Origin of the sequence: Calothrix sp. NIES-3974, assembly GCF_002368395.1 — a bacterium.
In the GTDB taxonomy this organism is placed as follows: domain Bacteria; phylum Cyanobacteriota; class Cyanobacteriia; order Cyanobacteriales; family Nostocaceae; genus NIES-3974.
Genome location: NZ_AP018254.1, coordinates 4,844,403 through 4,959,745, shown reverse-complemented (window position 1 = coordinate 4,959,745; position 115,343 = coordinate 4,844,403). Strand labels below are relative to the sequence as shown.

83 protein-coding genes (2 of these 83 cut by a window edge) are annotated in these 115,343 nt (G+C 41.0%); 41 read left to right on the top strand and 42 right to left on the bottom strand.

The annotated features are described in order from the left end of the window. A protein-coding gene (locus tag CDC37_RS19915; protein WP_096624438.1) for a hypothetical protein crosses the window boundary here: on the top strand, positions 1 to 63 show its final stretch. Its footprint begins 537 nt before the window's first position; only the last 63 of its 600 coding nucleotides appear in the window; its start codon lies off the left edge, out of view; it ends in the stop codon at positions 61 to 63. A gap of 152 nt (positions 64 to 215) precedes the next feature. Here the strand turns inward: CDC37_RS19915 and CDC37_RS24520 are convergent, their stop codons facing one another. Beyond that, complete coding sequence (locus CDC37_RS24520; protein WP_157780794.1) at positions 216 to 392, bottom strand: hypothetical protein; 177 nt, start codon at positions 390 to 392, stop codon at positions 216 to 218. Between the two features lie 42 nt (positions 393 to 434). On the opposite strand from CDC37_RS24520, the gene CDC37_RS19910 reads away from it, so the two are divergent. The 4 genes from CDC37_RS19910 to CDC37_RS19895 all read left to right on the top strand — a co-directional run bounded on the left by CDC37_RS19910 (position 435) and on the right by CDC37_RS19895 (position 9,021). Continuing rightward, on the top strand, positions 435 to 2,996 hold the full coding sequence (locus CDC37_RS19910) for a CHAT domain-containing protein (protein WP_442861049.1): 2,562 nt from the start codon (positions 435 to 437) through the stop codon (positions 2,994 to 2,996). Between the two features lie 331 nt (positions 2,997 to 3,327). Continuing rightward, complete coding sequence (locus tag CDC37_RS19905) at positions 3,328 to 4,230, top strand: DUF928 domain-containing protein (RefSeq protein ID WP_096624434.1); 903 nt, start codon at positions 3,328 to 3,330, stop codon at positions 4,228 to 4,230. Between the two features lie 709 nt (positions 4,231 to 4,939). Further along, positions 4,940 to 7,720 (top strand): CHASE2 domain-containing protein, encoded by a 2,781-nt coding sequence (locus CDC37_RS19900; protein ID WP_096624432.1) that lies wholly within the window; start codon positions 4,940 to 4,942, stop codon positions 7,718 to 7,720. Beyond that, positions 7,720 to 9,021: a hybrid sensor histidine kinase/response regulator gene (locus tag CDC37_RS19895; RefSeq protein ID WP_096624430.1), complete on the top strand. Its 1,302-nt coding sequence runs from the start codon at positions 7,720 to 7,722 to the stop codon at positions 9,019 to 9,021. Before CDC37_RS19900 ends, CDC37_RS19895 begins: the two co-directional genes overlap by 1 nt. A gap of 7 nt (positions 9,022 to 9,028) precedes the next feature. Here the strand turns inward: CDC37_RS19895 and CDC37_RS19890 are convergent, their stop codons facing one another. Beyond that, a complete protein-coding gene (locus tag CDC37_RS19890) occupies positions 9,029 to 10,660 on the bottom strand; it encodes a cyclic peptide export ABC transporter (protein WP_096624428.1) in 1,632 nt (543 codons plus the stop codon). A gap of 18 nt (positions 10,661 to 10,678) precedes the next feature. Next, on the bottom strand, positions 10,679 to 11,314 hold the full coding sequence (locus CDC37_RS19885; protein ID WP_096624426.1) for a class I SAM-dependent methyltransferase: 636 nt from the start codon (positions 11,312 to 11,314) through the stop codon (positions 10,679 to 10,681). 511 nt (positions 11,315 to 11,825) lie between these two features. Between CDC37_RS19885 and CDC37_RS19880 the strand changes: the two genes are divergently transcribed. Further along, positions 11,826 to 12,437, top strand: coding sequence for a methylmalonic aciduria and homocystinuria type D protein (locus tag CDC37_RS19880; RefSeq protein WP_096624424.1), 612 nt, complete (start codon positions 11,826 to 11,828; stop codon positions 12,435 to 12,437). A gap of 222 nt (positions 12,438 to 12,659) precedes the next feature. On the opposite strand, the gene CDC37_RS19875 is transcribed toward CDC37_RS19880, so the two are convergent. Next, positions 12,660 to 12,869: a hydrogenase maturation nickel metallochaperone HypA gene (locus CDC37_RS19875; protein ID WP_231943121.1), complete on the bottom strand. Its 210-nt coding sequence runs from the start codon at positions 12,867 to 12,869 to the stop codon at positions 12,660 to 12,662. A gap of 507 nt (positions 12,870 to 13,376) precedes the next feature. Between CDC37_RS19875 and CDC37_RS19870 the strand changes: the two genes are divergently transcribed. The 3 genes from CDC37_RS19870 (at position 13,377) to CDC37_RS19860 (ending at position 15,094) form a co-directional block, all read left to right on the top strand. Beyond that, a complete protein-coding gene (locus CDC37_RS19870; RefSeq protein ID WP_157780793.1) occupies positions 13,377 to 13,979 on the top strand; it encodes a slr1658 superfamily regulator in 603 nt (200 codons plus the stop codon). A gap of 82 nt (positions 13,980 to 14,061) precedes the next feature. Further along, positions 14,062 to 14,721 carry a slr1658 superfamily regulator gene (locus CDC37_RS19865; protein ID WP_197707023.1) on the top strand — a complete coding sequence of 220 codons (660 nt, stop codon included), beginning with the start codon at positions 14,062 to 14,064 and terminating at the stop codon, positions 14,719 to 14,721. Between the two features lie 28 nt (positions 14,722 to 14,749). Next, positions 14,750 to 15,094, top strand: coding sequence for a slr1659 superfamily regulator (locus CDC37_RS19860; protein WP_096624418.1), 345 nt, complete (start codon positions 14,750 to 14,752; stop codon positions 15,092 to 15,094). A gap of 167 nt (positions 15,095 to 15,261) precedes the next feature. On the opposite strand, the gene CDC37_RS19855 is transcribed toward CDC37_RS19860, so the two are convergent. Both CDC37_RS19855 and CDC37_RS19850 read right to left on the bottom strand, forming a co-directional pair. Further along, complete coding sequence (locus CDC37_RS19855) at positions 15,262 to 15,576, bottom strand: microviridin/marinostatin family tricyclic proteinase inhibitor (protein ID WP_096624416.1); 315 nt, start codon at positions 15,574 to 15,576, stop codon at positions 15,262 to 15,264. A 180-nt stretch (positions 15,577 to 15,756) separates the two neighbouring features. Then, entirely contained in the window at positions 15,757 to 16,386 is a 630-nt protein-coding gene (locus CDC37_RS19850; RefSeq protein WP_096626445.1) for a hypothetical protein, read from the bottom strand. Positions 16,387 to 16,919: 533 nt separating this feature from the next. Between CDC37_RS19850 and CDC37_RS19845 the strand changes: the two genes are divergently transcribed. Next, positions 16,920 to 17,609, top strand: a complete 690-nt coding sequence (locus CDC37_RS19845; RefSeq protein WP_096624414.1) for a Mo-dependent nitrogenase C-terminal domain-containing protein — start codon at positions 16,920 to 16,922, stop codon at positions 17,607 to 17,609. Positions 17,610 to 17,847: 238 nt separating this feature from the next. Here CDC37_RS19845 and CDC37_RS19840 read toward each other — a convergent pair whose 3' ends face one another. Continuing rightward, the gene (locus CDC37_RS19840) at positions 17,848 to 19,356 is read right to left on the bottom strand and encodes a hypothetical protein (RefSeq protein WP_096624412.1); all 1,509 of its coding nucleotides are present in this window, start codon (positions 19,354 to 19,356) and stop codon (positions 17,848 to 17,850) included. A 377-nt stretch (positions 19,357 to 19,733) separates the two neighbouring features. On the opposite strand from CDC37_RS19840, the gene CDC37_RS19835 reads away from it, so the two are divergent. The 4 genes from CDC37_RS19835 (at position 19,734) to infC (ending at position 23,079) form a co-directional block, all read left to right on the top strand. Continuing rightward, entirely contained in the window at positions 19,734 to 21,374 is a 1,641-nt protein-coding gene (locus tag CDC37_RS19835; RefSeq protein WP_096624410.1) for a DUF3352 domain-containing protein, read from the top strand. A 265-nt stretch (positions 21,375 to 21,639) separates the two neighbouring features. Further along, complete coding sequence (locus CDC37_RS19830; RefSeq protein WP_231943502.1) at positions 21,640 to 22,050, top strand: hypothetical protein; 411 nt, start codon at positions 21,640 to 21,642, stop codon at positions 22,048 to 22,050. Between the two features lie 177 nt (positions 22,051 to 22,227). Continuing rightward, entirely contained in the window at positions 22,228 to 22,374 is a 147-nt protein-coding gene (locus CDC37_RS24515; protein ID WP_157780792.1) for a hypothetical protein, read from the top strand. Positions 22,375 to 22,545: 171 nt separating this feature from the next. Further along, positions 22,546 to 23,079: a translation initiation factor IF-3 gene (gene infC, locus CDC37_RS19820; RefSeq protein WP_096624406.1), complete on the top strand. Its 534-nt coding sequence runs from the start codon at positions 22,546 to 22,548 to the stop codon at positions 23,077 to 23,079. A gap of 496 nt (positions 23,080 to 23,575) precedes the next feature. Here the strand turns inward: infC and CDC37_RS19815 are convergent, their stop codons facing one another. From CDC37_RS19815 to CDC37_RS19800, 4 genes are all read right to left on the bottom strand, one after another. Further along, positions 23,576 to 24,361, bottom strand: coding sequence for a TIGR01548 family HAD-type hydrolase (locus CDC37_RS19815; RefSeq protein WP_096624404.1), 786 nt, complete (start codon positions 24,359 to 24,361; stop codon positions 23,576 to 23,578). A gap of 376 nt (positions 24,362 to 24,737) precedes the next feature. Further along, complete coding sequence (locus tag CDC37_RS19810) at positions 24,738 to 25,688, bottom strand: branched-chain amino acid ABC transporter permease (protein ID WP_096624402.1); 951 nt, start codon at positions 25,686 to 25,688, stop codon at positions 24,738 to 24,740. A gap of 289 nt (positions 25,689 to 25,977) precedes the next feature. Then, a complete protein-coding gene (locus CDC37_RS19805; protein WP_096624400.1) occupies positions 25,978 to 27,582 on the bottom strand; it encodes a 2-isopropylmalate synthase in 1,605 nt (534 codons plus the stop codon). 146 nt (positions 27,583 to 27,728) lie between these two features. Next, the gene (locus CDC37_RS19800; protein ID WP_096624398.1) at positions 27,729 to 28,253 is read right to left on the bottom strand and encodes a LabA-like NYN domain-containing protein; all 525 of its coding nucleotides are present in this window, start codon (positions 28,251 to 28,253) and stop codon (positions 27,729 to 27,731) included. Positions 28,254 to 29,638: 1,385 nt separating this feature from the next. Between CDC37_RS19800 and CDC37_RS19795 the strand changes: the two genes are divergently transcribed. Continuing rightward, on the top strand, positions 29,639 to 31,975 hold the full coding sequence (locus CDC37_RS19795) for a serine/threonine-protein kinase (RefSeq protein WP_096624396.1): 2,337 nt from the start codon (positions 29,639 to 29,641) through the stop codon (positions 31,973 to 31,975). A gap of 34 nt (positions 31,976 to 32,009) precedes the next feature. On the opposite strand, the gene CDC37_RS19790 is transcribed toward CDC37_RS19795, so the two are convergent. Continuing rightward, positions 32,010 to 33,005: a DnaJ C-terminal domain-containing protein gene (locus tag CDC37_RS19790; RefSeq protein ID WP_096624394.1), complete on the bottom strand. Its 996-nt coding sequence runs from the start codon at positions 33,003 to 33,005 to the stop codon at positions 32,010 to 32,012. 421 nt (positions 33,006 to 33,426) lie between these two features. Here CDC37_RS19790 and CDC37_RS19785 point away from each other — a divergent pair, with 421 nt between their 5' ends. Both CDC37_RS19785 and CDC37_RS19780 read left to right on the top strand, forming a co-directional pair. Continuing rightward, positions 33,427 to 33,960, top strand: a complete 534-nt coding sequence (locus CDC37_RS19785; protein ID WP_096626441.1) for a universal stress protein — start codon at positions 33,427 to 33,429, stop codon at positions 33,958 to 33,960. 29 nt (positions 33,961 to 33,989) lie between these two features. Next, positions 33,990 to 34,934 (top strand): hypothetical protein, encoded by a 945-nt coding sequence (locus CDC37_RS19780; RefSeq protein ID WP_096624392.1) that lies wholly within the window; start codon positions 33,990 to 33,992, stop codon positions 34,932 to 34,934. Between the two features lie 115 nt (positions 34,935 to 35,049). Here CDC37_RS19780 and CDC37_RS19775 read toward each other — a convergent pair whose 3' ends face one another. The 5 genes from CDC37_RS19775 to CDC37_RS19755 form a co-directional block, all read right to left on the bottom strand. Further along, complete coding sequence (locus tag CDC37_RS19775; protein ID WP_096624390.1) at positions 35,050 to 36,159, bottom strand: ABC transporter ATP-binding protein; 1,110 nt, start codon at positions 36,157 to 36,159, stop codon at positions 35,050 to 35,052. 330 nt (positions 36,160 to 36,489) lie between these two features. After that, on the bottom strand, positions 36,490 to 37,299 hold the full coding sequence (locus CDC37_RS19770) for an alpha/beta fold hydrolase (protein WP_096624388.1): 810 nt from the start codon (positions 37,297 to 37,299) through the stop codon (positions 36,490 to 36,492). 46 nt (positions 37,300 to 37,345) lie between these two features. Beyond that, positions 37,346 to 37,840 carry an NUDIX domain-containing protein gene (locus tag CDC37_RS19765; protein ID WP_096624386.1) on the bottom strand — a complete coding sequence of 165 codons (495 nt, stop codon included), beginning with the start codon at positions 37,838 to 37,840 and terminating at the stop codon, positions 37,346 to 37,348. A gap of 467 nt (positions 37,841 to 38,307) precedes the next feature. Next, positions 38,308 to 39,411, bottom strand: coding sequence for a glycosyltransferase family 4 protein (locus CDC37_RS19760; RefSeq protein WP_096624384.1), 1,104 nt, complete (start codon positions 39,409 to 39,411; stop codon positions 38,308 to 38,310). Positions 39,412 to 39,698: 287 nt separating this feature from the next. Continuing rightward, positions 39,699 to 40,484, bottom strand: coding sequence for a PIG-L deacetylase family protein (locus CDC37_RS19755; RefSeq protein ID WP_096624382.1), 786 nt, complete (start codon positions 40,482 to 40,484; stop codon positions 39,699 to 39,701). A gap of 1,018 nt (positions 40,485 to 41,502) precedes the next feature. Here CDC37_RS19755 and CDC37_RS19750 point away from each other — a divergent pair. Next, positions 41,503 to 42,138, top strand: coding sequence for a pentapeptide repeat-containing protein (locus tag CDC37_RS19750; RefSeq protein WP_172892803.1), 636 nt, complete (start codon positions 41,503 to 41,505; stop codon positions 42,136 to 42,138). Between the two features lie 56 nt (positions 42,139 to 42,194). Then, on the top strand, positions 42,195 to 43,502 hold the full coding sequence (locus CDC37_RS19745) for an NYN domain-containing protein (protein WP_157780791.1): 1,308 nt from the start codon (positions 42,195 to 42,197) through the stop codon (positions 43,500 to 43,502). A gap of 227 nt (positions 43,503 to 43,729) precedes the next feature. Here CDC37_RS19745 and CDC37_RS19740 read toward each other — a convergent pair whose 3' ends face one another. The 3 genes from CDC37_RS19740 to CDC37_RS19730 form a co-directional block, all read right to left on the bottom strand. Next, positions 43,730 to 44,773 (bottom strand): aromatic ring-hydroxylating oxygenase subunit alpha, encoded by a 1,044-nt coding sequence (locus CDC37_RS19740; RefSeq protein ID WP_096624378.1) that lies wholly within the window; start codon positions 44,771 to 44,773, stop codon positions 43,730 to 43,732. Positions 44,774 to 45,033: 260 nt separating this feature from the next. Next, a complete protein-coding gene (locus CDC37_RS19735; protein ID WP_096624376.1) occupies positions 45,034 to 46,227 on the bottom strand; it encodes an ATP-grasp domain-containing protein in 1,194 nt (397 codons plus the stop codon). After that, entirely contained in the window at positions 46,217 to 47,170 is a 954-nt protein-coding gene (locus CDC37_RS19730; RefSeq protein ID WP_231943120.1) for a beta-ketoacyl-ACP synthase III, read from the bottom strand. Before CDC37_RS19730 ends, CDC37_RS19735 begins: the two co-directional genes overlap by 11 nt. 518 nt (positions 47,171 to 47,688) lie before the next feature. Here CDC37_RS19730 and bchB point away from each other — a divergent pair. Continuing rightward, positions 47,689 to 49,215, top strand: coding sequence for a ferredoxin:protochlorophyllide reductase (ATP-dependent) subunit B (gene bchB / locus CDC37_RS19725; RefSeq protein ID WP_096624372.1), 1,527 nt, complete (start codon positions 47,689 to 47,691; stop codon positions 49,213 to 49,215). 216 nt (positions 49,216 to 49,431) lie between these two features. On the opposite strand, the gene CDC37_RS19720 is transcribed toward bchB, so the two are convergent. After that, the gene (locus CDC37_RS19720) at positions 49,432 to 50,163 is read right to left on the bottom strand and encodes a response regulator (protein ID WP_096624370.1); all 732 of its coding nucleotides are present in this window, start codon (positions 50,161 to 50,163) and stop codon (positions 49,432 to 49,434) included. Positions 50,164 to 50,478: 315 nt separating this feature from the next. Between CDC37_RS19720 and CDC37_RS19715 the strand changes: the two genes are divergently transcribed. The 7 genes from CDC37_RS19715 to CDC37_RS19690 all read left to right on the top strand — a co-directional run bounded on the left by CDC37_RS19715 (position 50,479) and on the right by CDC37_RS19690 (position 58,844). Beyond that, on the top strand, positions 50,479 to 51,402 hold the full coding sequence (locus tag CDC37_RS19715) for a sensor histidine kinase (RefSeq protein WP_096624368.1): 924 nt from the start codon (positions 50,479 to 50,481) through the stop codon (positions 51,400 to 51,402). Positions 51,403 to 51,950: 548 nt separating this feature from the next. Continuing rightward, positions 51,951 to 53,756 carry a sensor histidine kinase gene (locus tag CDC37_RS19710; protein WP_096624366.1) on the top strand — a complete coding sequence of 602 codons (1,806 nt, stop codon included), beginning with the start codon at positions 51,951 to 51,953 and terminating at the stop codon, positions 53,754 to 53,756. A 212-nt stretch (positions 53,757 to 53,968) separates the two neighbouring features. Next, entirely contained in the window at positions 53,969 to 54,388 is a 420-nt protein-coding gene (locus CDC37_RS19705) for a response regulator (protein ID WP_442861048.1), read from the top strand. 175 nt (positions 54,389 to 54,563) lie between these two features. Continuing rightward, complete coding sequence (locus tag CDC37_RS25015) at positions 54,564 to 55,163, top strand: response regulator (RefSeq protein ID WP_197707022.1); 600 nt, start codon at positions 54,564 to 54,566, stop codon at positions 55,161 to 55,163. A 39-nt stretch (positions 55,164 to 55,202) separates the two neighbouring features. Then, positions 55,203 to 55,769, top strand: a complete 567-nt coding sequence (locus tag CDC37_RS25010) for a sensor histidine kinase (protein WP_197707021.1) — start codon at positions 55,203 to 55,205, stop codon at positions 55,767 to 55,769. Next, on the top strand, positions 55,766 to 56,872 hold the full coding sequence (locus CDC37_RS19695; protein WP_096624364.1) for a hybrid sensor histidine kinase/response regulator: 1,107 nt from the start codon (positions 55,766 to 55,768) through the stop codon (positions 56,870 to 56,872). The genes CDC37_RS25010 and CDC37_RS19695 overlap by 4 nt, the downstream gene beginning before the upstream one ends. Positions 56,873 to 57,494: 622 nt before the next feature. Further along, positions 57,495 to 58,844, top strand: coding sequence for a hypothetical protein (locus CDC37_RS19690; RefSeq protein WP_231943118.1), 1,350 nt, complete (start codon positions 57,495 to 57,497; stop codon positions 58,842 to 58,844). A 6-nt stretch (positions 58,845 to 58,850) separates the two neighbouring features. Here the strand turns inward: CDC37_RS19690 and CDC37_RS19685 are convergent, their stop codons facing one another. The 3 genes from CDC37_RS19685 to CDC37_RS19675 form a co-directional block, all read right to left on the bottom strand. Further along, on the bottom strand, positions 58,851 to 59,438 hold the full coding sequence (locus tag CDC37_RS19685; RefSeq protein ID WP_096624362.1) for an L-threonylcarbamoyladenylate synthase: 588 nt from the start codon (positions 59,436 to 59,438) through the stop codon (positions 58,851 to 58,853). Between the two features lie 68 nt (positions 59,439 to 59,506). Continuing rightward, positions 59,507 to 61,852 carry a tetratricopeptide repeat protein gene (locus CDC37_RS19680; protein ID WP_096624360.1) on the bottom strand — a complete coding sequence of 782 codons (2,346 nt, stop codon included), beginning with the start codon at positions 61,850 to 61,852 and terminating at the stop codon, positions 59,507 to 59,509. A gap of 270 nt (positions 61,853 to 62,122) precedes the next feature. Continuing rightward, positions 62,123 to 64,516 carry a tetratricopeptide repeat protein gene (locus CDC37_RS19675; RefSeq protein ID WP_096624358.1) on the bottom strand — a complete coding sequence of 798 codons (2,394 nt, stop codon included), beginning with the start codon at positions 64,514 to 64,516 and terminating at the stop codon, positions 62,123 to 62,125. A gap of 318 nt (positions 64,517 to 64,834) precedes the next feature. Between CDC37_RS19675 and CDC37_RS19670 the strand changes: the two genes are divergently transcribed. Both CDC37_RS19670 and CDC37_RS19665 read left to right on the top strand, forming a co-directional pair. Next, positions 64,835 to 65,062: a hypothetical protein gene (locus CDC37_RS19670; protein WP_096624356.1), complete on the top strand. Its 228-nt coding sequence runs from the start codon at positions 64,835 to 64,837 to the stop codon at positions 65,060 to 65,062. A 522-nt stretch (positions 65,063 to 65,584) separates the two neighbouring features. Next, a complete protein-coding gene (locus tag CDC37_RS19665; RefSeq protein ID WP_096626432.1) occupies positions 65,585 to 66,256 on the top strand; it encodes an S-layer homology domain-containing protein in 672 nt (223 codons plus the stop codon). 145 nt (positions 66,257 to 66,401) lie between these two features. Here CDC37_RS19665 and CDC37_RS19660 read toward each other — a convergent pair whose 3' ends face one another. Continuing rightward, positions 66,402 to 67,238, bottom strand: coding sequence for a type 1 glutamine amidotransferase (locus CDC37_RS19660; protein WP_096624354.1), 837 nt, complete (start codon positions 67,236 to 67,238; stop codon positions 66,402 to 66,404). Between the two features lie 760 nt (positions 67,239 to 67,998). On the opposite strand from CDC37_RS19660, the gene CDC37_RS19655 reads away from it, so the two are divergent. Further along, on the top strand, positions 67,999 to 68,409 hold the full coding sequence (locus CDC37_RS19655; protein WP_096624352.1) for a hypothetical protein: 411 nt from the start codon (positions 67,999 to 68,001) through the stop codon (positions 68,407 to 68,409). 423 nt (positions 68,410 to 68,832) lie between these two features. Here the strand turns inward: CDC37_RS19655 and CDC37_RS19650 are convergent, their stop codons facing one another. Further along, positions 68,833 to 71,556 (bottom strand): CHAT domain-containing protein, encoded by a 2,724-nt coding sequence (locus CDC37_RS19650; RefSeq protein WP_096624350.1) that lies wholly within the window; start codon positions 71,554 to 71,556, stop codon positions 68,833 to 68,835. Between the two features lie 174 nt (positions 71,557 to 71,730). On the opposite strand from CDC37_RS19650, the gene CDC37_RS19645 reads away from it, so the two are divergent. Then, positions 71,731 to 73,131 carry an aromatic ring-hydroxylating dioxygenase subunit alpha gene (locus CDC37_RS19645; RefSeq protein WP_096624348.1) on the top strand — a complete coding sequence of 467 codons (1,401 nt, stop codon included), beginning with the start codon at positions 71,731 to 71,733 and terminating at the stop codon, positions 73,129 to 73,131. A gap of 147 nt (positions 73,132 to 73,278) precedes the next feature. Here the strand turns inward: CDC37_RS19645 and CDC37_RS19640 are convergent, their stop codons facing one another. The 6 genes from CDC37_RS19640 to CDC37_RS19615 form a co-directional block, all read right to left on the bottom strand. Further along, positions 73,279 to 76,989, bottom strand: coding sequence for a hybrid sensor histidine kinase/response regulator (locus tag CDC37_RS19640; RefSeq protein WP_096624346.1), 3,711 nt, complete (start codon positions 76,987 to 76,989; stop codon positions 73,279 to 73,281). 639 nt (positions 76,990 to 77,628) lie between these two features. After that, the gene (locus CDC37_RS25325; protein WP_231943117.1) at positions 77,629 to 77,859 is read right to left on the bottom strand and encodes a four helix bundle protein; all 231 of its coding nucleotides are present in this window, start codon (positions 77,857 to 77,859) and stop codon (positions 77,629 to 77,631) included. Between the two features lie 111 nt (positions 77,860 to 77,970). Then, a complete protein-coding gene (locus tag CDC37_RS19630) occupies positions 77,971 to 82,614 on the bottom strand; it encodes a GAF domain-containing protein (RefSeq protein WP_096624344.1) in 4,644 nt (1,547 codons plus the stop codon). Between the two features lie 486 nt (positions 82,615 to 83,100). Further along, positions 83,101 to 83,577 (bottom strand): chemotaxis protein CheW, encoded by a 477-nt coding sequence (locus CDC37_RS19625; RefSeq protein WP_330220819.1) that lies wholly within the window; start codon positions 83,575 to 83,577, stop codon positions 83,101 to 83,103. Positions 83,578 to 83,852: 275 nt separating this feature from the next. Further along, positions 83,853 to 84,215, bottom strand: a complete 363-nt coding sequence (locus CDC37_RS19620; RefSeq protein WP_096624342.1) for a response regulator transcription factor — start codon at positions 84,213 to 84,215, stop codon at positions 83,853 to 83,855. A gap of 173 nt (positions 84,216 to 84,388) precedes the next feature. Beyond that, complete coding sequence (locus CDC37_RS19615) at positions 84,389 to 85,591, bottom strand: response regulator (RefSeq protein ID WP_096624340.1); 1,203 nt, start codon at positions 85,589 to 85,591, stop codon at positions 84,389 to 84,391. A gap of 703 nt (positions 85,592 to 86,294) precedes the next feature. Here CDC37_RS19615 and CDC37_RS19610 point away from each other — a divergent pair. Continuing rightward, positions 86,295 to 88,040 carry a polysaccharide deacetylase family protein gene (locus tag CDC37_RS19610; RefSeq protein WP_096624338.1) on the top strand — a complete coding sequence of 582 codons (1,746 nt, stop codon included), beginning with the start codon at positions 86,295 to 86,297 and terminating at the stop codon, positions 88,038 to 88,040. Between the two features lie 76 nt (positions 88,041 to 88,116). Here the strand turns inward: CDC37_RS19610 and CDC37_RS19605 are convergent, their stop codons facing one another. Continuing rightward, entirely contained in the window at positions 88,117 to 89,394 is a 1,278-nt protein-coding gene (locus tag CDC37_RS19605; protein WP_442861047.1) for an aspartate aminotransferase family protein, read from the bottom strand. A gap of 260 nt (positions 89,395 to 89,654) precedes the next feature. Here CDC37_RS19605 and CDC37_RS19600 point away from each other — a divergent pair, with 260 nt between their 5' ends. Continuing rightward, positions 89,655 to 90,668 (top strand): potassium channel family protein, encoded by a 1,014-nt coding sequence (locus CDC37_RS19600; protein ID WP_096624336.1) that lies wholly within the window; start codon positions 89,655 to 89,657, stop codon positions 90,666 to 90,668. Between the two features lie 86 nt (positions 90,669 to 90,754). Next, entirely contained in the window at positions 90,755 to 91,321 is a 567-nt protein-coding gene (locus CDC37_RS19595; RefSeq protein WP_096624334.1) for a GNAT family N-acetyltransferase, read from the top strand. A 116-nt stretch (positions 91,322 to 91,437) separates the two neighbouring features. Here the strand turns inward: CDC37_RS19595 and CDC37_RS19590 are convergent, their stop codons facing one another. The 3 genes from CDC37_RS19590 to CDC37_RS19580 all read right to left on the bottom strand — a co-directional run bounded on the left by CDC37_RS19590 (position 91,438) and on the right by CDC37_RS19580 (position 93,287). After that, positions 91,438 to 92,637: an AGE family epimerase/isomerase gene (locus tag CDC37_RS19590; protein ID WP_096626426.1), complete on the bottom strand. Its 1,200-nt coding sequence runs from the start codon at positions 92,635 to 92,637 to the stop codon at positions 91,438 to 91,440. 66 nt (positions 92,638 to 92,703) lie between these two features. After that, entirely contained in the window at positions 92,704 to 92,913 is a 210-nt protein-coding gene (locus CDC37_RS19585) for a TOBE domain-containing protein (RefSeq protein WP_096626424.1), read from the bottom strand. A gap of 143 nt (positions 92,914 to 93,056) precedes the next feature. After that, positions 93,057 to 93,287, bottom strand: coding sequence for a hypothetical protein (locus tag CDC37_RS19580; RefSeq protein WP_096624332.1), 231 nt, complete (start codon positions 93,285 to 93,287; stop codon positions 93,057 to 93,059). Positions 93,288 to 93,715: 428 nt separating this feature from the next. Here CDC37_RS19580 and CDC37_RS19575 point away from each other — a divergent pair, with 428 nt between their 5' ends. The 4 genes from CDC37_RS19575 to CDC37_RS19560 all read left to right on the top strand — a co-directional run bounded on the left by CDC37_RS19575 (position 93,716) and on the right by CDC37_RS19560 (position 97,916). Continuing rightward, the gene (locus tag CDC37_RS19575) at positions 93,716 to 94,549 is read left to right on the top strand and encodes an EndoU domain-containing protein (protein WP_096624330.1); all 834 of its coding nucleotides are present in this window, start codon (positions 93,716 to 93,718) and stop codon (positions 94,547 to 94,549) included. 220 nt (positions 94,550 to 94,769) lie between these two features. Continuing rightward, positions 94,770 to 95,264: a hypothetical protein gene (locus CDC37_RS19570; RefSeq protein WP_096624328.1), complete on the top strand. Its 495-nt coding sequence runs from the start codon at positions 94,770 to 94,772 to the stop codon at positions 95,262 to 95,264. Positions 95,265 to 95,646: 382 nt separating this feature from the next. Continuing rightward, entirely contained in the window at positions 95,647 to 96,450 is an 804-nt protein-coding gene (locus tag CDC37_RS19565; RefSeq protein WP_231943116.1) for an MlaE family lipid ABC transporter permease subunit, read from the top strand. A gap of 680 nt (positions 96,451 to 97,130) precedes the next feature. Further along, positions 97,131 to 97,916, top strand: coding sequence for a tRNA(His) guanylyltransferase Thg1 family protein (locus CDC37_RS19560; protein ID WP_096624326.1), 786 nt, complete (start codon positions 97,131 to 97,133; stop codon positions 97,914 to 97,916). Between the two features lie 116 nt (positions 97,917 to 98,032). On the opposite strand, the gene CDC37_RS19555 is transcribed toward CDC37_RS19560, so the two are convergent. Together CDC37_RS19555 and CDC37_RS19550 are read right to left on the bottom strand one after the other, a co-directional pair. Continuing rightward, positions 98,033 to 98,677 (bottom strand): bifunctional 4-hydroxy-2-oxoglutarate aldolase/2-dehydro-3-deoxy-phosphogluconate aldolase, encoded by a 645-nt coding sequence (locus CDC37_RS19555; protein ID WP_096624324.1) that lies wholly within the window; start codon positions 98,675 to 98,677, stop codon positions 98,033 to 98,035. A 40-nt stretch (positions 98,678 to 98,717) separates the two neighbouring features. After that, positions 98,718 to 100,361, bottom strand: coding sequence for an ArnT family glycosyltransferase (locus tag CDC37_RS19550; RefSeq protein WP_096624322.1), 1,644 nt, complete (start codon positions 100,359 to 100,361; stop codon positions 98,718 to 98,720). A 441-nt stretch (positions 100,362 to 100,802) separates the two neighbouring features. Here CDC37_RS19550 and CDC37_RS19545 point away from each other — a divergent pair, with 441 nt between their 5' ends. Continuing rightward, a complete protein-coding gene (locus tag CDC37_RS19545) occupies positions 100,803 to 101,447 on the top strand; it encodes a class I SAM-dependent methyltransferase (protein ID WP_096624320.1) in 645 nt (214 codons plus the stop codon). A 582-nt stretch (positions 101,448 to 102,029) separates the two neighbouring features. Next, the gene (gene hmpF / locus CDC37_RS19540) at positions 102,030 to 103,766 is read left to right on the top strand and encodes a pilus motility taxis protein HmpF (RefSeq protein WP_096626420.1); all 1,737 of its coding nucleotides are present in this window, start codon (positions 102,030 to 102,032) and stop codon (positions 103,764 to 103,766) included. A gap of 539 nt (positions 103,767 to 104,305) precedes the next feature. Here hmpF and CDC37_RS19535 read toward each other — a convergent pair. The 4 genes from CDC37_RS19535 to CDC37_RS19520 form a co-directional block, all read right to left on the bottom strand. After that, a complete protein-coding gene (locus tag CDC37_RS19535) occupies positions 104,306 to 108,256 on the bottom strand; it encodes a two-partner secretion domain-containing protein (RefSeq protein ID WP_096624318.1) in 3,951 nt (1,316 codons plus the stop codon). A 415-nt stretch (positions 108,257 to 108,671) separates the two neighbouring features. Then, on the bottom strand, positions 108,672 to 109,961 hold the full coding sequence (locus tag CDC37_RS19530; protein ID WP_096624316.1) for a Glu/Leu/Phe/Val family dehydrogenase: 1,290 nt from the start codon (positions 109,959 to 109,961) through the stop codon (positions 108,672 to 108,674). 224 nt (positions 109,962 to 110,185) lie between these two features. After that, positions 110,186 to 110,998, bottom strand: a complete 813-nt coding sequence (locus CDC37_RS19525; protein WP_096624314.1) for a segregation/condensation protein A — start codon at positions 110,996 to 110,998, stop codon at positions 110,186 to 110,188. A 333-nt stretch (positions 110,999 to 111,331) separates the two neighbouring features. Then, a complete protein-coding gene (locus tag CDC37_RS19520) occupies positions 111,332 to 113,863 on the bottom strand; it encodes a mannose-1-phosphate guanyltransferase (RefSeq protein ID WP_096624312.1) in 2,532 nt (843 codons plus the stop codon). A gap of 1,095 nt (positions 113,864 to 114,958) precedes the next feature. Here CDC37_RS19520 and CDC37_RS19515 point away from each other — a divergent pair. After that, positions 114,959 to 115,343: the start of a DUF1565 domain-containing protein gene (locus tag CDC37_RS19515; protein ID WP_096624310.1), read on the top strand. 1,343 nt of this gene lie beyond the right edge of the window; only the first 385 of its 1,728 coding nucleotides appear in the window; its start codon is at positions 114,959 to 114,961; the stop codon falls past the right edge of the window.

The following is a 115,343-nucleotide window of genomic DNA, read 5'->3' as shown; positions in this document are numbered from 1 at the left end:
GAATATTATTTGAAAGATGTGAATCAGATTCTCGGTATTTTGGCTAGCGCTCTACAAACCTAAGTGTTAAATTAACTGTCTAATTTTCCAACGCGATCGCGGTATTTTTGTAGTCAGGTTTGTATCTCGACTACTTAGCCCGGATTTGGAGCAAACTCCTAAAACTTTCAGTTAGTAGGGAGCGGGGAGTAGGGAGTAGTAGGAAAATTAACCCATTACTCAAGGCTTATCACTCCCTTGTGAGAAATGTAGGTTAGGGTCTGCATCCGGGTGATATGCGATCGCAGTTGGGGTAAATAGCCAAAGGTAGTGTTGTCACCGAAAACCAGGGAAGTGATTTTTCTCCATTCCTCTATTGATATCTTGCTTGATTTATTGGGCAATATAAGCATGTAGCGGATAATTTTTCTCTCATGGCTTTCCGAACTAAACCCATGCGAATCAAGCAACATTACTGGCTGTATCTAGGTCTATGTCTGGTTAGTCTCTGTTTTGTGTTGACTGTTATTCCCGCAGTCGCTGTTATTTCAATTCCGTCTGTTGCTATTTCCCAGGAAAATAATGCTCAGGTTGCGAGCAAATCAACTAATTTTCTAGATGAAGGACGTAATTTTTACACTTTGGGCAGATATCAGGAAGCCTTGAAAGCTTGGGAAAATGCTGCAAAACACTATCAATTCCAAGGCGATCGCGTGCATCAGGCTTTGAGTTTAAGTTATCTTTCCCTGGTACAGCAAGAACTTAATCAATGGGAAGCAGCGAAGGTTTCGATTGAACAAAGTGTCAAGATTCTGCAAACTATGAAACCCTCTGCTGATGGGATTATTTGGGCACAAATACTGAATACCCACGCAAATTTACAACTGCGTATGGGGCAAGGGGAAAGGGCGATCGCGACTTGGCAGCAAGCTCAAAAATACTACGAACAAGCGGGGGATACAACGGGAAGTCTGGGAAGTCAAATTAATCAGGCTCAAGCCTTACAAAGTCTGGGATATTACCGTCGTTCCCGTCAACAACTGGAAGAATTAACCAAAAAAATGGCGACAATGCCAGATTCAGAAGTGAAGGTGAGTGGATTGCGATCGCTGGGTTTGGCTTTACATGCAATTGGTGATAGTCAAAGTCGGCAGGTTTTGGAACAAAGTTTGGCAACAGCAAATAAAATTGCCGCCAAAACCCAGTTAAGTTCGATTTTAACTAGCTTAGGAAAAATTGCTGCTGATTGGCAAGACCCGGAAGCCGCATTCAATTATTTTGAGGATGCAGAAGCTGCTGCGAATAATCCCCAGGAAGCTTTACAAGCTCGTTTGGAGCGGTTTAAGTTATTGGTGGATTATGGCAAACTGGAATATGCTATCCCCCTTGCACCCCAGTTAAAACAACAGCTTTCCCAAATAGCTCCTAGTCGTAGTTCCCTGTTTGCGGCAATTAATTTTGCTGCCACCTTGAATAAATTAGCACAACCCGATCAGGTTTTACCTAGTCGGGATTTGGCGGAACTAATGGCTGTCACCGTTAAATCTGCTCAACAACTTCAGGATACGGTAGCCGAAGCTCACGCCCTGTATCAATGGGGACAAGTTTACAGTCGGACTTCCCAATGGTCAGAAGCCAAAAAATTAGTCGAACAATCTTTGAATCTTGCCCGGAAGTTGCAAGCCGATGATATTATTGCCCAATCTGCATCGGGACTCGGTAGGATATATCAACAACAAAATTCTCAACAGGAAGCTGTTGCGGCTTATACGGAAGCAGTAAAGTCATTAAAAGCACTACATTCTGATTTAGCTGCGATTAACCCTGATGTCCAATTTTCCTTCCGTGAAAGTGTCGAACCTGTTTATCGCCAATTGGTAGCTTTACTCTTGGATGAACAACCCACCCAAAGTGAAATAGTCCAAGCTCGTGAATTAATTGAATCTCTGCAAGTAGCTGAACTTGATAACTTTTTCCGGGAAGCTTGTATTGATAAAGTCCAGCAAATCGATCAAGTTGACCCCAGCGCCACGGTAATTTACCCAATTATTTTACGCGATCGCTTGGCAACGATTATCTCCCAACCGGGAAAACCTCTGCGTTATTACCAAATTAGTAAATCACAATCAGAAATCGAACAAACCCTTGATAATTTACTCGCTTCTCTGAATCCTGTTTCCAATTCTCAAACCCGACAAAATTTAACTCAACAAGTTTACGATTGGTTGATTCGTCCCCCAGAAGCGGATGGAGTCTTCCAAGATGCCAAAACCCTGGTATTTGTGTTAGATGGCAAATTGCGGAATATACCGATAGCAGCACTATGGGATGGTCAACAATACTTAATTGAAAAATATGCCGTGGCATTGTCTCCTGGCTTACAATTAATGTCAGCGAACCCACTGCAACAAAGTAAAATTCAAGCAATTGTTGGCGGTATTAGTGAATCTCGGTCTGGGTTTGCAGCCTTACCTGCGGTCAAATCGGAAGTGAAGCAAATTTCCCAAACCATCCCAGCAACACTACTCCTGAATCAACAATTTACCAGTCAAGCACTAGGCGATCGCATTCAGTCTAGTAATGCAGATGTGGTTCACCTCGCAACCCACGGACAATTTAGTTCCCGTCTGGAAGATACGTTTTTATTGACCTGGGATGGACGAGTGAGTGTGAAGGAATTGTCAGAACTCCTCCAGAATCGCGGTGGTAATAGATCAAAGGCAATTGAATTATTGGTACTGAGTGCCTGTAATACAGCAACCGAAGATGACCGAGCTGTATTGGGATTAGCTGGTTTAGCAGTTAAATCCGGTGCGCGTTCCACCGTTGCGACTTTGTGGCCGGTTAAAGATAGAGCCGCAGAAATACTGATGAATCGTTTTTATCAGCAACTCAGACAACCAAATACAACAAAAGCGGAAGCACTGCGACAAGCACAAATTCGGCTAATTCGACAAACCGATTTCCGCGACCCTTTCTTTTGGTCTGCTTTTGTTTTGGTTGGTAATTGGATTTAAAAGTGTCAATAAATACTTTATCAATCACTTCTTGAAGACAGGGAATAGACGCAAACGGTATATTTATCTTGAGAGACAGACGCGACATGTTGTGTCTCTCCCTACTCCCACGAGCTTGTTAAGCATTTAAAGTCTACTTTTAAAATATTTAAAATATCACCTAAGTTATTTTACTGCTTGAGATGTTTTTAAAGATGCATTTAAAATGTAGACTTTATTTGTTTCATCCCTTATAAAGGGTAAATATAAGACTTTATTTGCATGGGATTCCAAGTCATTAAATAGACTTTTTTGACTTCATGACCATGACAGTTAATCAGGTGCGCAATTTATGAAACGCCCATATTTAATGAGTTTTTTGAGTGCGATCGCTCTGATCATCGGTTCTGTAGCTAGCAGCGCCCATGCTATCACATTTAAACCACCTGCGAGAAACAGCGCCCCAACTACAGCTACTGGAGGAGCTTCTAGAAGCAGTCTATTCGTTCCCAGACAAGGTAAGGGCGCTCCCACTACAGCCACCGGAGGAGCTTCCAGAGGTAATTTATTCACCCCGCAGGGAGCGCCAAGACAAGCCAGTGGAGGAGCTTCCAGAGGTAATTTATTCACCCCCCAGGGAGCGCCGAGACAAGCCACAGGAGGAGCTTCTCGCGTTGGAACTTACTATTTAAATCCCTCCACGGTTGCAGCAACTGGACCTGCGGCCTTAATTGGACTAATGCCTGCAAGTTACTATGGAACAACTTTGTCGGAACGTCCCACGGTGATGGTATATTTGCCCGCATCGAATGCGAAGGAGGCTGTGTTCAGCATCAAGGATGAAGTTGGCCATACCCACTATCAGATGACCATTCCCGTCGCAAATAAATCGGGTATTGTCAAGATTACCTTACCAGAACAAGCTCCCCCTTTGGTAGTCGGTAAAAATTACCAATGGTTTTTCGCTCTGAAAATCAATGGTCAACTTAGTCCCAGTACTCCCTATGTAGATGGTTGGATTGAGCGGATTCAACCCAGTGCAGAATTAGTCGCAGCAATGCAACAACGGGATTTACTTGCACAAGCTAAAGCTTTAGGTGAAAACGGTGTGTGGTATGACTGTTTAGCCACATTAGCTCAAATGCAAGCGAGTCAAGTAAATAATCCCACTATTCTTAAGCAATGGGAAGAGTTACTGACTTCCGTCGGGTTACAGGAAATTGCTCAAGCTCCCCTATTAGGGTCTGTAAATTAGTTAAAACCAAATAATTTTGGATTATTCATGTTTGAAAATAGGGAGTAGGGAGTAGTGAGTTGGGAATAGGGAATATCAACTGTACTGAGTTTTGTGCAAAAATCGAATAGTATTCCTATTATTTAAAAGCTTTGTACTAATATCAATTTTGTTGAGTTCCACTAAGTTCCCACGCCACCTACTTCAACGCGCTTAACCCACGCAATGTAGTGGCCTCCTTACCTAAAATTATCTATCTTTAACTAGGTGTATATAAATGTGGTCAAGCAATTAATAAATATTGAGTAAAATTTAATTAAAATTTATTTATCTTTATTTTTAATAATAATTGAAAAAAAAGAACGCGACAAACGGTAAAGATAAGAGTAATCCAATTCAATAATTATCCAATTTCCTATTATTGTGGAACAGGTATCCCTACCTTTATTTTCCGGCAAGAAGCCCTTTCGCCAAAGGATATTTTATTTTCTGGCAGTCCTTAAAACCCTGACATAACAAGAGGTCTTCCACCCATAGATACTTAGCAGCTAGTCTACAACAACGCTACGCGATCGCCTACCGAGAGTAATCCAAAGCCCAAAATCCGTCTTGACAAGTTTGGCAGAAGAATAAATCTCCCCGGTAACTTCTCTTCCCTAACGTTCCGCAAAATCCAATTTAGGGTCTAACATCTTCCTGCTCCCGATAATTAATAAAGTAACTGTATGGCATGTGGAAACAAATCCAGACCTTGATCAAAAATACTCGCAGTGTTTTAATTATTACTCCTAGTGTGGCGTTGACGGTAATTGCTGGACAATACTTGGGTTTATTTAATTTACCTGAGTGGAAAGTTCGTGATGAATGGGTGCGACGGAGATCATCAGGGAAAATAGCCGATGAAATTGTGATTGTCACTATTGATGAACGGGATATTCAATCTGTAGGAAAATGGCCCGTTCCCGATTGGTCGTTGGCCAAATTATTAGCAAAAATTAACCAACAACAACCGCGAGCGATTGGTTTGGATTTGTATCGGGATTTACCTGAAGGGAAGGGTCATGAGCAGTTAGTAGAAATTTTTCGGAGTACACCGAATTTATTTGGTGTGGAAAAAATTACCGGAGAGCGGGTAAATCCACCACCGGAGTTAAAAAAACATGAGCGGGTGGGGTTGGCTGATTTAGTTTTAGATGGCGATCGCCATGTGCGTCGAGCTTTGTTGACCGCAGAAGATAGTCAAGAGGATGGCAAAATTAAGGCTGGGTTGGCGACTTTAGTGGCTTTGAAGTATTTAGAAGCTGAAAGTATTAGTTTAGAAAGTGTTGACGAACAACAACTGAAATTTCGACTGGGTAAAGCCATTTATCAACCCTTAAAAAATCAAGAAGCGGGTTATGGTGAAACTGACTTAGGTGGCTATCAAATACTGTTAAATTGGCATGGTGGGGAAACTGCATTTAAAACCGTGACCATGCGAGATGTGCTAGCGGGGAAAATTCCTCCAGATTTAATGCGCGATCGCATGGTGTTTATTGGTTCGACTGCTACCAGTACCAATGATTTTTTCAGTACTCCTTTTAGTTCGTCGTTGATTTCTGCTCAGAAACCAACCCCTGGTGTGGTTATCCATGCCAATATTGCTCTGCAATTGGTGCGAGGTGCAAAAACGGGGAAAACTAGTTTACGTGGTCTACCTGGCTCTTTTCTGCTAGGTTGGGTGTGGCTATGGTCAGCAATTGGTTCGGTTGGTAGTTGGTATTTAGCTAGTATACCCAACAAATACCGAATTCCAGGGGGGAAGATTCTCTGGTCAACCCTGGGAATGGGTGGGATTTTGCTGGTTGGTTGTTACGGGATGTTTACCATTGGTTGGCTAATTCCCCTCACACCTGCTTTATTATCTTTGATTGCTAGTGCGATCGCGACTACAAATGCGTACAAACAGCAAAAATTAGAAGCTGCAAATCAACAATTGGCAATTAATAATGAACTATTGCGGGATTATTCTAAAAACTTAGAAATCAAAGTGGAGGAGCGCACCCGCGAGTTATTGTTGGCAAAACAAGCTGCTGATGCTGCAAATCAAGCGAAAAGCGAGTTTATCGCCAATATGAGCCATGAATTACGTACACCCTTGAATGGAATTTTGGGTTTTGCTCAAGTCCTAGGTAATTCAGAAAACTTGAGCAAAAAGGATCAAGAAGGGGTAAGGGTGATTCATCAATGTGGTTCCCATCTGTTGATGCTGATTAACGATATTCTGGATTTATCCAAGATTGAAGCTCGTAAACTGGAATTGGTGAATAGTAGTATTGATTTGCCAGACTTTTTGCGTGGTGTCACGGAAATTTGTGGGATTCGAGCCAAACAAAAAGGAATTGACTTTGAAATTAAAATTAGCGATCGCTTACCTATGAGTATTAATGGTGATGAAAAGCGATTGCGACAAATATTAATTAATTTGCTGGGAAATGCCATTAAGTTTACTGATAGTGGTTGCGTGACATTTAGGGTCGATATCTTGGCGATAGCTGGGGAAAATACGGAATCTCCCCAAGCAACCATTCGCTTTCAAGTTGAAGATACGGGTGTGGGAATGAAACCCGAACAATTGGAAAGTATATTTTTACCCTTTGAGCAGGTTGGTTCTACGGGACACAAAGCAGAAGGTACTGGTTTAGGATTAACCATCAGCCAAAGGATTGCCAAGTTAATGGGAAGCGAAATCAAAGTCCAAAGTAATTTGGGGGAAGGAAGTGTATTTTGGTTCGAGATTACTTTCCCAGCTTTATTTTCCCGTGACAGGAATTGTGCTGATAATTTTAGCCCCCACACTAACCAGGACAAGATTATCGGTATTAAAGGTGGTAATATACCCCGCATTTTAGTTGTTGATGATGATATCAACCAATGTCTGATGTTAACCAACCTATTAACGGATATCGGTTGTCAGGTGGAATCTGCTCACGATGGTAAACAAGGATTAGAATTAGCCAGTCAAACCCAACCACATATGATTTTGCTGGATATAGCAATGCCAAATATGGATGGGTTTGAGTTTATGGTGCATTTGCAAGCCAATCCCCAAACTAGCAACATTCCGATTATTGTTTCCAGTGCCAATGTATTTGCCGAAAACCGTCAACAAAGTTTAGAAGCAGGTGCTGCTGCATTCATTCCTAAACCCCTGCAAAAAGATGAACTGCTGACCGCTTTAGCATCCCTATTAAACATCGATTGGGATGTCCAATCAAACCCGGTATCTCCACCCCCAGCTACTACCAATCAAGTGGAGCTGGTCTTACCATCCCCAGATATTTTGCAAGAAATTTATCACCTGGCCATGATGGGAGATACTACGGGTATTGAAGACATCCTGGAAAAACAAATAGAAATAAATCAACAGTTAATTCCCTTTGTCACCAAGTTAACCCAAATGACCAGCAACTTTCAAACCGCAAAAATCCGCAAGTACATCAAGTCCCTATTAACTTCAGAGGTAGTCTAATGAACAGCGATTCCCCACATCAACCGATTCATATTCTTTTAGTCGATGATAATCCCAATAATTTGAAAGTGCTATCGGAAGCAATTCAAGGATATGGCTGGAAAGCACTCATGGCTTGCGATGGGGAATCAGCCATCGAACAGGCAGAATATGCCCATCCCGATTTAATTATTTTAGATGTAATGATGCCTGGTATTGACGGGTTTGAAACTTGTCGCCGATTAAAAGTAAGTAAAATTACTCAGGATATCCCAGTAATTTTTATGACTGCTCTTTCGGATACCATAGATAAGGTAAAGGGATTGGAAATTGGTGCGGTTGATTACATTACCAAGCCATTTCAACAAGAAGAGGTAATTGCCCGCTTGAAATTACATCTAAAATTATCCCACCTGACCCGTACTTTAGAACAGCAAGTGCAAAAACGCACCGCAGAACTCACCGAATCATTACAGCAATTGCAGCAAGCTCAGTTACGAATGATTCAGAACGAAAAAATGTCTGCATTAGGAAACTTGGTTGCTGGGATTGCTCACGAAATGAATAACCCTCTGGGGTTCATTTCTGCCACTCTTAAACAAGCAAAACCAAATATTCACGATATTCTGGAGCATTTGCAGTTATATCAAGAAACTGTACCAAATCCCAGCCCCAAAATTATCAAACATGCTGAAGCAATCGAGCTAGATTTTTGTGTGGAAGACTTAATGAAGATGATTGATTCCATGACAATGGCTTGCGATCGCATTAAAAATATTAGCAATAGTTTAAGAACTTTTTCCAGAGCCGATCGAGACTACAAACAACCTTTTAATCTACATGAAGGTATCGACAGTACCATTTTAATTCTCAAACACCGCCTCAAGGCTAACGACAAGCGTCCCGCTATTGAAGTTTTTACCGAATACGGCGATATCCCAGAATTAGAATGCTTCCCAGGACAGTTAAATCAGGTATTTATGAATATTTTAGCTAATGCCATTGATGCCTTAGAGGAAGCCAACCTAAATCGCAGTTACGAGGATATTGTTACCAATCCCAACCACATCAAAATCACCACTTTCACAGCCGAAAAACAGGTAAAAATTATCATTGCTGACAATGGCATTGGGATGGAAGAATCCGTGAAAGCACGGGTATTTGACCATTTATTTACGACCAAGGCTGTGAATAAAGGTACGGGGATTGGACTTGCGATCGCCAAACAAATTATTGTCGATACCCATCATGGCCAAATTGATTGTGATTCCACCCCTGGTCAGGGAACTAAATTCACCATCACCCTACCATTCTCAGTTTAAAGGTTTCTTATATTCCATTATTCCGTTTATCATACTCAACTATCCCATAATCTAGCTTGATAATCCGGTCGGCAACGGGGAAGTAATGGTCATCATGACTAATCACTAATACGGTTTTACCGCGCTGTTTTAAATTGAATATTATTTGTTTGTAGAAAATTTCGCGAAAAATCGGGTCTTGGTCAGAAGCCCATTCATCAAATAAATAAATCGGACGGTTTTCCAGATAGGCTGTTAATAGGGCTAATCGTTTTCTTTGTCCCTGGGAAAGGTCTGTTGTTGATAAACGTGAGTTTTCGATTTGTACCTTTTTTTCTAATTGTAATTGACGTAAATATTCACGGGCTTGAATATTCGCAAACGGATTCTCAATTCCATATAATTTATCAAATAAATAAAAATCGGAAAATACCACTGCAAAATGCTGTCGATACCACTCCCGATTATCGTCATTAATGACTTTTTTATTAAGTTTGATTCTCCCGGTTTCAGGGATATAAAGTCCGGTAATTAATTTGGCTAAAGTTGATTTACCACTGCCATTACCACCCACAATAAATACAATTTCCCCTGGTACAAAAGTCAAGCTCACAGGACCAAGGGTGAACATATTATCCTTATCCTTCCCTTGTCCGTTATATTTATGGGTTACTTGCTCTAATTCCAGCCGATTCCAATTTTGAATCATCGGTTGGGATATGAAGCTAGAAACTTCTTTTTGGTCGGCTAATTTTAAACCAATGGTTTCAATTTTCTGGAGAGCGACGCTAGCTTTTCCCAATGCTTGTAATTTATCCAGAATACTCTGCATTGGTAGCATAATATAGGTCAAAGTTAAAATAAAAGCAGATAAAATGGAAATGGGAATATCTACCAACTGAGGTAAAACAAATAGCAATACCCCCACTAACACAAAAAATAATAAATTCCCCCAACCCGTAGATATGGCGAATGTCAATAATGCTGATTTATTATTATCCCGTGATTTTGCTGCTGTGTGGGTTAACTCATCACGAAAAAATTCTTGCCGACGTAAACTATTCAATTTTAACTCTTTAATGCCATCGGTTATTGCTCGAAAATGTGTAAATAAATTATCCTGTTCATCACGAGCGCGGGCTAAAAATAATTGAGCATGATTAATTAAAAATTGGATACTACCCACTCCAATTAAAATTACCCCAATTGTAAAGGCAAATACCACCCCCGACAACCACAACATATAAAACAAACAACCACTAATCACCGCAATATCCACACAAATAAACGGAATTGCGTAAACCGTATTTGATAAAGTGGCCACATCATCTGTTAAAGTTGCTAATAACCTACTCGGTCCTAAATTTTCCAGATGACGCAAAGGTGCATTTAAGATTCCCCGACTCAGTTGTAAACGCAACTCAAATACGGCATTTTGGGATAAATTAATCAATAAAACCTGAGAACACAGACTACTCACCAAGATAATCACCGTCAACAACGGAAAAAGCCAACCCAAATCGGAGTTATCGTTACCTGCGATCGCACTATTAATGAAGGCAATCAAGCGTGCAGTTGTCCCCCCGCTAATCAACCCCATCAGGATTGCTACTACCACCTGCAACCAGGAAGCACGTAATAATAACCAAATTAAATTCATTGGCAATCCTGTAATCGTTTAGTTTGGTTTACGTCCCACTAACAAGGCAAATTCCAACCACTTCCAATAACAATCCACATCCCCAAAGCCAATTTCCCTCAACCAGTCTAACTGAGTTTGCACATCCAACAATTGATTCGACGGATCATCCGGTTCCTCCTCCAGTCCCACACAGCGTCGGAAGTACTCATGGAGTGCAGGTGTCGGAGAGGATACATGTTCCAAGTTGCAAAAAATTCCACCCGCTTCTAAAATCTCAAACACCTCCCCATACAACTCCCGTTTACGTCGATCACTGAGGTGATGTATCGCAAAACTGGAAACAACCGCAGCAAACTTTCCTAACTCCGGTAGGGGTTCATCTAAATTATGGGCAATTATCTCCACATTTCCATACTCGGCAAAACGTTGAGTTGCAGTCTCTAACATGGTCGGCGAAAAATCTACCCCTATAAACTCTGTCTGCGGACGGTCAACCCTTAACAAAGACACCAATCTACCGTTTCCTGTTCCCAAATCTAAAATGCGTTTTCCATCCTTGGGGATTAAATCCAGTATTACACCCTCTCCTTCCTGACGATGGGGTAAAGTATCTGCCCGTGTCAAGTAATTTAACGCATGTTCTGGCGATCGCCACAAATTGACACGTTCCATTTTTCCCTTGACTCTTAACCTGCATCTACAGGACAACTCTCACCCTAACAAGTATTTTTGCCAAAGGAATACTGAGGATATATTTCTTAATAAAAACATAATTTTAGTAATTTCATATACATTTACTGCCGTTGTTCGCGACCTACTTCCCGGACTTCTCACAAACTCTTAATACTTGCTTCTTAGTTGAGAGTAAGTAAGTGGTGGTAAAAATTGTCGTTTAGGTTTTTTGTATGCGATAAATCCAGGACACCTTTGCAATTATGACCATGATTGTTTGTCCTGGAGACACATAAATATAACCTGTTTTTCCCCTTTTCACCCCTAACAAAACCCTGAATACGCCAAAATCTTAAGATTTCATAAAGAAACTATTAAAAAGTATATAAGACTAGATAAAAGAATAAATAAGCATGAAGAAAAAAGGAGATTTAATGATTTTTAGTAACCAATAACCATTATTATCGATAACAGAATCACAAATTTTCGTATTTCAAAAAAAATAAAATCAGTGAACTATTTTCGGGTTTCAACATTTGAAAGAGATTATTATCTCAATTTGGTTGGTGACTACGGACAAGCGGTTCAAATCTCTATCCACTATCCTACGGCTTATATCGCAGCCAACCGTGAACGAATATTTCCGGATTGGAAAAACCAATCTACTTTGTGGATGATTGTGGTTTTGCAACAATCATTATATCCATTGAACAAATCAACTCCAGCGATTGAATTAGAAAAACAACGATTACGCAAATCGTTTATGAAATTTGGTTTAGAATTAGCATTTACCTTGGAGGATGTAACACCACCGACCTTAAAACCGCAAAAATACCGTACAGATATTATCGATCCGCGCACCGGATATCCACTCCTTTCCCGTCCAGGGGAAACACCCCATGATGATACAGCAACGGTCAAAGCATTACTCAACTATCCGATTATTTATAATCGCTGTCGTCTTTTAGTCCATCCCCATTGGGGAACAGCAGTTTATCCGGGAATTATGATTTCTACTGCACCTCCCCAGGAAATTATGGCAGTAATTCCAGATGTAGCACGGGTATGTGGGTGGTATGAGATGGTAGATTTCCAAACGTTAATTTCTCAGAGGATGTTTTAAAAGTCGATTTTAATACTTAAAAAGCTCGTTTTTTGGGAGTAGGGAATTGGGAGTAGTTTATAACGACAAACATACTGTTTGAGCCTATTTACTGTCTTCAATAATTGGCTTGTAAAGTACTTATTGACATTTGAGCAACATCCTCTCAGGTTTAAATTTTGTGTATTTTGTCAATGCCTTCAATTTTAGTCTGAATTGTACCCTAAAAACGAACATTCCAACTTAATCATCTGGAAACTGCCAAGACGAAATACTTTCTACATCTTTGCTAATGCACTGAGGACAAGGAACATCAAACTTTGAATCCATCCACTCATAACCGCAGGTACGACAGTGACAGAAAATATTATTACGATTAGCATTTTCTATACCCTGATGCCATTGTTTTAGTTGGTCGGGGTTTTGAAAAGGAAAATTATCAGACATGCTCATGGGATTTTGCGATCGCCACAAATCGTGATCAACAAATACTATCTCACTGAAGCAAGTTATTGCCTAGAAGAGTGTTGAGGTTGTTCTTGCGTAATTCCTATCTAGCAAGGGTTTCACCAATCCCATCCCCAAGCTTGCTCCAAATGCAGGTTCCAAATGCAGGTATATACCAAATATACTGCTACTTTAGATATAACATAAATTACTCCATAACCAATCAGTATTTATTTGTAGTATGCTGTATATTTTGCCTGACTAGGAAGCATGTTTTGTTCGACATATTTTTTTATTTCTTAAGTAAGAATACAGATGCTTAAATATTTTGAGCAATGCCATATTTAAATTGTCCGCATTATAGCTGATTTTGCGGCTTTATTTGCGGAATTCCCAGAAAATCACCATCAAAATCATTTTTAGTTATTAATTGCTAGCCAATCACAATCTTCACGATGTGACAGATAGAAAGGAAAATCCTACAAATTGTCAAATCCCTCAATCTTAATGAACATGATTACTGTTGATGAATCTGATATTAAATTATTTGGGAAGTTTGTGGAAACGTCACCACTACATGAACAATTAGCAATTGTCATCTGTCCCTATGCAATTCCCTTTTCTCAAAGATGGGGAAACAATGGTCTATCAGCAGATTTTATCGGTGAATATGCAAGCAGAATATTTAACGATAGTCCTCTGACTATTGGCAATAATATGTTGATTAAAGATGTACAAAACTCCGTTGCTTTTATTGCCAATGAATTACTGGAGAATGCGATGAAGTATTCTCACTATAGTTATAAATATCCCATTAAATTACGTTTAAATATTGATGGTAGTACGATTCGCTTACTTATCACTAATACCGTAACTCAGATTGCCGCTCAAAAACTTCAAGACTATATTCATCAACTAGAATCAATGGATACAATGGAAATGTATATCCATCAACTGGAATATGGAGAAATAGAAGAAAAAAACTCTTCTAAATTAGGAATACTGACAATTATCAACGATTATAGTGGTCAATTAGGTTGGAAATTTTGCAAACTGTTCTCAGAGGTTTCTCCTATTGTGGAGATTACCACGATGGTAGAGTTAAAATTTTTATGATTTGATAATAATTGTCATATTTATTCTTCAATAATATGTATAAAGGATAATCATTAGCTAAACTAGAGGGATAAAACTCAAAATGATACAGGTATTTGGTTCCTTTCTGGATAGATTTTTAGTTAAAGAAAGTCATGAAAATGAGTTAGCAGACGTTAATAGTAATGTGGAAATATTCGGTCATTACGTCGATCAACCCTTAAGGGATGAACATTTAACTTTAGGTTTTTCCCCTTCGCGAATCCCGATGAAGCGTCGTTGGCGAAATAATGGTTTATCGGCTGATTTTATTGCCGATTACTTAACAACCTTTTTTCCACTTATGGAGGATGATCCGATGGGGAAAAAGCGTCATGCAGAAATAAAAAATGTTGTGAGTTACGTGGCAAATGAATTACTAGAAAATGCCATGAAATATTGCAACTTACACGCACAGTATCCAATCACATTGCATTTACAATTAGAGAACGATTTAGTCCGGATTTTTGTGGATAATAGTATTACACCAACTAATGCAGAGATATTTAAAGCCTATGTGAAAAACTTTATTGCTTCTGACCCAATGGAATTATACATTCAGCAATTAGAACGAAATGCGGAGGATGATAGTTGTAATGCATCCGGATTAGGATTCTTGACGATGGTTAATGATTATAATGCTAAAATTGGTTGGAAATTTAGAAATGTTCAGGGAAATTCTCAAATTGTTGCTGTAACAACGATGGTAGAAGTCGTCATTTAAGGTTACATAACTGAGGAGATTGATAACAATGGAAATTAAAGGTGATAACTACACAGTCTGGATTGATAATCATAACAATACAATTAATTTTACTGGTTCACTACGTTTAGGTGGTATGGAAGAATATGCACCTATATTGAATTTACTAAATTCTGCTGCTAATAATAATCCTGAAAGTGTAATTCTGGATTTACAAAATTTGAATTTTCTCAACAGTTCAGGAATTAGTATGCTATCTAAATTTGTGATTGAAATGCGTAAACGCAAAGCAGAAAATCTGAAGATTATTGGCTCTAATTTGATTCCTTGGCAAGGGAAATCTCTCAAAAATCTACAAAGATTGATGCCGAGTTTAGTATTAGAATTACAGTGAGAAAATTGAGTGTATTTCTCCATTAATAATGAATATTTACAGCACTCAGAGCAGGATTTGTGAAATCTTAATTGCTGTATGTGGAGACGTAATATATTACGTCTCTACCGACACATTTTATCTGTCGCATTCCCTTTTCAAATTGGTATTGCTTTTTCTTTCACACACTAGCTACCTGAAAACAGGTTGAAACCGGGAAAATTGGGAAAAGGAATGTTGAAACCGCTATCTTCCTGGTCAGAAGGATATTTTTTCGTAGTGATAGTTCCATCACTGACATCTTCGTGGTCAGAAGGGTATTTCTGGGTGACGACTCCACCTTCTACACCCTCTTGGTCAGATGGATAGGCTAATGTAACGGCCATTCCCCCACCGGAAATCGCTTCTATTTCCGCTTCCGATAAATCTTGCAACTGTGCTTCTAAATAGCGTGCAAAAAATGGGGTGGGAGGTTGGGGATGTTGATGATTTTGTTCAGACATAAAACGACTCCTGAGTTTAAAGGTGATATTTCTACTTTCTCTACTTAGACCAGAGAACCTCTAACTCATGCGTTTTTTTGATATAAGTATAAAATCCTTAACATGACGCGCAGTGTCTAAATAAATAACTCTTCCTTCCTCCCCACTCCCCATTTACGAGCTAAAAGGAAGAAGGTTCAATTAATTGAAAAATACCTGACCATTAGCATTAATGCGGATTGCACCTTGATTATCTCCAAACTCAGCACTTTCATCTAAAGTAAGTGTGAGGGTTCCTGGGGATGATTCTTTGGGGATGACTTTTAAAAAACCGCTATCTTGTCTGACTAAAGTGATAGTAATTGGTGTGGGGAGATTGCGAAGTGCAAACTCTTCCTTGGGGTTGAGGGTACGAACTTCTGTTTGTCCGATTGCTTGATAGGAAATTCCCACACCTGTGCTGTTAATTAACTGGACATTCACCTGACCATCTTTGACTGTAACTGTAGCGATCGCGGTTTGGGTTTTCTCTGGTAGGGGAGGTTGGGTAACGGGTGAAGTGGGAGGTTGAATAGGTCGGGTTTCTGGGGTCGGTGGAGTGGTAGTTGCTTGTTGTTTTGCAGTAAACGCATTCGGAGGACAACCCTGGGGAACTAATACCCGGTTATTGTGGGGTTCTTCGTAGAAAATTCTTGGACAGGGATTTATTTGTGCAAACGTAGCAGAACCAGTAAGTAGGGAGAAAAAGGGTAGGGAGAACAATAATCCTCCCCGGATTAAGCTGGATTTAATGTGGTGATTGGGGGTTTGAGTTTTTAATTTTTGTTTCATTGTTGATTTCACCAACTCTATTTGTTTATTGTTTATTTTCTTTGCAGATTTTTTGGGATTATTCAATTCAGGACTCTTATCCTCTTTTGCTGATCCTGGATTTCTCACACCATCCTAAAGCTTTCAGGGATTAGGGTGTGGGGAGAGACGCGATATATCGCGTCTGTAGGGGAGTAGTAGGAAGAATAATCCATTACTCACCCCTGATCATTCACTAGTGAGAAATGCAGGTTATGTAGTCAGCAGAGGGTAGAAGAGTATAGGTACTTGATAAATTGGTATTGTTTTGCGCATCCCGTTATTTATTTTCAACAGAAACTGAAGGGCGACACATCTACCCTTAGTAATTCTTTCTATTTATCTTTCGGTTGAAAGTATATTTACTTTTGATGATTGGGAGGACTCTGATCACGGACTACCCACTTTCCCTTAAGTTGGGGAAAACAAGTCAAAACCATCACCAAAAATCTTGGTCATCCCAGGCTACTATGGACTAGAAATGGCAAAAAGGCAGAGATTGACGAGATTATATTATGACAGGCGTTATCAAACCTACTTATACAAACGAACAGATCACAGCATGGATACGTGGTTTACTATCTATAGCATGGGCTGATGGTGATTTTGATGCTCAAGAACAGGAAATGATTGCTAGTATTACCCAAACGGAACTAGCACCGGGGACGAATATTGAAACATCTGAAGATATTTCCCCGGAAGAACTAGCTAGGGTTTTAGGTAAAGGTACACCTTTGGCTGAAAATTTTTTACGTACAGCAGTAATGGTGGCGATCGCTGATGGTATGTATACCAAAAGTGAAGATTATATCCTCCACGAATTGTGTAAAGCTTTAGGGGAACCGGAGGATATTCTCGATGCTCTACGTCATACCCTGGAAAACTCTGACCTGACTGCAACCACCCCCACCACACATGGATCCGAGACTAGTAATAATAATCATGGAATTGATGCGATCGCTCCTTTACGGGAATGGTTGGATGGTCTGGAAATTCATGACCCCAGTTTAGCTCGGTTTTTGTGTAAAATGATTCCTTCCCAATGTCCGTTTGAACGAGATGTGAAACTATTCGGACGCAAAATCGTTCATATTCCCCCTTTGTGCAAACTAAATCCTCTCTACGAACAGTTGGTGAGTTTGCGTTTTCGCGCTCTATCCTATCTTGCTGATGAATGTCAGGAGGATGTTACTCCCTATCTTTAAAATAAGAAGGATACAGGAGACAGAATCATTAAGGAGTACCCCTATTTTGCCAATATCAAGTAGTGGGAGCATTTCTGCTCCCTAAGCGCTATATTCGAGAGTATACACATTAGGGATGCTCCCGAGTCATTAAATTAAGCAATAAGCCTTGAGTAACGGGTTAATTTTCCTACTACTCCCAACCCCCTATTCCCCAGTCAGAAGCTAGTTTTAGAAAGTTATGAGATATCCGAGTATACTACTTCACTTTTTGCTTTGCATAGGTAATTAATTGTTGAGCTTCCCCATAGGCTGTTGTTCCAGATTTGATCGTTTGTAGTAAGGCAATCAGGCTATTTAATTCATTTTTGAATTGTTGATGGCTATCAGGTGGATTGGCAAGTAAATGTTGAATTTTTGTATTAGCATCATCGAGAATACGTTTGGCTTCAATTTCCATTTTGATCCGGGTTTGAATCACACCTAAATTGGTTTGGTAATCTGCCAAATATTTCTGTGCTTCCACATATCCGGCTTCTTCAACACCTATTTTTTCTAATATATTAATTGACCGTTCCCAAAGGCTGGCAATTTGTGACCATTTTTCAGCTGAATGGGGTGGATTTTGGGAATGAGTTGCAGCTTGAAAGGCGATTTTTTTTGCCGCTTCTATATAAGTACTACTACTTTTTTGCGTCGCCGACTTTTCTAATTTGACTTGATAGTTAGCAATTAGCCTTTGTGCTTCCAAATAGCGGGGATTTTCCTGGGGAATTTGGTTTAAACGACTTATTGCTTGCTCCCACAATGATGTTGCTGTTTGTGCTTGGGTAGATTTGATTTTTTCCGCTTGGAAATCAAATTCTTGGGCTGCAGCTATATATGTACCAATTTGAGTATTGACAAATTCATGCTTATAGCCTTTAACTTTAATTTGAGCATTGTTTCCTGCTAAAGTTTCCAGGGGTATTTCATCAAACAAGTATATTGCAGCTTGCCAAGCAGCGATCGCTTCTTCCTTTTCCGCGATGGTTTTGGCTTGTCGGTATTTCTGTTTAGCTGCAATGAGGTTTTTTTCGGCTTCTGCAAGGGGTTCGAGGGCATTTTTCCCTTGAAAGGCGATCGCTTCTAATTTTGCCACTCTTCGGCGGGCATTTTCAAATTCGTCAAAGGTAAACTGCCAAGTGCAGCTAAAAAAACGACAATACATCTGGGGATAATAGCCTAGAAACCAAACCGGTAAGTTATCTAGATGGCGTTGGGCTGATTTCACTTTTTCTGTTCCCAGTTCAATATCCTTGGTGCTAGTCGTATTCCCAAGTAACTGTTCTGCTTGTTCTAAATCGCGAATTGCCCCTCGATAACTATTATCCATTGAAATGTAACTGGGTAGTAGCAATAATGGAGCTTTTTCAGCCACGGGTTTGCGTATCATTGGATAGGGTAAATTCGCCAGCCAAATTAACCCAGCTAAACCAGCAAAAGTGAGTAAACCAAACTGTAATACCCCGAAGATAGTCCACAAGGGACTCGGTGGTTGATTGACCTTTGCTGCTTTCTTCAACACCTTGGGGTCAAATTGGGGATAAATATCAATAACTACATCCCTCAATTCATCGTAGTTTGCAGGTGTACCCCGCTCCTTTTGCATCCGTTCCAGACGCTTGTAGACGATTTTGCGTTCTGTTTCTCCAATCGCATCGTTGGTTGCACAGCGTTGGATTTCCTCGAACAAAATTTTGTATGCTTGCTGATTTAAACGAGTCATATTTTAAATTTTCTATATATATACTTTAGGATTCCCCTTGAGGCACTTCCAAACATCCCTAAGTAATCGAAAATATACATGGTTAAATATGACACTTGTCATCCGTGATTTCTCACGAGTAGGTAGGTGCAATTAAACCAATTAATTTAATTGCACCTACCTACTTATTCATCAATGTTGGTTTTGTGGTCAGACAATAAAACTCTCTCTTCGCCAATAATCTGATTTTACTAACAATTTAATAATTTTCTGTGCATAGCAAGGTAGGGTCGTCCCTCCCTACTCCCTACTCCCTACTCCCTACTCCCTCTAGTCCCCAATCTGCTGTTTAATAGTGTTGGTGTTTGTGCTGCTGGTGCAGCGAAGTAGGAGTCTAAATGAATCGCAAAGGTGGTTTATTCCGATTTGTAGCTTTGGGGATGGCGATAGTGCTGCATTTCGGTGTTTGCTTGAGTTTCCCAAATTATGCCTATGCTGTCAAACCCTTAAAGTCCCCTGGTGGAGCGGTTTTTGTTGCCAAACAAGCACCGGTGATGGTATCGATTTTTGCTAATCCGGAACGGATTGAGGAGTTGGTCAAACATGTAGATTTTTCCCCCTGGAAAACAAAGCTGCTGAAAAATACTGGTATTGATTACCGTCAAGATATTCAACCTTGGCTAGGGGAAGAAATGACTTTTGCTGTCACCACTTTGGATATTGATCGGGATGCCAGTAATGGACAAACACCAGGGTATTTAATGGCACTAGCTACCCAGGATGGGGAGAAAAGCCGTGAGTTCTTGCAGTTACTATTTTCGCAGCGAGTTTTGGCGGGTGCGGATTTAACTACGGAGGAGTATGCTGGTGTGAAAATTATTGCTGATAGCGCCAGTAAAACTGGTGAGAAATTAGCGGGTGCGGTGGTTGCCAATCAATTTGTTCTCTTTGCTAATGATAGCAAGGTTTTGCGGGAAGCGATTAATAATGTTCAAGCTCCTGATTTAAATTTACCTAGTAATCGTGAATATCAAACAGCTGTGGAGCAGATGGGTGGTGATGCCGTCGCCGTGGCATACTTAAATCTGGAAGCGATCGCAACTTGGCAAGGTCTGAAGTTACCTGTAGAAAATTTCCACAGTCAACTGGTGAGTTTGAATCTTGATCCCCAGGGAATCATTCTGGAAACCGCAGCTATTCCCAACCACGAACTTCCTACTCCTTCCCCATCCCTAAATAAACCAGTTGCTGCTGTTGCCTATCTTCCTGATACTACTAGTATGGCGGTTGCAGGTCAGGATTTAAGTTCCTTACCCAATAGTAATTTAGCTTTATACTGGCAACAATTGGCAGGAGCTTTAGCTGGGAAGGAGGATGTGGGAATTGGGCAAATTGTTCAACCCCTAGCAGAATTACAAACCCAAGCCGGGATCAATTTAGCAACAGACCTGTTTAGCTGGGTTAATGGTGAATATGCCATCGGCTTATTACCCAACCCGGACTCCCCCAATCCCGATTGGATATTTGTCACCGAAAAATCTCCACAAACAAACACGGGTATTGCCAAATTTGACGAAATTGCCCAACAACACAATTTAGCGATTAGCTCCTTTCCCCTGGAATCCCAACCCGTTACCGCTTGGACTCAATTAACCACCCAACGCACCCCAACCAGTAATAAATCCAAATTGACCATCAACACCATACCCCTAGCTCTCCACACCAGCATTGACAAATATGAAATTTTTGCCTCATCCCTAGAAGCAATGCAAGCAGCCTTAACCAGTCCCCAAAACTCCTTATTGGAAAATCGCACCTTCAAAACCAGTATTGCCAATATCCCCAAACCTAACCAAGGTTATGTGTATATCGATTGGAATAGTAGCCAATCCATCCTTTCCCGACAAATACCCATCCTTCAATTTATCAAAATTCTTGCCCAACCCCTATTTCAACAACTGCGATCGCTCACCATCAGTAGCTATGGTAGCAGCAATCAAGTCCTTAAAGGCCGTATTTATCTATATCGCAAACAATAAATATGCTAAAAATATGCCAGATGCCATACTGACATAACCCCTAACTTCTTCAGTGTTTATCATCGGTATTATGAGTATACAAAAGCACTAAATATCAATCAAGATGAGGAAGGGTGGGGTGAGAAACATTTATCTCCGATGGCGAAGAAAAATTTATGATAGTGAAAATAGGAGTAAAAACCCAAAAATAACCGTATTCGGGACAAAAGAGGGATTAAAAGCCAGTATTCTTGGCATATTCACGATAATTGCCGCCACACCAGTCATGGGGACTAAGGCTAACTTTGGGACTCTACGTTTGACACCAGGATTTGACCCCAGCAAGACTATCGTATCTGGTTATACTGGTGGTAGTTATTCCCTATCGACAATTAGTAACCGTGATCGCGATCGCAATATATGTGTTGGTTATGCCGACCCGAAACCAGACCATATCGTGATTTTAGAAAAAGACTTTGGAAAATTACGCTTTTTGGTCAATAGTGAAGGTGCAGACACAACCATTCTCATTCAAGGACCCGACGACAAAACCATCCGTTGTGGGGATGACACAGGGCGAAAGAAAGATGCAAGCTATGAAGGAAACTACTTTAAAGCTGGAACCTATCGGGTGTGGGTGGGAATTTTTAATCCAGGTACCAGGGTCAACTACACTCTTTCTGCTCAACAACCATAATCCCTGATGGACTTTGAGGAGAAGGTCTGAATAGTAAATCCGATGTAGGGCTTGCGGAAAAATAGTAAAACTCTGATACTGTAAGCTTTGGTGAGTATTTTGGTCGCAGAACGTGCAAAAAATGGGTGTATAGAAGCTGAAAAACCTTGCATCTGCCATTTTATGAAGCCAGGGAAAATGAAAATTTTTGGGTTAAAACCATTCCCTGTAGAGACGAACCGACGGGTTGTTTCTACTCCCCGTTCCCTAACCCCCCTAAAAGACCCTTTCCCCAGACCCTATGTAATGTTGTTTTACAATTCGACAGATATTGGTGAGGAGTGAGTAAAATAACAAATATAACTACCTGTAGTTTTTCGCCCATGCATTAGCTAAACTAGGATTATACTATTTTTGCAAGTCACCGTAGCTAAACCTAAATAGTTGCGAGGCTGGCTATGACTACCAATCATCAACATTCAAACCCATAATTAAGGAAGTTTCAACGACTACTACATGCCAGTAACTGAGAAAAAACGTAATCGAGATCTGCCACAAATTAACGAGCGAATTCGTTTCCCCAAAATTCGGTTAATAGACACGGATGGCTCCCAGTTGGGGATAGTAACACCCCAAGAAGCGTTACGAATGGCCGAAGAGAAAGAATTGGATCTGGTGCTGCTCAGTGATAAAGCCGACCCTCCAGTCTGTCGGATTATGGATTATGGTAAATTCAAGTTTGAACAAGAAAAGAAAGCACGAGAAGCCCGGAAAAAGCAGCATACAGCAGATGTCAAGGAAGTAAAAATGCGCTACAAAATCGAAGCGCATGATTACAATGTCCGTGTAAAGCAAGCAGAAAAGTTCCTGCGCGACGGTGATAAAGTAAAAGCAACAGTCATGTTTCGAGGGCGAGAAATTCAACACAGCGACATGGCAGAGGAATTGTTGCGACGGATGGCTACCGATTTAGATGCAGTGGGTGAAGTCCAGCAATATCCCAAGCGTGAAGGTCGAAATATGATGATGTTGATATCACCGAAGAAGTAGATATCAAGCTTGGTTAATGGTGATTACTGAATAATTCAATGTGAATATTAGATATCCTCTCTTCGGTGGGTCGAGGAGGGGATATTTTTGTTAATTTGACTGATTAGTCATTTTAACGTGAGTTCAATGAGTTATAAAGCCTGAAACTCTTGTCCAGGATTATTCGTGGTCAATAAAAGTTTTTAAAAACCTCCAAGTACAGGTTGGCGGAAATAAACCGAGTATTAATTTAGTCACAACTTGATATATATCTAGTGACTATGCTCTGGGTGGTCACTCAGTCAGCGAAGGCTACTCTACTCTACTGCCTTCATTCACGAGGTTCCGCACCCACGGGGAGCATGGGTGCGAGGGAAAAGACTTTTTCCGCAGACCCAAAGTAAGGGACTTTGAACGGTAGAGTGGTTAATCCTGGAGTGCGATCGCTGAATCATCGATATAGTTTGATATATGATTAACGGGACTTTAGCATTTTTGGCGTAAGGGAGTAATTAGGTTATATTAGAGTTTGAATTTTGGCAGGAGTTAAATCCTGGACATTACAGAAAACAATATCCGCACCAGCATCAATCAAACTAGTAGCGTAGCGTTCTCGACGGGTAGGGGTTGTTTGGACATGGGGGGGGAGGACACCTACACCAATCCACTGACGTTGGGGATAGAGAGTTTTCGCTTTGACAATAGTGTACATATCTGCCACTGTATCGCCAACGTAAAAAACGGGTGATGATTTTTGGGGTGTTGATTCTTCAAGGATGTTGACGGTTGAGCATAAACCTGTTGGATCTGGTTTTCCGGGTGCATCTTCCATTGCAATTAAAGTCGGAGATTCCAAACCGAGACGACCTTCAAGAACAAATAATGCGGAAGCACGGGTTGCACCGCTAAAGAAACCCCAGGAGATATCAGCTGCTGTTAAGGATTGGAGATATTCGGGTTTTACCAGTAAAGGTTCATGACAGATGTAACCATTCCAGTTGTTTGGGTTGTCTCCTCGATAACGTTGCTGAAAAAAGTGAACGATTTTGTCGTAATCAAGGTTGATTGTTGTACGGGTGATTCCTTGGGACTCAAAGAAGCGGTAAATTAACTCTTGGGATGCTTCCCAGTCATTGTTCCAAATACCTTCAGATTTAAGATTATCAATGTCTGTGGGAGTGGGACGGTATGCTTGATGGGTGAAATGTTCAACGGTATCAGCTATAGCACGTCGGTAGGAACCGGAAACATCGCGTATTACACCGTCGATGTCAAAGATAACGATGGGAGGGGGGTTGGTCATTGGATTTGGAATTTGGGATTTTGGATTACCGCAGAGACGACCCGACGGTTCGTCTCTACTATTGATTTGGGATTAATTTTGCTAGGTAGGGTAGGGGGAATTTGGTTTGGTTGTGACGATTATTTGATTCAACTCAATACCAAGGAAAGACAGAAAGAAAATATCTACGGGAATTGTGTAATATCGTTTACGCTAATGCTTACTACATATCAGGGGCTGTAACCGTTGATTATTTTAGTTTTATTTATTGCAAAGTACAAGGGAATCGATATAACTGGCATATTATACCGTTTACACTAATGGTCGCTACATATCAGGGGCTTATAACCGTTGATTATCCGAGTTTCGTTGATTTCAAAGTAAAAGAGAATCGATATTAGACTTTCTGAATAAATTTACGCCCTAGTAAACCTTGGGGACGTATTAGCAACATGATAAACAAAATTCCAAACGCGATCGCATCCTTATAGCCAGAATATTCTCCGGGGACAAATGCTTCGACTATACCGATGACAAATCCACCGATGACTGCACCGGGAATGCTTCCTAATCCACCTAAAACAATTACTGCTAATCCTCGTAAACCAAAGGCAATACCAAAATAGGGACCGGGGATACTGACGCTAGAAGCGAGTAAAGCTCCTGCCATTCCGGCTAAAAAACTGCTGATAAAAAAGGTGTAAATGATAAACCTTTCGCTGTCGATACCTAGTAAACTCGCTGTCACTGCATCTTCGGCAATCGCTTGCATGGCTTTACCGTATTTCGTATTGGTAATAAAGTAAGTTAAAATGGCAACAGCACTTACGGATACGGCAAAAATAATGATTTGTACGGTACGGATGGGGATGGGATTGGCTACTGTACCAAAGTTAATGGCTGGGGGTAGATTACCGTAGGTATCAGCAGGGAAAGTGTAGTTTTCCGCACCGACTAGGTACTGAATTAGGTTGACAATGACAACGGCTACCCCCAAACTGGAAACTACCGTTAATAGGGGATCAGAACCTCGACGGCGCAGGGGTAAAAAGGCGATGCGTTCAATGACCACACCGATGATACCAGCACCGATACTAGCCAAAATTAGGGCGATCGCAAAGGGTAATTGGATGGGTAGAGCAGCATTGGCCAGTACTCCACTAAATCCAAATCGACCTCCCATCAAAGTATAGGTAAGATAGGCTCCAAGGGTGAAAACTGCGCCGTGTGCGAGGTTGATTATTCCCAGAATGGAATAGACCAAGGTATAACCTAATGCAAATATTGCGTAAGTACTACCAATGGAGAGACCGTTGAGGAATTGTTGCAGGAATAGGGTGATGTCCATTGAATGGGGAGTAGTGAATTGGGAGTAGGGAATAGTTTAACCCAACCCCTACATCCTGATACCGTTTGAATGGGAAGTTGCATACCACAAGTTGTCTGAAGCGAGGAGGAACGATGAAGCAATCCCATAGTCTTCGATGTTAACGAGTTACTGAGATTGCCGCGCTCTACTTCGTTCTGCACTGCACCGCAACCAGCAAGCGACAGAATGACACACCCAAAAATTACACGCAGTTTCATGTAAAATCTTACAAGTGGCGTGGTAGGCGAGAGGCTTCTTTTTGATTCAGCTAAAAATTCGGAGATGTTAATTGGGGATGCTCGCGCTTCAACTGTGTTGCTGCATACAATCTATTCAGGGCATTTACATAGGCTTGGGCAGAGGCCACAATAATGTCTGTGTTCGCAGCTCTACCTGAAAATACTCCCTCTTCGTTACGCAGACGAATTGTCACCTCACCAATAGCATCAATACCAGCCGTTACCGATTGTACCGAAAATTCAATCAGTTGGTTGGGAATATTAGTAACACGGTTAATGGCTTTGTAAACAGCATCAACTGGTCCTGTACCGATGGCAGCATCCGTTAATTCTTCCCCTGTCGGACTACGTAAAGTTACGGTGGCGGTGGGACGGGAGCGATCGCCGCAGGAAACTTGCACCAGTTCCAGTTTAAATAAATCGGGTGCCTGTTGGATTTCGTCGTTGACGATGGCTTCGATGTCCCAGTCGCTGATTTCTTTCTTTTTGTCAGCGATTTCTTTAAAGCGGAGGAAGGCTTTATTTAAATCGGTTTCGCTTAATTCGTAACCCAATTCTTTTAACCGGGTGCGGAAGGCGTTGCGTCCGGAATGCTTACCCAGAACAATTTGATTATCGGTTAACCCAATTAACTGGGCATCCATAATCTCGTAGGTAAGTTTGTTTTTTAACACACCATCCTGGTGAATTCCCGATTCATGGGCGAAAGCATTGGCTCCGACAATGGCTTTATTGGGTTGTACTAACATTCCTGTCAGGTTGGAGACGAGACGGGAAGTTTTGTAGATTTGTTTGGTGTCAATATTGGTTAAGGGCAATTCCGAGTCGCGATCGCGGCCTAAAAAGGGGTTATAGTATTGACGGCGGACGTGTAAAGCCATGACTAATTCTTCCAGGGCTGCATTTCCGGCTCGTTCACCAATACCATTGATGGTACACTCCAGTTGACGCGCTCCGTTTTTCACAGCTTCCAGGAAATTAGCCACCGCTAACCCTAAATCGTTGTGACCATGTACGGAAATAATTGCCTGGTCAATATTGGGGACATTTTCTTTGATACCCTTAATTAAGGCTCCAAATTCCTGGGGAGTCGTATAACCAACGGTGTCGGGAATATTAACGGTGGTTGCTCCAGCATTGATTACCCGCTCTAAAACCTCGTACAAAAATTCCGGATCGGAACGACCTGCATCTTCCGGGGAAAACTCCACATCATCGGTGAAGGTCTTGGCATAGGCTACCATTTCCTCCGCGATCGCTGCTACTTCGCTACGGGTTTTCTTGAGTTTGTACTTCAGGTGAATATCGGAGGTTGCTAAAAAAGTGTGAATCCGTCCCCGATAAGCAGGTTTAATAGCCTCTGCTGCGGCTTTTATATCCTCCTGACGAGCTCGGGCTAAACTGCAAATAACAGGTCCATCCTCTGTCCCCACCTGTTGAGCAATTTTACCTACCGCTTCAAAATCTCCGGGACTAGCAAAGGCAAACCCCGCTTCGATGATATCCACACCTAAACGAGCTAACTGCTTGGCGATCGCTAACTTCTCATCTATATTCAAAGTCGCACCCGGACACTGTTCGCCATCCCGTAATGTCGTATCAAAAATAATAATTCTGTCAGAATTTGTAGCCATTTTGCAGATGAACCTTATCGTTTTCTTGTTTTGCCCGTTTTGACAATTTTATATACTTGCTTTATATATATCCGAAATTCGACTGATATTTCTATAAATCTGATTTATATAATGAGAACTTGGCAATCTGGATAGGAATGAATTATTTACGACCCTTCCACCTTTTCGATATCTTCTCTAATATCATTTAAATCAATATATCTATCCGTGGCGTTACGTAGCTCCCTGGCAATCATTCCTTCCGTTGATACAACTGTAATATGAGTATTTTTGGATCTGAGTAATTCAATTGCCCGTTCAAAATCTCCATCTCCACTAAATAAAACCACTCGGTCATACTGATCAACGGTATTAAACATGTCCACAACAATTTCTATATCCAGATTAGCCTTTTGTGAATATTTTCCCGAAGAGTCATCATAATATTCCTTGAGGATTTTTGTTCGTACTGTATAACCTAAACTGATTAATGCATCCCGAAAACCTCTTTGGTCTTGGGGGTCTTTAAGTCCAGTGTACCAAAATGCATTGATTAATGTCGTGTTTTGCTGTTCATGCTGAAAATATTCGAGGACACGTCTGGGGTCAAAAAACCATCCGTTCTTTTGCTGTGCATAGAACATATTATTGCCGTCTACAAATATAGACAGACGATTCATAGTAGTACCCATAAGAATTTAACACCTAATCCAGATAATAGATAATATTTAGATTGAACAATAGATTATAACAATAATAAAATCAAGAAATTAAAGGATATTTGGCAAATAGTTTTTCCGTATCTCCGGAAGCCAAGCTGGCAGAAATTATGATTTGGTTTTCAACATATAGGTTTTTGTTTAATTTGTTGAATTGATTTTTCGAGGTTATGTTTACGAATCAGTTACAAACCATCCTTGATCTAAGTGGGTCATTCTATCAATCCAGTGTACTCTGAAAGGGACATTATATATCCATGCAGCCAATATCAATTGCCTATTTACGACTATTAATATTGGGGTGACGGGATTAATTAGGACCTCACCAGCTTGATTGAGGATGTTGATAAAAATAACAAACTCTCTCTCCAACACTGGTTGAAGTAGTCTGTCCTCAAGTTTTCCCAGCTACTAGTACAACTAGATAGGTATACATTACTGGAGAACTAAAAAAGGTGAAAAAGCTTTTATTGAATAGCCTTTTGCTTTGCTTACTTGTATCAGTATTATTCCTTCCCAGTCGCCATGAAAGTGTTTAATAAGTATACACAAAACCTCGGATACCTAGTAATAGTGCTGATTCTTTTTCCCCAGAAATTTTGCTCAAGTTTCCTGATTGCTCATTACCCATGACCCTTTCTGCACAAGATATGCAAAAATTGTGGGTGTGACCTTGGTCAGAAGTCACCATCAACACCAGGGGTGTTTGATTGAGAGGATTTTGACGATTCTAACCATGATGATCACCAGCACATGTCTAATCACTCAAGTTATGCAACCCGCAGTTACAACTGTATGCAAGCGACCCATGTCCAAAGGACATAGTTGGAAAGGAAAATTACTTTTTCTCCTTTCGAGTCACAACCTAGAGTCCGAAAAAATATCACAATCTGGGATTAAATCAATTACATTACCAATGCTTCGCTGACCCATCCTGTGTGTCCAAGTTGCTGTCAATAAATAGATTGGCTAATCAATAGATACGGATCTAATTCAGACAACAGGTGCAAGTCCTATCGAAAAGGAGGGAACAACCGGAATACCTAATATTTCTCGAAAGAGAATGGAGAATCCTACTGATATTCCTTTTGATACTCTTGCTGTCAATCAAGGAGCAGCAGGTTAGGTCGCTGAATTTTTGCTTCCCGTGAATTCAGAACAATTGCTCCTGTACTGGGAAATTTGTAAGTGTCTATCGATACGTGTATCATTGGCAATGATGACAGGTTCGATAGCCGAGAAGTGATAGAATTTTGGTATATGAGGTCAGAGTATAAATTTTTCATTGAAGTTGATTTTTTAGCAATATTGATTCAAGTTGTCTGAATAATATATATCTTTATAGATAAACTAATTGTATGGCAAAACCACCTAAATCCACCTTAACGAAAAAATCCCGATCCGCAACCGAGCAATCATCAAGACAGCCATTGCAAACTGGTACAACCCGTTGGCGACAACACGTACATAAAGTCATGGGTTGGAGTCATGTCTTGATCGGGTTGTGGATTGGAGGGGTGGGATTAGTATCCTTTGCCAATCTGCGTCTGGTGAGTTTTTTGGAAAAGCAGTCCCAATCGATGTTTTATGAATTTCGGGGTGAGATACCTGCTGCTTCCGATATCCTCATCTTGAGTATCGATGATGATTCCATTTCCATCCCTGAAAATTCATTTCGTCACCAACCCCAGGAACACCCCTATTTTCAACCGATCCATCGTTACCCCTATCAACGAGCAGCCTATGCGCAGGTAATCGATCAACTCATGGATGCAGGTGCGAAAGTTGTGGCATTAGATGTACTTTTTGATACCAAAAGCAGCTATGGCGATCGCGATGATCAGGTGTTCGCAGCAGCCTTAAAACGTCATGCAGATCGGGTTGTCCTCGCTGCTGTTTACGAAGAATACGAACAGCGATCGCAGCTACAATTTACCCAACTAACCAAACCCCATCCCCGCTTTTTGGAGACGAAGGTCGCGGTTGGTTCGGTCAATTTTCCTCGCGAAATCGACGGGAAAGTCCATCGACTAGCCAGTGAGTATCAAAAGGAACTAGCACGAGTGGGTGATTTACCAGTCGGTGCTATCCCCGACTTCGATGTGGCTACTTTACGAGCAGCCAATATTACATACCCCCAACCCCAGGGAGAACGGATTTACTTTCGTGGTGGAGCTGGAACATTTACCAAAATACCCTTTTGGTATGTTTTTGACCCCAATGCTTGGAGCCAAAATCTGCAAAATGGGAAAGTATTCCGTGACAAAATCGTCATCATTGGTGCAACCAATAAGCTGAATAACGACTATCATCAAGTAGCTGCCAATTGGTTATTCCCCCAACTCATGTCCGGAGTGGAAATTCATGCCAATGCGATCGCAACTTTATTGGAGGGGAATGCACTCCGGACGGTCATCGATCAACCTTGGCAACGAGGATTATTTGTCGTAATTTTTAGCACTGGATGTGCATTGGTCGCAGCCAAATTTAAGCAGATGCGGATGCGGATTATTATTAGTTGGGGGATTGCCATTATTTGGATGGGAATTAGTTTTATCTTATTTGTTTCCCAGCAAATAATTATTCCTACAACCATACCCGCGATCGCGTTGTTGGGGATTGGAACTTCTTATATTATTATTGGCATTGGTTTAGAGCGGAAACGGAAGCTACAACTGGCCAAAATACTCCAAAAAAATCCTTCTTCTCGAGTGGTGCAAGAAATTCTCAGTCAACAGGAAGATTTACGGGAACTACTCAGACAAAGGGAAATAGAAGTCTCCGGAAAAATCATTGATAACCGTTATAAAATTGTCCGGGTTTTAGGTTCGGGTGGATTTAGTGAAACCTATATAGCAGAAGACTCACGCCGACCCGGAAATCCCCATTGTGTAGTCAAGTTATTACGTCCAGCTAGTAATAAACCCGAACAATTGGAAGTCGCTCGACGCTTATTTGCTAGTGAAGGGGAGACACTGCAAAAATTAGGTAATCATCCCCAAATTCCCCAACTCCTGGCATTTTTTGAAGAGGACGAAGACTTTTATTTAGTCCAAGAGTATATTGAGGGAAAAACCCTGAATCAGGAATTAATACCCAACAAACGCTTTCCTGAACGTACAGTTATTGAAATTGTCACCGAATTATTAGAAATACTCACATTCGTCCACCAAAATGGGGTAATTCACCGCGACATTAAACCCAGCAATATTATTCGTCGTCAACAGGACAAAAGACTGGTTTTAATTGATTTTGGTGCTGTGAAGCAAATCTCCAGCGAACAACCAGAAAACCCCGAACAAACCGCTTTCACCATCGGTATTGGTACAAAAGGATACGCACCACCAGAGCAATGTTTCGGTAGACCCAGCTTTAGCAGTGATATTTACGCAATCGGGATGATTGGAATTAAAGCCCTCACCAGCATGTCTCCCCAGGACTTGAAGCGAGATCAAAATGGCCAATTGCAATGGCAAGAATACGCACCCAACACCAGTCCAGAATTCACCGCCATTTTGAACAAGATGGTACATGAGAACTATAAAGCTCGCTATAAATCAGCCGCAGAAAACCTCACCGCACTCCAACAGCTAATTAACTCCGAAACCTTTCAATTATTACCCAAAGAACAGCAACCTCGATACATCCCTGAATTTGATAACGCGGATTTACCAACCCAACCTTGGGAACCGTAACCAGGGGTAGAGACGACCCGACGGGTCGTCTCTACTAAATGCGTACATTGTGTAAATGGGCACGGGGATTATAGGAACGAATGGCGCTAATTTTTTCATAGTACTCCCGTTCTTGAGGAGAGAGGTCTTTGGGAGTAGCGATCGCAATTTTGGCCAACAAATCACCCCTTCCACCTCGGCCCAATACCCATCCCTTACCACGTAAGCGTAATGATTGTCCGGAGCGAATCCCTGCGGGTACGTTGACCTTCGCAGTCGTACCATCGGGAGTGGGAACTTCCACTGTTGTACCTAATACCGCCTCATCGGGAGTAATTGGTATCTCACAAACTAAATTATCCCCTTCCAGATGGAAAAAGGAATGGGGTTGGAGTTCCACTCGTAGGTATAAATCCCCTCGTTGTTTAGTAATCGGGTTTACCATTCCCTTACCGCGTACCCTTAAGCGACTACCAGTTTTAGCACCAGCAGGAATGCGCACATTAATAATTTCTCCTCCCACATTCAGTTTTTTCTCCACACCCCTAAAAGCTTCGCCAAAACTCAAACTAATGGTAGCTTCACTGTCTTGGGTTCCTGCTCCCATATCTTGGAAACCAAAGTCACTAAACCCACCATAGGGATTAGCCCCTGTAGAAGTATGATAGGAGTAGGACTGACGACTAGTAGTACCCCTTGTACCACTAGCAAATCTTCCTAGCAACTCGTTAATAAAGTCGTCAAAGTTGGCATACTGACTAAAATCAAAGCCACCCATATCGACCCCAACCCCTCCACCGGGGAAACCCTGTCCAGCTTGTTTCCAGTATTGGCCAAACTGGTCATATTTTTTGCGTTTGTCAGGGTCAGATAACACTTCGTAGGCTTCGTTAACTTCCTTAAACTTTGCTTCAGCCTGTTGATTACCTTGGTTGACATCTGGGTGATATTTACGTGCTAGTTTACGGAATGCTTTTTTAATCTCATCTTGGCTAGCTGTCTTGCTGACACCCAGAACTGCATAATAGTCTTTAAAATCTGCCGCAGCCATTGCCCAATCTCCACACTTGAAATTTTCGTTATATTTTTAAATAAGCGTCAGATAACTTGCTAACATTAAAAAATAAACGCAGCAAGCCTACATGCTCAGGTATAAATCACTCTGATTTTAAATTAACAAAGATTAAGCAAAATCAAGTGGGGTTGACGCACGCAATCACAGGGCAATTTCCGAACATGAAGATTGAAGACTTCCTTGATGGGGAGGGAGTGGGGAGTTGGGATAGTCCGTACAGATGACCCGTCGAGTCGTCTGTACATTGAGTAGGAATGAGTTATGTATCTGGTAGTGCAAAAGCATCCGATAGCTCCCCCCAAATTTTCCGGGTTTGTGATAAATGCAGGTTTACCCATCCTCACAAGTTCCTCAAATTGTCTTGATATAACCAAAATCAGTAGAGGGAGTTATGGGTATGTTTAAGAAAATACTGGTTGCAGTCGAAGATAACGACATCGGAATGCAAGTTTTTCAAGAAGGTTTAGCGATCGCATCCCAGGCAAATGCAAGTTTAATGTTATTAAGTGTCATCTCTCCCTATGACGAACGCTATATTAACCCGATTGCGATGGATCCCTATAGTTTCTATCCGACTCTGCATTCGGAAGCGGTACGGGTTAATTTGCAGCAGTGGGATGCTTTGCAAGACCAGATGATGGAGTTTCTCAATTCTTTGGGTCAAACAGCTGCGAAGGAGGGTGTGGAAGCGGAATACACCCTGAATGTGGGTGATCCGGGTCGAGTTATCTGTCATGTTGCAGCAAATTGGAATGCGGATTTGATTTTAGTTGGTCGTCGCGGACGTAAGGGTTTAAGTGAGTTTTTCCTGGGTAGTGTGAGTAATTATGTCTTACATCATGCTCCCTGTTCAGTTTTAGTTGTTCAAGGTTTACACCCATCTCCAGAGAAGAAGTCTGTTGCATCTAATCAGGAATTACAGGTGGGTTAGGTCAGGTTGAGGTGATTAGGAATGGGACGATGAAATGGTCAAAACTGCGTCAATGGCTGTTACCGATTTTGTTGGCTGTATTGATTTTACTATTTTGGACTACAGCCGCAGCTACCGGAACCCAGGTTTCCCGTCATACCGATGTCATCCGCTTTGGTGGTGATGTGACAATCACCAAGGAGATGTTAGTGGATGATGCGATCGCGGTTGCTGGTTCGGTAAAGATTGATGATGGTGCAACACTACAGGGTAATGCGGTTGCGGTTGCGGGGGATGTTATTCTCAATCCCCAAGCTCAGATTCGGGGAGATGCAACAGCGATCGCAGGGGAGGTAAAAAAAGCGAGTGATGCTGTGATTCATGGTACATCTACCTCCCTCATTGATGGTAAATTCGGCATCATGCAGTCGATCCATGCGTGGGGTACGTGGGGATTATTGCTCCATCTTTACCTAGTTAGCGCCATTTTCCATGGGTTGGTGATTTGTGCGATCGCAATTATCGGTATATTATTATTAATTCTGATTCCCCATTATTTACAATCTGTAGCTGTCACCATTGAACAACACCCGTTAATTGCCGCAGCTTGGGGTTTAGGGGGAACGGTGGGACTAATGTTACTATCAACCCTGATTGCTGGTAGTTTGCTGGGTGCTTTAGTTTTACCCGTTGCTAATCTTGCGGCTTTATTAGCCATACTAGTCGGTAGTGTCAGCATGGGTTTAGTCATTGGTCAAACCAGCTTTAAACATCGTCAATTTGGATTTCAATTGGTTGCAGGTATTTTCATGTTGGGATTAATCGGTTTAATCCCCGTTGTCGGTGGTATGGTTTATCTAATTGTCCATGTATTCGGCTTCGGTGGTATCCTTGCGACCCAATTTGAACACAAACGTTTAATTTGGTTTGGACAACGACGCATTCACCCGGAACTTTTACCCCAAAGTCCCACTAATCACCAGCAACCCCATTAATTTATTGCTTGATCACCCCGCAGTTGCATTTGCAATCACGACTTTTGAAGATTGGTAACAAAGGCAAAATCAAACAAAATAGATAAAATGTTCGCATTAACATAGTACCTTAGTATTAAACTAGTGGAAATAAACGTTTACCCGTTTCTCCATCAAACACAAATAAATGCTGTAAATCCAATAACAAATGTAATCTATCTCCCGGTTGGGGACGAATATTGGCGCTTGTTTGAATGTTCAAAATCGTCATGGAACCTGGTATCCCAGCACGAATTAAAGTTTCCCTTCCTAACGGTTCCACTACCTTGACCTCCACTAGCAACAATGGTTTATCCCCTTCTTCATCGCCATTTTCCGCTAGGGTCATATATTCAGGACGAATTCCTAGTTCCACTACTTGACCGACGGGAATATTTAAATCTGCCATTTTTCCCATATTGTCTCCCACCGGAATCATTTGCCCCCAAATGTCAAATTGTTTACCTAAAAATTTTGCTGGTAAAATATTCATGGGAGGGTTGCCAATGAAAGTGGCCACCATGCGGTTTGCTGGCTGACTGTAAATGGTTTGGGGGTCGCCAATTTGCTGAATTCTACCTTTCTCAAGCACAACTATTTTATCTGCCAGGGTCATGGCTTCCACCTGGTCATGGGTGACGTAAACAGTGGTATTACGCAGATTATGATGTAACTGCTTTAACTCAGCCCTAGTATCATCCCGTAATTGGGCATCCAAATTCGACAAAGGTTCGTCTAGGAGAAAAACTTCTGCTTGGCGAGCGATCGCGCGTCCCAGGGCTACCCGTTGTTGTTGTCCTCCTGATAGTTGTTTGGGAGTACGTTCCAGTAAATGTTCCAGGGACAAGGAGCGAGCAACTTCAAGAACCCGTTGTTTAATGATATTACTATCAACTTGGCGCATTTTCAAACCGAAGCCAATATTTTGGGCAACCGTCATGTGGGGATAGAGGGCATAATTTTGGAATACCATTGCCACATCCCGTTGCCGAGCAGGAACATTATTCACCAAGCGATCGCCAATGTAAATATTACCCGAAGTTGCCGATTCCAAACCAGCAATAGTCCGTAGAATCGTGGATTTACCACATCCCGATGGTCCAACCAACACCCAAAATTCACCATCGGGTATTTCAAAACTAATATCCGCGATCGCGACTGCTTGATTATAAACGCGATTAATATTCTCTAGTCGAACTTTTGCCATTAGTTAAAAATTGAGATTTTGAGGGCGATTCATCCTACCCAATTCTGGTAAAAATTGGTTTTGCGATCGCCAGTACAATTTTTTGATCTCACTCTAGAACAGCAAGGTATATGATCCCCTACCATCTTAACAAAAGATGGTTACACCAAGTTGCCTGTTGTCGTGGTAGTTTGCGGATAATGAGATTGCTTCCCTGGGGTCGCAATGACGGATAGTACTATCTCAAGCTTTATTTGAGAGGGCTATACCCGCAGGGTTGTCGCAGACTAGCGCAACTACGTACTTTTTTTTACCCATCAAACGTTGACTTGACAAACCACTAGTATGAGCTTACTCACGCAAAAAATTGCGAATTTCCCCAGCTACATCCAAAACAGATGTTTCCGGTAAGTCATGTCCAGCGTGTGCGATGAATTTTAATTTAGCTCCGTGAATACTTTGGGTATAAATTTTACTTTTAGTGACTGCTTCCTGACTATCTTCCCCACCCTGTAAAATCAAAGTTGGTGGCATCATCCCATACAAACGGTTATCCAATAATTCAGCTTTAATTTCGGCATTTTGGCGGTTAAAAATTAACTCACAAGCGGTAGGACTCCCTTCCATGATTTGCCGCAACTTTAAATCAGCTTCCAGATCAATTTTCCAGCCGAACAACTTGGCAAGGGGACGAATAAAACGCAATAACCCAAAGGTAAAATCTGAACGCATCAGAATATTCCGCATTCGTTGCCAATGGGATTCTATCCCCTCAATCCCGACTCCCTCCGGAGAAATTAATATTAATTTACTCACCCTCTCCGGATATTTTAAAGCGTGGGTAGCAGCAATCCAACCACCCAGGGAATGACCAACCAGATATACCCTTTCTAACTTGAGTGCATCCAAAAATTCATTAATTAATTCAACTTGCAGATTTACTGAGTAATGTATGTTCGGAAACTCAGATTCTCCAAATCCAAGCAGGTCAGGAGCAAAGCAATGGAACTCCCGTGACAGAACCTCCATCACCTTGACCCATTGACTACTATCAGTCCAAGTTCCATGTAAAAAAACGATTGGCGCACCAGAACCAACTTCGCGCCAAAATAATAACCCCTGGGAGAGTTTAATCCGGGAATTGCGGAATAGAGTTTCCATTTTTACCAAACGATTCGCGCTACTTGTATGTGAGGATGTAACAATATTATGCCAATGTCGTCAAGCCATTTAAGTAATCTTGCAGTTGACGGTTGTGGTCGTGGGACATCGGGTCTAATGGCAATTCATCCCGCGTAAAAGCACGAATTTCCATGATTTCTAACTCATCCTGGACTTGCATCTGTCCCGATACGTCAGCTTCCACAACTACGCAAATTGAATGAATCCTGGGGTCACGCTCCGGTGCGGAATATACCCCCACCAAACGCTTGATTTGCACTAACTCTAAACCCGTCTCTTCCTTTAATTCACGCTCCACGGTACTAGGGATATCATCTCCCCAATCAACCATTCCTCCGGATAATCCCCATAAACCATTGTCACGACGGCGGATTAGGACAATTCGGCCATCTGGTAAGATTGGTATAATGCTTGTCCCTGGCACAGGGTGACGAAATATAACCCCAAGGACGGTTCGTCCAAAGCGCCACAAACTACGGGTGGACTGAATTGTCACTGCAAAAAACGCCAATTTATTCAATCTGAAACTGCACTTGGTATTTTAACTATTTATTACCCATACATCTAGGGTGATTCAGCACAAAAATTAAAGTTACTCTTTATACTTATATACGTATCAGCCTGGGCTTCATTTTAAACGATTCATAGTCAATATATCAATTCCAAACCAAAAAAACAGTAATCAGAGGTTATCAGTGCAAAATAATGCAATAGATGGTGGGACTACTTCTGCTTGACGTACTCCCCGACAACTAGCACAAGTTGGCGGAAATATCCAGGTCATTTACTTGGTGACTATGCTCTGCGTAGTCATCCAGTGCGTGAGGACTAGAGTCTCGTAGATTCTGCACCTACGCGGAGGATGGGTGGGAGGGAATGGCGCTTTAGCGCTACTACACTACGTGCTTTTTTTTTACCCATCATTAATGCACAGTTAATGGGGTGGAGTATTGGGGTGGAGTATTATAGTTTAGCCTTGTGAGGCGATTACAACTGGTTGAAGGAAGCGGAAACTTTAGCTTTATCAGTTTCTCGACTCATCAAGTCCTGATAAATAGCCAAGGTTTCCTGGTGAACACGATGAACTTGAAAGCGTTCAAGGTTTTGTTTGGCTTTATTTTTCCATTGGGCTAATTTCTCTGGTTTACTGACCAATTCCTTGAGAGCGTTTGCTAATGCATCGCTGTCTTGAGAGGGAACCAAAATACCAGCTTGACCATTGTCAAGAGCTTCAGGAATACCATCTACATTGGAAGCGACAATCGCACAACCAGCTTCCCTAGCTTCCGTCAAAACCAAACCAAATGATTCACGATGGGACGCTAACACAAATATGTCTGTTGCGAGCATGTAACGCTGAGGTTCGGTCTGAAAACCTTCAAAGTGGATGCGATCGCGAAATTGATTTTCCCTGACTTCTGCGACAAATTCATCACGGTCTGGTCCATCACCAACCAGATATAAATGCAAGCTGGGGAATTGATCGGCAATTTTCGTAAATGCTTCTATCAGTTCACCGATTCCCTTACGTCGATACATCCCGGAAACCGTCGTAATTGCTGGACGCTGCAAATCCATCGGAGTGTAGCTGCGAATATTCGGATGACGTGGACTGTTCAATGTACCGTTGAGAACAACTCGAATTTTTCGTTCTGGGATTCCCCGACGAATCATGGATTTTGCCACAGCTTGACTGACGGTAATCACGTTATCAGCTAGTCCCATGAGCAGGGAACTGTATTGGAACTCGTTGTGTACCGTTGAAACTAGATGGTAGTCGTAGTTCAGTCGTAACAACGACGATAGTACTATTCCCGTCATCATGTGTGCATGGACGAGATTGGGTTGAAATCCTTTTAATATCTGTCGATAACACCAAATTGCCTTGAGAATATTCAGGGGAGTCCGCTTTTGATCTAATTTAAAGTGCTGAACACCATATCGAGATAGCAAACTTTCATATTCTCCACCCTTGGAGACGACAGCAACCTTATAACCCTCCCTTGCTTGTAGACAAGCTAAATCTACAGCAACATTTACTATCCCATTACCGATTTTTTCGACATGATTAACAATGTGTAAAATTCGCATAATTTATCTCTTTATCTCTCTATATACATGAATTAATTTCAATCTATATTTGTTCTTGCAAAGCTTTGATTAAACTGCATCAGCAAAAGTGTTAACCACACCCAAAACACACCATCAATATCCGGCTAAATATTACCCCATGAATCAATATGTATTGGGATTATAATTCATTTTTGATATTCATCAATTAAGTAGAAAAATCACTTCCAGGCAGTTGCTACAATCAGCATATTCAAGTTTATGTTTTTGGAACAATTGAATTTCTGATTATTACCATCGATATTCCCTTATGATTGAGTTTTAAAGAAGATTTCGTGGCAGCCTTGAAAGCGATTTACAAAACTAGGCGGTAAGCTTTCTAGTTGGGAAGAATAGGATGCGATCGCCTGTTGTTTATGTGTTAGCACTTGACTAATGTTTAATCGATAGGCAGGTAGAATATCTCGTAATTTCAACATTATAAATAATGGCGCTCGCCACAACATCCAAATTGTGTACTGTAGTACATCCACATCCAGATTTAATTGGGCGATCGCATCACAAACCAATGTATAGGTAGCTTCGTGATCACGATGGCAATCTTTATAATGGGGAACGTAAATTTCCTGCGGCTGGTATAATCGCAACAAATTCACGATTTCTTGAATAGTAGCTTGCTTCACATCAGCTGCTAAATCCGGTAATGTCCCATCTGGTTTATCCAAAAAATAAATATCTTTAGATGCAACACCCAAAATATTTAGCGCTGTGGTTGCTTCTTGTTTACGAGTCTGAATTATCTCTTCTTTGGTTGTTGCTTTTGACCCTCCAGAACCCTGTCCATCGGTTAAAAACACAACTACCACCGATACACCCTGTTCTCGCTTCAACCGAATCATTCCCCCACAACCAAAGGTTTCATCGTCTTGATGGGGAGAAAAAACCATCATCGATTTCGATGTCACCTTTAATGGCTGACTTTGAATTTTCAAAATCCAATTAAATACTACAAACGCATGAATACTTTGAACAAAATACAACCAACTTTCTGGGAATATTTTTTGTAACTTTTGTAGTACCTGTTTAGTCTTCATCACAATTTATTTTGGGATTTAGCACAAATAAATTTATCGGGAAAAAGTCAAGATGAGGAATATACAAAATTCCTTACTCATCTTCATCCATATCAGGAAATAGAATCACAATCAGACTTTGAACAAAATTTACATTTAGTCATCTCTAGAATAGAGAAAAACCTATCCATCTTATAGATTCATCTCTATATAAAAGATGAAATGTAGTTTCAAGATAAGTCTAAGTAGTTTTCGCAATACTTTAAGTTAATGCACATCTGCCAATTTTGAGCTAGATTGGACATTTATATTTTTAGTAGGCGAATTAAATACTTGAATTTAATATAAATACAATATCAAATTTGTCGTTTTGAGAGATTATGTTCAGGATAAATTCATCAAAACCATACTCTTTCATGAAAGAATTAAATAAGTCGGCGAGAAAAAGCCCTGCTATGTAAAGACAAAGTAAAGCCTCTGTATTTGGCTCGTAGTTGTGCTTATAGTGTGAAGGTGCAACTAAATATTTTCTTTTTCCAAAAAAAATCTAACACCCCAACCAAAGTATATTTGCAGTTAATTTTGGAATCTGGGATTCCCATGACAAATTTTCGCTGAACAGATGAAAATTTGATAAATCATCTTCCTACCCCTGCTTGTCTGTGGAGCTAGTACTTGACAAAGATTGCATTATCCGCATTTAGAGCAAGAGAGTGATCAGCCTTCAGGACTGACGCAAGGACAACGTAAACACCGTTATTGCACTTCTTCGCGTAGCGGATCGACCATAGGGTCGTAAGGTAGACGCGCAGCGACTTCTTGCTTGCGTAGCAGTAGTAATTCCAAAATCTGACTCTCATAAAGAGTGCGTAAGTCCTAGCCTTAAGTAATTGGTTGATCGTCTCACTACTCCCTATTCACTGGAAGTTTTAGGAATTTGCTCCAAATCCGGGATTAGCACCCTTAGATGGATTCGCCAAATCATCAAAACTCGGTCAAAATAGAAGCAATCATCAATTTCTCCAATCAGAAATTTTATATGCAAAAGCGTCAAGGTCTAATTCTCACCCTCACCGCTTTGCTCACAGGTTTGACCCTGATGGGGGGGGTAGTCGTATATTTTGTATTACGTATTACGGAAGTACCTCAAATAACCTCGGTAGAAACTCAACCACGGAGGGACTCTCAGGATACTTCCTTGGCAAATTCAGATATTGCCGAACCACCAGTGGACACATCTGTACCAGTTGAGACTGTATCCTCACCATTACAACCCCTAGAAGAGAATCTCGATTCTCCGCAAAACTCAGATGAGAAGAGTCAGAATATCAATCAAAGTACTAACAGAAATAAGATTAGTAATACCAGTAATATCAGTAATATAAATAACAAGAACTTTGGCGGTGTCAACTGGCAAAAACGGGATTTACGGGGTAAAAATCTGCGTGAAGCCCAACTTGGAGGAGCTAATTTGGCTAATGCAAACCTGAAGGGAGTAGACTTAAGTCGAGCTAATTTAGGTGGTGCAAATTTACGAGGTGCAAACTTACGAGGTGCAAACTTGGAGGGAACGGATTTACGGGGTGCGAATTTAGATGGTGCAGATTTGCGAGGTACAAATTTGGATGCAGCTTTTGTGGATGGGGCGAATTTACAAAATGCCAAGTTACCGTAATTTTGAGGAAATATTAGGTAATTGCTGATTAAATTAGTAATAGAAAAGAGATTGTAGTGCTGAAATTCAACACAGTAATTTTTTATGATATTGAGAATCTATTAAAAGGGTATAGTTTCTCACAACAAATGATTGCAAATTTATCTTTAGAGGATATTTTGGCATCAATTCGTAAAACAGAAAAGCTTGGACAAATTGCGGTGCAGCGAGCATATGCAAATTGGAGTGATTCTCGCCTTTCAATTATGCGTGGAGAAATCAATGAACTGGGTATAGATCCAATTCAAGTTTTTGGGTTTTCTCGCGAACAAAAGAAAAATGCGGCGGATATTCAGTTGGCGATTGATGCTATTGACTTAGCTCATGTTCGTCCATCCTTAGAAGTATTTGTTATTGTCTCAGGAGATGGTGGTTTTGCTGCCCTTGCAAAGAAATTGCATGAGTATGGAAAAACTGTAATTGGTTGTGCGTATAGAAATGCCACCAATAAAACTTTTCAAGCTGTCTGCGATGATTTTGTTTGGATAACAGACCCAGATGAAGAAGAACACCAATATAAAGCAAGTTTACAGACTTTAACAAATAAGCATTCGGATGGGTTTGATCCGCGAAACTCTCGCCTTATTAACAAAGTTCAACAGACAACATCTGCTGCACCGGAAGATGTTATAGCTAAAACGAAAGAAATATTAAATTGGTATACTAGCGATCGCATCTGCCAATTAGACTTGACTCGTTCTGGGATTCATTTGTCAGTTATACAACAAGCAATCAGTTACATAATTCCTGGACTGAGACCTATTCAATTAGGTTTTGCAAAATTTATTGAATATATGCAATATATATGTCAAGATTCGCAATTATGTATAGCACGTATTCCCCCCTCACAAGTTATTTTGGTTCTTCGCAGTTCAGTTCCGAAAGGATGCGAAATTTTACCTGATCTGAGTGCTAGAGAAATTCACTCAGTTGAAACATATAGATCAATCTTGGGAGCAGGTTCACCTATTTATCGCCTTCCATCACCAGAGGCTTTATATCTAATATCAAATTGGATTGTGAGAAATCCAGTTCGACAAGTTGATCTTGGAACTGCTATCGAAGAAATAGTTACTGCATTAAATGAAGAAGTTTCATCAGAAATAGTAAAGTTTACATTATTTAGTTTTATTTCCGCAGAAATGTTTCATCGAGAACCTGAAGGTGTTCAAGTGTCTGAACAAAAGCTATCATTTCGAGATGACATTAAATCAGTAGAAACTGTTATACACATTTTGAGAACTGGAGTTATGCAGAAAATAAAAACAGTTCTCCCTGATGTCAATTATGAGGTGTTGCGACAAATTCTACCAGATCCCAGCTAATACCGTTTTACTTTGGAGTTGATACCTGACGGGAAGTTTTTGGAGCTTTTGGGAGTAGGGGAAGAAAATGTATCAAATGGAACAAATTTAAACAGTATAGTCCTGTATTTCTCACAAGGGATTAATAAGCCTTGAGTAATGGGTTAATCTTCCTACTACTCCCTACTCCCGTTACTCTCTACTCACTAAAAGTTTTAGGAGCTTACTACAAATCCGGAATAGTGAATTTATAGCATAATTTTGATTGTTTTTTCCCAATTAATATCCAGGTGATGATTGGGAGTTGGAGAAGGGTTTAAGCTAGATTTAAGTAAATAATCAATATGGGGTTTAATTATATCTATTTCCGTAATGACAAAGTTTTGTGGGGGAAATTGCTGCATATTACTCGCTTGCAAATTGAGGATTTTTTGGTCTTGTTGAGCTGCAAGGATAAATAGGGGTCGAGCAATTAATTTACCTAGCCAATTTGGTAAACCCCAGCGAAAGGTAACGAAAATATATCCCTGGGTCAGGTTGTCTTTAATTGGTGTTAAAATCAAGGAAATAAATAGACGATAATCGGGTCGATTGGTTTGATATTCTAATTGGGCAATACTTGGCAAAATAAATCGACCGATGGAGGTGACTTGATGACATCCGGGTGCGAGAATTTGATAAATTAATCCTGAAATTTGTTGTTCTCCGAGATAAATTGCTTCGACAAATTGCTGAGAACGAGTAATTTTGACGGTAACTTCTTGGCGTTTTTGAGGTTTTCTGATTAATCCCCGATGAACGAAGTGGGTATGGGTTGCATCGAGGAAATTTTCGGCGATATTTTCTAAGGTTGCTTGACTGGTCATTTTCCAGTAAAAGGTGCTAAAACCAGGTTGATTGATGTGGGGAAGTTGATAGGGTGCGGTTGGGGGTGTTATTTCAGGGGTGAGATATATCCAAATATGATGGTATAGTTCGATGGCTGGATATTTTGTTAAATTGTGTTTGGGTTGATTTTGATAGCAAATATTCCCTGGTTGTTGTTGACAAATTCCATGATTGTCAAATTCCCAACCGTGGTAGGGACAAACTAAATGCTGGTTATGGATATATCCCGATGAAAGGGGAATGTGACGATGGGGACATTTATCTAAGAAGGCAATAATTTGATGATTTTGGCTGCGGAAAATGACTAGGGGAATATGATTAATTGTGCGTTGAATCGGGGTATTTTGTTTCAATTCCTGGGATGTGCAGGCGATATACCAAGCTTGATGAGGATAATTATTCATCGTGGGAAGGGGGTTAATACAGGAATCTGATTTAAATATTTAAATGGCTTGTATAGGTGGGGAATAGGAACCGGCTTTTGTCAAAAATCAAATATAACTCCCAATACGATTTTAATGATTTTTCATGGTGATTTTGGAAGAAGACGTGATGTAGCCTCTTTCAGAGGAGCTGAACGCTAACGCATCTCTACAATTATTTTGGGTTAATGATTTTTCTGAGCCGAACCATATTGATATGACTTCTATAAAAATATTGTTTGTCAAAAATCTGATTTATCACTCCCTATTTCTTCACCATCCCATTCAATATCTTGGGTGGAAACTTGTTGCAGGGTTTGTTTTGTTTTGAAACTGGTAATGAGGGCTTGAATTAAAATTATCCAAATCGATAAAAATGGTAAGGGGTCATGGAAACGGAAAATTACATCTGGGGTTTTTAAAAATATTTTGAGCCATGTTTTGACGCGGTTAGTCACAATAGCACTTGGTAATCCGTAGATTAACATTGCCATTAATATCATTGCTTTTCGTTGAGGTTGGGGTTTAATTATTTGCTGGGGCAGGGAGATAAATGCTTGGGGTAAATTATCAGCGGGGGTGAATAAATGAATGGCGCTGATGGTTCGAGGATTACATTCTAATGGGTACAATTCTCCATTTTGATTTTCAATCCAATCAAAGGCTATTTGACCCGTAAAATTGATTGCGGTAATAAATTTATTGACCCATGTGAAAATACTAGGGTGGTCAATTGATTCAAAGTAAATACAGGCTCCTTTCCCGGCTGTAAAAATACTTGGATAAACGGCATGGGCGGTAATTTGACCACGATGAGCGATACTATAACTGGAATAGTGTTGACCGATGATATATTCCTGAGCTACCCAAGGTTGGGTGGGAGTAATTGTAATATCTGGTCGGTTTTGAATATCTGGGTTAAAAGTATGTATATGGCTTGCAAAACGAGAATAAACTGGTTTAAAAATCAGTTTAATTGAGCTTGTTTGGATTAAATTATCTAAATCCTCAGAGGTTTTTAAAAACCAAGTCTGGGGAACTTGTAAATTTTGATTTTGAGCCAGTTGGATAAATTCCCATTTATTATGTAATCGATCTAACCGATCTAAAGACTCTGCACATACCTGACATAATTGGGACAATCTAGGAAGTGCATGGGAAATATAAAAAATCTCCTCACAGGTGGGAATTAATAAATCAATTTTTTGCTCTTGAATAATTTTCTCCAAAGCTTGAATATACCCTGGATAATCATGACGGGGTGATGGAACAAAAAAATTCTCACTAACATATCGCGACAGACTGCATAACTGATGCTGCATACTATCCGCAACAAATACCCGATAACCAGCACTGGCAAATAATCTTGCTAAATCCAAGGTTACAGGAGCGCGTCCACCCGTAAACAGGATATTAGTACAAACCTCAAAATTCAAGTACTATCCCTCCCACCGAAAACCCCGCAGATGTTCCTAGTAACATAATTTTGTCACCCCGTTTGATTTTTCCCTGGACAATTGCCTCATGTAGCGCCATTGGTATTGAAGCCGCGATCGCATTACCATGATTATGGGCAATCACCATCACCTTTGCTGCTGGTACGCCTAATTGACTGCGCAATAATCGAATTGCCATTAAGCTTGCTTGGTGGGGAATTATCATCTGCATTTCGGTGATTTTTAACCCGGTTGGTGCTAATAAACGTTCAATAAATCCTGGTAAAATCTGCGAAGTTAGTCGAAATATCCCCCTCCCATCCATCCGAAATAAAAAATAATCTGGATTGCTTCCATACTCGGTCGGGTGATGTTTATTTCCTCCCCCTCGACACTCTGTCATCTGCGCTCCTTTACTATAGGTCTCCATCCTGGATGTGATAATTTCTGCTGTTTCATGGGTCTGTGTTGAACTAATTATCACCGCCGCAGCACCATCACCAAATAGGGTCGAACTCTCTTTCTCTTGCCAATTAATTCCCTGACTTGCCACCTCCGTTGCTACTAATAATACTTGTTTGTATCTACCTGCGGCAATTAAATAGGAAATCGTATCCAAACCAGTAATAAAACTTAAACAGGTGGAGTTAATATCAAAGGCTGGTATCCCTGAATCTTCTGCACCTAAATGTTGTTGAATTAAGGCTGCATTGCAGGGTAAAGCTTGCTCTGGAACTCCACTGGTACTAATAATACAGTCAATATCCTTAATAGATAAATTCGCTGCTTCTAGGGCATTTTTCGCTGCAAATGCACCCATTTGGGAAGCAGTTTCTCCTTGAGCAAAATAACGAACCTCCACACCGGATTTTTTCAAAATCCAATCTTCCGTTGTCCCAATTGATGCAGCTAATTGTTTCGCTGTCACTTCGGTTTTTGGCAAATACTTTCCTGTGGAGACTATTTTAATTTTTCTTTTCTGCAAATTTAGTCACCCTCTTTATACTTTAATTTAAGTGATTTCGTCTATCTAATATCACAATTGGGTTGAATAAATCAAATACTTGATACTTCTTAAATAAATATTTGTAAATTAATTTAGCTAAAGGTAAATAAAGTATTCATTAAATAAATAGTCACAAAAAACAAATTATTGACAGTAAGCGAAGACAAGCTATACAGGGATTTGAGGGATGATAGCTGTTTTAATTCTTTGCGATCGCACCCTTTATCAGCAGGAATTTATTTGCGACAATGAAAAGCGTCAAAACAGGAGACAGGAGATAGGATATGTAGAGACGCGATATATCGTGTCTCGGATTCTAAAATTTAAAGATACGTAGTTAGGCTGATTTGTGATATTTGGTAAATGCAAAATATGAATACCAAAATAATTCCCTAATTTCTTCTATCTCCTGTTTCCTATCTCCTGTATTCTATTTTCTTCCAAGGAGAAGATTCATGAAATTAGCCTATTGGATGTACGCAGGTCCTGCTCATATTGGCACATTACGAATAGCTAGTTCCTTTAAAAATGTCCATGCAATTATGCACGCACCTTTGGGGGATGATTATTTTAATGTGATGCGGTCAATGCTAGAACGGGAACGTAATTTTACACCGGTGACAGCTAGTGTTGTTGACCGCAATGTATTAGCACGAGGTTCCCAAGAAAAAGTCATTGATAATATTACCCGAAAAGACCAAGAAGAAAGCCCCGATTTAATCGTTTTAACCCCCACTTGTACATCGAGTATTTTACAGGAAGATTTACATAATTTTGTTGAAAGGGCACGAATTGAAGCGAAATGCGATGTCTTGCTTGCGGATGTTAATCATTATCGTTACAACGAATTACAAGCAGCAGATCGAACCCTCTATCAAATAGTTAAATATTATCTTGATAAAGCAGGTAAAAAAAACGAACTTACCTTAGAAAAAACCGCCAAACCCTCAGTAAATATTATTGGCATTTCTACCCTTGGTTTTCATAATCAACATGATTGTCGGGAATTAAAACACCTGATGGCAGAATTAGGGATTGAGGTGAATTTGATTATTCCTGATGGTGCATCCGTTCAAGATTTAAAAAAATTACCCCGTGCATGGTTTAACCTGTGTCCATATCGGGAATTAGGGTTAATGACCGCTCGTTATTTAGAGGAAAACTTTCATATACCTTACGTTGATATTACCCCAATGGGGGTGGTAGAAACAGCACGTTGCATTCGCCAAATTCAAACAATAATTAATCAACAAGGTACAGTAGTTAACTACGAAGAATTCATCCATCAACAAACCTTATATGTATCCCAAGCAGCTTGGTTCTCTCGCTCCATTGATTGTCAAAATTTAACCGATAAAAAAGCTGTTGTCTTTGGAGATAATACCCATGCAGCGGCAATGACAAAAATTTTAGCTAGAGAAATGGGAATTCATGTAGTTTGGGCTGGAACATACTGTCAATATGATAGTGATTGGTTCCGGGAACAAGTTAGGGAATACTGTGATGAAGTGCTAATTAGTGAAGACAATGCCGAGATAGGTAATTGGATTGCCAAAGCTGAACCAGCAGCAATTTTTGGGACCCAAATGGAACGTCATATTGGTAAACGTCTAAAGATTCCCTGTGGTGTGATTGCTGCACCAATTCATATTCAAAATTTTCCAATAGGTTATAAACCATTTATGGGTTATGAAGGTACAAATCAAATCGCTGATTTAGTTTATAACTCCTTCACCTTGGGAATGGAAGACCATTTATTAGAAATATTTGGTGGTCATGACACGAAAGAAGTAATTACCAAAGAAATGTCCGTCACTGCTGATTTAAATTGGACAAAAGATGGATTAGCAGAATTAAATAAAATCCCTGGATTTGTCCAAGGAAAAGTCAAGCGCAATACGGAAAAATTTGCCAGAGAAAGGGGAATTAATAATATTGATGTGGAAGTTTTATACGCAGCGAAAGAAGCGGTCGGTGCATAATTTATTTTCTGGGGTGAAAGTTAAGTTTAATCTATCCCATTCCCACAGTTGATTGACCTAGATTTATTACTAGTAAATTATACAGGACTTACGTAACTAGCATACTATTTTCAGCTCGTGGTGAGGGCTTTAGTCCTCAAAGTCAGCGCTATCGGCGCTGACTAGAAACAACAAATCAGGTGAGTAGTTAACTTCCGTCCTCGTATTACACGTCATCTAGGACACAATTCCTGCACGTAAAGCTCTGACTGCTGCTTGGGTGCGATCATCAACACACAACTTACTCAAAATACCGCGTACATGGGTTTTCACCGTTCCCACCGTCAAAAATAGTCGTTTGGCGATTTCCGCATTATCACAGCCAGCCACAATTAATTCTAATACTTCCAATTCTCTGGGTGTGAGGGGATAGGTTTCAATTACCTGTTCAATTTCCGGTTCAACAGCACGAATGGTGATTTTCTTTTCCGCTTCCTTACCATTGGCGATCGCATTTTCCAGGCGAATTTTGCGCAATACGACATCGGCAATGGTAGGATCGATCCAGGAGTTGCCTTCGTAGGTCTGGGAAACAGCATCCAGTAATTTTTCGCTATCGATGTCCTTCATGCAGTAGGAATCAGCACCAGCACCCAAGGCAGCTAATACAGCCTCTTCACTGTTTTGCATGGTTAATACCAGCAATTTTGTTTGATAGTCGGGGTTTTCGGTTTGCAATTGTCGGTATCTACGGGTTAGTTCAATCCCATCAAAGTCAGGTAAACCAATATCCACTGTTGCGACATCGGGACGCAGAATTTGTAATAGTTTTAACCCTTCGGATGCATTAGCAGCTTCACCAACTATGTTGATGCGGGGATTTGCTTGTAACGCTGCTTTTAAACCGATCCGCGTTAGGTTATGATCTTCAATTAAAACAACTTTTATTTCTTGATTTTGTTCTACCATCAGTCTAATATCCACCTACTTTTCCACTTACCCTGGGGTGAGTGGTTTTATATATATTGATTTCCATCCTAATCTAAACTAATACGAGATTGAAGCGGTTGTTAACATCCCTCATCAGCTATAAGGGTGAGGAAGTGCAAATTATCCTAGGGAAGTAATTGGTCGATTTAAAAATCATCCGGGAGATAGATTTTTTAGTTCCTCCTATCGTTCCTAAGAGGATTGGAAAATTGCACAGAACTTGATTATGATTAGAACACTTGTAAAATGGATGCAAATCTAATTGGGTAGTTGACCGTATCCTATAGCAGTTAACTGTCCAATTGTGTCCAGAAGTTATTGACAGGGGAAATTCAATCCTATTCATTGGAAAAACGTTACATCCGTAAAGACGGATCAATTGTCTGGGTGGAAATAACCCCTTCCTTGATGCGTGACCAAAATCACAATCAACCCCAATATTTTATCGTGGTGATTGAGGAAATTGAAGAACGCAAACAAGCAGAATTGAAGTTGCAACAAAAGATTGAGGAGTTAGCCAAAACTACGCAGCAACTGACAAAACGCAATCAAGAATTGGATCAATTCACCTACGTCGCGTCCCATGACCTGAAAGCACCTTTGCGAGCGATCGCCCACATTTCCCAGTGGTTAGAGGAGGATTTAGCAGGTTATCTGACCCCAGAAAACCAACGTCAATTGAAAATACTGCGGGGAAGGGTAGAACGGATGGAGTCATTAATTAACGGGTTGTTGGAATATTCCCGAATTGGACGGGTACAGTATCCCGTGGAGGAGGTGGAGATTGAATTGTTGATTAAGCAGGTGATTCATTCATTGGCAATTCCTGCAAGTTTCCACATCGAAATTCAATCCCAAATACCAATTTTTCAAACCAAAAAAGTTCCCCTATTCCAAGTTTTGCGGAAAATTATTGATAATGCCATCAAACACCATGACCGGGAAGATGGAAAAATTAATGTGTGTGTCCGTGATACGGGAGATTTTTGGGAATTTTCCATCCGTGACGATGGGATTGGTATTGCTCCTGAATACCATCAAAAAATATTTACGATTTTTCAAACTTTGGAACCCCGTGATAAAAAAGAAAATACTGGGGTCGGATTATCAATCGTGAAAAAAATTGTCGATTTAGAGGGAGGAGAGATTCAAATCAAATCACAATTAGGATTAGGTACGGAGGTAATTTTTACCTGGCCAAAATTTTGTGAGTTATAGAAGGAGGAGATAGGGTAAAGGATATACCGTATTTCGAGCGGGATTTGTGAAATCTGACATGTAGGGTTGTTAACGCTTGACGGTTAACAGTCACCAGTCATCAGTCAACGGCACGCTATTTTTCACTACTTAAATATGATTACTATAGTAAGTAGGAGAATCATATTTCTTACATCTTTACAGGAAATACGTAAATCTTCATATTTTATAGTCATCAATTACTCTCGTAATTTATGTTTGGAGTGAAAACTTGAGATGAATATTTCCAATCCGCTAGGGAACGGGAACTTAGTTGATCAATGGAAGGATACACCAGTTAAATTGATTTTGAACTTATCCCAGGAGCAAAATATCAGTTTCATCTCACGGAAATTTTCATGATTTGATGATACCAATTTATGTGAAATAAAAAATATGATTATCTACCTAGTAACACAGGGAACTGTAGAGCTAACAACACAATCAATATACCTGCTGTTCACACTAAATCCTATCTTCCCCAACTCTCAATTCCCTATTTTCCATTCCCCATATACAATAACAACTCAATGGTAGAAAAAACAGGCACAAACCTAATTAATCGTTGCTTCAACCATCTTCCAGTACGTTATCGAGGAGCAGCAATTATTGCCATTCCTGCCATTTGTTTATTTGCTTCCCTTGCAGCTTGGGTGATATCCCGTGATGGAGCTTTACAAGTTTATAGACAAATAGATAAAAGTAAAACTATTATTATTCATACAAACGGGTATTTAAAAACCCTACTCGATGCCGAAACTAATAGTCGCGGTTATGCTCTTTCTCGCAATCCAATTTTTTTAGATTCCTACAACCAAGCTATTAATAGATTACCGTCAATTAGAAATCATTTGGAACGAAGCTTATATAATCAAAATCAAAAAAAACGATATCAAAAACTTGAAGGAATCTCTCAAAGACTAATCGCCTCCCTGAATCGAAGGAATCAGCTAGTTCAAAATAATTTAAATGATATCCTCAACCAAGAGCAGGAAAAAATCGTTCTTACCAATAAAGCCAACATGGATAAGGCAAGGGAACTAATTAATCAATTTCAGGAAGCCGAATGGAGAAGATTAACAGAGAATCAAAATCGATTTGATGATTTATACAGAACAACTAATTTGATAATTTGGGGTTCTGTAATTATGAGTATTTTTAGCTATCTGGCTGCAATTTATCTCTATAGTAACTTAGATTGGCGTTTACAAGGACAACAATTAGCCTTGAACCAAAACAGTGTTTTATTACAGGGAATATTTGAAAATGTTGTGGATGGAATTATTGTTGTGGATGCAGAAAACTGTATCGAAAATCTCAATTCCGCCGCAGAAAAAATATTTGGCTATACAGCGAATCAAGTCATCGGTCGTGACTTAGGAGTAATGATACGGGAACGAACCGAAGCTGACCACCCTATTACTTGGAATCATGAACAAATTAACAAGATGAAGGTTTTTTCGGCTTTAGCCTATATCAAAGAACAAACCTACCTCCCCGTAGAAATTTCTATTAGCACTCTTCCTACAGACAACCGCAAAATCGTAATTATTCGGGATATATCCGAACGAGAAGAAGCACAAGCCAAACTAGAAGCTAATATTAAAGAACTATCCCAACTCAGGTTAATGTTAGCAAATGCCAATCAAAATTTAAGCGATCGCAATCAAGAATTAGACCAATTTGCCTATGTTGCTTCCCACGATTTAAAAGCACCTCTACGAGCAATTGCAAATCTTTCTACCTGGATTGAGGAGGATTTAGGTGATAATATTCCTCTGGAAAATAAAAAACAACTGCAATTATTACGTCAACGGGTCAATCGGATGGAATCCCTATTAAATGCACTACTTGATTACTCTCGCGTGGGGAGAATGCAAACCGAACCGGAAAACGTTGATGTACATCAGCTATTAGCAGAAATTATTGATTCCCTTGACCCCCCTAGGGGATTTACCATTGAAATCCGGACAGAAATGCCAACTTTGATGACCAAACGTTTACTATTGCGTCAAGTTTTTGCCAACCTCATTAGTAACGCGATCAAACATCATCCCCGTGATGATGGCAATGTATATATATCCGCAATTCCCACAGATAAATATTACGAATTTCAAGTCAGCGATGATGGTTTAGGGATTGCACCCGAATATCATCACCAGATTTTTACTATTTTTCAAACCCTGCAACCACGGGATAGCAAAGAAAGTACAGGAGTTGGTTTGGCTATTGTCAAAAAAATTATCGAATCGGAAGGAGGTTCTATCCATGTGATTTCTCAAGTCGGAGAAGGAGCTACTTTTAGTTTTACCTGGCCAGTTTTGGAGAATCAATGATATGATTATTTACCACCAACCCCAGGAATATATTTGGAGCAATTCAATTTACGACTAATGATAAATCCCTTATCGTGTTGGAGTTGATATAATCAGTCATGAAGAAAATATTAATAATTTTTTGGCAGATGGGGATTGGGAAATTAGTGACAAGCAAAATCGGAAGAAAAATATAGTTTTTAAAAACCATCATGGAGATACCGAATCGAATTATGAGTATCCTACTAGTGGAGGATGATGAAGTTGATATAATGAATGTCCAACGGGCTTTTAAAAAAGGTAATATACTCAATCCTTTGTATATTGCTGCGAATGGTTTAGAAGCGTTGGCAATGTTAAGGGGAACAGCAGACCAACCTCCAGAAGTCCCCAATGAAAGACGGCTAATTTTACTGGATTTAAATATGCCAAAAATGGGGGGAATCGAATTTTTACAAAAGTTACGTAGTGATGAGAAATTGCGACATATTCCAGTTGTCATCTTGACCACATCGAATCAAGACCGTGATTTGGTGGAAGCTTATAATTTGAACGTTGCTGGTTATCTACTCAAACCAGTTGATTTTGTCCGTTTTGTTGAGTTAATGGCCACCTTAAATAAATATTGGTCTTTATCAGAAATGCCTCGTTAAAAGACAAAAATATATCAAAACCTGGATAATAAAATCAATTAAAAGTTTTATCTGCATAAAATAAATAGTAGGGAAAAAGCATTGATGGGTTTATGGGAATTCATCAATGTTGCTCGGTAATACCGAATGATTTAATTAAAAATTGCAATTTCAAAAATAAATGAGATAGGAAGCAATGACGGAAATTATACACGCTTTAGTCATTGATGACGATGAAGTCGATCGGATGGCCATATCTCGGTCATTGAAAAAAACAGATATTCCCATCGAATTATCCGCAGCTAGCAACTATGAAGAAGCGATCGCCTTATTAAGTAATCAGGAATTTGACTGTGTTTTTATTGACTATCTGCTACCGGGAAAAGACGGATTAGAATTGGTGCGCGAATTGCGTAGTTCTGGTAGTCTGATTCCTTTAGTAGTTCTCACGGGTCAAGGGGACGAACAAATAGCCGTTGAGATAATGAAGGCAGGTGCGTCTGATTATATTAATAAATCTCGTTTAAGTCCAGAATTACTGGGGAAAACAATCAAAAATGCTCTGCGCATCTATCAAGCAGAACGACAAGTTCAATTATACCACCAACAGGTATTAGCAAGTAATGAGGAATTGAAGCGAAAAAATTTGGAATTGGAAATCAAACAGCAGCAAATCCATCAACAGAACTTAAAACTACTAGAAGCATCGGAACTCAAATCACGATTTTTAGCAACCATGTCCCACGAATTGCGAACACCCTTGAACGCGATGATGGTGTTTTCGCAGATGATTTGACGCAAAGCGAAAAGCAAACTATCTGATGCAGAAGTGGACATGGTGGAGCGGATTTTAAATAACGGTAAAAATTTATTAGATTTAATTAACGACATTTTAGATTTATCAAAAATCGAATCAGGACGATTACAACTACATCCAGAAGCATTTGATATTGACAAACTAGTGAAAACCTCCGTGGATGAATTAAGGGTATTAGGGGAGCGCAAAAATTTAACTTTGTATACGCACATTCAACTGGACAATCCCACTGTATATCACGACCGCATTCGAGTCCGACAGGTGTTAGTCAATTTATTATCGAATGCAATTAAATTCACTGATACTGGTAGAATAGATGTGAGCTTAGAGGAAGTGAGCGGCGAAAAATTGGCGATTGCCGTCCGTGACACAGGAATTGGCATAGAAGCAGATAAATTGCAGCATATTTTTGAACCATTTCGACAAGCTAACCAAACTAATTCCCGTCGTCATCAAGGAACTGGATTAGGACTAGCAATTACAGATTCATTAGTGAAAATGATGCAAGGTTCCATTGATGTGGAAAGTGAAGTCGGCAAAGGTTCAGAATTTCGGATTGAATTACCACGTACCCTAGTAACATGATGGCACTAAAAACTACTCAAAAAGATACCATTTTAATCGTTGATGATATTTTTGATAATCTGATTGCTGCTCAAGCTATCTTAGAAGAAGAAGGATACGAAATCCGCTTAGAAGAAGATAGTATCACTGCTTTCGAGCAAGTGAAAAATTCTCCCCCGGATTTATTATTATTAGATGTGATGATGCCAGAATTGGATGGGTATGAATTCACCCGTCGCATTCGACAGGACACCACTTTACCATTTATTCCCATTTTATTAGTAACAGCCCACGATGAATCTAACGTAGTTGAGGGTTTAAATGCAGGTGCAGATGACTTTATTCGCAAACCCGTCAACCCTGATGAACTCCAAGCGCGGGTACGTTGCTTGTTACGTTTAAAACATAGCATTGATGAGCGCGATCGCATGACGAAGTTACGGGAGGATTTCGTATCGCGATTTGCCCATGATTTAAAAATACCCTTAGCAGCTTCAAATCGCATTCTCCAATTGATGGTCAAGGGACAATTTTTTGAGGTGACACCGGAATTACGGGAAATTCTCCAGAATATGATCACAAGCAACGGGGATTTGCTGACAATGGTGCAAAATATGTTAGAGGTGTACAAGTTTGAGGCTGGTTGTAAAAGCTTTAATTTTGTCAAGTGTAATCTAACGGATTTAGTGCAATCAGTAGGGTTAGAATTAGCACCCCTAGCAGTCGAAAAAAATTTGCAATTAACAATAGACTTGCCAACATCAGAAAAAATAGAAGTATCAGGCGATCGCATCGAGTTACGTCGGGTGTTAACTAATATTATTGGCAATGGGATTAAGTTTACCCCAAAAGGGGGGGTCACAGTTCGTTTACAGGTGATTGACGGGAAAGCAGTAGTGGAAATAGAGGATACGGGAGTGGGGATTAGTCCAGAGGAAAAAACCCGCTTATTTGAAAGATTTCGACAAGGGAAAAAACAGGGTACAGGAAGCGGTTTAGGTTTGTATTTATCCCGTTGTATTATTGAATCCCATCAAGGGGAAATTCATCTCAGTTCCGAATTAGGTCAAGGGAGTAAATTTACGATTCTACTACCAATAATCCCTCCGGAAGTCAACACCTGAAGGTCATAACATTAAGCTAAATAAATCAGGATTAAATCTATCTTTAGTTAACACTTATTTCATACTCAATAGAGAAAAATTTTTTTCATTTGATTATTAATATTTGTATATAAAATCAATAAACTGCATTTGGAGTGCATCCCCAAAATATGCTTACCTGTAGGGAGTTATATCGTTTACGCTAATGGTTGCTACATATCAGGAGCTATGACCGTTGATTATTCTAGTTTCATTTATTTCAAAGTAAAAGATAATCGATATTACTCGCTATAAATGCAGGATGAATATACAGCAGTCCGAGCGGGATTTGTGAAATCTTAAATGTAGGGTTGTTAACGGTTGACAGTTGACGGTTAACAGTCACCAGTCATTAGTCAACAGCACACTATTTTTCACGACTTAAATCGGATTGCTGTTGATAACTAGGGTTTGTTGAATTAAATAAAATTAAAGCCTTTATCTATGAATATTTCCCTAAGTATTTTCGGAATTTAAGGTTTCTGGTATAAAAAATACCAATAGAAATCTGACACTGAACATCGCGATGAGGTTAAAAAACTCAAAGACATGGGGATAAAACCTTGAGCTATTTCCTCTTCACTACCCTAACCAAAACATTACTATGCCAGATAATATCATAGAGAAATTACAAAGAGCCAATCACTTATATCAATCCCTGAATGATTTTATTTTAGAAGCAGAAGGAGAATTAGCTGTATGCTTAGAAAAATTTAGCGCTGAGAAGCTCACAAAATTATCCCCATCCCAGGGAAGTCATAATCATCAAATGGTATTAGATTTATTTACGACAGAAGGGAATATAAATTATCAAACACCCATAGATATATATATTCAACAACAAACTGATTTAAACGATGTTGATAGACAAATTCTCCAAAAGTGGTATCGCAGCTTTGTTGGCTTATTTACTGTAGAAAAAATTTCTGAGAATGGATTGGTATTAAAAAACTGGCTTACAGCCAAAATATACCATCTTCAAATCAAAAATAAACAGGAAGAACAACAACTTACACGCATCAAACCAGGAGAGATATTACTAACCCGAATTTCTCCCCTAGATGCAGAGAATTGGATATTTTCTGGACCCTTTACCTTAATGGGTAAACTCGGAAAACCGAAACTCGCGATCGCCATTGGTAATTTTAAGCAGAACTTCCCCAATTATCTCTACGCAGACGCACCAGAATTACTCCAAGAAGCTTGGTTATCTGTAGAATGGTATCATCAACAATTCCTCAATTACTTTGGTAGTACGGAAATTACCATGAGTGGAAAGGAACTAGCTGTAAAACTCAAACAATTTCAGCAACAATTAGCCGAAAACCGCTTAGAAAAAGTTGGTATAGATACCAGCAAATCCCTCCAACAATTAGCCACAGAATCGGGAATTTCCGACAGTGAAATGCAAACCAATCTAGAAACAATGGGAATTGATTCCCAAACCAGTCAGGAAATTTTCCAACATCCCCTAACCTCCAAAATGGTGACACCCAAAGTTGAGCTACCTCCACACATTTTACACGCTCAAACCGTCACCACCCTTTCCCATCCCCAGTGGGGACAGGTATTTTTAACAGACTACCTAGAATTCACCCAATTATTAGCATCAACACCTTGGCAAAAAACTCCAGAAGCGGAGAAATTAGTCCGTGAATACCTGAGCAAACCAGAGGTTCATCCTGGAATTTGGCAAAATTTGGCAGCAAAATATCCCCGTCAACTAGAAATAATTTTACAGGATATTGTAAACCGTCCCGATTGGAAATTGGAATCAGATTTACACCAACTCTTACAACAATACAATAAACCACCACGACCCCAACTACCAGAAATAGCTAGCGTCCCCATCCATTTACATAACCTATTTGAAGAAGCTCTGATTGAAGTTAATCGTAAAAATAAGAGCAAAAATAAATCTAAAACTAAATCTAAAACAGGATTTCAATTATAGTAAAGTTTACAATTCCCAATTAAATTCAATACTACCTTGTCGTAATATTTGCCATTGACCATTATCCCACTTAATCACCGTCGATGGTTTACCAATACTTACGGTATCAAAATCGGGAGTTAAAGTTAACACCTGCGGAAATTGAGCATTAATCTCAGGGATGGTCATTAGGGGTGGTTGTCCAGAAAGGTTAGCACTAGTGGTTGCAAGGGGACCTGTTTGCTGTAATATAGTTTGTGCTAGTTCCAAGTTGGGTACGCGTACACCAATGGTTGTCGGTTCCTGGGGATTCATGGTTGCAGGGACACGGGGTGATGATGGTAAAACTAACGTCAGCGCTCCTGGTAAATATTTGGCTGCTACTTGTTGCCAAATTTCTAACTCTGTTGGACTACCGACAACGTAATCCCAAATTTCCGCAATGGTAGCTGTCATCAAAATTAACGGTTTATCTTGACGACGCTGTTTCGCTTGAAAAATCAATTCTGCTAATTCAGGTTTGACTGCGAGTGCTGGAACTGTGTCCGTGGGAAAACTGATGATTTTACCTGCTAATGCACCTTGAATTAGGGTTTCAAGTGTTACTTGTGTCATTGATTTGTAATTCGTAATTCGTGATTCGTAATTCGTAATTTTTAAAAACGCTTGGGAAAGGCTATAGCTTATTTCATAAGTTTGTTAAAATCAGGATGTTGATGTAGATTGATCAGGTCTTGATCTTGTTGAGCTAAGTATCTGTATTGTTCTGGTTCAATTTTAATCGCTTGGGTAAGTGCTATAATTGCTGAATAATGATTATTTTGTAATGCCAAAATACATGCTTGATTATACCAGGCATCGCCATAATTAGGATTAATTTTGATGGCTTTTTCGAGGGCAATCATGGCATCATTTAATAGCTTGGTGTTATCGAAGACTGGGGATACGGGTAAATCTGTGGCACTCTGAGCTAATTTTATTAATGCCAAAGCTTTATAATTCCAGGCTTTTGCTGATTCAGGTTGGGTTTGGGTGGCGGTGTCGTAGGCTGCGTGTGCGTCGGTATACTGATGTAGATAATACAAAGCAGTACCACGGGAAAGCCAAAAACCGTAGAATTCCGGAAAGAGTTTAATTGCGCGATCGCAAGCTGCTATTGCTTGTTCATATTTTTCGAGTTTGATGAGGATATCACCCCGTAACCACCACATACTACTATCTGTGGGACGATTTTCCAGCACTTGATCGCAACTTGTGAGGGCTTGGTGGTATGCTTGGTTATGGATGTGGATGAGGGTAATTTGGTAAGCTGCTTGCTCCAACTTGGGGTCAAGGGCGATCGCTTGGGTGTATGCTGTGATCGCTGGGGTGGGTTGTTGAATTTTCTCCAGAATTAATCCGTATTCATACCAGTCTTCGGCTGTGGATTGTTGCTGTTGACGTTGCAGTTTCCTTTCTAGGAGGGTTGCAGCTTGTTGATAGGCTGTTTCTGCTTCCGGGTGACGGTGGATTTTTTCCAGGTATTTGGCTTGTTCTAACCAAGCTTGGGGATTGCGGGGATGACGTTTGGTTTGATGGGTTAAATACGCTAATCCCTGTTGGTAGGATGTTGCTGCTTCCTGGGGACGTTGAAGTTTGTTGTAGCTAATTCCCTGTCGGTACCAAATTTCGGGGTTGTGGGGTTGTAAACGCAGTTTGCGGGTGTAAATTGCCAATAGATTTTCGGTTTGGTCTTGTGCTGGAGTGTGGATTTGCTCGTATAATTTAACTAGCTTGATCCAGGCGGTGGAATTCGGGTTGAGATTAAAGGCTTGGTGATAGGCCGCGATCGCTTCTGTAGTTTGATGTAAATTTTTGAGTATATCTGCTTTGAGTTCCCATGCTGCGGCTTGATTTGGTTCTAGTTCTAAGGCTTGATTTATAGCTGTTAAGGCTTCGGTGTTTGCTTGTTGCGCAAATTGTAATTCAGCAATTTTTTGCCAGCTTTTTGTGTCCTCTGGATTTTCCTGGATTGCTCGTGTAAATGATGCGATGGCTGCGGCGGCATCGGCGACTTCTTGGTATAATATACCTTGATAGTAGTAAATTTGGGCAGAGTTCGGTTGAAATTCTAAAGCCCTTGCATAGGCTGTCAGTGCGTCATCGTAGCGACCAAGACAATAGAGGGTATATCCCTGCATAAATAAAGCGTCAGGGTTGTCTGGTTGACGTTGTACTAGCGCGTCAAATTTAATTAAGGCTTGGTCATACTTTCCTTGGGAAACTAATTGACTACCACGACGGTATTGGTCTTTATTTTTATCCCGAAATATCCATAGAAAACCAATTAAACCCAAGACAAGGAACACCGAATATTGGCGAAATCCCTCACTACCCACAAAAATTAATTCACGGGGAACCTGAAGTACATTTCCCAACATAAAAGTTATTTCCCACAACCCTCGACTCAAGGGTGGTACAAACCATAATAACCCCATCAAAATCCAAATACCATAGCGATATAACCAGTTAATTCGCGGTTTAATTTGACGAGGTAGCCAAGGTGCAATTATCCCAAATCCATCTAAACCCGGTATGGGTAATAAATTAATCAAAACGACAAAAATATTCAAGTTAATTACATAGGCGATCGCGGGATAAATATACATCCACCAGCTATCACCACCGGAACCGTCCAGGATTGCATTGTGCCAACCAAAAATGAAGGGAATCGATAACACAACAGCAATCACCATATCTGCAAACGGACCAGCAACAGAAACCGCACTTTCCCATTTGCGATCGCGTAAACTTTGATGGTCAATGTACACCGCACCCCCCGGTAAAGCAATACCACCAATCATGAGAATTAATAATGGCATCAGTAAACTGACTCCGGGGTCGGTATATTTGAGGGGATTGAGGGTTAAATAACCTTTCTCCTTGACAGATTTATCACCACCCCAATATGCGGTAATTGCGTGTCCAAATTCGTGTAAACACAGAGATACTATCCACCCTAGACATATCAATACGGCAATTATCCACATAGTCGCACTGTAAATAACGGATTTGGTGATGATTATTCAACTATAGCAATTAGATTTTGGTTTGGCAGATATTGTCCAATAGGGTTGAATTAGAACCGCAAACCGAAGGCATGTAAATCAATATGCAGCGACATGATTTATCTTTTGTTCCTTCACCTAATAAAAAATTTTTTGTGGAATGAGTAATTAGGTGATTTTAATTAACTTTCAGATTTGTAATTGTTGAGGATTTACTTGGTAGGTTTGGGGAATTTGTGAGAAATACAGGTATTAATCAAGATTCATCCTTGATTTTACCTTTTCAAACTGCTTCGGTGCATCAATCTCTGTAAAAATATTCATCGCCTGAACAAAATTATCATTACTCAGATTCCATTGACCACATTTTCGTTGAGTAATAGCACATTGATAGTATGCTTCAGCTAAATCACATTTAGCTCCCATTTTCTTTAAAATTTCAATTGCTTTTTGATGCTCGATACAGGCTTCTGTTAATAGATTTTGCTCCCGCTTAATTTCTGCAAGACAACTAATTGCCTTGCCTTGAACTTGGGTAAAATTATTTTCTTCTGAATAGCTAATTACTTGCTGACACAATTGCAAAGACCTATCTAAATCACCTAAATTTTTATAGGTAAAAGCAAGAAATAATAAACAATAGGCATAACCCCAGGTGGTTAGACGGGTATTATAAACACTCTCTTCGGCATTTTTCACTAATGTGTGAATTTCGTCATTATCACCGAGCAAGGAATCAATACAAGCCAGATTAACTTGACAAAAAGCCATGTATTCAAAACGAGTATTAGCCTCCATCACTAACTGAATCACAGTTTCAAAAAAATACCTGGCATCTTCTAATTCCCCTAATTCCATGCGACATAAACCGAGGTTGAGCAAAGTAGACATGCGATGACGAGATAAATAGCTGGTATCAACTATCCGTTGAGCAGCTTGATGACATTTGAGTGCCTCTTTTAAATTGCCAATAATGCGGTAACTATAACCCAGAATATTATACAGTTGCACTCGCGATTCATTATTTTTGATATTATGAATAATTGGCGCGATCGCAGAAATAATTTTTTGCAGTAATCCCAAATGATACAGGGAGCAACCCAGAGGTAAGGGAATTTTTTCTAAACTACCTCGTCGCAATAAAATAACATTACCCGCTTCCGCATAATCACCAATTTCTAAATAATGATAATAGGCTTCTAAAGCCATTAAAGCATCATCAATCTCGGTGATAATCTGAACATAATCAGTCCAAAACTGAGCCGCAATGCGGTTAACCTGCTCCCATTCCGATGTAAACTTCAGCCGAGCGATCGCCTCATCACGAATCACTGGATGTAACCAATACTGTCCCTTTTTCACCTCTAAAAGAGAAAAATCCTGTAAAATCTTCACCGCACGCCGACGTTGCAATTCTGGCACATCCCATAATAAACATAATACCCCCGCAAGGGGGACAGAAGTAATATCTTGATAACGATAACACCCCAAACGTAACAATAAATTATAGGCTTCCTGGTTAGTTTGTTCCAGTCGATTAAATTGACTGGTCACCAAATCATTTAATTGACGTTCGCTTAACAAATTATTGCGATTTTCCTGCCAATAGGGGTCAATTTCCCGATTATAATCCGTAATAATGGCACTACAAATAATCTGCATCGCCTTGGGATTCCCACCATAGGCGTGACACATTTCGGTGATAATATCGGATTGGGAATCTAATTCACGACTGCGGAAGAAATGTCGCCATGCATCTGCATTTAATCCCTTCAAAGGATAGGAATAGACCTCAATCGCAGCTTCACACAACCTTTCTCGACTGGTAATTATGGTTGTTGAATTCACTCCAGGGTCAGCCAAAACTCGCAACAATTCCACATAGGGACGACGGGTATCAATCAACTTACCATCCCGGTCAAGAGCAGTATCCAAATTATCAATTAAAACACCGATTTTGTACCCAGAATCCCGTAATTTTCGTCGTAATCGTTCTAAATTAATTCCAAAATCCCGTCCCGGTTCCTCATTAAAATCCCGTCGTAACCACTCCTCAATCACCGTTTCCGCAGGAGTTAAATTTTGTCGTTCCGTAGCCATCCACAATTCCAGGATGACATCAAAATAACGAGTTTTAAAGAATTTCCGCGCAAGGGTGGTTTTGCCAACACCACCCCGTCCTTGAATCAGAATGATTTTTGCGCCATTGCCAACCGCAGCATCTAAATCCTGTAATTCGCGATCGCGCCCTAAAAAATTTGTGTTAATATTGGTTTGGTGATTAATATTGGGATTACTGTCATTATTTTTATTTATCCCAGAATTAATCACAGGGTTAACCAATTGGGTAGAAATCATGCTATGCTCAGATGGATGCTGTTGATGCCATAATCGTTTGACAGCACCAGAAAAAGAAGTCTTACTGACCTTTTCCTGCAACACATCGGAAAGCACTCGCCATAGTTCTGCACCCACTTCCCGCAGGTAAATACTAGAGTATCCTGATTGTTGAGCAATGTCTTCGTACCTGCGCTTACAATCTTGCCACAACTCACGCAATAACAGGCGTTGCGGAATGTCTAGGTGTCTTCCTCGGCTGTTGAAAACTAATTGGTCGATAAAATTTAAGGCTTCTTCTGCACCCATTCGCAACCAGATATGTCTTTTATAATACTAGTCTAGCGATAATTGAACACTTTGATAAAGTAAGTTTTTTACACCCATCCTACAATATCCTACAAATTAGATTAGTCAAATCCCTACATTACAGTATTTACAAGCACTGAGGTTTTAATTACAGTTGTAGTATCACAGGAAAGCAAATCAACTTGGTGCTACTGGTTAATTAGATTTCGCGTTCAAAGAAAAGGTTCTGTGGTCGTTCCTGCGGAGTGAGGAGTCAAAACATACTAGCAACGAAAATCTCAGCACATAAATTATTTGCAAATCTCAGGATGGGGAACCATGACTACCAATCGCTACAACCCAATGTTCCGCTTAGTCGTTCGTCTAATTAAATACTTTTTACTGATGATTGCTGGGTTTGCGATCGCCTATTTATTATCTCATTTATTTGGTCTATCGGCTTTAGCCGTCAGCGCTTTTCCCAGCGTCACCCAGTTGATTATCACCACCGGACTTATCCTCATGTCGGTTCTTGGTTTATTGATTGTAGTTGAATCTGCAAAATAAGACCATTTTCCGGTGTGTAGGGATGAGGAAAAACCAGTTCTGTTGTACACAGTTCTTTACATGTAGGCTATGGAGAAAAAGGGGGTGTTGACCTTCTTTGCACAAACAAGTGATTTATATCACCCATAATCCCTATTACCAGAAGATTACCGTTATTATTCACATACAATATAAAAAAACCCGTACTAGGGAGTGCGGGTTTTTTATATTTATACTGAAATGGGAACGCAGCACCGATACAAACAGTCTGAAAACTAGTACTCAATCAATCTCAAAGTCAGGGGTGGGGGAGAATAATCCTAAATTTTTCACTAATCACTACTTAGCGTACAGACGGGACACGTCGCATCTCTACCCCACTCCCGACTGCGAATTGTGAATACAGATAAATCAGGGTGAGAATCAAAAAAACCTCCTGTATTGCCGATTTTGAGTGCTAGGATTGACATTTTTGTCTACGAATTATCACCAAATAATTCCTTTGAACAAAACGATTTATATCCATCTATTTCCTATCTACCAATGAAATTCAAATTACTTCGCAGCATATATTTGATTCTGCTATTACAATTCTTACCAAGTATGGCATTGGCTCAACCATCCGATCCAATTAACCAAATTGTTGCACTCAAATGGATGGATAACTTGGGGGATGGTAAATTTTATCCAGAAAGATTTATTAGTCGGGGTGAATTAGCATCAATTATGGTGCGAGTATTTCGATTAGACCTGCGTCAAGATTTAAATCCCCAGGACATTAGGGTTGTGGATGTACCACCCCAACACCCCCATTATCGCAGTATCCAAACAGTATTAAAAACAAATATTATGCAGGGATATCGGAATAACCTGTTTTTCCCTAATCAACAAATAACCCGTGCAGAAGCGATCGCAATTTTTGCCCAAGCCTACGGAGTGTTCCAATTTCCTGACCAAACCGTCAACGAATTCCTGAGTAAATTTCCCGACCAGAATAGTATACCAACTTGGGCCCGTCGTGCGATCGCCACAGTTGTTGCGGAAGGTTTTATCAATCCCGAACAAAATAAATATTTACAACCCCTCCAACCCATGACCAGGGGAGATATGGCATTATTACTTAATGCTTACCGGGAACGCAACCAACCCCAACCGGAAACCCCCATAGTCCCCAAAGCCAACTTTGAATCGGAGGGAGTAGGGAATAGGGAGTAGGGGTGAATAAAGGTTCGTAGTAGCGCTTTCGCTTTATATTCAAACTTTTTCATGGCTAAAGCCACTACTACAAACCCATTTATCATGAAATGTGCAGCGAAGCGTGCTTTGCCGCACCATGACACAAATAATTTTGCCTACCCACCTATGATGCGGATTTAACAGCAACAGGTTGATTATCTACTGCGGTAATTTGGACATTCAAGCGTTTTAACATAGCTTGACGTGCATAAACAGCTAACTCGTCATCTAAGGGTGATAGCTGAATCGGTTGTTGATACTTTAAACGTAATCCAGTTTGAATCAACCAATCGGCGACAAATGGATTTTTCGGTAATAATGGTCCGTGGGAATAGGTGGCGATCGCATTTTGGTAAAAGGCTCCTTCGCTACCATCCTCACCATTATTACCTAATCCGTATACCACCCGTCCCAAAGCTTCCACATTTCCTAACCGTGTGCGTCCACCGTGATTTTCAAACCCGATTAGATAGGGTGTCATTCCCGTCATCTCCTTCAGGTCACTAGCTAACTTGGTGGCGGTAACTTCAATGACCAAATTACCAATACAACGCTGGGTATTTTCACCAGGATGAACTGAGACTAAATCCAATATCCCCAAACCTTCAATTCTTTGTCCCACACTGGGTTCATAATAATGTCCCAACAATTGGGGAGAACCACAGGTAAATACCCCCGGTGTTCCTGCTTCTATTTTCTCACGCATGGCCTCAGCCTTCGCACCTTGCAAATCCCGCATCACCAATTCCTGCTGTCTGTCCTGCGCTCCACCCCCGACAATAATATCCACCGAGCGAATATCTGCGGGAGTCGCATCCTGATCCAGAGGTACAACCTTCACCCCAAATCCACGCCATTGACAACGACGCTCAATCGTAATTACATTACCCCTGTCGCCGTAGGTACTCATTAATTTTGGGTATAACCAACCAATGGTTAATTCTAGTACTTGTGCAGTCATTATATTTGCTTATATATCCTGATAGTTACGCGTATCCGTTTCAATCATTAAAATCTTCGCAGGCGATCGCGTCAAGTCCGACCATTAAATTGAGAATTTTGCCCAAGCTGAAGTTCCCCTGATACGGTTTTAGTTTGAAGTTGATACATTGTTAGGAGAGCAGGGAATGCAGGGAAAGAAAATGTATCAAAATTTGAGTGAAATGGTATTACCCCATTCTTTCTGGGTTGATGCACCACTATACCCCAATACAGTTCAGTTAGACTTAAAAGCTAGATTATTGGGTAGGTTAGGTTGAATAATGTAGAGGCAGAGCCTAGGCTGTGTACTTTGTGCCTTTTTTGGGGTCGCAAATTCATGCATAAACCGTGACCACAAACTTGTTCCAATACTCCGGCTGTTGATACATATAGGGAAACTCTGCTTCCTGATTTGAGGCAGTAGAGTACCCCTCTTAGAATGCGTCCCCACGCGAAGCATCGGGACGAGATCATCACAAAAACTGTGTGAACTTATGGGTAAATTTCCACAAAATCAACAGTCTACGCAAAGCCTCAACCCAACCTACAGTTATCTTTAACACCAAGCGTATTGCACTATACCCGACTGCCAACTCCCAACTCCCAACTCCCAATTCTTTAAAAATGTATAAATTTTGCTATTGTTGTCAATCCAACAACGCTACCATAGCTGAGGTTAACATTGAACCAAATTATCTCTAGCCTTCCCTATATTTCAATATCAGAGTTATCAGTAGTTTATGGATTGTCAAACAGCTACCTTAGTCTATCAGAGCGAAAATCACCTCGAAAAAATTCGCGAAATTTTTCCCCAAGCATGGCAATTTCTGGAAGAGGTTTCTTGGGCTTACGCACAGGCAAAAACAGATAAATTTGACACCGCCATCAAAAATCTGGTGGGTGAAACGCCCTTTAAATACCGGATGGTTCATCGGGATGACCGTGACCAATTAACTAAAGACCTGGGAGATTTGTTAGGTGATATTACTTCCCGTTTGTTACTAGAACGGCATTTTTCCCAAGTTGTTGGTCAACCTGTATTTTTTAGCACTATCTGCTGCAATAGTCATTTAACTTCCGACCATGAGTTAACTTTGGAGGAAGTTTTACCCTTACAACGAGCTGCGGTAGAACTGCAATTAAATTTCTAGTACAGGTTGGCGGAAATACACCGAGTATTAATTAGTCAGAACTTTTATCTAGTACAGGTTGGCTGAAATAAACCGAGTATTAACTTTTTATCTAGTGACCATGCTCCGCGTAGTCGCTTAGTGAGTTGAAGGCTCTGCCTTCATTCACGAAGCAGGAGCCTCGCAGATTCTGCTCCCACGCGGAGCATGGGAGCGAGGGGAAAGGTAGGTGTATTTACGCCGCGCGGTACAAGTGACTATGCTCTGGGTGGTTACTCAGTCAGCGAGGGCTTCTGTCTTCATTCACAAGACAGTAGGATTCTGCACCCACGCGAAACAGAGGTGAGAGGGAAAGTAGCAAGAAAAAAACTATTCTTGTACAGACGCGACATGTCGTGTCTGTACCGACTCCCTATTCCCTACCCTCACAAAATTTAGATATTACTACGTCCAGTTGCCGAGTAAAACATAGGCAGCCCAGTAGTAGGGAGAATTGTATTGGGGGGTTTTGAGGATTTTGACTTGGGCACGACGTAGGGCTTCAGCTTTAGAAATACCGCTTTGATTAATTTGCCTGAGTTCTTCGTAAAATATGCTCATCAAATCGGCGGAGGCTTCATCATTAACACGCCACAGGGTGGCAATGGTACTACGAGCTCCCGAACGGACGGCAACCCCTGCTAATCCCAGGGCGGAACGAGCATCTCCGGCCGCCGTTTCGCAGGCGCTGAGAATCAACATTTCCAGGGATTTATCTTGGGAGAGTTCAACGGTTTGCAGTAGACCGCTAAGTTGGTTAACTTTGATTTGACCGTCCCAGGTGAGAATAAAGGTGGTGTCTAAAGTAGAACCAAATTGACCATGGGTGGCCAAATGGACGATGGGGAAAGGAGCGTTAGAAATTCGGGCTTGAAATTCGCGGTTGGTGAAGGTTTCGTTCAGCAGGACTTGGCTGGGTATTTCCGATTCGATTTTGCGAATTTCACTTTTGACAAAGGGTAGGGCGGAAAAATTGGAACGTGGTTCGCTGATACCGGCGACTAAAGCCCTTAAACTTTCTTGTTTGAGTGCTTTGGGGGTAAGGAGTTGTAATCCAGGGGTGAGGGCAATGCTATATTTTTCAATTAAAAATTGCTTACCATCATCTAGGGCTGCCACTGGTACACTTCGTAACACTCCATCAAGGACGAATACCAGTGTTTCCACCTTACTGTTATCGATATCCTTCATGGCTGGACGCAGCATGAGGTCATACATTCTTTGTAGCTGCGGTCTGGCTAAGTCGGAGGTGGTGTCCTGGTTGAAGCTTTCCCGCAATCGGATAGCTAATTTTTCCACCTCATCCCGTGGAATATCGGTTTTGTAGTAGCGAAATAGGCGTTTTTCCTGGCTCTTTTCTGCCTGTCCCAGATTTGGTAAGCTGGTAACAATGGCCAGTTCCTTGTCGAGAATAATGGGATAAACCACGGCGGCTTTTTCATCCACTTGATCGACCTGTTCCGGTTTGGCGTTCAAACAGGCTTCCCGGAAAAAGTTATCTAATTCGACTAACTGCAAACCTTCAATAATGTCGCGGGCGCTTTTTAAACTGTTGTCTTGGGTGGATTTTAGCAGTAGGCTGACGAGTTGGCGATGGATGGGTTCAACGGCATCCCGGAAGGAAAATTGGACGTTGGGGCTAGCGGCTGCTAAATCTGCCCGTAGGGATTTAATGGTATTGACAGCTTCTTGATAGGATGCGATCGCTTGCTCGTTTTTTTTCTGGGCTGCCAGTACCCGCCCCAGTTGCCATTGCCAACGGTAGGCAATATCATCGGCGCGGCTTTGTTGGGCTACTTGTACGGCTTCCTGGGTGACTTTTTGAGCTTCTGCCCATTGTTGATTTTGTTCGTAAACATTACCTAAAGTACCTAATGCATCTGCATAGATGCGGGGATTACCTAACTTTTTGGCCTGTTGGATTGCCACTGCTAGGGTGTCGGCTACTTCTTTGATGGGGACGGAGGTGGGGTCCTGTTGTCGCATCCGCATCATGTTAAAGGCGAGATTAATGCGTCCATCGATGGCGGTTCGCCCGGTGACAATACCTGCGAGTTCCTGTTTTAGGGTGGGGAGCAGGTTTTTGGCGGCACTAATTTGTCTACTATCTACCAGTAGGCTGAGGTGATTAGCTAGGGCTTGGATACGTAAACTACCTGGTAAGGTGGCGGCTTGTTGGTAGTATTGAATGGCTGTTTGGGTGGATGCGGGTTGGATGGTTGCATCGATGGGTTGATCGATAACTAATTTCGCACGGGCTGTGTTTCCCAGGGTTAAATTTACCAGGGCAATCAATTCCGGTGAGTTTAGGGCTTGAGCGATCGCTAAACTCCGCTCTAAAATTACTTGGGATTGGTTAACGTTGCCTGTCACCCGTAGGCAATCCCCCAAGGAACGCAAAGCCATCAGGTTTTCCCGGTTGGCGGCAAGTTTTTCCAGGGCTGGTTTTAATTTTTCCGGTTCGGTAAATCTCACATCTGATAAATTCAAGGCTGTTTCTAACACCTTGACAGCCCGTCGATATAGACCGATGTTTTGCAGGGCTTGGGCTTGGTTTACTTGGCTAATTAATGCTTGTTGGGGTTGTTTTTGTTGAGTATAAATTTTTGCTACCTTTTCCCAAATCGGTACAGCCGCCTCACCCCGTCCCCTAGCTAACAACAGGGTCGCTTGGATGTCCAAAATCTGCGCTCTAGCAAGTTCCGTTGCTGGCTGGTTATTTTTAATGCTGGAAATTAGATTCACAGCTTCCGTAATTACCTGGTCTGCTTCTGGCCAAGCTCCCAATTGTTGATGACACAGGGATAAATTGCTTAAACTTAAAGCCTGACGGATGGGGTCTTTTGCCGCTTGATATTCATTGGCCGCCTTACGGAAGAATTTGGCTGCATCTTGATACTTACCTGCTTGGTACAGTCGTCTGGCTTCGGTTTCGGTAGTGGATCGATTTTGCGCGATCGCATTCACATTTGCATTTAGATTATTCCCTGGGACTGATGATATTTGCGTCCAAGCTGGTGAAGCAACGGATACCGCCACTGCCGTAATTAGGGGCAAAAATAATCTTTGCCAACGGCGATAGCTTCTACCCCATCGATGTAAACTTGATTTGAAGCGAGGATATGTCATCTGTTTTTGATTATATGAAAATTTTTTAAGCTTTCTCTGTGAAAACTCTGAAACAATCAAATTTTAGATGAATAGTCTTGGTAAATCCATACCTTTTCGGCAAATCCAATTCCCTAGGCAAATTTTGTCTCTCGGATTACCATCAAGATGTAACAGAATGTAAATAGTAATCCCATGCAAACAGTATCATCCGTAGTTGAGCGTAGCCAATCCCCGCAATTACTGGGTGGTGGGGACGATCCGCATCGATTTGATTGTGCAGAAGCTTGGTATCCAGTCCATTATGTTGAGGATTTAGACCGAAGTAAACCGACACCATTTACCCTATTAGGTCGGGATATCGTCATTTGGTGGGACAGAAATGGAGATTGTTGGCGGGTAATAGATGACCAATGTCCCCATCGGTTAGCACCCCTTTCCCAGGGAAGAATTGCCGAAGATGGATTGATTGAATGTCCCTATCATGGTTGGGCTTTTACAGGTGAGGGTACATGTGTACGAATTCCCCAACAACCAGAGGGGGGTCAAGCGCAAACATCCCAGCGCGCTTGTGTGGCGAGTTTACCGACAACTGTGAAACAGGGTTTACTGTTTGTTTATGCGGGTAATCCGGAAAATGCGGCGAAAACAAGAGTCCCCATTATTGAACCCCTGGAGGAAAATGGGGATGATTGGGTTGTCATTAATACTTTTCGTGATTTACCCTACGATGCCCTCACCCTGCTGGAAAATGTCCTAGATGCGAGCCATGTTCCCTTTACCCACCATAACACGGTTGGTAAACGCAGTAATGCCGGGCCAGTGGAGCTAGAAGTGCTAGAATCTGGGAAACATGGCTTTGTTGGTACGTGGGCAGAAGGACCCCGTAAAGGGCAATTAGGACGGCAAGATACTAAATTTATTGCTCCCTGTTTGATGTGGCATGATTTAACATCGAAACAGTATGGACGGACAATGACAGTAGTTTATGCTACACCAATTCGCAAAGGAGAATGTCGATTATTTGCCCGCTTTCCCTTCAAATTTGCCTCCAAACTCCCCGGATTTTTGATTAAATTAACACCAAAATGGTATTCCCACCTGGGACAAAACGGGATTTTGGAGGACGACCAAATTTTCTTACATTATCAGGAGCGGTATTTAGAAGCTAAAGGAGGTAGCGCAAAGGTAGCCAAAGCCTTTTATTTACCGACAAAAGCCGATTTATTTGTCTTTGAATATCGCAATTGGTTGTCCCAATTTCAAGCAGACCCCTTCCCCGGACAAACCCTACCTCCTCCCCTACCCACCAACCAACTACTCGACCGATACCATTCCCACACCAAACATTGTCGCAGTTGTCGAGAAGCACTTACCTGGATTCAGAATATTAGGGAAAAAATCGCGATCGCAATTTTCCTACTTGTCACCATCACCCCTTTACTATCAACTATTTGGGATGAGCGATCGCAATTCATCACCATTATCACCACCAGCTTAAGTCTCCTACTCGCAGCAGGATGGTTCGGACTGGGTAAATTAGCCAAAGGATTTTACGAAGGTCGAGAAATACCACCCCGAAATATCGACAAATAATCAGGATTTTGGTGTGTGAGGGGTGGTTCGTAGTAGTGGCTGTAGCCTCAAAAAAGCGTTAATATAAGGTGCTATACCCGCAGGGTTATCGTAGACTAACGCAACTACCTACCTTTCTTCGTTGATCAAAATTAATGGAATAGACCACTAGGTTGCAGAACCAAGCAATTTTTGACTGGGAGATGGGGAATTTTCGCGAAAAATACCTTCTACTGTTGCGAGGAATTCGTGTTCTAAATAGGGTTTGGTGAGGTAAGCGGTTGCACCTAATGCGGAGGCTAGTTGTCGATGTTTTTCCGCACTCCTGGATGTCAAAATCACGATGGGTTTGTCTTTGATGCTGGGGTTTTGACGCACGTGGGAAAGTAGTTCAAATCCATTCATCCGGGGCATTTCTAGGTCGGAAATTACTAGGGATATTTCGGGGTGGTGTTGTAATTTTTCCAGGGCTTCAATGCCATTTTCTGCTTGTATTACTTGATACCCATACTTTTGCAGGGTTAGGGAAATTGTTTGTCGTAAACTAATTGCATCATCAACTACTAATACCCATCGGGGTACAGTCAGGGGAATTTCCGATGCTGGTAATGAGGGTAGTTTTATCCCTGCATCTTCCATACCAGCAAAACTATCTAAATTATCTGATTCCAGATATGCGGTAGTTGTTTCGTTACGAGAAATGGGGAGTGCTGTTGGTTTGCTGGGGGATAGGACTGGTTGATGATAGGTCTCAAAGGGTGGATACATCTGATGGGAGGTCAAAATTAAGGCTCCATCCACCACCAAAATTAAATTACCATTGGCTAAACTAGTACACCCATAGATATATTTCGGAGGTGCGATCGCATTACCTAGGGGACGGATCACTAGTTCCTGTTCCCCAATAATTTGATCTACCTGCAATCCCAGTAATTCGGAACCATTTTGTAGTATCAAAATCGGATTATCGATATCTTGGGTATCAAGGGTGGTGGTTCCATGAGTTAAACTTGCACCACTAACAAAGGAGCTATTGTAGTGCATTAATTCTGCGAGATTACGGATGGCAATTATTTGCTCATCGTCTCCATTTTGCCAATATAAAACCCTCCTTCCTTCCAATTCTCTGATTTGCGTCACCGAGGGAAGTAGGATTTTTTCGATACTATCAAGCAGTAATGCGTAGGTCGCACCTCCTGCTTGTACGAGCATTAACTGTTCTGTTGTCATAGAAAAGGGTATCTTGAGAATAAAAGTAGTACCTTGATGGGGACGGGAATAGAGGGTAATATCCCCGTTCAAAGCGCGAAGTTGAGTTTTGACAATATCTAAACCGATTCCCCTTCCGGAAATATCGGTGACTTTACCAGCAGTGGAAAATCCCGGTGAGAACAATAAATCCACTAATTCATCTTCGCTGGATTGGGGATTGGTAAGTAATCCTAGTTCTAAACCTTTTTGACGAATTTTCTCGAAGTTTAAACCTTTTCCATCATCACGAACTTCGATAATAGTTTGACTTCCCTGGTGATAAGCACGGATTTCGATTGTACCTGTTTCCGGTTTCCCCTTGCTAAGTCGCTCCTCTGGTGTTTCAATTCCGTGGTCAAAAGCGTTACGGACAATATGTAACAATGGGTCGTAAAGTTTTTCTGCGATCGCTTTATCAACTAATACCTGTGTACCAACAAGTTTCATTTCTACTTGTTTTTTGTACAGATTTGCTAAATTTTGAATCATTTGGGGGAAGCGGTTTAAAATATTTCCCAGGGGAGACATCCGTGCTTCCACTAGATTATCAATAATATTAAGGGCGAGGATTTGTTTTTTATCGTGAACCTGGATCGAGTTACGGAGAATTAGGTCTAGGGATTCGGCTGTTTCCTGTAGTTGCAAGCTTTCCTCTAAAGCTGAATGTAGTGTCAGTTGGTATTCCGTATATTCATCCATTTCCAAAGCATCAAAGTTAACCGATGCCACATTTCGGGTTTGATGGGAGGTGAAGCTTTGTCCTTGGAGGGGGATTTCCCGTAGTTCGTTTAAGGTATTTTGATGACGGGATAGTTGGCTAAATAGTTTTTCGATGACTTGATGGAGTTGTTCATCTAACAGACTGCGACGTTTTTGATAAATTAATAGTTCACCCGCAAGGTAGTTGAGTTTGTGTAAACCTTCCACATCAACCCGGACAAATGAACGGTGACGGGGAGTAGTTGGTTTTTCCTCCGAGGTTGAATCTGCTGGGTGGGGGTGATTAATCGCTGGGGATGGGGGGATGGATGTGCTTTCAATGATGGTATTTTCTTGCTGGGAAGCGGAATCTGATTCAATTGGTTGATTTTCTGGAACTAAATCTTCTACTAAATTATTTGGAAAAGAATTGCTATTTGCGGGAAGATTTTCCCCCCAAATCGCTTCCATCATTTCTTCTCTGTTTTCACTACTGGAAAATGGAGAATGACTGGAAGCGGGGTATTTTTTCACTTCTAATAATGCTTGTAATTTTGGTGAATCTAACCAGTTTTTTTCTTGGTTGGTGATGGGTGGATAGGTTTTATATTCGTTTGCTAATGTCTGGATACGTTCTTGTAAAACCCTAATTAATTGTGGTTCCCCATCTAGGAATTGGGCTAGAGCTAAAATAATAGTATAAATAACACCTTGACGATATAGACGTAAACTCTCTCCCTCACCAAACTCATCGAGAAAGACAAAAAACTCACGTAACCAATTTTCGAGATAATCCAGGGTTGATTCTATTCCCCGAATGGGGATAAGTAATTGTAATTTTAATTCGGATTCGGGAATCTCTAATTCATGGTTAAACCAGCCTAAAATATAACGAATTACCTTTAAATAAAACTTCGCTGATGTCGGCTTAATTGGTTTGTAATTTTTGTGATTACCTTGAGTTAAAAATCGATAAAATGCTTCAATCTCATCCCGTAAGGAATTTTGCCTGGGTGCAATTAACTCCTGTTCCCCAGTAGCAATATTAATATCTTGATTATCTTGATTTTGATGATAATCAGTATTAATTACTGTCGTTGCACTCAAGGGTAAACTATCTACATCCGAACCTGAAGAATCAACTCCCTGGGCTAACTCTAATAATCGCGGAGAAACCTCTCCCCCCCGAACTCGATCCCCCCCCTGAACGGCAGCTCGTGCTGCTAACAAATCAGCTAAAACCGCATTCCCAACCTCCACAGCACGGTGGGAATTCCGTGACAAAGCATCAACCATTGCCTTGGCGATCGCGGCAAAACCTGGTAAATTTAATGACTCCGCCAAACCCAAAAACACTTCCCCTTGGGTCTGTAAAAAATCTACCAATTCGTCATTTCCCGGTGGATTTTCGAGAATCTCCGCAATACTATCAATTCGTTGGGAAACACCAGTTTCAAAAATTGACAGGACAATATCAAACCCCAACTCCTCAGAAGTCGGGATATAGGTATCTGCACCAAAAGCATCACCTAATTTTTCTTGCAATTGGGCAAAAACACCAGCTGCACGTTGTAAAATTTCATCAGCATCAATACTAGTACCACTAATTTCCGCAGTCACAGGTAATTGCAAACACTCAAAAGCTTGAAATAACAGGGTTTGCAACTCCCCATCTAATTCCACATCCGGATTATATAATGCTTTAAAAATATCTTCTAAGGAGTGGGCAATTTTATTAATTACCTCCAAACCCACATTTGCTGCACCCCCTTTAATTGTATGGGTAGCACGCATCAAATTGTGAACCTTCGCAGTACTAAAATCCCCTGCTAAGGAAAATAAATCCGCTTCAATTGTTTGTAATAATTCCGGAGCTTCTTCCAGAAAGTAAATATAACCTTGTTCGCGAATAGAAGAATCGGTAATCATAATAATTTTAGATTTTAGATTTTGGATTAAATGATTTCAAGTTTTAGGTTGTTTTTTCTGTATTTACGTAAAAATACATTCAATTCAAATCATATGTTATAAATCAATACGCTTGGTGTTAAAGATAACTGTAGGTTGGTTGGGTTGAGGCTTTGCATAGACTGTTGATTTTGTGGAAATTTACCCATAAGTTCACACAGTTTTTATTATTATCTCGTCCCGATGCTCCGCGTGGGTAGGCATTCCACGAGGGCTACTGCCTCTACATTCTTCAACCCAACCTACCCAATAATCAGGCTTTTAAGTCTAAACTGAACTGTATTGTGTTATAAAATCAAACATAAATTATATGCAAATCAGCCATTTTTTTTATTTCAACTATTTGTATATAACTTGTCTTTGTCATAGAATAATAAAGCATATATAATTTGTAGTTTAATAATCAACAAGTCTTTAGCTAAGTCACTATTACAAAATTTAATTTGATAATTTTTTGTGTGATTTTCCATTCACGTCAGCAGACTTGTTTTTCAATGTTTTGATCGATGCTACAGTCATGGCAATAATTTCATTGGTTTCCATCATCAAGTCACTTAACTTTTGAGCCGGTAATAAGTTAGCTTCAATAATTATCTCCATTCAGTAAAGACTCTCATCAGCTTCCTCTGCCACTAAACTTAATTTAGCAATAACATCAGCAATAGAGCGACCCCGACAAGCCGAGCGGTAATTTGCACCGACTGATGTCGCCGAACGAATTAATTGTTTACCGATAACATTAACAATCGAATTATGGGGAAGAGCTTCAACTAAACGAAACACTCTTAATGCAAATAATTTTGTCCGTCGTTTAAACTCTTCCTCATTCATAACTAAAAATTCAGTTTTTCTAAACTTTCTGTATCCAATCCGCTTACTTGTTCTCGATGCATCATTCCCAGATTATATCTGGGAAAACAATCCAAAATCCAAAATCCAAAATCAGTTGACTTTAAACTTGCTCATACTGTTTAACAACTCCTCTGCCATTTCTGATAATTGTTGGAAGACAACCGCAATATTATTGGTTTCCGATGAGGTTTTGTTCGCAATTTGCGCAACATCTTTCATCGATGCAGTTACGGATACTGATTGCATCATTTGTCCTTGGGTCGCCTCCGTAATTTTATTTAGTAGCTCGCTAATTTCCTCGGTGGCTGTAACAATTTCATTCAAGCTTTGACGGGTTTCACTGACTAGATTTGTTCCCTCTACTACCTGCTGAATACCTGTTTCCATGGCCACTGCAACTTCCCCTGTCTCTTCCTGAATTTCCTGGACTAATTTCTCAATTTCGATGGTTGCTGCGGCTGATTGACGAGACAGAGAACGCACTTCATCCGCAACTACTGCAAATCCTTTCCCGTACTCCCCTGCGCGGGTGGCTTCAATGGCGGCGTTGAGTGCTAGTACGTTTGTTTGAGTAGCAAAGTTACTAATCAGGTTGACGACTTTGGAAATTTTCTGGGATGATTCACTTAGACGTTTGATTTTTTTACTGGTTTGAGCAACGGTTTCGCGGATGGCTTGAATCGCTTCCACGGTTTTGTTCATGGCTGCATCGCCTTTTTCCACGGTTTGGCTTGCTTGTTTGACGGTGGTTTGCACTATTTCCGCATTGTCAACCACGGCTTGGGTGGAATCAACCATTTGTTGAATTTCCATCAAGGCTTCGTTGATTTCTTTGGATTGTTGACGGGCTAAACCTGTTAAACTACCTAGGGAAGCGTTACTTTCATTCGATCTAGCTGCCACCTGTTCAGCTGCTCCTAATACCTGACTGACAATTTGTCGCAATGCTTGCAGGGTATTGTTATAGGCATCCGCAATTGTACCGAGAACATCTTCCGTAATGGGAGCGCGCACCGTTAAATCCCCATCGAGAGCCGGACGTACGGCCGCTAACAGTTGCATTGCTTGCTTTTGGAATTGTTCAGTGTTTTGTTTTTCCCGCTCTGCGGCTGCCTTTAATTGGGCTGATTGCTGTTTGAGGGTTTCCAGGTACTCAGTTTGTTGTAGGGTTGTCCCTAGCTGGTTGGCAATACGGGTAAGTAAAGATACTTCCAATTCTGCCCATTCCCTTGTACCTTTATTTTCAAAGGCTGCAAGCATTCCCCAGAGTTTTTCGCCCTGGAAAATCGGTACAATCGCGTAGGCTTTGGCTTGGTATTCATCGAGAACATCCACGTAGCACTGGGAAAACCCGGAATTGTGGATATCACTACGGACAAACGCAGTGCGATCGCGCAGTTCTTGAGCTTGGGTGGCTTGTAGGTAGGTGTCTTTAACTTGTTTCCCTTGGGCTTTATCGCTTGCCGTCAGTAAACCACCTGCGCCAAGGCAATTACTGATATTTTCCTGTAATTGGGGTATTTGATTTTGTTTTTCCACCAGCGATACCCAACCGGGAGCTACGGATTCAGCAACAAAGACACCACCCCAATCGGGATTAAAACGGTAAATGGCTACCCGGTCTGTATTTAATAATCCCCGTACCTCTTTGGTGGTGATGGAGAAAATCTCGTTAATATCAATGGACTGACGGATTTTATCAATGACTTTAGTTGCAGCGCGATCGCGTTCGGCTACTCTTTGCACTTCCTGGGTTTTTCGTTCCAGTTGTTGCAAATACTCTACCTGTTGTAGTGCGACACCAAACTGATCACCAATTCGCATCAGTAGGTTAATTTCTAATTGCTGCCATTCCCGTGTCCCCGAATTCTGGTAAGCAGCCAATAGTCCCCAGAGATTTTCACCTTGAAAAATAGGTACAATTACGTAGGCACGAGCTTGGTATTGTTCTAAAATTTCTAAGTGACATTCCGCGTGTCCTGCTGTATACATATCATTGGCAACAAAGTATTCACGGTTGCGGTAGCGTCCTCCTTGGGTTTCTTGTAAATAACTATCAGCCCAATAGGTTTGGTGATTACCATCTACTAATCGTACCCAATTTGCTCCCACCGACTCAGCGACAAAATTACCACTCCAGTCAGGATTGAATTTGAACACTACTACCCGGTCAGCTTGAAGTAAATTACGAACTTCCTTGGTGGTAGTATGAAAAATTGAGTCAATATCCGAGGATTTACGGATTTTATCAATGACTTTACCCACAGCTTGATCAATTTCTGCGGCTTTAGTTGCTTGTTGAGATTGTTGTTCTAATTTCTCGAAACTTTGAGCTTGTTGTATTGCGACTGCGACTAATACGGCAATCTGCTGCATGATGTTGATTTCTGCTTCTTGCCATTCACGGGTGCGGTCATGTTGGTAACTTGCAAGCAGTCCCCAAAGTTGATCCCCTTTGAAAATGGGAACGGTTAAATAGGCTTTGGCTTCAAATTGGTCGAGTAATTCGGTGTAACAAGCGGGGAAGTTTTCCTGAGTAACATCGTTAACGACGAAGGTGGTTTTTTGCTGGTAACGACCACCTTGATTCTCTTGAAGGTAGGAATCTTTCTGTTTGTAGATGGAAGTTAAACTGCGGATGCTATCGCAGTGACCGTTTTCTTTGAGTAAATCCTGGTTAATTTGTTGGTTTTGCAGTTTTTCCTGGAAGGGTAGCCAACCAGGTGCTACGGATTCAGCGATAAAATCACCACTCCAGTCGGGATTAAACCGATATATAACTGTTCGGTCGGTTTGTAGGAGTCGTCGGACTTCTGCTACTGTTGTCTGGAGAATGGCTTCTAGTTGGGAAGTATTTGTCACTTTTTCAACTAGGGCTTCACCAATTTTACGGGTGAGGGCGATTAAATCCTGTTGACGTTTGGCTGTGTTGGCCAGTTTTTCCGCTTGTGCTTGGGTTTGTTGAATATATTCGGCTTGGGAAATGGCTGTGCCAAATTGTACAGCTACTTGTTTGATCAGGTTAATTTCCGATTCTTGCCAATCCCTGGCTCCTTCACTATGGTAAACTGTTAGGAGTCCCCAGAGTTTTTCACCATTAAAAATGGGAGCGGTCATGTAAGCTTTGGCTTCTAACTGCTCTAGCAAGTGCATGTAACAGTCTGGAAAACCTGCTTTTTCCACATCATTGACCACAAAGGCTGTTTTTTGCTGGTAGCGACCTCCCTGGGTATTTTGCAGATAATTATCGTGGGATTTATAAATTGTCGCTAGTCCTTGCAGGGTTTGACAGTGACCGTTTTCTTGCAAAACCTCCTTTTCTAATCCCTTGTCCATCAGGGGAACTAAACCTGGAGCAGCAGATTCGGCCACAAAATCCCCACTCCAATCGGGATTAAATCGATACACACCCACCCGTTGGGTACTGAGTAGTTGGCGAATTTCCTGGGTGGTAGCAGTAAGGATATCTTTAATATCTACAGATTGGCGAATTCGAGAAATTAATTTCGCGATCGCTTTTTCCTGGGTAGCAATTTTAGCTTGCTGTTGAGCTTGAATTTGCATTTGTTGCAGGGATTCCTGTTGGGATACCGCAACCCCTAAACTGCTAGCAAAGTGTTTAAATAACTCAATTTCCGACTCTTTCCAGGTGCGAGTTTCCGAGTTTTGATAACCTGCTAATATTCCCCAGAGCTTTTGACCCGAAAAGACGGGAACTGTGATGTAAGCACGGACTTGAAATTGTTCCAACAAATCAACATGACAGGGTGAAAAACCCATTGTATAGATGTCATGGACAATCATGCTTTCGTGGTGACGGTAACGTCCTCCCTGGGTTTCCTGGAGGTAGGTGTCTTCCCAGACTGTTTTAATTCCCCCACCCACCAAAGGAGTCCAACCAGGAGCAACCGATTCACAGACATATTCACCACTCCAGTCGGGATGAAATTGATAAACCGAAACGCGATCGCAGTTAATTAATTGTCTTGCTGCTTGGGTTGTTGTTTGCAAAATTTGCTCTAAACTAGATGCACGTTGAATTTTATCAATGACTTTTGTCAAGGATTTATATTCCTGTGCTTGTAATTGCTGTTGTTGGTGAAGTTCCAGGATTTGCAAGCAATCACCGAGTTCATCTGCAACTAGTGTTAGTAGGGAAATTTCCGATTCACTCCAAACCCGTGTTTTTTGACACTGATGAACCACTAGCAATCCCCAAGTTTGTCCTTGCAAATAAACGGGAACTGCTAAACTGGACTGAACTTGGAATTTCTCTAATAACTGTCTTTGGTAGGGAGTCGCATCAATTTCTGCAATTTGGTTGATAGCGATCGCATCTTGATAATCGCAACTTTGAAAACCACCAAATACAATTGCTGGTAAATTTTCCCCCATTGCTGGAGTCCACCCCCGGTTCAGATATTCACTTGCAATTACACCCGTTTCTGAATTCACAAACCGGTAAACCAGAGTGCGATCGCTGGCTATTTTTTCATGTATTTGCTTAACTGTAGTAGTTAGTAAGGTTTCTCGGTCACGGGAGCGTCCCATTTCTGTCTTGATGCTAGCAAACAGCTTCCGCCAAGTTTTTAAAAACCTTTGATTAACTTCACTCTCTACACCTTGTTCTATTAAAGTCGCTGCTAAAGAAGTCTCCACAGGTTTATTTTCCACCATTCCGCTTTCAATACTTTCGACTGTAAATCCATTATTATTTTCATAAATGCTCGTCATGTCTATTCCTCAATCTTCAATATTAGTGAACAAATATTTATATGTACTGATTATTTTGCCTACTGAGCAAAAAATCTACGGATGATTAAAAAATCCTTAGAATTTATAGTTAATGGTTTCCATCAGGAACTATTCATCATCAAGCATCAATTAATCACCTAGCACTCTGAATCCAGTAAATGTTGCATCGTGCATTTGTTATTTTCCCTATTTAAACCTGTATGTCTCACAGGTGAGTAATAAGGGTTGAGTCACGGATTAATATTCTTACTACTTCCTACTAACTATTTGTAAGCAAGATAAATAATCGAGGATAGTAAAAATCAAGCCTATATCTATTTAGAGATAATCCCATTAAGTAGACGAAATCTCAAACCCGTATTTCTCACGTGTAAATGATAAGTCTTGAATAACGACTTAATTCTCTTCCTATTCCCTAAAAACTGTAGAGATTTGGAATTAATTCGGGTCAAAACCTCCAAATTATCAATTATGAATTTGCCAATATGGGGCATTAAAAATAGATTCAGGATTAATGGCAATAATCATTTTCTCCGACTCATTAATAAAATATCCTCGCAGAAATGGCAGCACCTCATGGGGAAATAACTGGGAGTTAGCTAGTTTAATTGCACCAGAGTTCAGCCGTTCAATATCCATTAACTGACGCACTAATAGGCCTAAATATTTACCCTCATATTGAATCACTATGACCATCATTTTTGCAGTGATATTGCTTCTATAACTCAGGGAAGCATAACCCAACATCAACTCCAAATCAATTAACCATAACATCTCCCCCCGCCAATTATAAATCCCTTGGATACAGTTGGGCATTTCGGGAACGCCACATACATCATTTAAGGAAACTTGAAAAACTTCAGTAATATTAGCTAAAGGTATCACTGCTGTATCTTGATTTCCCAGGCAAAAGCTCAAAACTTTCTCTTCTGTTTCTATCACTGTAATTTCACAACAATAACACAATTATCTGATGACAAAAGCACAAATATTCAGCTATTAGTCTGATGCTAACAGCCGATAAAAAAATCCAAAACCAAGTTTTTATTTCAACTAACAGTGGATATCGAACTCAGTAGTGGTGAAAAAAATTTATTTTTTTTCGATAAGATATCCCATCAATGTTGAGTAGATTATGAATACATTTTGAGCAAGTAGGGGATAAGCGCTCTCATAATAGATTAATTTTCCTACTACAGACGTAACATATTACGCCTCTACTTAATTAATTGCTTCAAAGTACCCGCTAACTCCTCTGGGTCAATTGGTTTAGATATGTAGCCATCAGCACCTAGCATTGTTCCCCACATTTTATCCACATCACTATTTTTTGTGGAACAAAAAATTATCGGAATATTACTGGTACTGGGATTATTTTTGAGTTCTCGACAAATCTCATAGCCACTTTTACCAGGTAAAATCACATCCAAAAAAATTAAATCCGGTGTTTTTTGAACTAACTGCTCCTGTGCTTCTTCACTACTTTTAGCACTAATGACAGAATGTCCTGCTTGTTGTAAATAACGACAGAGAATTTCCATATCTGTTAAGCCGTCTTCAACAACTAATACAGTACTCATAGGAATCACCTTTTTAATTCTGCAAAATTAAATCAAACTTCATTAACCTGTTCCATCCATGCAAACAAAATTCTGTTTATCTCATTTTGATGCATTCAATCGAGAATAGGCTCAGTGAAAATACTTGGATACTCAATAAAAAATTTACTAACTTTATGAATAAAATTATGATTTCATCCCATTGCAGTTGCTTGTTGGTTAGTACGATTTAAGCCAGATGCAGGTACAGTAATATACTTACGAACTACCCCCATGACCTTATCCGCAGCAACTGGTTTGCTAATAAAATCAGTTGAACCAACTACTTTAGCCCTCACTCGGTCTAACAGACCATCGCTACCAGTTAAAATAATGATTGGTGTATGGGTAAATACGGAAACTCGACGCAACTGGGCGCAAATTTCGTAACCACTGGCAACGGGCATGACTAAATCAAGGAAAATTAAATCAGGCTTATGTTCAATGAGAATGGGTAAAGCCTGTAGGGGGTCTTGAATTTTGATGAATCGAAACCCGTTAGGAGCAAGAATTTGCTCTAGCATTTGGGTCACTTGGGGACTATCATCAACACAAGCAATCAAGGGACCTGATGGAGTGGATTTGATAGGTGTGGCTGAGTTTTTCTTGACTTCACTAATACGTAAAGGAATATCCGGAACTTCAATCAGTTCAATAATTCCCTTGAGGATATAGGGAAGCAAGGAACGGGTAACGGGTAGAATACCCTGCTTCATCCGAAAAGCTAAATCCCGCAGGGTATATTTCCCATTCATCAAAACAACGAAATTTTTATATACAGCTGGACTAACTTGCTGTTGAAGTTGTTCAGGACGGCGTAAAATTGGTGCTGAGTCAGGCAAAAAATTAGCTAAACCTGCTTCTGACCAGTTTTTCCAAGTATCCTGCATATACTTCAGCGACATATCCGCGCTGGTGAAACTCATCGGAGTTTCGAGGATAACATCTTGATTGCGATCGCAGGTGATGGGATTAAAGTTAGTGCTTTGGGCTAGGTCAAATAATAGTTCAGTAATTGTACTCTCGACAATTGAGTTAATTTGTTCGCGACGAACCTTTTGCCGATCATGCAATGTTTCCAGCAATCGATAATCCCAATAGTCAATTTCCGCATCGGAGGGTTGTAACTGGATTTTTTCCACGTCAATATCTGGACAAAATTGTGCCATATTTCTGCGCCATCGTCGAAAGGGGTGCTTTCCACCAGTAGCCCAGACAATTCTACCCAATCGGTAATAAAAAGCCCATCTATCGCCTTTAGCAGTTCTAATATCCAGTTTGCCACTGTACTGTAGCCGGGTACAGACTTTAAACTCCTCTATTAAATTATTTGATACCATCAAGTCTGGATGGATCATTCCTCGTATCCTTATGTTGAATAAAAAGTCAGTGTTTTTGCCTGGTGAAATTCAGGTGTGATTTGTGTGTGAGTAGTCCCTGTACAATGATGTATATCTAATGAGAATCCATCCGGATTTAGTTTTGAGGGAATGAATTCTGTTTATATCTCGCAATAAGATACATTTTTAGCAATGATTCAAAATAGCAATCACGGGAAATCAGCTTGCTATTACTCCTCCAAACTCGGTCAATCACCTCAAATAGGGAAGTAGCGCATACTTCCTGATCCAAAGCTATTTAACTTAACTTTTAAACATCACCTCAATGTATGGCTGGTGTTTATGTAGAATGAGAGTTACTTATATTTATATCCAGTATTACGTTTTCAGGGTTTTAACTCAATCCGTGAAAATCCTGATTTTGATTTCACAGAAGCTTTAGAGTTGATTTGGTAATCTATGCCTTAATATCAAAGGTATTTTTTTTACTTTTGACTCACCTCAATCAAGGCTTTGACCTCGCCAATATCTATCAACATCGCATGTATTTAGTGTTTGCGATCGCTATCTCCTAAATTTTAATATTACTTTCGGATTTGTTTAATCAACTAATTATAAATCCTTAGCCTAGTGCGGTTATCTTGAGTTTAGATTTTTTGTAAAGTTTTGTTTCTATTTCGCTGTTCCGAGCCTGAATGTCCATTCTGATGGTAATCGTAACATGCCTAATCAAAAATCTAGAGTCAAGAATTTTTTATTTGTCTTCTTCGGTACATTGTTATTTATTACTGGTCTTTGGGCTGCTGATTTTTTTTGGTTTTCACCGATTAATACATCCCAAACATCTCCAAGTAATATATTTCCTTGGCAGACCCCTGAACCAGTATTGAGTTTAGCAGAAATTTGTGACAAATATCAAAGCCTTGATAAAAATATAACCATCGCCAATAATCAATCTTTAGCAGCTTCCCCCCTAGTATTTACTAGCTCCCAATTTCCGGAAAAATTTACCCTGAATACTCAAACTTTTCCGTTAATTAGTGAAGCTGCGAGTAAAGCAAAAGTACCGATTTTGATGTATCATGATATCCTTTCCAAAAAGGAAGTCTTTTTTGATGTCACACCCACTGAACTAGAGAATCACTTTGAACTAATTAAATCTCAGCAAGCTACACCCATTAGCTTGAACCAATTAATTATCCACCTACGCACAGGTATTCCCCTACCGAAAAAGCCGATTTTACTTTCCTTTGATGATGGTTATGGTGGTCATTATGAGTACGTCTACCCCCTCCTAAAAAAATATAATTATCCGGCAGTATTTTCGATTGCAACTCGCTATGTCGGTGACAACACTGGACGTACCCATGTCAGTTGGGAAGACTTAAAAATAATGGCTGCTGACCCCTTGGTGACGATAGCATCCCACAGTGTCAACCATCCTGCGGATTTAACAAAGTTATCTGAGCAAGATTTAACTACGGAAATTATTGAATCAAAGCGGGTACTGGAGTCTAAATTAGGTATACCCATTCACTATTTCACCTATCCAGCCGGAAAACATAATGATAAGGTTAAGGAATTGGTGCAAAATGCTGGTTATATTGCAGCCCTATCAATGGATGATGCCAAGGAAATATTTGCTGGGGAGTCGGTAGATTTATTTGCCATTGGTAGGTTTGGTCAGTCCCAAATTCAAAAAGTTCTGCCCCAAGCCAACGGTGGTGCAAATTTACCCTTGTGTGGACTGGATTTTCAAGCCGATATTCGTAAGGAAGAAAAGAAAATTGAGGGTATTTCCTTTGTGTTTGTCTCCGGTGGGAAACCAGTCACAATTCACGCCGATAGTCGCTACCAAATAGAAGATATTGTTAAAGGGACAGGTGCAGTTGCGGCGGTGGATGGGACTTTTTTCTCCCTTAAAAGCCTCAATTCTAATATTATGATTGGACCAGTTCTAAGCAAGATTGGTCACGGTTTTATTCCCGGTTATCGGGGGGAAATTCCCAAACTCAAAGGTCGTCCTCTAGTCTTAATCAACGACAAGACAGTGAAATTTGTACCCTTTGATCCGGATAAACATAATACCCTGACGGGAATTCAGGCAGAAATGAATCCGGTCAATGATATTTTTGTGGCCGCAGCGTGGTTAGTTCGGGATGGTCAACCCCAACCAGCGAAATCTTTTAATAACTTATATGGTTTTGATGCGAAACGTTATCGGGCTTTTTGGGGGATTAATCAGGATGGACAACCAGAAATCGGTATTAGCCGAGATAATGTTGATTCGATTCAATTGGGTAAAATCTTAGCCGAGGAAGGCTTTGTCGAAGCTGTGATGTTAGATTCCGGTGATAGTACATCCCTGGTTTATCAAGGTAAAAGTATGTCTAGGTATCGTCCTCGTCCTGTTCCCCATGCAGTGGCTTTATTTCCGAATCAGGTAAAGACGACCCGTGGGATGTAGAGACGACCCGTGGGATGTAGAGACGACCCGTCGGGTCGTCTCTACTGTCAACCGCCAAAAATCCCCATTTCTCAATTTAATGATTAATAATATTAACTAATGCCTGTTCCAATCTTGCTAAACCTTCATTAATATCGGCAGCAGTAACTACTAGGGGGGGGACAAAGCGAACGACTTTCGGTCCTGCGGGAACTAGGAGTAATCCTTGCTCCATTGCGGCTTTGGCGACATCTGCGGCGGTATAGGGAATATCAGGACTAAGTTCCATTCCGTTAATTAATCCCCAACCCCGTACATCTATAACGATGTGGGGGTATTTGGCTGCAAGTAGTCGCAGTCCCTGACGTAGCTGTTCTCCCCGATTGACCACGTTTGTGAGAATATCTTCCCGTTCTAGGGTTTGGCAAACACTTAAAGCCACACCACAGGCGAAGGGATTGCCCCCAAAGGTGCTAGCATGTTCCCCTGGCTGGAATACATCACAGAATTTTTTGGCTAGCATTGCACCGATGGGAATTCCTCCTCCCAACCCTTTGGCGCTAGTGAAAATATCAGGTTCTACTCCTAAAGTTTCGTATCCCCATAGTTTTCCTGTGCGTCCCATTCCCACTTGTACTTCGTCAAATATCAACAAAATTCCCGTTTCATCACAAATTTGCCGCAGTTTTTGGAAATATGCAATGTCCCCCGGTCTCACCCCTCCTTCTCCTTGTAGGGGTTCCAATAAAATTGCACCGACGCGATAATTTCCTTCATCCAGTTCGCTGACGGCTGCTTCCACGGCATTGATATCGTTGTAGGGTACGTAGTGGAAACCAGGAACTAGGGGATCAAAATATTTTTGGTATTTTGGTTGGGCTGTGGCGGTAATTGTGGCTAAAGTTCGTCCGTGAAAACTGGCATGGGCTGTTAGAATAATTGGGTGTTCGATTTCCAGGACTGTATGGGCATATTTACGGGCGAGTTTGATGGCTGCTTCGTTAGCTTCTGCACCGGAATTACAGAAAAACACCCGGTCTGCACAGGAGTGGGAAACTAGCCAATTAGCCAGTTCTCCTTGTTCGGGAATGTAGTACAAATTAGAAACGTGATGCAGTTTCTGAATTTGTTGGGTGACACTCTCAATCATCGCTGGATGGGCATGACCAAGGGTACAGGTGGCAATCCCAGCGACAAAATCGAGATATTCTCGCCCTTGTGTATCCCAAACTCGGCAACCTAGACCTTTTTCGAGGGCGATTGGAAATCGGGCATAGGTTGACATCACGGCAGCATCAAATTGATTCTGGTCAAATTGATGTGATGTGTTGCTCCCTAATTGTCCATTGGTGGTTGTTAGCGTTTCGATGCTCACTGCCTAACTCCTAAAGATGTTTTGATCTTACTGTGGTTTTTAGCTGTATGTCACCCATCAAACATAACTTGGCTATTTGTTTGTTATGATACTTTGTTCCTGCATGTCTCGGAAATAGCATTATCTTTTTGTCATCCTCATCCTGGTTATAAAATGTAATCCTAATGCGTAGATTGTTTCGACGACGACGACCTACCCGAAGACGGCGTAATACCTATTCTATTCTCGAACAAAAGTACTATAGAATTCAGACAGAACTGATGGCGGGTGCGATCGCATTAGCGGTGGTATTTATCATTGGGACGTTGTGGTATAGCCTAGTTGAGGGCTGGTCTTGGCAAGATGCGGCCTATATGACAATTATTACCCTGGCAACGGTGGGATATGGGGAAACTCGACCGTTGGAAAATCGGGGGAGGTTATTTACCATTGCTTTAATTTTGATGGGTTTGGTTAGTATTGGTTACATTGTGAATCGTTTTACCGAAGCCATTATTCAAGGGTATTTTCAAGAAGGTATTAAACTACGACAATTACGGCGACTAATGGACTCCCTTATTGGACATTATATCATTTGTGGCTTTAGTCGCACCGGGCGACAGATTGCCAAGGAGTTTTGGGCTGAAGGTGTGCCATTTGTAATTATTGATGCGGAAGTTGAGTCGGTACGGATGGCCCAGATGGAGGGGTATAATGTGTATTTGGGTGATGCAACTTTGGATGAAAGTTTGCTGGAGGTTGGGGTTGAACGGGCGAATTGTATTGTGGCGGCTTTACCTTCGGATGCAGAAAATTTATACATTATTATTTCCGCAAAAACCCTGAATCCCCAGATTCGCGTCATTGCCCGTGCGAGTACGGAGGAGGGTTTGCAAAAGTTGCAGCGTGGGGGTGCGGATGTGGTAATTTCACCCTATATTACAGGGGGAAAACGGATGGCTGCTGCGGCTTTACGTCCCCAGGTGATGGATTTTGTGGATGGGATTATTTCCGGGAATGACCGTCAGCTGTATATGGAAGAGTTGCTAATTGAACCGGGAACCTGTGCTTTTGTGGGGGAGACTTTACAAAAAGCGGAATTGCGATCGCAGACTGGAGCTTTGGTTTTGGCAATTCGTCGCGCTGATGGCACATTGATTGGCGCACCAACTGGCGATACGCTGTTAATGGCGGGAGATATCCTGATTTGTATGGGAACTGCGGAACAATTGCGGAATTTAAACCAAATTTTAAGTCCGATTACATCGAAGCAAATTCGTCGTCCCCGTAGTTGATAATCTCAGTATACCTAATTTGGGAGCAATCCTCTAGAGTTAGTCTCGTGTTCCCGACTTCTTTAATGTTTCCCTGAACTGACCGTATGCGATCGCAATTGCCACTTCTATCTAGCCATCGTTTGATTTTAAGGATGGCAAATCATGAAGATATTCAACGCATTATTAGCTATTTTAGTCATAATAAAACCTATCTGACTCCCTATTATCCATTGTGGGAGGATGGTTTTTTTTCTGAAGAATATTGGCGGTTACAGGTGGAAACTAATTTACATGAACTGGTAAATGACCGTTCCCTACGACTATTCATGTTTCCCAAGGAAAATTTAGATATTATTATTGGTACAATTAATTTTAATAATTTTGTCAGGGGTGCAGCCCAATACTGTCATGTGGGATATAGTTTAGCGCAAACATGGCAAGGTCAAGGATATATGCTTGAGGGTTTAAGTTTGGCGGTGAATTATGTATTTCAGCAACTAAAAATGCACCGAATTATGGCCTGTTATATGCCCCATAATCAGCGCAGTGGTAATTTATTAAAAAAATTAGGGTTTGTAGTGGAGGGCTATGCTCGAGATTATTTATTAATTAATGGCAAATGGGAAGACCATATTTTAACTAGTTTAATTAATCCCCATTATCCAAATTAATTCGTCTTTTTTTATACCGATTCTAAAAACGGTTCGACGTAGCTCCCACCTTAAAATGTTTGCAATATGTCCAGAATATAAGACGTAGCATTACTACGTCTCTGCATCGACAAAATTTATCCTTCGCCTTCTTTTTGCAAATTGGTATAACCCATAGCCGCAAATTGTTGCCAACAAAGATACATTGCTCTGGGAACATGAAAGCAGCCTTTCCATTTTCCACCCTTGAGGTTTAATAATACCTCTCCCCGTCGATTCAAATAACCAAACCACTCCCCATATTGCTGATCAGCAAAGTGTGACCAGGTATATTCATGAACTTTTTTGTACCATTCCCAACAAGCTTCTCTCTGGGTAAGTCGATATCCCATTGCTAAAGCCACCAAAGTCTCTAAATGTACCCACCATAATTTTTGATCCCATTCTAATTGCTGAGGTGGGTATCCTTGAACATCGAGAAAATAATATAAACCACCATATTCTTGGTCCCAAGCAAAATTTAGAGTATTTAAAACCACATCCACCGCTTGATTAATTATCTGTAAATTGCCGCGACGATGGGCAATATCCATAATAAACCACATCGCTTCAATTCCATGTCCGGGATTAATTAATCTGCCATCAAAACAATCTATCGGGGAACCATCGGGTGCAACATTTTCCCGCATTAAACCCCTTTCTTGATCCAGAAAATCGCCCATTACTTCTTGAACAGTTGCTGCTAATACCTGTTCTAAGGTCTCCCTTGCTAGCAACCATTCCATTTCTAAAGTCAAATTAGCTAATATCATTGGTACTGCTAATGACTTCATCGGACGCGTACCAGGATAGGCTTTTGTGTATTTTCCTTTCGGATTATCCTGACGACGCAAAACATTATGATAGGCTTGAAGCGCAACTTCTTTTGCCCATTCTAAACCACTAATTTGGGCATACCGACTAAATGCCATTGCCGCAAAACAATCGGAAAAAATATTGTAGGGTTGTACCAATGGTTGTCCGTTGCGATTGAGGGCGAAATACCAATTACCTTCGCGATCGCGTCCATTTTCCGCCAAAAACTCTGCTCCCTGTTGTGCTATTTGCAACCAATTTTCCTGGGGTTCAATTTGCTGGTAAAAACTGGAAAATGTCCACAATTGACGATTTTGTAACCAAATAAATTTGTCTGTATCATACACTTTACCTGTGCGGTCGAGACAGGTAAAATATCCCCCTTGTTCCCAATCTACTGAGTAATTCTCCCAGAAAGGAATAACGTTATCCAGCAGGGTATTTTTGTACAGTCGCGCTAATTCAGAGAATTCGTACCCCATCATTATGATTTTCACTCTTGTTGATGGGGTACATTATCACCTGTAGACAGTCTGACAACAAGTAATTTAATCTACACCAACCATGACATCGGTGGACTTTATGACTGCATAGGCTTCTTTTCCAACTGTTAAACCTAGTGATTGGGCTGAATCTTTAGTAATCACGGCAGTAAGTTCGATTCCTGGTGTTAGTTCTAACACAACTTCTGTACTCACAACTCCAGGCATAATTTTCTTGACTTTGCCTTTGATGGTATTACGAGCGCTCAGTTTCATTTCTTTTTGCGTATAGTAAAATTCACTCCAAATCATATCAACGATTATTAGGAATAGGAAATTATTTTCATAAATAATTAATGATTCTTTCTGGAAATGCAAGGGAGCGGGAAGTTGTGAGGAGGGATTAGGGAATAGAGAAATTATTTTTGATTAGGTCTATTATTTTGGATATCATCTAGTTGTTTCTCTGTTCTTTGATGGGGGTTAATTCTCGGTCTCCAAACAGGAAATAATCCAATGACTAATTGATTAATTGTATTGCGAGTTTGTAAGCTGTAGGTGCTGAATGGTTTTGGCAAAAAGCTGTCTCCAAAGCCAATAAAGATGAGTACAGCAATAATAGTAATTGTCAAATTAACTTTGTGTATCATATTAATCAAGGGATAGGGAAAATTGAATATTGTGAAAGAAATAGAAAAAAGCTTTTACTTAACCTGATGGGAAAACTCTTGATATTGACACTATCTACAAAAACGAGTATAAAAGGATGCTAGTAAAAATTACTTGTTTTTGGTAAGTAGGTGGGTGGTAAAAATTGTCGTTGAGATTAGGGAGAGGCGCAATATTTCGCATCTGTACGGTAAGGCTTTGACAAGTTTTAAAAATAAGGTTTTAAGCGATTTACACTTTCTCATCTAGCTGCGCTTTGGTCACCTACTAAATAAACTAAATAAACATTGTATTAATCAATGATACTGCTCTCAGGATATGAAGGATTTGCCAAACTGGAAATTTAAACATATAAATAATTTCAAAAGAAATTGCTTGGTATTAACTTTTTCACCATAGGAGATGGAAAATGAATTTAGATAATAAGCAAATTAGGTTCTTGACTGGAAAATTTGTTTTTTTACTGTTTGTCTGTATATTTGGCATTAATGATATTTCAGCTACAGCGCAAGTGAAAAGCGAATTTTTACCGTTTTTTGACAATGAAGATAACCCCGTTCCTGTGGGATTTCCCCAAGGTCAACAACTTGATATTTCTCCCCTTCCCCCCCAATTAAATAAATTTGATCAAGAAGTTTTAAATGCATGTGGAGCAATCGGAACCAAAGTCAACCCCGAAAAATTCAAGCAATTAATGCGATCGCATCCAGAAGTCCTGGAAAAATTACAAGCAGTTACGGGGGGAGAACTACGTCCAGGAAGGAGGGGAAAATCTGATTTTATCCAGGATTTAACCAATATCTGGTTTCGTGGTAAAGGTTTTGAACATGTCTTTTGCGGAGAAATCAACAGTCCGACAAAAATCGGTGGTTTACACTTCTACGGTCGCTACCTACAGTTACAAAATCAAGGAATCGCTGGTCGTCTTCCCAATAATGATAGTAAACAGGAAGTGGTTCCAGGAGTAATCTACACTATGGGGATATCCATTAATGATGGCAAAGTTCGAGCAGTAGATACCCTGAAGGGATATGGGTATTTGAGTAATGCGGAAGAATTATTAATCGATGCAACCCGTATATTTAAACTCCAAAGAAATAATGAAGGTGCTTGTATTTTTAATATCAAAGATGCTGAAACTGGAAAGACTTTTCCATCGGTTTTTGTCCGTCGCAATCAAGCAATTATCACCTTTTATCCCGATGCAACACCTCGCGGGAAAAAATGTATCGGTTCTCGTTGAACTCTCCATGCTAATTGTGGATCAGTTAGTATTGATTAGGACTTACGCAATCACGGGAGCAGTTACATCATTGCAACGTTAGGTAGACGCGCAGCAACTTCTTCCAAAGTAGCAATCTCAAAGTCTTGTTTGATCGTAATCAGTGCATAAGTCCTATTGATGAGACAAACCCGTCAACCTTGAGCGAATAACTTATAATAAGTCAGTGAGGAGTTAGGATATGAAATACCAAAACTTTTTGACCGCGACGATTTGCGCCGGATTTGTATCAAGTTTAACAATGACTACCCAACCTGCCGCAGCCCAAGTTGCCTATGGTAGTTACGTCGGTGTGGGTCCAACCGTAGGTGTTACCGATGGTGTACAGGTGGGAGGTGTAGTTGCAGCACGCTATCGATTACTGAAAGCTCCTGTATCATTTCGCGCCCAGGCTTTAGTTGGTAGAAATACAGCCGTTGTCCCCACCGTTTCCTATGATTTACCATTGAATTGGCAAACTGATGCCTACTTAGGTGCAGGATTAGTATTAGCTAGTGGTGATGAATCCTCCCCAGTTGGTAACAAAATTAGCTTTGCCCTACAACCGGGTGTGGATTACGTTGTCCCTAACAGTAATACGGTCATCTTTGGGAATGCGATTATAGCCTTTGATGCTTATCGCGATCGCGGTGGTACAGCTTTGTCTGTTCAAGGCGGTGTCGGCTTAAGATTCTAGAAAATCTCCAGTAGCCTGTCAACTAGCTTTGAAGTTTGTCGAAGTATGGTATTGCGGGTCAAAAAACCCGCATTTGGATGATTTATAATTTCCACAGTCTATTAATTAACTTTTCATTTTCATTAAGAGGTTGTTTGTCAAGTATTAATTATCACTATTTTGACAGACGCGACATGTTGCGTCTCTCCCTGCTCCCAAAAACGATAATTCAAGTATTCAAAATGACTTTTAAAACATCCTCTAAAATGTTTAATACTTGAAGCTCTTTTCTGTCACCTGTCAACCGTCAACCAACCAAAATAGAAATATATTCTGACAGAAAATCCAAAATCCCATTAGGGTATTGTCGTCCAAACTATATGTTTCCCCGAACAAATTGGGTATGATGGCGACAGTGAAGAAAACTCTGACAAAAATGGGTCTAAATGTGTGGTTTCAAAGGTTATTAGCAGCAACTTTTCTTTGTGGACAGGTGTTGCTGCATCTGTTTCGAGGTAAATTTCATCGTCGCAATACCCTCGAACAAATGGCTGTAGTTGGTTCCGACTCCCTGTTTATAGCCCTGATTACTGCAATCTTTGTTGGTGCTGTCTTCACAATTCAAGTTGCACGGGAGTTTATCCACTTTGGTGCTGGAAATGCTGTTGGTGGAGTCCTCGCATTGGCATTAACGCGGGAATTAACACCTGTACTAACGGCGGTAATTATTGCTGGACGTGTTGGTTCGGCTTTTGCTGCGGAAATTGGCACAATGCGGGTCACGGAGCAAATTGACGCGTTGTTGATGTTGCGGACTGACCCAATTGATTATTTAGTAATTCCCCGTGTGATTGCTTGTATGGCAATGCTACCAATTTTGACCATTCTGTCTTTAATTACGGGTGTCATTGGCGGATTAATTATCGCAACGACTAATTACAGCTTACCTCAAGCAATTTTTTTAGATTCAATCCGTAATTTCCTCAATAGCTGGGATATTTATAGTGCAATGATTAAAGCGGTGGTTTTTGGTCTACTGATTGCTGTCATCGGTTGCAATTGGGGATTAACTACGACGGGGGGTGCAAAAGGTGTAGGACAATCAACTACAACTGCGGTTGTGACTTCCTTGCTGATGATATTTATTATTAACTTTTTTCTGTCGGCGATTATGTTTCAAGGTGTGGGTAGCAGTCTTAAATTGTAGTAGATTGCTTAAAAAATATGAACTCCTTGTAAATTTTGCCTTTGAAAGGTTGTTTGTCAAGTATTAATTATCACTATTTTGACTATCGTCCTGACTCTGGAGATGGGGTTATAAAGCTGATTTTTCCTTCGAGAGTACAGACGCGACATGTCGCCTTCTCTTCCTATTCCCAAAAACGATAATTCAAGTATTAAAATCAACTTTTCAAACCTCCTCTGAACTTGTTTGCTAAAACCTTTTTCCACAAGCTTTTAATACGAAAACAATCTACCTCTGAACAATCCCCATCTGCCGTAAATAATGGTATAAAAATTCGTGAGGAATTGTTGGGTTAAACTGCGTTGTAACGCCACTGAATTTAACGCGGGGAAGCCGCGCAACGTAGTGTCTCTGCAAGCGACAATTATTATTAACGATAATCATCCTTCACTGAACTGTATGGGATAATACGGAGTTCAATTTATTTTTAAATCCTACGTAGTACAAAATGTGAAAAAGTGGTTTTTCCTACTCACTACTCTCCACTCCCTACTCCCCATTTACAAGCGAGAAAATAGGGAACAGTAACTAGGTGAATTATTGTGTGGAATTATGTGGTATTTTTCATAAAGCAATATACTCAATCAGCAATCTAATTTACCCGTTTACTCCCTTACGTTTCGGTTGTCGAGGTTGTATCTATGCGATTTGAAGCTCTCGATGCGAGAATGCATGTTTTTGAAACAGCAAATGATTATTGTGTACTTCCAGGTATTTATATTGTTGCACGTTTAAAAGTAAAAAACCTCACCAACTTACTGAGGAAAAACGGTAAATTTAAAACGGTCTATGATGAAGCACTATGCGACATAATGCTGACCACCACTGAGCATTTGATGAACTGTGGTTTAAATATTACCTATGCCCATTATCAAACGGACGAAATTTCTTTACTTTTAGCTTTTGAAGAATACGGTTTTGCACGACAAACAATTCCCATAATTTCAACTTTAGTGAGTGAAGCTAGTGTGAAATTATCTTTTCTGTTGAATGAAATAGCCTGCTTTGAAGGTCGTATCTCCCAACTTCCTAATTTAAATGAGGTAGTTAATTATTTTCAATGGCGTAGTGAATATAGCCAACGTCAAGCTTTATATGCCCATTGTTTGTTAGCTTTACAACGGGAAGGTAAAACTAGTGTACAAGCCAATCGGATTTTAGAAGGCTTAGGATTTTCCGAGCGGAAAAAACTTTTGTTAGAAAAGGGTTTGAATTTTTATTATGTGCCAACTTGGCAAAAACAGGGTGTTGGTTTATACTGGCAGACTTACCATAAGCTGACGAACTATCAAGGGGAAAATACACCTTTGAAAACGCGGAGAATTAGACGGGATTTTGATTTACCGATGCTTGATGCTTATACGAGTTTTTTAGTGAATTTGATTAAACAAAATCAAGATATTGGTAAAAAATTATCTACACGATAAGTCAATACGGTTCATTTAAGGAGAATTGTAGCGACTCAATTCATCAAATATCTAAAAACGACCCATCGGGTCTAGGGAAGACGACCCACCGGGTCGTCTCTACGGAAATCCAAAATCTAAAATCTAAAATCACTGATAACTTGTAGTAATCGTTGAGCTTGTTGGGTGATTCCCGACCAATTTTGATTAGTGATACAATCCTTGGGAAACAACTCACCGCTAATCCCGATTGCGACAGCTCCTGCTTCGAGATAGGCTTTAGCGTTATTGATGGTGACACCACCGGTGGGGATAAGAGGTACTCCCCCCAAAGGAGGACGGATGGCTTGAATATACTGAATACCACCAACAGATTGAACGGGAAAAACCTTTACACTGGAAGCACCATAGCTGTATGCATTCATAATTTCCGTAGGGGTTAGCGCTCCCGAAACAATGGGAACATCCTGGGAAATAGCAGCTTGAATAATTTTGCCATCCACATGGGGTGTAAAAGCGAATTTAGCACCAGCTGCGATCGCATTTTCCAGGTCTTGACAATTGAGGATGGTACCGACACCGATTTGACAATTGGGTAAGTCCGACACCAACTTAGCGATTAAATCACCAGCGCGATCGCTATTCCAGGTAATTTCAATCAATCCCATACCTGCTTCTGCCACAGCATGAGCCATTGCCAATCCAGTGTCAAAATTGGAGACCCGGATAATGGCGATCGCTCGATGTTGATGGAGGAGGGACAACCAATCAGCGTTAATCATGGTTGGGTTTATGGGACTGTATATGTACATGTAGGGTTATCTAAAGTAAATCCTTGCCAATCATAACAGGACGATTAACTTGAATTAGACAGTATTCCTGGGATTGACCGATAATTCTATGGGGTGGGATGGCATCGGCGATCGCTGTTTGCTTGACCCAAGCATAACTATTGTGGGGTAAATCGGTAATATCATGACTACGTTGGCCATGACGGGGGGTATAAAAATTGAGTAAGACTGCGGTTTTGCCTTCAATATTGACGAAGTGGATCGGATGACGTTTTAAAATTTGTACAACAGGGGGTTGGGTGACAAGTTGTTTAATTTGGGGATTGTAATCGTTGAAAAACCCATTGAGACCAGTTGCAGCTAATCCCAACCAAAAGGGGATTAATAAACTTGCCAACCAAATTCGCGACAAGGTGAATTTATCCTCAGAGCAAACGCCTATTTTGTAAACTATCGGTACAATACTTGCAGCAAATCCAAAGGCGATCGCAATTGTTGCGTAGGGACGGATTTCTGGTATTCCCATCACCATCAGAATAATTCCGGCTAAAAAACAAATTATTCCCAATCCTCCCAGACCATAACTAATGTATGTAATTACAGTCATGGGGGATTTTCCTTTGTGTGTGAACCAGATATGGCTTAATTTATCCAAACCGATGGCAGCAAGGAAGGCAATAAAGGGATATAACAGTAAACTATAGTGGGATAAGCGGGTGGAAACCAGGCTCAGTTGAATCAAAAGAACAAGGGGAAAGCCAAGTAAAATTGATTTATAGTTGGAAACGGAGGTGCGAACGCAAATAACACCTCCGAGGATGGCAAATAATCCCCAAGGGAAAGATTTCAAGGGTACATTCCAAAGGTAAAAAAGAATCCCGTTCCCCCCTCGTTCGTTACTTCCTAAGCGAATGGCAAACCCGAATAATTCCTGCAAACTGGCAATTCCGTAATCCTGAAAAGTCAAATACAGCCAAATAAAAGTGGGAATCAACCCTGACACAAAACCTAAATAAATGTAGGGATGGGCAAGAAAATATTGACGCTTTTTACTACTAAGTAAATAGGGTAAAAGGGCAATAATTGGTAAAACCATCATCAAACTGCGTACCAAAAAGCCTAATCCTAAAGCAAATCCAGCACCAAATATTAAAAAGTGACGTTCCTGGGGAATGAATTCGGCTTTTAATAATAAATAAATTGCCAACAAACTCAGAAATACCATCGGTACATCCGGGGTTCCCAACCGACAATATTGTAACCATAAAAATTCTAAACTTAAAATTATTGTTGCCCAAAAAGCCAAACTTTGATTCAAAATAATTCGCCCAATTTCATACACCAAAACCATACTCAGAAAACCCAAAACTAAACTGGGAAATCTGACACTGGTTTCATTAATACCCCCAATGGTATACATCATCGCCATTAACCAATAAAAGCCAGGAGTCTTATGATGGGGAGTTGACCAAGGGTGAATCCAATCACCTGCATCAATCATCATTTTCCCTCGCCATGCATACAAACCCTCATCATGGGCCATTAAACTACTTTGGTCAGAACTAAATAATAATAAGGGCAGTATAAACAAACACAAAATTCCGTAGATAGATACAGACCTGGCGGGGATTTTGTGTCCATCACCTTCGACATATTCTTGCCTAATGGGAAACATATGTATGCACCGAGGAAGATTTCTTGATTTCAGCAGTTTGTTGATAATTTCAATTAAAATATTGTGGGTTGGCCGATACAATTCACAATTAGTGCTGACAAATAAATAATGTTGTTGATTAATCTATGAAATATTTTACACCCTTATAACCCCCAACTCACTGATTTAAGTCCGTGGAAACAGACTTCATCGGAATTTCTCACCCCTTGAATACCCATTAATAAATCGGATTGGGGATTGACTTTTCCCGCGACTAGCGACCCCCTTTGAGGTCTGGTGAGGTTGGCAAATCCTAGGTTTTGAGGGTTTAAATTGAACCTTCATTCGGGATAAATAAATGATGGAAATTTGTCTGAATTTGGACAATAGCCAATCAATTCCCAACTAATGATGGAAAATTAACATATTTTTCGACTGATAATTTACTCTGACTCTATTTTTATGCTGCTCAGACCAGATGAACGTGCCAAACTAGATAGCACCGACGATAAATTATTTTACTCGTTTCCTCGCTTTGTCACCCATGTCGATGATGGTTTCCTGCAACAATTGACTGAACTATATCGACAACGACTGCAACCGAAAATGCACATCTTTGACATGATGAGTAGTTGGGTATCCCATCTACCGGAAGAAATGGTATTCAGTCGGGTTGAGGGACATGGGTTAAACTCCGAGGAACTAGCACGAAATCCCCGCTTAGATAAATACTTTGTCCAAAATTTAAACGAAAACCCCCAACTCCCCTACAGCGATCGCGAATTTGATGCGGTTTTAAACTGTGTGTCTGTCCAATATTTACAGTACCCAGAAGCTGTATTTTCGGAAATTCATCGCATCTTAAAACCCGGAGGAATCGCCATTATCAGTTTCTCCAATCGCATGTTTTATCAAAAGGCAATTCAAGCTTGGCGTGACAGTTCTGAACAACATCGGGTTCAACTAGTCAAAAGTTACTTTACATCGGTTCCAGGTTTTAGCACACCAGAAGTAATTGTCCGTGCATCGCAAACCCCTAACTTCCTACAATGGTTAGGGGGAGGGGGAGACCCATTTTATGCTGTGATTGCCTATCGAGAAAATTAGTCGTGGAGAACTGAGGGGGGAGACAGACGCGATATATCGCATCTCTCCCCAGTACAAACGCGATATATCGCGTCTCTTATTCTTTTTTCATCAACTTTGAGAAAGGCAGTAATAACACGGTAGCCAGTTATATCAAGGGAAAGAGAAAATGTAGAGGAATGAAATGCCTTGTTTTCTTGGTATTTTGCCTCCTGTTGTCGGGAAAATCCGTTCCTGAACCACAGTTGACAGTTCCAATTTCAATATTACTGGATGTCGGAATGTCAAAAGCCGGTGAAGTTAAGTATCTAGTTTTTAAGTTTATTATAAATTGATTATCTTCAGAGATATTTCTTACAGATGCTTACGCCAACCACACTATGTATGTTGCACCTGCCTTGAAGTAAAGTTAATTACTCGTTGCGGGTGTAATTATATATAAATTAGGACTTGTCCACGGACTACCTATCTGCGTTGCTGCTTACTCAAGAAGCAATCTTAAAACTTGCTCCCTTAGTTGTAAGTGCATAAGTCCAATCAAAAAACGTATAATTTATAACTTTACTAACTTGATTTTGAAGTGCATCAAGAGGGATGAACGGTGTGCTGTATTTAGCTGAAGTACAAAAACAAAAAGGTGGTTTGCTCGGTGGTGGGAACAAAGCAGATTTAAAACTGTTAGCCTGTCAACGGAGCGATCAATCATGGAGTTCGGTATCAGAGGAAGTGATTGCCGCAGACGATGCTAGCAAGTTGAGCGATGGGGCTTTAGTGATGGTGGAACTGACACCCCAGCGACAAATTCAACGCATTCAGGAAGCAGGTCGTCCCCTGGTGACAATTTTACAGAATTTTTCCCGACAAATGGAAAAATTCAAAGCCGCAGAGGAAGAAATTGAGGGTTGGAAGCAATCCTTAACTTTCCAAGCTCAGGAATTTAATCGCCGTCAGGAAGAAATGGAGGAACAGATGGCGAGGTTCCAGGCAATGGAACAGGAAATGCAGGAGTTTGAAGCCCACAAACAACAAATCGAGTCTTCCCAGGCTGAAATTGAGGCTCTCCGACAGGAAATTGAGCGTAACCGTCAGGAATTGGAGGGTGCTTGGGAACATTTACGGGGTGAACAACGGCGTTTAGAGGAACTTCAGGCTAAGGGTCAAGGTAGCGGTTTAGACCCAGAACAGGCTCAAAAATTAGGTGAGTTAGTTGAATCTGTAGCGGGTGGTTTGACATCGATTGCGGGGATGCGCGAACAACTTAACTACGGTTTGGAAGTTGTCGAACACCAGCAATCCTGTTTAAATCCCCACTGGGAAATGTTAGCAGTAATCCGTTCGGAAGTTGAACAGCAACAAGCGGATGTGGAATTACGGGAAAAGGAATTGCGCGATCGCCAAAATGAAGTGCAGCAAGCTCAAGCCTTGCTCGATGCGCAAATTGCCGAGTTTAAAGCTAATCATGCCACATTAATCAGTCGGGAAGCCCAAGCTCGGATGTTGAAGGAGCAAATTTATCATCAAGAGGATTTGTATCAGCAAATGAGTTCATTGGCTGCAAGTTCTGGTCAAGCAATTCTTCTCGATGGGGAAATCTTGGCGGCATTAGAATCCATGCCAATAGATGAGCTTGAGCAAAAAGTCAAAGATTTGCAAGAAAAATTAACTATCGATTCCAGTTTTGTGGATGAACAGGAAACGGAGTTAACCTATAAACAAGCGACGATAGAGGAAATTCAACAAAAGCTGAATCAAGCTGCGGATGCAGAAAAACCTTCCTTAGAATCAGAATTAGCGGACGAAAAAGACCATTATCAAATGCTGAATGAAACATTGGTTGGTCAACGTCGTAGTTTGATGCAACGTCAGGAGGAGTTAAATCAGTATCAAGCGATTTTGTGGAGAAGGCAAGGGAAAACCCTGGAAAATCAGAGGGAAAATCAAATAGATTTGCGTCCCTTGTTGACACAAATTGATACATTCCGCCAACAACAGGTTGAGGATTTAGAGGAATTAGAACGGGAACTAGAAAGTCTGCGTAGCAGTGTGGAACTTGCTCAAGGGTTAATGGAAAATCAAATGCAAGCTCAAGCGACTAAACAGCAAGAATTGCAAGATTTGCAAGAAGAGTTTCATCAACTTCAATCCATGCTTCATCAAAAGCAAGTTCGTATTTCTGTTTACGAAGAACTTCTGCAACCAGTTCAGGATGCCTTGGATCGATTGCGTCAATCTTTACAAGTAACCAGTGAAATCTGTGAACAAGTTCAAGCTGGTAGTCATACTCAACTTGACAGCATATCACAAATTCGGGAAGTATTGACTAGCTTGGGAAATCATTGATTTATAAATGCTTGTGTAAAATTAAATAGGGTCTGCTGTAAGTAAAGAAAAAGCTTGTAGTTGCGCTACTCTTAGAGAATGCCACGCCTATAGGACTAAAGTGCAACTACAAACAATATCAGCTTTACTATATTTTGACATTTTCAGTAAGCATCTTCGATGATAATTAGTGGTACTTAGACAAAAAGTCGCCAGAAAAACTACTCAAATGTAGATATAGCAAGACTTGGACATCGTTTTGAATCGCTTCTTGCTATATCTGGGTTTCAAGCATTTTGGAACCTGTAGTTTATTTTCCTTCCCCTGTATGGGTTTGAGGCTTATTTCGACTTCAAAAATGTTTGAGTCCCGTTAGGGATTCATGGGCTAAGAAACTTGAAGATTTCTCAACGTTTCCAGAGTTTCCTTGCTTTTACAGTAGCGTTTTTACCGACAATGGATGCTGTCGCAGCGTTGTTTATGCCCATGTCAACACTACACACTTGTATCTCAAAACCCCTTATAACAGTGCTTTTAGGCTTATCTACCATTTTGTTCAATTAAGGACAACTCGATGCTTGAAAGTGGGAACTCGCTGCTGCTTCCGGTGCTTGTGCCACCAACAGAATCTTACCATCTGGACTTTTCACCCAACCCTGTGCTTCCAGCAGTGATTCTACTGTTTTCTTTTCCCTGGGTTGAATTTGTTGTGCAGAGGGGATTAATGCCTGTAAACTTTCATCTAAACCTACGAGGTTATAATTTTCAATAGTACCAGGAAAGGGGTCTAAGGTATTCAGTGGTATACTTCCACCACGACCAATGACAACAAATCTGGCAATCTTTTGAGCTTCTTCAAAAGTCCTGGGGCAAAGTTTACCAACTTCATTGCTATGGTCGCGAATTTGTCTGGGTAGTTCGATTAATCCCTGGGTGGGGTCTAGGTCTGGCTTGTTAATTTCCGTAGTCCCACTTAATTCTGGTGTTGCTCCAGTGGCTGTTATATCACTTTCTGGGGTGGGGAATTGACGGGGTTGGGTGCCAAAAATACCTTGGGAAGTGATACTTACCCGACCACCGCGAAAATCAGCAGAGTTGGCACTGATATCACTGTTTTCCAAGGCAGCTAAAACACGGGCGTTGATGTTAATATTACCACCGATGACGTTTTCACCTGTAGCGTTAGTGGTAATATTGCTATTGCGACGCAGGATTAAAGCGTTAGTATTGAGGTTAATAGTGGCTTGTTCGCGGTTAGGGTCTTTGTTCGGACTGCGGGTGTTAGCGTTGAGGAAGGCTTTGTTGTCTAGACGGATTGTGTCTGCTTTCAGGGTGAGAATACCTGCATTTCCTGTCCCTTGACTGTTGACACCGATACCAGCACCATCGTTGATGAATAGATGCTTCGTGTTAACAAATAAATCTCCTGCATCTCCTTGAGAAGCAGGTTCAGTGGAAGTTAATAGACTACTAGGATAGCGCTTATCCCCAGAACGACCGCTCAATATGACCTGATCGCTAGCATTTACATTCAAATCTCCCCCTTTCCCTGTTGTAAATGTAGCGGCAACAATATGACCCCCATTCCGTAAAATCAGGTTGGGAGTGGTGACATTAATACTTCCCGCATCTCCTTTTGCACCTGGTTCACTGGAAGCAATTAAACCACTGACAAAGCGTGTATTAGTGGGAGATGTACCAATTAATTCTATTTGCTGTGAGGCTTTGATATCTAAATTACCTGCTTGACCAGAACTGGAGGTCGCAGCGACGATTTGCGCTCCATCCCTCACCACCAATCTTTCAGTATTGACATTGATATTCCCCCCATCCCCACTGGCTCCTCTTTCCGTAGAAACCAGTAAACCACTGACAAAGCGTGTATCAAGGGGAGATGTGCCGATTAATTCTATTTGCTGTGAATTGATATCTAAATTGCCCCCTCGACCGGAGGTAAAGGTGGCAGCAGTCACTTGAGCACCATCTCTGATAGCTAGAAGCGGTGTGTTAATAATTATACTACCAGCGTCTCCGGTTGCTTGTCTTTCAGTGGAAGCGAATAAACCACTTAGAGAACGACCGTTAGGGGAAGTACCAATTAGATTGACCTGTGTGGATGCATTAACTTGTAAATTTCCTGCTTTTCCTTTACCAAAGGTGGTAGTACTAGCTTTTGCTCCATTGGTAATGGAGAGATTTTGGGTATTAATCACTAAATCTCCTGCATCTTTTGTGGAACCAGGTTCAGCAGCAGCAAACAAACCTGTGGGAAATCGACTATTCGTAGGAGCGCCAATTAGTTGGACATTTTCAGATGCTTTGATAGTTAAATTTCCTCCTCTTCCTGCTCCGTAGGTGGAGGTACTCGCTTGTCCTCCCTGTTCTAAAATAAGGTTTTTGCTGATGATGGTTAAATCTCCTGCATCACCTGTGGAACCGGTATCAGCGATCGCAAACAAACCAGTGGAGAAGTTACTACTACCAGTAACACGCACGGTTTCGGAAGCATTTACTGTTAAATTACCACCTTTTCCGGCAGCAGATGTAGAAACACTAATTTCTCCGCCGGCGGATATGAAGAGATTTTCTGTATTAATATTTAAGTTACCCGCATCTCCTGTGGAGCGAGGAGCGGCAGATGCAAACAAAACGCTAATCGAACCAGCTTCACTTCTACCATTTACTTCCACTTGACGGGCATTTACTGTTAAATTACCACCTTTTCCACTGCCGAAGGTTCCAGCTCCAACTTGCGCTCCCTCTTTGACGGTGAACACACCCGTATTAATGGTTAGTTTTCCACCGTTTCCAGAACCGGAAGCATTAGTCCCCAGACTGCTTCCGATGGCGGTATTTACTCCATCTAGGTTGATTATTTTATTACCGCTTAAACTGACAAGCTCGGAAGCATTAATGAACAAGTCACCACTATTACCTGCTCCAGTTGCTCTGGTTCTGATGTACCCCCCATTGGTCAGGGTTAATCTTTGGGTTTGTAGTTGAATATTTCCTCCATCTCCTTTTCCAAGAGTCAGAGAATCTATATATCCAGTATTGATATCGATGGAGTCATCAACGGTGATTTGGATATTACCCCCCCTACCTTCATCTAGGTTGGAGGAATTGATGTTAGTACCTTCTCCATCAATGGAAAGTGTTTTGGCTTTAATTTCGATATCTGCACTCGGGAAGGAATTAGTCCGTCCAAAAATTGATGCACTCGAAGCGCTGGAAATATTTGCTCCATTAGATAAGGATAGTTTATCCTGCACCTGTAGGTTGATTTTACCACTTGCTCCGACTGCAAAGTTGCCGGAATTGATTTTAGCAGCATTAAGATTAATATTCCTAGCAGTAATACTTATATCACCAGTTTTTCCCGCAACAGGGGAGGGATTACCAGTAGTTGCGATCGCACTCCCACTGACAAGGTTAACATCATTGTTCACATTTAGGATAATGCTTCCCTGACTTCTAGTACCATTACTGTTAATTTGACTTTGGTTGGTTAAACTCACAGAATCGGCTTTGATGATTATATTCCCCGTATCACCCAGGGAGTCTGGTAAACCTAAATTTAAAATATTACTGCGGTCGTCCAAAATTACTTCACCAGTTGCATTAATAACTAAATCTGCTGCTGCAACACCCGATTCACCCTCTCCAGGAGCAAGGGTGGTACTAATAAAACTATTTTCCCCCAACCTCAAATTTTTGGTATGGATGGAAATTGCACCCCCTCCTGTTGTCAAAGCAAAGGCATTTTTTTGCAAAGCTATATTCCCCTGCAAAAGATTTTCAGGAAATCGCAACTGCATTTGCTTTCCACTACCAATTAATTCAATACTTCCAGTTCCCCCAACAGCACCCAACCCGAAACTACCTCCCAGGGAACCAACCACACCTCCATCAAACACAACATCTCCACCAATCAGGTAAAAACTTCCCGGTGCAGAAATTTGCCGACTACGGACAGTAATTCCCCCTGGATTCAACTGGTTGTAAAACAATGCACTGGGATTGACCGTCAATAGGGGTACTGCTTGGGGATTAGTTGCATCAAACAACCCCTGATTGCTAAACTGTACTGCATTCGCAGTTGTCCCGACAAAACTACCACGTATATCTAAAACCGCATTTTCACCAAAAACAATCCCATTCGGATTAATCAAGAATAAATTGGCATTTCCATCCACTCCCAAGGTTCCGAATATATTCGACCCATTTCCACCTGTAACTCTAGTCAAAATATTTTCTACTCCGGAGGGATTGGCAAAATACACCCTTTGTCCATTCCCGATGTTAAATTCTCGAAAGCTATGGAAATGATTAATTCCTCTGGTTGCACCACCTTCAATCCTGTCAGCAATTCCCCCATTTATAATTACATTCGGTGTGATTTGGGATGCTTCTGTTCCTAGGGTATTGTCGGGGGTAATCTGGGCTAAACTGGATGGATTGATGCACAAAATAAGGCTGGGAAACATCAGCCAAGGGGTGGATTTTAACATGTTTATTTTAATTGGGTTTAATAATTATTTTTTGAGAAAGTATTTTATTCTGAGTTTTATACTTATCAGTATCTACCCCTTCAACACAATCACTTGTTAATAAATATTTATTGACCTGCATTGATTATAAATTCCTACAACTAGGGAATAGGGAGGGGAGCATCCCACCTTTTATTCAGTGGGCAAAGATTAATCTATTCAGGTAAGCACAAATGGGGTGTTTGCCCTCAAAAAACATGCTTCTAAGTAGGGTCTGCTGTTCGCGTGCAAGCGCGCTAGCTGTAAGAGTATTTTTGTGAGGTTAGGGAACAGGGAGAGACGCGACATGTCGCGTCTGTACAGGGAATAGTTTTAAGCCAAGTCTCTATAATTTCTGCAAGCCCTAGGTAGGAGATTAGAAATGGATATCTTCAGGTTACGGATACAAACCCCGGTCTTGGAGTGCGATCGCCACTCGACCGACACCAATACTATAGGCTGCTAATCGGGGAGAAATTTGTTGTTGTTGGCTTTGGGTCATCACTTGTCGGTAAGCTTGTACCATCAGGTGTTCCATTTCTTGGTTGACGCGTTTTTCATCCCAAAATACGTAGGATAGACCCTGCACCCATTCTAAATAACTAACTACAACTCCCCCCGCATTAGCCAAAATATCGGGTAAAACAGTGACACCTCTTTTAGTAAGGGACTGATCTGCGGATAATGTCACAGGTGCATTAGCTGCTTCCACGACCAATTGGGCTTGAATTTGATTGACGTTATCTTCTGTGATTTGATTTTCTAAAGCTGCGGGAATCAACACATCACAGGGTAAAGTTAATAACTGGGCATTACTAATCGGTGTGCCTTGGGGAAAACCCACCACGCTACGACGATTGTCTGCTGCATAGGCTTTGAGGGCAGAAATATCCAAACCCGACTCAGCATACACCCCCCCAGCACCGGAGGAAACTGCAATTACCTTGGCTCCCGCTTCCGCAAGTAAAATTGCGATCGCACTACCCACATTACCAAATCCCTGAATGACGACCCGTGTTCCCTGCAAGGATTTACCCCGGTCTGCTAAGGCTTCCCGCACACAAATCATTACCCCCCGTCCCGTAGCCATATCCCGACCCCTAGAACCCCCAATGGATAGGGGTTTGCCGGTGACAACTCCGGGTACTGCATGACCCATATTCACCGAATAGGTATCCATCATCCAAGCCATTTCCCGTGGGGAAGTTCCCATATCTGGAGCCGGAATATCCACCGATGGACCAATGTTTTTAATCAATTCACTTGTATACCTTCGGGTAATCCGTTCCAATTCTCCCACACTGTAACGCTTCGGGTCAATGGCAATTCCCCCCTTTGCACCACCATAGGGAATTCCTAGCAATGCACATTTCCAGGTCATTAACATGGCCAAGGCAGACACTTCCCGCAGTGTCACGGCGGGGTGGTAACGGGTACCGCCCTTATAGGGACCAAGAATATCACAATGTTGGACGCGATGTCCGGCTAATACTTCAATTTCCCCGTTATCCCGTTTCACTGGTATTGAGACCGTAATCACCTTGCGAGGATTACTGAGGATGGAAATAGTCCCCCCATCTAGTTTCAGTTGTTTGGCTGCGGCTTCTAGGTAACTACAGGCTTGATCGAAGGGGCAAATATAAGCGGGTGAAGGGACTTCTAAGGGTTGGAGGGAAGGTGCTGTCATGGGAGGTGAACTATGTTTGGTGGTGACATGGGAATCTTAAATTAATCATCAACATTTCGACAATACCCCATAGAAAAGTAGAATATCGGGGGAGACCCGACATGTCGCGTCTGTTTCTAACGACAAATATACCGTTTGAGCCTATTTACTCTCTTCAATAAGTGGTTGATAAAGTATTTATTGACACTTGACAAACAGCCTCTGATGCTGATGCAAAATCTCAATTAACCAGCTTCCGCATCTAAGGAAGTATTGGCATGAATCAGACGAATTTTTAAATCCCCGTAAAATTCTTCCTGGTACATTTCCACTTTTGATTGGGCAGAAAGTAACAATAATGCCCAAAATACCCCAACTAAATCACTATTCCCTGGTTGATGCTGATTGGGGATAACTTGTTTGGTTTGTGACCAAAGTTGGACAAGTTGAGGTAATTCGATCCATTCTTGATCGATTAATAGTTCCTCCCTCGCTCGAAATAAAACCTGTTCTAACTCACCCGCGATTTCGCTGAGGTTTTCTTGGTGTGCAAGTACAAGAGCTGTACGAAATTTACGAACATTCGAGCGATCACGTGGTGGTTTATTTTCTGATTTTGGCTGAATGGTTTTTAATTGTTCAGCCATAATCTGCAATTGTTCGATTAATTCATGCAGGGTGACACGACGTTTAGGGGGAGGAATAGCCGCAGGACGACGACGTAATGTTTGTTCTAAAGGTACGCGAATTGCCTTGAAGAAATCATCATCACCGCTACCGGGTAACAGTTCCTCTAATAATTCATCGACTTCATCTTCCGCAGCTTGCATTTGCATCAAGGTATTCGCTTTGAATAACACCAGCATTGATGCCGATAAAAATGCTTGTCCGGAATGGGACAGGTCTGTTTCGTAACTGCGTTTGTTTGTTTCTGGTGACATAAATTCCAGAAAACGGTCAATCACCTCAATCACCTTCACATCCCAGGGATCGATATCTCCCTGTTCGGCTTGATGAATTAGCTGGGTAATGGTTTCAAGTAGTTCGACTGCATCCATTAATTAATGCATTGATTTTAATAGTTTGCTCACGCACACAGCAATAGTATAAGAGGGATGAAAAACAATCAACCCTGAATAATGATATTTTTATACTCTTGATTTTGTAATTATTATGACTTTAATTTTCAGAATTTTCACTCACCTGGAGAGGAGAAGGGGTCGTCTCTCCTCTTATACTTCAAATACAGTTCGGTTAATGATTTTTCGTGGTGATTTCGAGAGACGCGATCTAGCCTCTTTCAGAGGAGCTTTGCTAACGCGTCTCCACAATTATTTTGGGTTTACGAATTTTCTGAGCCGAACCGTGTTGCTCCTACTCCCTGCTTATCTCTACATCACCTCCGAAGCCACAGCTTCCGATTCCCGTTCCACAAAAGCCTGTACCCTAGCTCTGTAATCACGCAGACTCTCATCTACCCATTCGCGATCGTTACTATTTACATATAAATGTACTAGCGGCTCACTGGCATCGGGTAATACCAACACCCAGCTATCATCGTAGGGTTGACAAATCTTCACACCGTCGATGAGTTCGAGATTTTGAGCGGGGTGGGTTTCGACTAAATAGCGCATCAATGCCCCTTTAACTGTCCAGGGACAGCGAACAGTGTAGGTTTTGTGGATGACACGGGGTAATTCGGAACGCACCGCAGCTAGCGATCGCTCTTGAATGGTTAACATTTCGATTAGTTTGGCGATGCAGAACATGGCATCGAAACCGGGGTGTAATTCCGGGAAAATAAAGCCCATGTCACCGCTTCCCCCCAGAACAACATTGGGGTTTTTCTGGGATGCTTCCATCAATGCGGTGGGGTTGGCTTTGGTGCGGATGACGTTAGCATCGTGACGACGGGCTATTTGTTCAACTGCGCTGGTGGTGTGGACGGGAACGACAACACTACCTCTGGGATTGGCTGTCAGCACCATATCTACCATCAAAGCAGTTAAAGTTTCCCCGCGAATGGGGATACCGGATTCATCCACCAGGATTAATTGTTCGCCGTTGGCGGAAACCTGGACACCAAAGTTGGCTTTGAGGGCTTCCACTACATGTCCTAATTGGGTTAATAGGGCTTCCCGGTTGGTGGTGGACATGGCGGTTTTATTTAAACTGGCATTGAGGACAACCGCATCCACACCAAATTGATCCAGCATTTGCGGTAGAACCGCACCGGATACCGCATACACGTAATCAATGACAATTTTGGCTCGACTATTACGAATAGTTTCAATATGGAGGAATTTTTCAAAAGCTGTGCAGTAGCGGTCAAGCACCTGACTCGGATAGGCCACATCACCAATTTCATGAATTTGCGATCGCCGCATATCCTCTTTGAAAAATGCCCCTTCGATTTTCTTTTCTTTGGCTTTGGAGATATTAATTCCCTTGCTATCCATAAATTCGATTAAAATATAATCGGGACGGTCAGGGTGAACTCGCACATGGATACCACCTTCCACCTCGGAACTACGAATCACGGTTCTAGCAATCGGTAGGGCTGTCGCATCCAAGTTTTGAATATCCACACCTACCGACATTAACCCAGCAATCAAGGAACGAGTCACCATGCGGGAAATATTACGTTGGTCACGGGAAACGGTGACTTTAGAACGGGGTTTGAGGGTGGAACCATAGGCTGCACCCAATTTGACCGCAAATTCCGGCGTAATGTCGATATTCGCTAATCCCTGCACACCCCGTTGTCCAAATAGATTCCGTTGGGCCGTATTTCCCCAAATAAGGTTAATATTCAAAATAGCCCCTGATTCCACCTTCTTACTCGGCCAAACCCGGACAAAGGGACTTATTTGTGCTTCCTCTCCCACTGTCGAAAGGGAACCAACTACCGCTCCCTCCAAAACATGAGCTCGCCGATCAACCCTAGTTCCCCTGGCAATGACACAGGCTGTCAAATTAGCTTCTTCGCCGACAATTCCCCCATTCCAGATAATTGGTCGCTTCAATATGGCATCCGCACCAATGGTGACATTATCACCAATCACCGTACCAGCTTCAATTTGTACCCTAGCCCCAATCCGACAATTCGCACCAATAACCACAGGTGGTTCAATCTTGGCGGATGGATCAATATAAGTATTTTGTCCCACCCAAATACCAGGAGACTCTTCCTTGTAGGCAAAATCGAGGATGACCTTCCCAGCTAATCCATCATACTGGGCTTCCCGATAGGCATCCAAGTGTCCAACATCACACCAATACCCATCGGCCACATACCCAAACATCGGCTCATCTTTGGCTAGGAGCAAAGGAAATAGGTCTTTGGAAAAATCACATTCAGTATTTTCCGGTAGGTATTCTAAAACTTCTGGTTCTAAAATGTATGTACCCGTATTGACGGTATCAGAAAAAATTTCGCTTGTTGAAGGTTTTTCTAAAAATCGACGAATTCGTCCCTGTTTATCGGTGATCACGACCCCAAATTCAATGGGGTTAGGAACGCGAGTTAAAATTAGAGTTGCTTTAGATCGATTGCGTTTGTGAAATTCAATTGCTGCGGTTAAATCAAAATCTGTGATACTATCACCACTAATTACCACAAAAGTTTCATCCAGTAATTCGGCAATATTTTTCACACAACCAGCCGTACCGAGAGGTTGATCCTCCTCTACCGCATAGGTCATTTGTACGCCAAAATCACTACCATCTTGGAAATAATCCCGCATGGCATCAGGTAAATAATGCAGCGTGGCAATCACCTCATTGATATGATGGCGTTTGAGCAGATTAATAATATGTTCTGCGATTGGTCGATTTAAAATCGGTACCATCGGCTTTGGCAAGTCGCATGTCAGAGGACGCAAACGCGTTCCCGAACCACCTGCCATTAATACTGCACGCATAAGTCCTCCTTCGTAACCAGCACATGATTTTGTGCCACTTTCTGACTGACAACCGGAAAAATAGCCAGTTTATAATTATTCTCCTATGAACACATTCAGTTGAGAAACTTCCGTTGGACGCATATAAATATGGGGAATAGGGAGTTGGGAATGGGGAGTAGGGATTAGGTGTCGTAAAAATCACTCAGCTACTCTATAATTTCTGTGTAAATTCAACAGTACCAAAATATTTTCTCCCTCAGTTTCCCTACCTAACCCAACCCCTCAGAACTTATGTGGTCAAATATTACGACTCCACCGCATTCATGTTTGATGGGTAAAGAAAGGTACGTAGTTGCGCTAGTCTACGACAACCCTGCGGGTACAATTCCTTATTTTAAAGCTTTTTTGGGGCTAGAGCTTGTGTATTTTGTGCCTTCTAATCACGTAAAAATTTAGACAAAATCGAGGCAGAGCCTCGTGAAACGCGTTCCCACACAGAGGGTGGGAACGAGAGACGAGAGAAGGAGTTCAGCACAGAATTTGTATGAAGTAAGTATGGGTCAATTTCAACAACGTACACACCCTAGGCTAGAGCAATAATTTTTTACAAAGCCCTCTGATATCGATTATCTTGTACTTGGCAATAAATGAAACTAGAGTAATCAACGGTTATAGCCCCGGATATGTAGCAAGCATTAGCGTAAACGATATAACTTACGTGGTGGAGTAGTAGTAGCTCTAGACCTTGATTTGAGGGGTATTTCCCCCTCCTCCTTTCCCAATCCATCATTTAAAAATTGATAGACCACTACTCCCTACTCCCTACTTCCTTCAGATTAAATAGGAAAAAATTTAGGGAACTGTGCTGATAAAGTGTAAGTCTTCCGGTATAGTTTTGCATAAGCTCAACAGCAAATAAGCTGTTGTTTGCCCTTATACCTATTTCCCGAAAATCTGGCTATGGATGTACATAGGTTGGCAGAAAGTGCTAGCTGAAGGCATTTGAGGTTTTTGTGAACACAGTGCAAGCATGATTCTCTACCTAGCTACAATTGCCGGGATTTGGTATTAATTAATATTTACTGAACAGCACATATATCAAAGCAAACCACGATGAAAAATCAGGGTTTTAATTTCATTCCCCACGGACAAAAATCGTTATTTTTACAACGACGCTACAGACAATCAAGTGCATTTTCGCGCTTACTGGCTGCATTGTTTCTGACATCAAATGTATCCCTATTATTACCGATTTCTGTGAATGCAGGAATTTCTACCCCAGTTAAATCATCTGCTAATTTATTATTAGCACAAGCACCTGCAACTGGGACGGTAATTTTTGTCAATCCCAGTACGGGAAATGATGCAGCCACGAATGGTAGCGAAGCCGCACCCTATAAAACTATTAGTTTTGCCCTCAGACAGGCAAGAGCTGGTAGCATTATTCAACTTGCACCTGGTAACTACGATAGCAGTAATGGAGAACAGTTTCCGTTGA

What these genes read in the sequence shown, in the direction of transcription:
- CDC37_RS24520 (WP_157780794.1), bottom strand. Translation starts at nt 392, where the DNA reads ATGCTTATATTGCCCAATAAATCAAGCAAGATATCAATAGAGGAATGG.
- CDC37_RS19910 (WP_442861049.1), top strand. Translation starts at nt 435, where the DNA reads ATGCGAATCAAGCAACATTACTGGCTGTATCTAGGTCTATGTCTGGTT.
- CDC37_RS19905 (WP_096624434.1), top strand. Translation starts at nt 3,328, where the DNA reads ATGAAACGCCCATATTTAATGAGTTTTTTGAGTGCGATCGCTCTGATC.
- CDC37_RS19900 (WP_096624432.1), top strand. Translation starts at nt 4,940, where the DNA reads ATGTGGAAACAAATCCAGACCTTGATCAAAAATACTCGCAGTGTTTTA.
- CDC37_RS19895 (WP_096624430.1), top strand. Translation starts at nt 7,720, where the DNA reads ATGAACAGCGATTCCCCACATCAACCGATTCATATTCTTTTAGTCGAT.
- CDC37_RS19890 (WP_096624428.1), bottom strand. Translation starts at nt 10,660, where the DNA reads ATGAATTTAATTTGGTTATTATTACGTGCTTCCTGGTTGCAGGTGGTA.
- CDC37_RS19885 (WP_096624426.1), bottom strand. Translation starts at nt 11,314, where the DNA reads ATGGAACGTGTCAATTTGTGGCGATCGCCAGAACATGCGTTAAATTAC.
- CDC37_RS19875 (WP_231943121.1), bottom strand. Translation starts at nt 12,869, where the DNA reads ATGAGCATGTCTGATAATTTTCCTTTTCAAAACCCCGACCAACTAAAA.
- CDC37_RS19870 (WP_157780793.1), top strand. Translation starts at nt 13,377, where the DNA reads ATGATTACTGTTGATGAATCTGATATTAAATTATTTGGGAAGTTTGTG.
- CDC37_RS19865 (WP_197707023.1), top strand. Translation starts at nt 14,062, where the DNA reads ATGATACAGGTATTTGGTTCCTTTCTGGATAGATTTTTAGTTAAAGAA.
- CDC37_RS19860 (WP_096624418.1), top strand. Translation starts at nt 14,750, where the DNA reads ATGGAAATTAAAGGTGATAACTACACAGTCTGGATTGATAATCATAAC.
- CDC37_RS19855 (WP_096624416.1), bottom strand. Translation starts at nt 15,576, where the DNA reads ATGTCTGAACAAAATCATCAACATCCCCAACCTCCCACCCCATTTTTT.
- CDC37_RS19850 (WP_096626445.1), bottom strand. Translation starts at nt 16,386, where the DNA reads ATGAAACAAAAATTAAAAACTCAAACCCCCAATCACCACATTAAATCC.
- CDC37_RS19845 (WP_096624414.1), top strand. Translation starts at nt 16,920, where the DNA reads ATGACAGGCGTTATCAAACCTACTTATACAAACGAACAGATCACAGCA.
- CDC37_RS19840 (WP_096624412.1), bottom strand. Translation starts at nt 19,356, where the DNA reads ATGACTCGTTTAAATCAGCAAGCATACAAAATTTTGTTCGAGGAAATC.
- CDC37_RS19835 (WP_096624410.1), top strand. Translation starts at nt 19,734, where the DNA reads ATGAATCGCAAAGGTGGTTTATTCCGATTTGTAGCTTTGGGGATGGCG.
- CDC37_RS19830 (WP_231943502.1), top strand. Translation starts at nt 21,640, where the DNA reads ATGGGGACTAAGGCTAACTTTGGGACTCTACGTTTGACACCAGGATTT.
- CDC37_RS24515 (WP_157780792.1), top strand. Translation starts at nt 22,228, where the DNA reads ATGAAAATTTTTGGGTTAAAACCATTCCCTGTAGAGACGAACCGACGG.
- infC (WP_096624406.1), top strand. Translation starts at nt 22,546, where the DNA reads ATGCCAGTAACTGAGAAAAAACGTAATCGAGATCTGCCACAAATTAAC.
- CDC37_RS19815 (WP_096624404.1), bottom strand. Translation starts at nt 24,361, where the DNA reads ATGACCAACCCCCCTCCCATCGTTATCTTTGACATCGACGGTGTAATA.
- CDC37_RS19810 (WP_096624402.1), bottom strand. Translation starts at nt 25,688, where the DNA reads ATGGACATCACCCTATTCCTGCAACAATTCCTCAACGGTCTCTCCATT.
- CDC37_RS19805 (WP_096624400.1), bottom strand. Translation starts at nt 27,582, where the DNA reads ATGGCTACAAATTCTGACAGAATTATTATTTTTGATACGACATTACGG.
- CDC37_RS19800 (WP_096624398.1), bottom strand. Translation starts at nt 28,253, where the DNA reads ATGGGTACTACTATGAATCGTCTGTCTATATTTGTAGACGGCAATAAT.
- CDC37_RS19795 (WP_096624396.1), top strand. Translation starts at nt 29,639, where the DNA reads ATGGCAAAACCACCTAAATCCACCTTAACGAAAAAATCCCGATCCGCA.
- CDC37_RS19790 (WP_096624394.1), bottom strand. Translation starts at nt 33,005, where the DNA reads ATGGCTGCGGCAGATTTTAAAGACTATTATGCAGTTCTGGGTGTCAGC.
- CDC37_RS19785 (WP_096626441.1), top strand. Translation starts at nt 33,427, where the DNA reads ATGTTTAAGAAAATACTGGTTGCAGTCGAAGATAACGACATCGGAATG.
- CDC37_RS19780 (WP_096624392.1), top strand. Translation starts at nt 33,990, where the DNA reads ATGAAATGGTCAAAACTGCGTCAATGGCTGTTACCGATTTTGTTGGCT.
- CDC37_RS19775 (WP_096624390.1), bottom strand. Translation starts at nt 36,159, where the DNA reads ATGGCAAAAGTTCGACTAGAGAATATTAATCGCGTTTATAATCAAGCA.
- CDC37_RS19770 (WP_096624388.1), bottom strand. Translation starts at nt 37,299, where the DNA reads ATGGAAACTCTATTCCGCAATTCCCGGATTAAACTCTCCCAGGGGTTA.
- CDC37_RS19760 (WP_096624384.1), bottom strand. Translation starts at nt 39,411, where the DNA reads ATGCGAATTTTACACATTGTTAATCATGTCGAAAAAATCGGTAATGGG.
- CDC37_RS19755 (WP_096624382.1), bottom strand. Translation starts at nt 40,484, where the DNA reads ATGAAGACTAAACAGGTACTACAAAAGTTACAAAAAATATTCCCAGAA.
- CDC37_RS19750 (WP_172892803.1), top strand. Translation starts at nt 41,503, where the DNA reads ATGCAAAAGCGTCAAGGTCTAATTCTCACCCTCACCGCTTTGCTCACA.
- CDC37_RS19740 (WP_096624378.1), bottom strand. Translation starts at nt 44,773, where the DNA reads ATGAATAATTATCCTCATCAAGCTTGGTATATCGCCTGCACATCCCAG.
- bchB (WP_096624372.1), top strand. Translation starts at nt 47,689, where the DNA reads ATGAAATTAGCCTATTGGATGTACGCAGGTCCTGCTCATATTGGCACA.
- CDC37_RS19720 (WP_096624370.1), bottom strand. Translation starts at nt 50,163, where the DNA reads ATGGTAGAACAAAATCAAGAAATAAAAGTTGTTTTAATTGAAGATCAT.
- CDC37_RS19710 (WP_096624366.1), top strand. Translation starts at nt 51,951, where the DNA reads ATGGTAGAAAAAACAGGCACAAACCTAATTAATCGTTGCTTCAACCAT.
- CDC37_RS19705 (WP_442861048.1), top strand. Translation starts at nt 53,969, where the DNA reads ATGAGTATCCTACTAGTGGAGGATGATGAAGTTGATATAATGAATGTC.
- CDC37_RS25015 (WP_197707022.1), top strand. Translation starts at nt 54,564, where the DNA reads ATGACGGAAATTATACACGCTTTAGTCATTGATGACGATGAAGTCGAT.
- CDC37_RS25010 (WP_197707021.1), top strand. Translation starts at nt 55,203, where the DNA reads ATGGTGGAGCGGATTTTAAATAACGGTAAAAATTTATTAGATTTAATT.
- CDC37_RS19695 (WP_096624364.1), top strand. Translation starts at nt 55,766, where the DNA reads ATGATGGCACTAAAAACTACTCAAAAAGATACCATTTTAATCGTTGAT.
- CDC37_RS19690 (WP_231943118.1), top strand. Translation starts at nt 57,495, where the DNA reads ATGCCAGATAATATCATAGAGAAATTACAAAGAGCCAATCACTTATAT.
- CDC37_RS19685 (WP_096624362.1), bottom strand. Translation starts at nt 59,438, where the DNA reads ATGACACAAGTAACACTTGAAACCCTAATTCAAGGTGCATTAGCAGGT.
- CDC37_RS19680 (WP_096624360.1), bottom strand. Translation starts at nt 61,852, where the DNA reads ATGTGGATAATTGCCGTATTGATATGTCTAGGGTGGATAGTATCTCTG.
- CDC37_RS19675 (WP_096624358.1), bottom strand. Translation starts at nt 64,516, where the DNA reads ATGGGTGCAGAAGAAGCCTTAAATTTTATCGACCAATTAGTTTTCAAC.
- CDC37_RS19670 (WP_096624356.1), top strand. Translation starts at nt 64,835, where the DNA reads ATGACTACCAATCGCTACAACCCAATGTTCCGCTTAGTCGTTCGTCTA.
- CDC37_RS19665 (WP_096626432.1), top strand. Translation starts at nt 65,585, where the DNA reads ATGAAATTCAAATTACTTCGCAGCATATATTTGATTCTGCTATTACAA.
- CDC37_RS19660 (WP_096624354.1), bottom strand. Translation starts at nt 67,238, where the DNA reads ATGACTGCACAAGTACTAGAATTAACCATTGGTTGGTTATACCCAAAA.
- CDC37_RS19655 (WP_096624352.1), top strand. Translation starts at nt 67,999, where the DNA reads ATGGATTGTCAAACAGCTACCTTAGTCTATCAGAGCGAAAATCACCTC.
- CDC37_RS19650 (WP_096624350.1), bottom strand. Translation starts at nt 71,556, where the DNA reads ATGACATATCCTCGCTTCAAATCAAGTTTACATCGATGGGGTAGAAGC.
- CDC37_RS19645 (WP_096624348.1), top strand. Translation starts at nt 71,731, where the DNA reads ATGCAAACAGTATCATCCGTAGTTGAGCGTAGCCAATCCCCGCAATTA.
- CDC37_RS19640 (WP_096624346.1), bottom strand. Translation starts at nt 76,989, where the DNA reads ATGATTACCGATTCTTCTATTCGCGAACAAGGTTATATTTACTTTCTG.
- CDC37_RS25325 (WP_231943117.1), bottom strand. Translation starts at nt 77,859, where the DNA reads ATGAATGAGGAAGAGTTTAAACGACGGACAAAATTATTTGCATTAAGA.
- CDC37_RS19630 (WP_096624344.1), bottom strand. Translation starts at nt 82,614, where the DNA reads ATGACGAGCATTTATGAAAATAATAATGGATTTACAGTCGAAAGTATT.
- CDC37_RS19620 (WP_096624342.1), bottom strand. Translation starts at nt 84,215, where the DNA reads ATGAGTACTGTATTAGTTGTTGAAGACGGCTTAACAGATATGGAAATT.
- CDC37_RS19615 (WP_096624340.1), bottom strand. Translation starts at nt 85,591, where the DNA reads ATGATCCATCCAGACTTGATGGTATCAAATAATTTAATAGAGGAGTTT.
- CDC37_RS19610 (WP_096624338.1), top strand. Translation starts at nt 86,295, where the DNA reads ATGCCTAATCAAAAATCTAGAGTCAAGAATTTTTTATTTGTCTTCTTC.
- CDC37_RS19600 (WP_096624336.1), top strand. Translation starts at nt 89,655, where the DNA reads ATGGCGGGTGCGATCGCATTAGCGGTGGTATTTATCATTGGGACGTTG.
- CDC37_RS19595 (WP_096624334.1), top strand. Translation starts at nt 90,755, where the DNA reads ATGCGATCGCAATTGCCACTTCTATCTAGCCATCGTTTGATTTTAAGG.
- CDC37_RS19590 (WP_096626426.1), bottom strand. Translation starts at nt 92,637, where the DNA reads ATGGGGTACGAATTCTCTGAATTAGCGCGACTGTACAAAAATACCCTG.
- CDC37_RS19585 (WP_096626424.1), bottom strand. Translation starts at nt 92,913, where the DNA reads ATGAAACTGAGCGCTCGTAATACCATCAAAGGCAAAGTCAAGAAAATT.
- CDC37_RS19580 (WP_096624332.1), bottom strand. Translation starts at nt 93,287, where the DNA reads ATGATACACAAAGTTAATTTGACAATTACTATTATTGCTGTACTCATC.
- CDC37_RS19575 (WP_096624330.1), top strand. Translation starts at nt 93,716, where the DNA reads ATGAATTTAGATAATAAGCAAATTAGGTTCTTGACTGGAAAATTTGTT.
- CDC37_RS19570 (WP_096624328.1), top strand. Translation starts at nt 94,770, where the DNA reads ATGAAATACCAAAACTTTTTGACCGCGACGATTTGCGCCGGATTTGTA.
- CDC37_RS19565 (WP_231943116.1), top strand. Translation starts at nt 95,647, where the DNA reads ATGATGGCGACAGTGAAGAAAACTCTGACAAAAATGGGTCTAAATGTG.
- CDC37_RS19560 (WP_096624326.1), top strand. Translation starts at nt 97,131, where the DNA reads ATGCGATTTGAAGCTCTCGATGCGAGAATGCATGTTTTTGAAACAGCA.
- CDC37_RS19555 (WP_096624324.1), bottom strand. Translation starts at nt 98,677, where the DNA reads ATGATTAACGCTGATTGGTTGTCCCTCCTCCATCAACATCGAGCGATC.
- CDC37_RS19550 (WP_096624322.1), bottom strand. Translation starts at nt 100,361, where the DNA reads ATGTTTCCCATTAGGCAAGAATATGTCGAAGGTGATGGACACAAAATC.
- CDC37_RS19545 (WP_096624320.1), top strand. Translation starts at nt 100,803, where the DNA reads ATGCTGCTCAGACCAGATGAACGTGCCAAACTAGATAGCACCGACGAT.
- CDC37_RS19535 (WP_096624318.1), bottom strand. Translation starts at nt 108,256, where the DNA reads ATGTTAAAATCCACCCCTTGGCTGATGTTTCCCAGCCTTATTTTGTGC.
- CDC37_RS19530 (WP_096624316.1), bottom strand. Translation starts at nt 109,961, where the DNA reads ATGACAGCACCTTCCCTCCAACCCTTAGAAGTCCCTTCACCCGCTTAT.
- CDC37_RS19525 (WP_096624314.1), bottom strand. Translation starts at nt 110,998, where the DNA reads ATGGATGCAGTCGAACTACTTGAAACCATTACCCAGCTAATTCATCAA.
- CDC37_RS19520 (WP_096624312.1), bottom strand. Translation starts at nt 113,863, where the DNA reads ATGCGTGCAGTATTAATGGCAGGTGGTTCGGGAACGCGTTTGCGTCCT.